The sequence below is a fragment of the Paenibacillus sp. FSL R7-0048 genome (genome assembly GCF_038004505.1).
GTDB classification, from domain to species: domain Bacteria; phylum Bacillota; class Bacilli; order Paenibacillales; family Paenibacillaceae; genus Paenibacillus_AQ; species Paenibacillus_AQ odorifer.
On record NZ_JBBORF010000001.1, the window covers coordinates 2,938,974 to 3,054,316 of the forward strand.

General features: G+C 43.6%; 110 protein-coding genes, 1 pseudogene, 1 riboswitch and 1 other annotated feature (2 of these 113 cut by a window edge). Of the genes and pseudogenes, 78 read left to right on the forward strand and 33 right to left on the reverse strand.

Annotated elements, in window-relative coordinates; genetic code table 11:
- From pknB to spoVM, 4 genes are all read left to right on the forward strand, one after another.
- Positions 1 to 1,814, forward strand: the 3' portion of a protein-coding gene (pknB, locus tag NSQ91_RS12855) for a Stk1 family PASTA domain-containing Ser/Thr kinase (protein WP_076304163.1). Its footprint begins 433 nt before the window's first position; the window shows 1,814 of its 2,247 coding nt (coding positions 434-2,247); its start codon lies beyond the left edge, outside the window; its stop codon occupies positions 1,812 to 1,814.
- Positions 1,815 to 1,910: 96 nt separating this feature from the next.
- Positions 1,911 to 2,816, forward strand: coding sequence for a ribosome small subunit-dependent GTPase A (gene rsgA, locus NSQ91_RS12860; protein ID WP_076304164.1), 906 nt, complete (start codon positions 1,911 to 1,913; stop codon positions 2,814 to 2,816).
- A 4-nt stretch (positions 2,817 to 2,820) separates the two neighbouring features.
- The gene (gene rpe / locus NSQ91_RS12865; RefSeq protein WP_076179561.1) at positions 2,821 to 3,486 is read left to right on the forward strand and encodes a ribulose-phosphate 3-epimerase; all 666 of its coding nucleotides are present in this window, start codon (positions 2,821 to 2,823) and stop codon (positions 3,484 to 3,486) included.
- A gap of 177 nt (positions 3,487 to 3,663) precedes the next feature.
- Positions 3,664 to 3,744 carry a stage V sporulation protein SpoVM gene (gene spoVM / locus NSQ91_RS12870; RefSeq protein WP_020431362.1) on the forward strand — a complete coding sequence of 27 codons (81 nt, stop codon included), beginning with the start codon at positions 3,664 to 3,666 and terminating at the stop codon, positions 3,742 to 3,744.
- A gap of 102 nt (positions 3,745 to 3,846) precedes the next feature.
- On the opposite strand, the gene rpmB is transcribed toward spoVM, so the two are convergent.
- Positions 3,847 to 4,035, reverse strand: a complete 189-nt coding sequence (rpmB, locus tag NSQ91_RS12875) for a 50S ribosomal protein L28 (RefSeq protein ID WP_036686205.1) — start codon at positions 4,033 to 4,035, stop codon at positions 3,847 to 3,849.
- A gap of 190 nt (positions 4,036 to 4,225) precedes the next feature.
- Between rpmB and NSQ91_RS12880 the strand changes: the two genes are divergently transcribed.
- The 4 genes from NSQ91_RS12880 to NSQ91_RS12895 all read left to right on the forward strand — a co-directional run bounded on the left by NSQ91_RS12880 (position 4,226) and on the right by NSQ91_RS12895 (position 9,372).
- A complete protein-coding gene (locus NSQ91_RS12880; RefSeq protein ID WP_076304165.1) occupies positions 4,226 to 6,010 on the forward strand; it encodes a DAK2 domain-containing protein in 1,785 nt (594 codons plus the stop codon).
- 83 nt (positions 6,011 to 6,093) lie between these two features.
- The gene (locus NSQ91_RS12885; RefSeq protein ID WP_076304166.1) at positions 6,094 to 6,957 is read left to right on the forward strand and encodes a DegV family protein; all 864 of its coding nucleotides are present in this window, start codon (positions 6,094 to 6,096) and stop codon (positions 6,955 to 6,957) included.
- A 9-nt stretch (positions 6,958 to 6,966) separates the two neighbouring features.
- Positions 6,967 to 9,018 (forward strand): ATP-dependent DNA helicase RecG, encoded by a 2,052-nt coding sequence (recG, locus tag NSQ91_RS12890; protein ID WP_076179558.1) that lies wholly within the window; start codon positions 6,967 to 6,969, stop codon positions 9,016 to 9,018.
- 66 nt (positions 9,019 to 9,084) lie between these two features.
- Positions 9,085 to 9,372: a stage VI sporulation protein F gene (locus tag NSQ91_RS12895; protein ID WP_036686212.1), complete on the forward strand. Its 288-nt coding sequence runs from the start codon at positions 9,085 to 9,087 to the stop codon at positions 9,370 to 9,372.
- A gap of 1,279 nt (positions 9,373 to 10,651) precedes the next feature.
- On the opposite strand, the gene NSQ91_RS12900 is transcribed toward NSQ91_RS12895, so the two are convergent.
- The 3 genes from NSQ91_RS12900 to NSQ91_RS12910 form a co-directional block, all read right to left on the reverse strand.
- Positions 10,652 to 11,512, reverse strand: a complete 861-nt coding sequence (locus NSQ91_RS12900) for a YitT family protein (RefSeq protein WP_076125880.1) — start codon at positions 11,510 to 11,512, stop codon at positions 10,652 to 10,654.
- A 128-nt stretch (positions 11,513 to 11,640) separates the two neighbouring features.
- Positions 11,641 to 11,862, reverse strand: coding sequence for a hypothetical protein (locus NSQ91_RS12905; protein WP_143763868.1), 222 nt, complete (start codon positions 11,860 to 11,862; stop codon positions 11,641 to 11,643).
- Between the two features lie 593 nt (positions 11,863 to 12,455).
- The gene (locus NSQ91_RS12910) at positions 12,456 to 12,818 is read right to left on the reverse strand and encodes a hypothetical protein (RefSeq protein ID WP_076125882.1); all 363 of its coding nucleotides are present in this window, start codon (positions 12,816 to 12,818) and stop codon (positions 12,456 to 12,458) included.
- A 184-nt stretch (positions 12,819 to 13,002) separates the two neighbouring features.
- Between NSQ91_RS12910 and NSQ91_RS12915 the strand changes: the two genes are divergently transcribed.
- Both NSQ91_RS12915 and NSQ91_RS12920 read left to right on the forward strand, forming a co-directional pair.
- Positions 13,003 to 13,416 carry a DUF2500 domain-containing protein gene (locus NSQ91_RS12915; RefSeq protein ID WP_256716489.1) on the forward strand — a complete coding sequence of 138 codons (414 nt, stop codon included), beginning with the start codon at positions 13,003 to 13,005 and terminating at the stop codon, positions 13,414 to 13,416.
- A 126-nt stretch (positions 13,417 to 13,542) separates the two neighbouring features.
- Positions 13,543 to 16,239, forward strand: coding sequence for a calcium-translocating P-type ATPase, SERCA-type (locus NSQ91_RS12920; RefSeq protein WP_340921462.1), 2,697 nt, complete (start codon positions 13,543 to 13,545; stop codon positions 16,237 to 16,239).
- Positions 16,240 to 16,329: 90 nt separating this feature from the next.
- Here the strand turns inward: NSQ91_RS12920 and NSQ91_RS12925 are convergent, their stop codons facing one another.
- Positions 16,330 to 17,265, reverse strand: coding sequence for a C40 family peptidase (locus tag NSQ91_RS12925; protein WP_076125886.1), 936 nt, complete (start codon positions 17,263 to 17,265; stop codon positions 16,330 to 16,332).
- A 324-nt stretch (positions 17,266 to 17,589) separates the two neighbouring features.
- On the opposite strand from NSQ91_RS12925, the gene NSQ91_RS12930 reads away from it, so the two are divergent.
- The 12 genes from NSQ91_RS12930 (at position 17,590) to NSQ91_RS12985 (ending at position 31,392) form a co-directional block, all read left to right on the forward strand.
- Positions 17,590 to 18,660 carry an ABC transporter substrate-binding protein gene (locus NSQ91_RS12930; protein WP_076125887.1) on the forward strand — a complete coding sequence of 357 codons (1,071 nt, stop codon included), beginning with the start codon at positions 17,590 to 17,592 and terminating at the stop codon, positions 18,658 to 18,660.
- Positions 18,661 to 18,721: 61 nt separating this feature from the next.
- The gene (locus NSQ91_RS12935; RefSeq protein ID WP_340918061.1) at positions 18,722 to 19,645 is read left to right on the forward strand and encodes an ABC transporter permease; all 924 of its coding nucleotides are present in this window, start codon (positions 18,722 to 18,724) and stop codon (positions 19,643 to 19,645) included.
- A complete protein-coding gene (locus NSQ91_RS12940) occupies positions 19,638 to 20,432 on the forward strand; it encodes an ABC transporter ATP-binding protein (RefSeq protein ID WP_076135466.1) in 795 nt (264 codons plus the stop codon). Before NSQ91_RS12935 ends, NSQ91_RS12940 begins: the two co-directional genes overlap by 8 nt.
- 223 nt (positions 20,433 to 20,655) lie before the next feature.
- Positions 20,656 to 22,422 (forward strand): sensor histidine kinase, encoded by a 1,767-nt coding sequence (locus tag NSQ91_RS12945; protein ID WP_339190676.1) that lies wholly within the window; start codon positions 20,656 to 20,658, stop codon positions 22,420 to 22,422.
- Positions 22,415 to 23,983, forward strand: coding sequence for a response regulator transcription factor (locus NSQ91_RS12950; RefSeq protein WP_076183420.1), 1,569 nt, complete (start codon positions 22,415 to 22,417; stop codon positions 23,981 to 23,983). Before NSQ91_RS12945 ends, NSQ91_RS12950 begins: the two co-directional genes overlap by 8 nt.
- Before the next feature lie 121 nt (positions 23,984 to 24,104).
- Positions 24,105 to 25,439, forward strand: coding sequence for an extracellular solute-binding protein (locus NSQ91_RS12955; RefSeq protein WP_076125892.1), 1,335 nt, complete (start codon positions 24,105 to 24,107; stop codon positions 25,437 to 25,439).
- Positions 25,440 to 25,582: 143 nt separating this feature from the next.
- Positions 25,583 to 26,503: a carbohydrate ABC transporter permease gene (locus tag NSQ91_RS12960; protein ID WP_076105030.1), complete on the forward strand. Its 921-nt coding sequence runs from the start codon at positions 25,583 to 25,585 to the stop codon at positions 26,501 to 26,503.
- A 3-nt stretch (positions 26,504 to 26,506) separates the two neighbouring features.
- Complete coding sequence (locus tag NSQ91_RS12965) at positions 26,507 to 27,346, forward strand: carbohydrate ABC transporter permease (RefSeq protein ID WP_038570347.1); 840 nt, start codon at positions 26,507 to 26,509, stop codon at positions 27,344 to 27,346.
- A 57-nt stretch (positions 27,347 to 27,403) separates the two neighbouring features.
- The gene (locus tag NSQ91_RS12970; protein ID WP_076280812.1) at positions 27,404 to 28,516 is read left to right on the forward strand and encodes a rhamnogalacturonan acetylesterase; all 1,113 of its coding nucleotides are present in this window, start codon (positions 27,404 to 27,406) and stop codon (positions 28,514 to 28,516) included.
- 112 nt (positions 28,517 to 28,628) lie between these two features.
- The gene (locus NSQ91_RS12975) at positions 28,629 to 29,420 is read left to right on the forward strand and encodes an SDR family oxidoreductase (protein ID WP_076105002.1); all 792 of its coding nucleotides are present in this window, start codon (positions 28,629 to 28,631) and stop codon (positions 29,418 to 29,420) included.
- A 181-nt stretch (positions 29,421 to 29,601) separates the two neighbouring features.
- Positions 29,602 to 30,318: an MgtC/SapB family protein gene (locus NSQ91_RS12980; RefSeq protein ID WP_036686231.1), complete on the forward strand. Its 717-nt coding sequence runs from the start codon at positions 29,602 to 29,604 to the stop codon at positions 30,316 to 30,318.
- An 84-nt stretch (positions 30,319 to 30,402) separates the two neighbouring features.
- Positions 30,403 to 31,392 (forward strand): aldose 1-epimerase, encoded by a 990-nt coding sequence (locus NSQ91_RS12985; protein ID WP_076125895.1) that lies wholly within the window; start codon positions 30,403 to 30,405, stop codon positions 31,390 to 31,392.
- 80 nt (positions 31,393 to 31,472) lie between these two features.
- Here NSQ91_RS12985 and thrS read toward each other — a convergent pair whose 3' ends face one another.
- Entirely contained in the window at positions 31,473 to 33,386 is a 1,914-nt protein-coding gene (gene thrS, locus NSQ91_RS12990) for a threonine--tRNA ligase (RefSeq protein ID WP_076125897.1), read from the reverse strand.
- A gap of 473 nt (positions 33,387 to 33,859) precedes the next feature.
- Here thrS and NSQ91_RS12995 point away from each other — a divergent pair.
- Positions 33,860 to 34,528: pseudogene (locus NSQ91_RS12995) on the forward strand (TraX family protein).
- 92 nt (positions 34,529 to 34,620) lie between these two features.
- The gene (locus NSQ91_RS13000) at positions 34,621 to 36,138 is read left to right on the forward strand and encodes a copper amine oxidase N-terminal domain-containing protein (RefSeq protein ID WP_340918071.1); all 1,518 of its coding nucleotides are present in this window, start codon (positions 34,621 to 34,623) and stop codon (positions 36,136 to 36,138) included.
- Positions 36,139 to 36,236: 98 nt separating this feature from the next.
- Here NSQ91_RS13000 and NSQ91_RS13005 read toward each other — a convergent pair whose 3' ends face one another.
- Positions 36,237 to 37,634: a metallophosphoesterase gene (locus NSQ91_RS13005; protein ID WP_076189892.1), complete on the reverse strand. Its 1,398-nt coding sequence runs from the start codon at positions 37,632 to 37,634 to the stop codon at positions 36,237 to 36,239.
- Between the two features lie 272 nt (positions 37,635 to 37,906).
- Between NSQ91_RS13005 and NSQ91_RS13010 the strand changes: the two genes are divergently transcribed.
- Both NSQ91_RS13010 and NSQ91_RS13015 read left to right on the forward strand, forming a co-directional pair.
- Complete coding sequence (locus NSQ91_RS13010) at positions 37,907 to 38,506, forward strand: nitroreductase family protein (protein WP_340918074.1); 600 nt, start codon at positions 37,907 to 37,909, stop codon at positions 38,504 to 38,506.
- Positions 38,507 to 38,577: 71 nt separating this feature from the next.
- Positions 38,578 to 38,772, forward strand: coding sequence for a hypothetical protein (locus NSQ91_RS13015; protein ID WP_036686240.1), 195 nt, complete (start codon positions 38,578 to 38,580; stop codon positions 38,770 to 38,772).
- Between the two features lie 84 nt (positions 38,773 to 38,856).
- Here NSQ91_RS13015 and NSQ91_RS13020 read toward each other — a convergent pair whose 3' ends face one another.
- Both NSQ91_RS13020 and NSQ91_RS13025 read right to left on the reverse strand, forming a co-directional pair.
- A complete protein-coding gene (locus NSQ91_RS13020) occupies positions 38,857 to 40,014 on the reverse strand; it encodes a peptidylprolyl isomerase (protein ID WP_076125905.1) in 1,158 nt (385 codons plus the stop codon).
- A gap of 185 nt (positions 40,015 to 40,199) precedes the next feature.
- Positions 40,200 to 40,535 (reverse strand): LytTR family transcriptional regulator DNA-binding domain-containing protein, encoded by a 336-nt coding sequence (locus NSQ91_RS13025; RefSeq protein ID WP_036686243.1) that lies wholly within the window; start codon positions 40,533 to 40,535, stop codon positions 40,200 to 40,202.
- Positions 40,536 to 40,742: 207 nt separating this feature from the next.
- Between NSQ91_RS13025 and NSQ91_RS13030 the strand changes: the two genes are divergently transcribed.
- On the forward strand, positions 40,743 to 41,849 hold the full coding sequence (locus NSQ91_RS13030; RefSeq protein WP_076217722.1) for a lactonase family protein: 1,107 nt from the start codon (positions 40,743 to 40,745) through the stop codon (positions 41,847 to 41,849).
- Between the two features lie 136 nt (positions 41,850 to 41,985).
- Here NSQ91_RS13030 and hfq read toward each other — a convergent pair whose 3' ends face one another.
- Entirely contained in the window at positions 41,986 to 42,207 is a 222-nt protein-coding gene (gene hfq, locus NSQ91_RS13035; protein ID WP_036686247.1) for an RNA chaperone Hfq, read from the reverse strand.
- Positions 42,208 to 42,318: 111 nt separating this feature from the next.
- Between hfq and NSQ91_RS13040 the strand changes: the two genes are divergently transcribed.
- Entirely contained in the window at positions 42,319 to 42,960 is a 642-nt protein-coding gene (locus NSQ91_RS13040) for a phosphatase PAP2 family protein (protein ID WP_076125909.1), read from the forward strand.
- Between the two features lie 68 nt (positions 42,961 to 43,028).
- On the opposite strand, the gene NSQ91_RS13045 is transcribed toward NSQ91_RS13040, so the two are convergent.
- Entirely contained in the window at positions 43,029 to 43,532 is a 504-nt protein-coding gene (locus NSQ91_RS13045; RefSeq protein ID WP_076183438.1) for a hypothetical protein, read from the reverse strand.
- 184 nt (positions 43,533 to 43,716) lie between these two features.
- On the opposite strand from NSQ91_RS13045, the gene NSQ91_RS13050 reads away from it, so the two are divergent.
- The 3 genes from NSQ91_RS13050 to NSQ91_RS13060 all read left to right on the forward strand — a co-directional run bounded on the left by NSQ91_RS13050 (position 43,717) and on the right by NSQ91_RS13060 (position 48,775).
- Positions 43,717 to 44,760 (forward strand): FUSC family protein, encoded by a 1,044-nt coding sequence (locus NSQ91_RS13050; RefSeq protein ID WP_076125912.1) that lies wholly within the window; start codon positions 43,717 to 43,719, stop codon positions 44,758 to 44,760.
- Positions 44,761 to 44,974: 214 nt separating this feature from the next.
- The gene (gene helD, locus NSQ91_RS13055) at positions 44,975 to 47,329 is read left to right on the forward strand and encodes an RNA polymerase recycling motor HelD (RefSeq protein WP_445670800.1); all 2,355 of its coding nucleotides are present in this window, start codon (positions 44,975 to 44,977) and stop codon (positions 47,327 to 47,329) included.
- 132 nt (positions 47,330 to 47,461) lie between these two features.
- A complete protein-coding gene (locus NSQ91_RS13060; RefSeq protein ID WP_081383235.1) occupies positions 47,462 to 48,775 on the forward strand; it encodes an MFS transporter in 1,314 nt (437 codons plus the stop codon).
- Positions 48,776 to 48,831: 56 nt separating this feature from the next.
- Here the strand turns inward: NSQ91_RS13060 and fsa are convergent, their stop codons facing one another.
- Positions 48,832 to 49,479 carry a fructose-6-phosphate aldolase gene (gene fsa / locus NSQ91_RS13065; RefSeq protein ID WP_036686257.1) on the reverse strand — a complete coding sequence of 216 codons (648 nt, stop codon included), beginning with the start codon at positions 49,477 to 49,479 and terminating at the stop codon, positions 48,832 to 48,834.
- Positions 49,480 to 49,710: 231 nt separating this feature from the next.
- Between fsa and NSQ91_RS13070 the strand changes: the two genes are divergently transcribed.
- Complete coding sequence (locus tag NSQ91_RS13070) at positions 49,711 to 50,166, forward strand: hypothetical protein (RefSeq protein ID WP_340012459.1); 456 nt, start codon at positions 49,711 to 49,713, stop codon at positions 50,164 to 50,166.
- A gap of 150 nt (positions 50,167 to 50,316) precedes the next feature.
- Here the strand turns inward: NSQ91_RS13070 and NSQ91_RS13075 are convergent, their stop codons facing one another.
- Positions 50,317 to 50,514: a hypothetical protein gene (locus tag NSQ91_RS13075; protein WP_076125917.1), complete on the reverse strand. Its 198-nt coding sequence runs from the start codon at positions 50,512 to 50,514 to the stop codon at positions 50,317 to 50,319.
- 81 nt (positions 50,515 to 50,595) lie between these two features.
- On the opposite strand from NSQ91_RS13075, the gene rpiA reads away from it, so the two are divergent.
- The 5 genes from rpiA (at position 50,596) to NSQ91_RS13100 (ending at position 55,978) form a co-directional block, all read left to right on the forward strand.
- Positions 50,596 to 51,276, forward strand: a complete 681-nt coding sequence (rpiA, locus tag NSQ91_RS13080) for a ribose-5-phosphate isomerase RpiA (RefSeq protein WP_339174496.1) — start codon at positions 50,596 to 50,598, stop codon at positions 51,274 to 51,276.
- Positions 51,277 to 51,323: 47 nt separating this feature from the next.
- Positions 51,324 to 51,749 (forward strand): VanZ family protein, encoded by a 426-nt coding sequence (locus tag NSQ91_RS13085; protein ID WP_339173657.1) that lies wholly within the window; start codon positions 51,324 to 51,326, stop codon positions 51,747 to 51,749.
- A gap of 3 nt (positions 51,750 to 51,752) precedes the next feature.
- Positions 51,753 to 52,193 (forward strand): GNAT family N-acetyltransferase, encoded by a 441-nt coding sequence (locus NSQ91_RS13090; RefSeq protein WP_076125920.1) that lies wholly within the window; start codon positions 51,753 to 51,755, stop codon positions 52,191 to 52,193.
- 171 nt (positions 52,194 to 52,364) lie between these two features.
- The gene (locus NSQ91_RS13095; RefSeq protein WP_038570382.1) at positions 52,365 to 52,820 is read left to right on the forward strand and encodes a MarR family winged helix-turn-helix transcriptional regulator; all 456 of its coding nucleotides are present in this window, start codon (positions 52,365 to 52,367) and stop codon (positions 52,818 to 52,820) included.
- Entirely contained in the window at positions 52,817 to 55,978 is a 3,162-nt protein-coding gene (locus tag NSQ91_RS13100) for an MMPL family transporter (protein WP_340918087.1), read from the forward strand. Before NSQ91_RS13095 ends, NSQ91_RS13100 begins: the two co-directional genes overlap by 4 nt.
- Positions 55,979 to 56,063: 85 nt before the next feature.
- Here the strand turns inward: NSQ91_RS13100 and NSQ91_RS13105 are convergent, their stop codons facing one another.
- Positions 56,064 to 56,735: a tetratricopeptide repeat protein gene (locus NSQ91_RS13105; protein ID WP_076218208.1), complete on the reverse strand. Its 672-nt coding sequence runs from the start codon at positions 56,733 to 56,735 to the stop codon at positions 56,064 to 56,066.
- A gap of 194 nt (positions 56,736 to 56,929) precedes the next feature.
- Here NSQ91_RS13105 and NSQ91_RS13110 point away from each other — a divergent pair, with 194 nt between their 5' ends.
- From NSQ91_RS13110 to NSQ91_RS13120, 3 genes are all read left to right on the forward strand, one after another.
- Entirely contained in the window at positions 56,930 to 58,489 is a 1,560-nt protein-coding gene (locus tag NSQ91_RS13110; protein ID WP_076304176.1) for a hypothetical protein, read from the forward strand.
- A gap of 89 nt (positions 58,490 to 58,578) precedes the next feature.
- Positions 58,579 to 59,172, forward strand: coding sequence for an LOG family protein (locus NSQ91_RS13115; protein WP_076125930.1), 594 nt, complete (start codon positions 58,579 to 58,581; stop codon positions 59,170 to 59,172).
- Positions 59,173 to 59,341: 169 nt separating this feature from the next.
- Positions 59,342 to 59,503, forward strand: coding sequence for a hypothetical protein (locus tag NSQ91_RS13120; RefSeq protein WP_172628809.1), 162 nt, complete (start codon positions 59,342 to 59,344; stop codon positions 59,501 to 59,503).
- Positions 59,504 to 59,581: 78 nt separating this feature from the next.
- Here NSQ91_RS13120 and NSQ91_RS13125 read toward each other — a convergent pair whose 3' ends face one another.
- Entirely contained in the window at positions 59,582 to 59,794 is a 213-nt protein-coding gene (locus NSQ91_RS13125) for a hypothetical protein (RefSeq protein WP_076125931.1), read from the reverse strand.
- A gap of 270 nt (positions 59,795 to 60,064) precedes the next feature.
- Between NSQ91_RS13125 and NSQ91_RS13130 the strand changes: the two genes are divergently transcribed.
- The 14 genes from NSQ91_RS13130 (at position 60,065) to NSQ91_RS13195 (ending at position 75,656) form a co-directional block, all read left to right on the forward strand.
- Positions 60,065 to 61,423, forward strand: a complete 1,359-nt coding sequence (locus NSQ91_RS13130) for an ABC transporter substrate-binding protein (protein ID WP_076218205.1) — start codon at positions 60,065 to 60,067, stop codon at positions 61,421 to 61,423.
- Between the two features lie 103 nt (positions 61,424 to 61,526).
- The gene (locus tag NSQ91_RS13135) at positions 61,527 to 62,480 is read left to right on the forward strand and encodes a carbohydrate ABC transporter permease (protein WP_036686279.1); all 954 of its coding nucleotides are present in this window, start codon (positions 61,527 to 61,529) and stop codon (positions 62,478 to 62,480) included.
- Positions 62,477 to 63,340, forward strand: a complete 864-nt coding sequence (locus NSQ91_RS13140) for a carbohydrate ABC transporter permease (RefSeq protein ID WP_076304180.1) — start codon at positions 62,477 to 62,479, stop codon at positions 63,338 to 63,340. The genes NSQ91_RS13135 and NSQ91_RS13140 overlap by 4 nt, the downstream gene beginning before the upstream one ends.
- An 83-nt stretch (positions 63,341 to 63,423) precedes the next feature.
- Positions 63,424 to 65,148, forward strand: coding sequence for a cache domain-containing sensor histidine kinase (locus NSQ91_RS13145; protein ID WP_076304181.1), 1,725 nt, complete (start codon positions 63,424 to 63,426; stop codon positions 65,146 to 65,148).
- Positions 65,149 to 65,210: 62 nt separating this feature from the next.
- Positions 65,211 to 66,530: an ABC transporter substrate-binding protein gene (locus NSQ91_RS13150; protein WP_076218212.1), complete on the forward strand. Its 1,320-nt coding sequence runs from the start codon at positions 65,211 to 65,213 to the stop codon at positions 66,528 to 66,530.
- 17 nt (positions 66,531 to 66,547) lie between these two features.
- The gene (locus NSQ91_RS13155; protein ID WP_076125936.1) at positions 66,548 to 68,146 is read left to right on the forward strand and encodes a response regulator; all 1,599 of its coding nucleotides are present in this window, start codon (positions 66,548 to 66,550) and stop codon (positions 68,144 to 68,146) included.
- A gap of 14 nt (positions 68,147 to 68,160) precedes the next feature.
- Positions 68,161 to 69,357, forward strand: a complete 1,197-nt coding sequence (locus NSQ91_RS13160; protein WP_340918096.1) for a hypothetical protein — start codon at positions 68,161 to 68,163, stop codon at positions 69,355 to 69,357.
- Positions 69,358 to 69,500: 143 nt separating this feature from the next.
- Complete coding sequence (locus NSQ91_RS13165) at positions 69,501 to 70,565, forward strand: fatty acid desaturase (RefSeq protein WP_076125939.1); 1,065 nt, start codon at positions 69,501 to 69,503, stop codon at positions 70,563 to 70,565.
- Positions 70,566 to 70,723: 158 nt separating this feature from the next.
- Positions 70,724 to 71,860 (forward strand): sensor histidine kinase, encoded by a 1,137-nt coding sequence (locus NSQ91_RS13170; RefSeq protein WP_076279793.1) that lies wholly within the window; start codon positions 70,724 to 70,726, stop codon positions 71,858 to 71,860.
- On the forward strand, positions 71,860 to 72,462 hold the full coding sequence (locus NSQ91_RS13175) for a response regulator transcription factor (RefSeq protein WP_036686291.1): 603 nt from the start codon (positions 71,860 to 71,862) through the stop codon (positions 72,460 to 72,462). The genes NSQ91_RS13170 and NSQ91_RS13175 overlap by 1 nt, the downstream gene beginning before the upstream one ends.
- Before the next feature lie 480 nt (positions 72,463 to 72,942).
- The gene (gene asd, locus NSQ91_RS13180; RefSeq protein WP_036686293.1) at positions 72,943 to 74,028 is read left to right on the forward strand and encodes an aspartate-semialdehyde dehydrogenase; all 1,086 of its coding nucleotides are present in this window, start codon (positions 72,943 to 72,945) and stop codon (positions 74,026 to 74,028) included.
- A 123-nt stretch (positions 74,029 to 74,151) separates the two neighbouring features.
- Entirely contained in the window at positions 74,152 to 74,550 is a 399-nt protein-coding gene (locus NSQ91_RS13185) for a hypothetical protein (RefSeq protein WP_340918102.1), read from the forward strand.
- 116 nt (positions 74,551 to 74,666) lie between these two features.
- A complete protein-coding gene (locus NSQ91_RS13190) occupies positions 74,667 to 74,849 on the forward strand; it encodes a DUF3934 family protein (RefSeq protein WP_076218200.1) in 183 nt (60 codons plus the stop codon).
- 114 nt (positions 74,850 to 74,963) lie between these two features.
- Complete coding sequence (locus NSQ91_RS13195; protein ID WP_076218199.1) at positions 74,964 to 75,656, forward strand: pseudouridine synthase; 693 nt, start codon at positions 74,964 to 74,966, stop codon at positions 75,654 to 75,656.
- Here the strand turns inward: NSQ91_RS13195 and thiE are convergent.
- From thiE to NSQ91_RS13225, 6 genes are read right to left on the reverse strand one after another with little or no spacing between them, the layout of a single operon-like run.
- Complete coding sequence (gene thiE, locus NSQ91_RS13200; protein ID WP_081383238.1) at positions 75,637 to 76,293, reverse strand: thiamine phosphate synthase; 657 nt, start codon at positions 76,291 to 76,293, stop codon at positions 75,637 to 75,639. The two genes, NSQ91_RS13195 and thiE, sit on opposite strands and share 20 nt — an antisense overlap.
- The gene (thiD, locus tag NSQ91_RS13205; protein WP_175618947.1) at positions 76,283 to 77,113 is read right to left on the reverse strand and encodes a bifunctional hydroxymethylpyrimidine kinase/phosphomethylpyrimidine kinase; all 831 of its coding nucleotides are present in this window, start codon (positions 77,111 to 77,113) and stop codon (positions 76,283 to 76,285) included. Before thiD ends, thiE begins: the two co-directional genes overlap by 11 nt.
- Before the next feature lie 23 nt (positions 77,114 to 77,136).
- The gene (gene thiM / locus NSQ91_RS13210) at positions 77,137 to 77,931 is read right to left on the reverse strand and encodes a hydroxyethylthiazole kinase (protein ID WP_076183472.1); all 795 of its coding nucleotides are present in this window, start codon (positions 77,929 to 77,931) and stop codon (positions 77,137 to 77,139) included.
- Between the two features lie 41 nt (positions 77,932 to 77,972).
- Positions 77,973 to 79,010 (reverse strand): ABC transporter substrate-binding protein, encoded by a 1,038-nt coding sequence (locus tag NSQ91_RS13215; RefSeq protein ID WP_340012467.1) that lies wholly within the window; start codon positions 79,008 to 79,010, stop codon positions 77,973 to 77,975.
- Entirely contained in the window at positions 79,007 to 79,783 is a 777-nt protein-coding gene (locus tag NSQ91_RS13220; RefSeq protein ID WP_081386295.1) for an ABC transporter permease, read from the reverse strand. The genes NSQ91_RS13215 and NSQ91_RS13220 overlap by 4 nt, the downstream gene beginning before the upstream one ends.
- The gene (locus NSQ91_RS13225) at positions 79,764 to 80,459 is read right to left on the reverse strand and encodes an ABC transporter ATP-binding protein (RefSeq protein ID WP_340012468.1); all 696 of its coding nucleotides are present in this window, start codon (positions 80,457 to 80,459) and stop codon (positions 79,764 to 79,766) included. The genes NSQ91_RS13220 and NSQ91_RS13225 overlap by 20 nt, the downstream gene beginning before the upstream one ends.
- A 198-nt stretch (positions 80,460 to 80,657) precedes the next feature.
- A riboswitch (TPP riboswitch) is annotated at positions 80,658 to 80,761 on the reverse strand.
- A gap of 222 nt (positions 80,762 to 80,983) precedes the next feature.
- Between NSQ91_RS13225 and NSQ91_RS13230 the strand changes: the two genes are divergently transcribed.
- Genes NSQ91_RS13230 through NSQ91_RS13240 form a run of 3 tightly spaced genes read left to right on the forward strand, consistent with a single transcriptional unit; the run spans position 80,984 to position 83,308 of the window.
- Entirely contained in the window at positions 80,984 to 81,820 is an 837-nt protein-coding gene (locus NSQ91_RS13230; RefSeq protein WP_076183478.1) for an amino acid ABC transporter substrate-binding protein, read from the forward strand.
- Between the two features lie 53 nt (positions 81,821 to 81,873).
- Positions 81,874 to 82,542: an amino acid ABC transporter permease gene (locus NSQ91_RS13235; protein ID WP_036686309.1), complete on the forward strand. Its 669-nt coding sequence runs from the start codon at positions 81,874 to 81,876 to the stop codon at positions 82,540 to 82,542.
- 13 nt (positions 82,543 to 82,555) lie between these two features.
- Complete coding sequence (locus tag NSQ91_RS13240; RefSeq protein ID WP_076189904.1) at positions 82,556 to 83,308, forward strand: amino acid ABC transporter ATP-binding protein; 753 nt, start codon at positions 82,556 to 82,558, stop codon at positions 83,306 to 83,308.
- Between the two features lie 95 nt (positions 83,309 to 83,403).
- On the opposite strand, the gene NSQ91_RS13245 is transcribed toward NSQ91_RS13240, so the two are convergent.
- Positions 83,404 to 84,060 (reverse strand): S-layer homology domain-containing protein, encoded by a 657-nt coding sequence (locus NSQ91_RS13245; protein ID WP_076125959.1) that lies wholly within the window; start codon positions 84,058 to 84,060, stop codon positions 83,404 to 83,406.
- Positions 84,061 to 84,378: 318 nt separating this feature from the next.
- Here NSQ91_RS13245 and NSQ91_RS13250 point away from each other — a divergent pair, with 318 nt between their 5' ends.
- Positions 84,379 to 84,858 (forward strand): Fur family transcriptional regulator, encoded by a 480-nt coding sequence (locus NSQ91_RS13250; RefSeq protein ID WP_036686314.1) that lies wholly within the window; start codon positions 84,379 to 84,381, stop codon positions 84,856 to 84,858.
- A gap of 73 nt (positions 84,859 to 84,931) precedes the next feature.
- On the opposite strand, the gene NSQ91_RS13255 is transcribed toward NSQ91_RS13250, so the two are convergent.
- Entirely contained in the window at positions 84,932 to 85,612 is a 681-nt protein-coding gene (locus NSQ91_RS13255) for a TIGR00266 family protein (RefSeq protein ID WP_340918111.1), read from the reverse strand.
- 162 nt (positions 85,613 to 85,774) lie between these two features.
- Between NSQ91_RS13255 and NSQ91_RS13260 the strand changes: the two genes are divergently transcribed.
- Both NSQ91_RS13260 and NSQ91_RS13265 read left to right on the forward strand, forming a co-directional pair.
- Positions 85,775 to 85,981, forward strand: coding sequence for a hypothetical protein (locus NSQ91_RS13260; RefSeq protein WP_340918114.1), 207 nt, complete (start codon positions 85,775 to 85,777; stop codon positions 85,979 to 85,981).
- 61 nt (positions 85,982 to 86,042) lie between these two features.
- Positions 86,043 to 86,774 (forward strand): class I SAM-dependent methyltransferase, encoded by a 732-nt coding sequence (locus tag NSQ91_RS13265; protein ID WP_076218191.1) that lies wholly within the window; start codon positions 86,043 to 86,045, stop codon positions 86,772 to 86,774.
- Between the two features lie 105 nt (positions 86,775 to 86,879).
- On the opposite strand, the gene NSQ91_RS13270 is transcribed toward NSQ91_RS13265, so the two are convergent.
- Positions 86,880 to 87,698 (reverse strand): AraC family transcriptional regulator, encoded by an 819-nt coding sequence (locus NSQ91_RS13270; RefSeq protein ID WP_076125965.1) that lies wholly within the window; start codon positions 87,696 to 87,698, stop codon positions 86,880 to 86,882.
- Between the two features lie 277 nt (positions 87,699 to 87,975).
- Here NSQ91_RS13270 and NSQ91_RS13275 point away from each other — a divergent pair, with 277 nt between their 5' ends.
- The 6 genes from NSQ91_RS13275 (at position 87,976) to NSQ91_RS13300 (ending at position 93,234) form a co-directional block, all read left to right on the forward strand.
- Positions 87,976 to 88,743 (forward strand): sugar phosphate isomerase/epimerase family protein, encoded by a 768-nt coding sequence (locus tag NSQ91_RS13275; RefSeq protein ID WP_076125967.1) that lies wholly within the window; start codon positions 87,976 to 87,978, stop codon positions 88,741 to 88,743.
- A complete protein-coding gene (locus tag NSQ91_RS13280; RefSeq protein WP_036686323.1) occupies positions 88,736 to 89,833 on the forward strand; it encodes a Gfo/Idh/MocA family protein in 1,098 nt (365 codons plus the stop codon). Before NSQ91_RS13275 ends, NSQ91_RS13280 begins: the two co-directional genes overlap by 8 nt.
- A gap of 22 nt (positions 89,834 to 89,855) precedes the next feature.
- Positions 89,856 to 90,926, forward strand: coding sequence for a Gfo/Idh/MocA family protein (locus NSQ91_RS13285; RefSeq protein ID WP_339248411.1), 1,071 nt, complete (start codon positions 89,856 to 89,858; stop codon positions 90,924 to 90,926).
- Between the two features lie 34 nt (positions 90,927 to 90,960).
- Positions 90,961 to 91,929 carry a sugar phosphate isomerase/epimerase family protein gene (locus NSQ91_RS13290; RefSeq protein WP_340918118.1) on the forward strand — a complete coding sequence of 323 codons (969 nt, stop codon included), beginning with the start codon at positions 90,961 to 90,963 and terminating at the stop codon, positions 91,927 to 91,929.
- Entirely contained in the window at positions 91,917 to 92,906 is a 990-nt protein-coding gene (locus tag NSQ91_RS13295; RefSeq protein ID WP_340918121.1) for a phosphotransferase family protein, read from the forward strand. The genes NSQ91_RS13290 and NSQ91_RS13295 overlap by 13 nt, the downstream gene beginning before the upstream one ends.
- 70 nt (positions 92,907 to 92,976) lie before the next feature.
- Positions 92,977 to 93,234 carry a DUF2164 domain-containing protein gene (locus NSQ91_RS13300; protein WP_340918123.1) on the forward strand — a complete coding sequence of 86 codons (258 nt, stop codon included), beginning with the start codon at positions 92,977 to 92,979 and terminating at the stop codon, positions 93,232 to 93,234.
- Between the two features lie 19 nt (positions 93,235 to 93,253).
- On the opposite strand, the gene fabV is transcribed toward NSQ91_RS13300, so the two are convergent.
- Positions 93,254 to 94,444 (reverse strand): enoyl-ACP reductase FabV, encoded by a 1,191-nt coding sequence (gene fabV / locus NSQ91_RS13305; protein WP_340918126.1) that lies wholly within the window; start codon positions 94,442 to 94,444, stop codon positions 93,254 to 93,256.
- Between the two features lie 144 nt (positions 94,445 to 94,588).
- On the opposite strand from fabV, the gene NSQ91_RS13310 reads away from it, so the two are divergent.
- The 4 genes from NSQ91_RS13310 to NSQ91_RS13325 all read left to right on the forward strand — a co-directional run bounded on the left by NSQ91_RS13310 (position 94,589) and on the right by NSQ91_RS13325 (position 99,057).
- A complete protein-coding gene (locus NSQ91_RS13310; RefSeq protein ID WP_256716492.1) occupies positions 94,589 to 95,587 on the forward strand; it encodes a phosphotransferase family protein in 999 nt (332 codons plus the stop codon).
- A gap of 67 nt (positions 95,588 to 95,654) precedes the next feature.
- A complete protein-coding gene (locus tag NSQ91_RS13315) occupies positions 95,655 to 96,194 on the forward strand; it encodes an HXXEE domain-containing protein (protein WP_076125975.1) in 540 nt (179 codons plus the stop codon).
- 139 nt (positions 96,195 to 96,333) lie between these two features.
- A complete protein-coding gene (locus NSQ91_RS13320) occupies positions 96,334 to 97,401 on the forward strand; it encodes an ABC transporter ATP-binding protein (protein ID WP_076125977.1) in 1,068 nt (355 codons plus the stop codon).
- 183 nt (positions 97,402 to 97,584) lie between these two features.
- On the forward strand, positions 97,585 to 99,057 hold the full coding sequence (locus NSQ91_RS13325; protein ID WP_445670810.1) for a family 43 glycosylhydrolase: 1,473 nt from the start codon (positions 97,585 to 97,587) through the stop codon (positions 99,055 to 99,057).
- An 84-nt stretch (positions 99,058 to 99,141) separates the two neighbouring features.
- On the opposite strand, the gene fabF is transcribed toward NSQ91_RS13325, so the two are convergent.
- The gene (gene fabF / locus NSQ91_RS13330) at positions 99,142 to 100,380 is read right to left on the reverse strand and encodes a beta-ketoacyl-ACP synthase II (protein WP_340918137.1); all 1,239 of its coding nucleotides are present in this window, start codon (positions 100,378 to 100,380) and stop codon (positions 99,142 to 99,144) included.
- A 127-nt stretch (positions 100,381 to 100,507) separates the two neighbouring features.
- On the opposite strand from fabF, the gene NSQ91_RS13335 reads away from it, so the two are divergent.
- Positions 100,508 to 101,368: a helix-turn-helix transcriptional regulator gene (locus tag NSQ91_RS13335; protein ID WP_340918140.1), complete on the forward strand. Its 861-nt coding sequence runs from the start codon at positions 100,508 to 100,510 to the stop codon at positions 101,366 to 101,368.
- A gap of 60 nt (positions 101,369 to 101,428) precedes the next feature.
- Here NSQ91_RS13335 and NSQ91_RS13340 read toward each other — a convergent pair whose 3' ends face one another.
- Both NSQ91_RS13340 and NSQ91_RS13345 read right to left on the reverse strand, forming a co-directional pair.
- Positions 101,429 to 101,716: a hypothetical protein gene (locus NSQ91_RS13340; protein ID WP_076125983.1), complete on the reverse strand. Its 288-nt coding sequence runs from the start codon at positions 101,714 to 101,716 to the stop codon at positions 101,429 to 101,431.
- Between the two features lie 162 nt (positions 101,717 to 101,878).
- Positions 101,879 to 103,024 (reverse strand): MFS transporter, encoded by a 1,146-nt coding sequence (locus NSQ91_RS13345; RefSeq protein ID WP_076183499.1) that lies wholly within the window; start codon positions 103,022 to 103,024, stop codon positions 101,879 to 101,881.
- A 191-nt stretch (positions 103,025 to 103,215) separates the two neighbouring features.
- Here NSQ91_RS13345 and NSQ91_RS13350 point away from each other — a divergent pair, with 191 nt between their 5' ends.
- Positions 103,216 to 103,980: an exodeoxyribonuclease III gene (locus tag NSQ91_RS13350; RefSeq protein WP_076279814.1), complete on the forward strand. Its 765-nt coding sequence runs from the start codon at positions 103,216 to 103,218 to the stop codon at positions 103,978 to 103,980.
- A gap of 67 nt (positions 103,981 to 104,047) precedes the next feature.
- Here the strand turns inward: NSQ91_RS13350 and NSQ91_RS13355 are convergent, their stop codons facing one another.
- Both NSQ91_RS13355 and NSQ91_RS13360 read right to left on the reverse strand, forming a co-directional pair.
- The gene (locus tag NSQ91_RS13355) at positions 104,048 to 105,487 is read right to left on the reverse strand and encodes a serine hydrolase domain-containing protein (RefSeq protein ID WP_340918145.1); all 1,440 of its coding nucleotides are present in this window, start codon (positions 105,485 to 105,487) and stop codon (positions 104,048 to 104,050) included.
- An 87-nt stretch (positions 105,488 to 105,574) separates the two neighbouring features.
- Positions 105,575 to 106,711 carry a VanZ family protein gene (locus NSQ91_RS13360; protein WP_340918149.1) on the reverse strand — a complete coding sequence of 379 codons (1,137 nt, stop codon included), beginning with the start codon at positions 106,709 to 106,711 and terminating at the stop codon, positions 105,575 to 105,577.
- Between the two features lie 152 nt (positions 106,712 to 106,863).
- Between NSQ91_RS13360 and NSQ91_RS13365 the strand changes: the two genes are divergently transcribed.
- The 3 genes from NSQ91_RS13365 (at position 106,864) to NSQ91_RS13375 (ending at position 109,110) form a co-directional block, all read left to right on the forward strand.
- Positions 106,864 to 107,211: a hypothetical protein gene (locus NSQ91_RS13365; protein WP_340918152.1), complete on the forward strand. Its 348-nt coding sequence runs from the start codon at positions 106,864 to 106,866 to the stop codon at positions 107,209 to 107,211.
- Positions 107,212 to 107,314: 103 nt separating this feature from the next.
- Entirely contained in the window at positions 107,315 to 107,773 is a 459-nt protein-coding gene (locus NSQ91_RS13370) for a hypothetical protein (protein ID WP_076310416.1), read from the forward strand.
- Positions 107,774 to 107,877: 104 nt separating this feature from the next.
- Positions 107,878 to 109,110, forward strand: a complete 1,233-nt coding sequence (locus NSQ91_RS13375; RefSeq protein WP_340918157.1) for an aminopeptidase — start codon at positions 107,878 to 107,880, stop codon at positions 109,108 to 109,110.
- A 69-nt stretch (positions 109,111 to 109,179) separates the two neighbouring features.
- On the opposite strand, the gene trpS is transcribed toward NSQ91_RS13375, so the two are convergent.
- Positions 109,180 to 110,175, reverse strand: coding sequence for a tryptophan--tRNA ligase (gene trpS / locus NSQ91_RS13380; protein ID WP_340918160.1), 996 nt, complete (start codon positions 110,173 to 110,175; stop codon positions 109,180 to 109,182).
- A gap of 102 nt (positions 110,176 to 110,277) precedes the next feature.
- Positions 110,278 to 110,560: a binding site (T-box leader), on the reverse strand.
- A gap of 197 nt (positions 110,561 to 110,757) precedes the next feature.
- On the opposite strand from trpS, the gene NSQ91_RS13385 reads away from it, so the two are divergent.
- Positions 110,758 to 111,183 carry a hypothetical protein gene (locus tag NSQ91_RS13385; RefSeq protein WP_036686349.1) on the forward strand — a complete coding sequence of 142 codons (426 nt, stop codon included), beginning with the start codon at positions 110,758 to 110,760 and terminating at the stop codon, positions 111,181 to 111,183.
- A 150-nt stretch (positions 111,184 to 111,333) separates the two neighbouring features.
- Here NSQ91_RS13385 and NSQ91_RS13390 read toward each other — a convergent pair whose 3' ends face one another.
- Positions 111,334 to 111,717 carry a winged helix-turn-helix transcriptional regulator gene (locus NSQ91_RS13390; protein ID WP_340918161.1) on the reverse strand — a complete coding sequence of 128 codons (384 nt, stop codon included), beginning with the start codon at positions 111,715 to 111,717 and terminating at the stop codon, positions 111,334 to 111,336.
- 224 nt (positions 111,718 to 111,941) lie between these two features.
- Here NSQ91_RS13390 and NSQ91_RS13395 point away from each other — a divergent pair, with 224 nt between their 5' ends.
- Both NSQ91_RS13395 and NSQ91_RS13400 read left to right on the forward strand, forming a co-directional pair.
- Positions 111,942 to 112,478 carry a sigma-70 family RNA polymerase sigma factor gene (locus NSQ91_RS13395; RefSeq protein ID WP_036686352.1) on the forward strand — a complete coding sequence of 179 codons (537 nt, stop codon included), beginning with the start codon at positions 111,942 to 111,944 and terminating at the stop codon, positions 112,476 to 112,478.
- Positions 112,471 to 113,592 carry a DUF4179 domain-containing protein gene (locus tag NSQ91_RS13400; RefSeq protein ID WP_340034406.1) on the forward strand — a complete coding sequence of 374 codons (1,122 nt, stop codon included), beginning with the start codon at positions 112,471 to 112,473 and terminating at the stop codon, positions 113,590 to 113,592. Before NSQ91_RS13395 ends, NSQ91_RS13400 begins: the two co-directional genes overlap by 8 nt.
- Positions 113,593 to 115,311: 1,719 nt before the next feature.
- Here NSQ91_RS13400 and NSQ91_RS32040 read toward each other — a convergent pair.
- Positions 115,312 to 115,343: the end of a pectate lyase family protein gene (locus NSQ91_RS32040; protein WP_076304231.1), read on the reverse strand. The gene runs 1,417 nt beyond the window's last position; only the last 32 of its 1,449 coding nucleotides appear in the window; the start codon falls outside the window, past its right edge; its stop codon occupies positions 115,312 to 115,314.

Consider the following 115,343-nt stretch of genomic DNA (forward strand, 5'->3'; position numbering starts at 1 on the left):
GACGGGTGAAAGTAACCGATTTTGGGATTGCCCGCGCAGTTACGTCAACAACCATAACACAGACCGGTTCTGTGGTTGGTTCAGTACATTATTTCTCGCCAGAGCATGCCAAAGGTGTCTCTACAGGAGAAAAGTCTGACTTGTATTCATTAGGTATTGTACTTTATCAAATGCTTACTGGAAGCCTGCCCTTTTTGGGAGAGAGTCCGATTAGTGTAGCTTTAAAACATCTGCAAGAAGAGTTTGAAGAGCCAAAACTTCTGAATCCACTCATTCCGCAAAGCGTTGAGAATGTAATTCTGAGATCAATGCGTAAAAACCCGGAGGAGCGATACGACTCTGCCAAAGAAATGTTACAGGATTTGGAAACATGTTTATTGCCGGAGCGCCGCAGTGAGGCGAAGATTCTGTTCAACGATGAAGAAGATGAGGATCGTACGCGGGTTATCCCGGCGATAAAACCGATTCAAAGAAGCAATGGTAATCGTAATCATCGTGAGGAACGGATGGTTCGTGATGAAGATGATGAACCGGTGCCTTCAAGCAAAGGTAAAAAACAATGGGCAAAACCCACATTATGGATTGGGCTTACCTTACTGTTGCTGTTGGCTATGGCCAGTCTCGTATGGTACGTTAAATCACAGCTAGTTGTTCCTGAGGTTTCCGTTCCTTATGTAGTAGGTAAACAGATAGAACAAGCACAAACTGAGCTTGAGGATTTGGGGCTTGAGGTTGCTGATCCTATTCTGTATGACTACAGTCCGAATTTTGAAGAGAATGTGGTCATTAAGCAGAGTAGGGAAAAGGATGCCAAAGTGAAAAAAGGAGCGTCCCTTATACTCACTGTGAATACGGCTAAGCCATTACCCAAGATGCCAGATGTAGTTAACAAGAGCTTTGATGATGCGGTTAAGGCATTGATGGCGCTGGGTGTAGCCCAAGACAGAATTGATAATAAACCTCTCTATGACGAAAATACAGATGAAGGTCTCATTGTAAAATCTGACCCTGCATTAAATACTGAATTCGATCCTGAGACGGTTCAAATCACCCTTTACGTTAGTAAAGGAGAAGAAAGTGTACTGTTGCCAGATCTCATCGGTAAGACGGAGAGTGAGGCAAAGGCGCTGCTTGAAGGTGCCAAGCTTGTTCTTGGAGAAGTGAAGAAAGAATCCAGCTTCAGCATTGAAGAAGGTAAAGTAACAAAGACTTGGGCATTTGATAAAGGGACAGGTACTTCTGTTCCACCTGGAACAGCGATAACGATTTACTTAAGTACAGGTTATCCACCTGAAGCCCTGAATTATACCTTTAATGTGCCAGTCGCTCCTGCTCAGGATGGGAAAAAGAGCAAGATTCGTATCGAATTCGTGGATGCGCGCAATAATGGAGAGAAACAGGATTGGGGAACACGTACCATTGGAAAGAGCCAAGTGTTATCCGTTAATCTAGTATTGGCTCCTAATAAAGATGGTTCGGTTATTGTTACCCGTGACGGTGTGCTTTTGGACACTTATGTCATTCCTTATATCGATGCGAAGAACGGAACCGTTCAGGAGCCTGAACCACCAGTTATAGCAACACCACAGCCAACTCCAACACCTTCTGCTGAACCTACGCCTACAATTGAACCTACGATTGAACCGGAGATCTTGCCGGGTTCAGGTTCAGAGAATGACGGAGGGAATAACGGGGCGGTGAATCAAACAGGGTTCATAAACAATAGTTCTATAAATAGTGAATCGACTAATAATGGCAATAATAAGCACAACAATAAAGGCAAGGATAAATCTAAAGATAAAAACAACAACTAAACAGGGTTTAACCTGAACGGTTGGCGTAGCGAAATGACCCGGGGATATCAGACTTGGGTCATTTTCGCAAAATCAGGAGAGGAAGGCTCACTATGTATGCCTGAAGGAATAATTGTTAAGGCGTTAAGCGGTTATTATTATGTGAAACCGCTCCGCGAAGGATTAATTGCGACTGAAGAGCATTCTGTTCAATGCAGAGGCCGAGGAATTCTCAAGAAAAAAGGGATCGCTCCGCTAGTTGGAGATCGGGTTATTTATATCCTTACTGAGAATGGAGAAGGAATGGTGGATGAACTTCTACCTAGAGAATCTGAACTGATTCGTCCACCTGTAGCGAATGTTAAGCTCGCAGTGCTTTTATTCTCCGTTCGGGAGCCCGATATGAACCTGAATCTGTTGGACAAGTTTCTAGTTCATATTGAGCATTCGGGTCTGGAACCCCTAATTGTTCTGACTAAACAGGATTTGGCGGATGATGATGGTGAAGCTACCCGTTATGTTAAAGAACTTTATGAGGATATCGGATATGAAGTGATGGTCACAAGTTCACTTACTGGTGCCGGAAGCGATGAGCTAAGACAAAGGCTTACTGGAGGCATCAGCGTATTTGCGGGTCAATCCGGGGTTGGTAAGTCCACCTTATTGAATCGTATTGTTCCAGGGCTTAAACTGGAGACTGGAGAGATCAGTTTACGATTGGGACGTGGTCGTCATACGACCCGTCATGTGGAGCTGATGGATATTGGTGGTGGAGGTTTTGTTGCAGATACCCCAGGTTTTAGTCAGCTTGATTTCTTGGAGCTTGGTGTAGAAGAGCTGTCCACTTGTTTTCGTGAATTTGCTCAATACGCATCCGATTGTAAGTTCCGGGGCTGCAGTCATCAGCATGAACCAGGCTGCCGTGTAATAGAGGCTTGGAAAGCAGGGGAAATTGCGGATAGTCGCTATGATCATTACAAACTGTTTTTTAATGAAATGAAAGATAAAAAGCGGAGGTACTAACATCATGATACGAATAGCACCATCTTTATTGTCGGCGGATTTCGCGCGTTTAGGTCCAGAAGTTGCAGAGGCGGAAGCCAGTGGTGGAGATTGGATACATGTGGATGTAATGGACGGTCATTTTGTGCCGAATATCACGTTGGGTCCACCTATTGTAAAAGCTGTATCGTTACATACCAAGCTGCCACTTGATGTTCACTTGATGATTGAGTCACCAGAACGTTATATCCCTGATTTTGCTGCAGCTGGTGCAAGTGTGATCACCGTTCACGCTGAGGCATGCGTTCATTTGCATCGTGTGGTTCATCAGATCAAGGAATTGGGGCTGAAGGCAAGTGTAGCAATTAATCCGGGTACTCCGGCTTCAGCGGTGCGTGAGGTGCTGGAGGATGTGGATATGATTCTGGTGATGACCGTTAATCCAGGCTTTGGTGGTCAAGCATTCATTCCTAACACTTTGCGCAAAATCACTCAAATTCGAGAATGGGCGAATGAAGTGAATCCAGATTTATTGATCGAAGTAGATGGTGGAGTATCGGAAGATACAGCACCATTGGTTGTGGCAGCTGGAGCCGATGTTTTGGTAGCGGGGAATGCAGTTTTTGGCCGGAGTGATCGTGCTGCGGCGATCCAAGGAATTCGAGAAGCAGCCGAATCAGCACTGCGTTAAAAAATAGGCGATTGAGACTAGAGGTATAGGCCAAGTCCTCGGTGCATAAATATGGTTACATGAGCAGAAATCTCATGTAGCCTTTTTTTGTTTTGGCAGGGAGGACTGCAGTTCGTTTCCGTTATTGACAAGAGGAAAGTCTCCTGCGTACGGCATGAATTGATGGGAGGGTAAATCATGAAATTTTACACGTTTAAGCTGCCAAGGTTTTTGGGAGGTTTTGTTAAAGCAATATTGAACACATTTCAGAAGAGTTAAGCCTCTAACAGAAAAGAAAACATGAAAAAAAGCACCTTACAAATGTAAAGGGTGCTTTTTGCTTCATATAAGTTATCGTTCGGTCTTAAAAATTGCTAAAGACTAAACGCGTTCAACTTTACCGGCTTTCAAAGCACGGGTGCTGACGTACACGCGTTTTGGTTTACCGTTCACGAGGATACGGACCTTCTGAACGTTAACTCCCCAAGAACGACGGTTGCGGTTATTAGCGTGAGACACGTGGTTGCCGCTGCTCGGTTTCTTGCCTGTTACTGCACATTTGCGGGACATAGATTACACCTCCTTATTCCTAACACCTGCATAAACAATACTTATCTATAATATCACAGCAAATTTTGCTACGTCAACCGATTCAAAAACATTTATTTCTTTTAATACTTATAGTACAATGTAAATTAGTGCATTATGTCCTGTTAATCATAGAATGATTAGGCATGAAGTTAGGAAGGGGAATTCTCAATTGAGTAAGCGTTCTATAAACGGAACAGATTTTACCGCTATGGTATTGGCTGGAGCGGATAAGCTGCAAAAGCATGCAGAACACGTCAATTCCCTAAATGTTTTTCCGGTCCCAGACGGAGATACCGGTACAAACATGAATTTGACGATGACCGCAGGTGCGAATGAATTAAAGAAAAATAACACCACTTCTGTGGGCCAATGTGCAGGTGTACTCTCCAAGGGCTTATTAATGGGAGCTCGCGGGAATTCCGGCGTTATTTTGTCCCAGTTATTCAGAGGGTTTAGCAGGTATGCGGCTCAACATGATGAGCTTAATACACAGCAGTTCGCTGCTGCGCTGCAAACCGGAGTGGACGCTGCGTATAAAGCAGTTGTAAAGCCTGTAGAGGGAACTATTCTTACTGTAGCTAAAGAGGCTGCAAGACATGCTGTTTATTATGCCCGCCGTACTACTGACGTTGTGGAGCTGATGACAGAGGTATTAGCCAAAGCAAAAGAAGCCTTAGCTTATACGCCTGAGCAATTACCTGTATTGAAGCAAGTCGGTGTTGTAGATTCTGGCGGTCAAGGTTTGGTCTACATTTATGAAGGGTTTCACCAGCATCTGACGAACGGAAGTACCGGTCTGTCTGAATCTGTGCAAGGACAAACCCACACACCAGTTGCACCAGCGCCTAAACCCGTGTTAACGAAACCTGAAAATGAACTGTTTTCTGTACAGTCTTCTGCGCAGTCACAGCTATCTACTGAAGATATAGAATTTCTATATGATATGGAGTTTTTCATTAATCGCCAGATAGGCGCTAACGTGAGAACTAATTTTGATGAGGAAGCTTTTAGGAAAGCGTTGTCAGTTAATGGCGATTCCATTATTGTAATTTCGGATGATGAGACGATTAAAGTGCATGTGCATTCTAAGGCTCCAGGTGAAGTGATAAACTTGGCTCTTCTTTATGGGGAGATCACGCAGATTCATATTCTTAATATGCGAGAGCAGCATCGTGACCTGCTGACTGCGGGTATGGATATTGCACCAATGCCTGATGTATTCGCTGATATGCCGAATGAGAAGAGTGCAGTGCAAATGTCTCCTGCTGAGCCACCAGCTGATGATTTGGCACCTTACGGCTTCATTGCGGTATCTTCTGGCGCAGGTATTGCTGATATTTTCAAAAGCCTTGGAGTGGACGTAGTCCTAGCTGGTGGTCAAACAATGAATCCTAGCACGGAGGATTTCGTGAACGCGATTTCTTCTATATCTGCGAAGCATGTTTATATTTTGCCGAATAACTCGAACATTGTTCTTGCCGCTCAACAAGCTAAAGATCTTCTAGAAGGCGAACGTGAGATTACGGTGATTCCAAGTAAAAGTATTCCACAGGGAATAGCAGCAGCTTTTGCGTTCCAAGAGGAAGATGCTGTGGAGACTAATTCTGAGAATATGCTGGAAGCAATCTCTCATGTGAAATCCGGACAAGTAACGAACGCTGTGCGTGATACAAGCTTTGATGGGCTGGAGATTAAATCGGGCCAATTTATTGGGATTTCTAATTCTAAAATTGTTGCTGCGGCGGATAATCTTTTGGCTGCAAGTCAGGCGCTGTTATCCAACATGCTGGAGAATGGCGACGAAATCGTCACGATCCTTATTGGTGCAGAAACAGAATCCGAGGCTACTGATTCTTTGAGTGAGTGGCTGGAAGAGACTTATCCGAATGTGGAAGTTGAGATTCATGAGGGTGGCCAACCCCTGTATTATTATCTGTTCTCTGTAGAGCCATAGGTAGGAATTAATGGTTCTTTAACAATGGAGTAGAAATTTGCTATTGCGTAGTTGGCAAAATTATAGCTTGGGGGAGAAAATCCATGAATCGTACCATTATCGTCACCGACAGCACTTCAGATATCCCGCCAACAATGGCGGAAACGTACGGAATTGAGGTAGTACCGTTGACCTTAATGTTCGGCGAAGAGGCTTTTAGGGACAATCTGGATATGACTCCGGAGCAGTTCTATGAGCGTCTTCCCCGTACCTCACAGCTGCCGACTACTTCTCAACCCTCACCGGTTGAATATATGAATGTGTACCGCAGTATTCTGGAGCGTAACCCGGGCTGTTCTATCCTTTCCTTTCATATTTCTTCTGGACTGAGCGGGACTTATCAATCTGCATTGCTGGCTAAATCGATGCTGGAGGAAGAGGGAGAAGGAATCACTGTTGTGGATTCTCTCTCCGCTTCTTATGGTTTTGGATTTATGGTAGTGGAAGCTGCCAGAATGTCTGCTGAGGGCAAAGGACCTGAAGAGATACTTGAGGCTGTAGAAAGCCTACGTCAATCGCGTAAGCTTTACTTCTTAGTAGATACACTTGAATATTTACAAAAAGGCGGGAGAATTGGGAAAGCCTCCGCTATTCTGGGGACACTTCTGAATATTAAGCCGATCCTGTCCATTGATGCAGAAGGTATTATTTATGCGGTGGAGAAAGTTAGAGGCCGTAAGAAGGCTGTCGCCCGTATGATTGAACTGTTCAAGCGGGATCTGCAGGGTGTAAACAAAATCAATGTGGCCGTGGGTCATACGGCTGAACCGGCTTCCGGCGAAGAGTTCCTGAATGAGCTTGCAGGACACTTCACCTTGGAAGAAAAAGTGCTGACGAACGTCGGCCCTGTCGTGGGCAGTCATGTCGGTAACGGTACATTAGCTGTGTTCATTTGGCCTGCAAAATGAGGGATAAATATGACACTGGCATTAAATCAAATTGAAGTAAAAAACATAACTGGCGTGAGTGCTCAAAAGCAAAGCGAGCTTCACGCCTTTGGCGTCTTTACAGTAAAGGATTTATTAGAGTATTATCCGTTCCGCTACGAGGATTATCGGCCCCGCTCGCTTAGCGAGACTAAACACGGGGATAAAGTGACCGTTGAGGCAAAAGTGATCGGTATCCCTGTGCTGCAGCGCTTTGGCGGCAAGTCTCGTCTTAGCTGTAAGATGGTTGCAGAGCCCTGGATGTTCACAGCAACCTGGTTTAACCGCCATTACGTAAGAGAGCAACTCACTGTGGGACGGGAAATTGTGCTGACCGGAAAATGGGATCAGAAGCGCAATCAGATTACAGTGACTGATTATGAATTTCCGGATCGTGGTGAAGGGAAGACGGGAACACTGCAGCCAGTCTATTCAGTAGGTGGTAAGATCACGCAATCCTGGATCAGGAAGGTTATTAATCAGGGACTTCAGCAGTATGGGGATCTGATTCCAGAAATTTTACCGCATTCTATTATGAGGGAATATGAGTTCATGCCGCGTAAACGGGCCATTGCCACAATTCATAGGCCTGAGGACACTCGTGAAGGGCAGCAGGGGCGCCGTAGGATGGTATATGAGGAACTATTCCTGTTCCAGTTGAAGATGCAAGCGTTCAGGGTTCTGAACCGCGGGCGGATGGATGGGGTAGTCCACACAGTGGATAACGCGACGGTACGCCAGTTCGTACGCAGTCTGCCCTTTGAGCTTACAGATGCGCAGAAACGTGTAGAGCTGGAGATTTTACATGATCTGCGTTCACCATATTGCATGAATCGTCTGCTGCAAGGAGATGTTGGCTCGGGTAAAACAGTGCTTGCGGCAGTGGCGCTTTTTGCTACGGTAAGATCTGGTTTTCAGGGCGCACTTATGGTGCCTACAGAGATTTTAGCAGAGCAGCATATGCGTTCACTTACCAGAATGTTTGAGCCGTTTGGGATTACTGTAGGACTCCTGACGGGCAGTGTGACTGGCCGAAAACGTAAAGAATTATTGGCCTCGTTGCAAATGGGGATGCTTGATATCGTGGTAGGAACACATGCTTTGATTCAGGAGGATGTATTTTTCCGTGATCTGGGACTTGTAGTAACTGACGAGCAGCATCGTTTTGGTGTGAATCAGCGTGGTGTATTGCGGCGTAAAGGATATAATCCGGATGTACTGACGATGACGGCGACGCCTATTCCTCGTACGCTAGCCATCTCTGTTTTTGGCGATATGGATGTATCCACTTTATCTGAGAGGCCGAAAGGCCGGGTGCCAATAACTAGCTACTGGGTAAAGCATGATCTTATGGATCGTGTGCTGAATTTGATTAAGCGTGAAATTGATCTCGGTCGTCAAGCTTATCTGATCTGTCCGCTTATTGAAGAGTCAGAGAAGCTGGATGTGCAGAATGCTATTGATTTGCATATTCAGATGAGCCAAGCTTTCCCTAGCTATAAAGTTGGGCTTTTACATGGTAAAATGACTCCCGCTGAAAAAGATGAAGTGATGCGGGCGTTTTATAACAATGAGCTGCAGCTGCTTGTGTCCACTACGGTGGTGGAGGTGGGTGTAGACGTTCCTAATGCTACATTGATGATCATTATGGATGCGGATCGTTTTGGCCTGTCACAGCTGCACCAGCTGCGTGGACGGGTAGGAAGAGGGCAGCATGCCTCTTTTTGTGTGTTGGTAGCTGATCCAAAATCTGAAATTGGACGTGAGCGAATGACTGCCATGACCGATACGGATGACGGATTTGAGATTTCCCGAAGGGATTTGGAGCTGCGTGGTCCGGGGGACTTTTTTGGGACAAAGCAGAGTGGATTGCCGGAGTTTCGGCTGGCAGATATGACGGCTGACTTTGAAATTCTCGAGCAGGCGCGGGATGATGTTGCTGAGCTGCTTAAGGATGAAGCCTTTTGGACATCACCTGAATATGCATCTCTTCGGCATTATTTACAGAGTGAACAAATCTTCCAAGGAGAATTAATTGACTAACTAGGCACATGTAGCACCGAAGGCTCATATACTGTGAAAGATTGGATATGACGGGAGGTGCTACACTTGGGTTATCAACAATTCGGAATTAGCCCTCAGTTGGTGGATCGCATCAAGCTGAAGATGAAAAACTCGACTGTGAAGGATCGTATCAAAAGTATGATTGAGGGCATCTCGAAACAGGAGCTGCAGGATCCTGCGGTTGTTCGCAGATTGGTACGAAAAGCGTCAGGTGTATTGAACGAGAAATTGACCTCGACACAGGAAGAACAAATTGTAAAGTTTATCATCGCGCAGAAAATCGATCCGAACAACACCTTTCATTTAATCCGCTTGTGGGGAATGTTCCGTTAAGTAGCGGATTAAATGAAAAGTAGGGGTTGTCCATAGATGTTTTTTTCATCGTATGTGACAGTCTGCAAGCAGCGATCCTCCTATTACTGGAGGATCGCTGCTTTGCTTTTTTGGCCGTAGTTACGGCTTGCTGAATAGTGACTCTATTTCGGACAACCGTTGCCTCCGAATCATAGCCATTCGTCGTCCGCTACCGCTGAATGATGTTCATCCATCGTTTGATGCCACCGAATCATGGTCAACTATCGTCCGATCCCGCCGAATCATGATCATCCGCTATCCGATCCCGCCGAATTATATCCATCCTACGTCTAATACCACCGAATCATAGTCATCCGCCGTCCGATACCCCGAATCACATTCACCCGCCGTAAGATGTCGCCGAATCATGTTCATCCGCAAGTCGATCCCGCCGAATTATGTTCATCCGCTGAGGTATTCGGACTCCAATGACGTTATTCACAAATATATCGCCTTTGGAGCAAGGTTTCGGACCCCAGTGCAGTTATTCATAAGAAATAGACTCGTAGTTGGTGTTTTTTGTGCCAATAGGGGCTATGGGGTCCGATAGCATCTGAAATTCAGGATAATTCCGCGTATAAGGTCCGCTGTGTCCGATGCCACCGAATCACATTCATCTTCCGTCGGTTCCCACCGAATCTTGTTCATCCACTGTCCGATGCCACCGAATCACATTCATCTTCCGTCGGTTCCCACCGAATCTTGTTCATCCACTGTCCGATGCTACCGAATCACATTCATCTTCCGTCGGTTCCCACCGAATCTTGTTCATCCACTGTCCGATCCCGCCGAATCACATTCACCCATCGTCCGTTGCCCCCGAATCATGTTCATCTATCGTCCGTTTCCGCCGAATCATGATCATCCGCTGTGGCATTCGGACTCCAATGACGTTATTCGCAAATATATCGCCTTTGGAGCAAGGTTTCGGACCCCAGTGCAGTTATTCATAAGAAATAGACTCGTAGTTGGCGTTTTTTGTGCCAATAGGAGCTATGGGGTCCGATAGCATCCAAAATTCAGGATTATTTCGCGTATAAGGTCTCCTAAGTCCGATAGCTGCCTCAATCGCGCAAACATGTTAGATTAAGCGAAGTTTGAGGCCTCGATCAAGAAGTTTTGGGTCTCAAACAAAAAAAAGGAGTCTTCGCTCAAGAAATTAGGTCTCGCTCAGAAAAATTGGTTGCGATCAAAGGCTAAGTTCAAAAAGAAGGGAGCGCTCCAGCCATTTTGATGGCTTAAGGGCGCTCCCTTCTTTTTATTCGTGTAAGCGTGTTTGTCTATGATCTTTAGTGGCTGATCTAAACACAATTTGGCTCTCTGAATCACACTGTAGAACGAGTGCCCGAAGATGCTCTTCTTCCATTCTGTTCGTCAGACAAAACAACGTGCTAACCTCTCCATCTTGCCCTGAACCTTCAGCAATCGCAGCTTCTCGGTTTAGGGAGCTTGCGATTGCTTGCTGAATGTCCAAACATCGGCTGCTGGTAATCCAAGCAGTGCGGGAGTGGGATAATCCCCGTAGTGAGATACGAACACCTTCGAAAGCCAGCAGGTAGGCAATAATAGAATACATTGCTTGCTCCCAACCGAACAATGTACCTGCAAAAAGCAGAATTGCACAGTTCAGGATCATAATAACGACTTCCGTTGATTTTGGAGGTCCGCCGCTCAGCAGAGAATACCCCTGGTCACTGGCTTGTTTGTTTACACCGCCGAATCTCACAGATATTCCAATACCTACTCCAAGACAGATACCTCCTGCCATTGCGGCAGGTAAAGGATCGCTAATCACAGCAGGAAAACGATGCAGCGCAAGAGACGCGATGGTTAGGCAGGTTAATCCCAAAACAGTGTAAAGAGCAAAGCGGAGATTTACTTGCTTTCGCGACATAAATATAAAGGGCAGATTGAATAGAAATAGAAACAATCCAAGCTGCATTTCAGTAGTATGAGCGAATAATGCGGATAAACCTGTAATCCCGCCGACAACAAGGCCATGTGGCATTAAAAATAATTCCAATCCTACAGCAGCAAGCAATGCGCCGGCAATGACTGTGAGAACTCGGAAGGTAGAGCTTCTTTGTAGCTGTTGACGTTGATTTATTTTGTTCTGCATAGTTTTTCCTCCTTCAACAGGGGAAACGACCTTACTTATTTTCAGTGGCTATGGCAGATTTTTTGGATATTCGTGCATCATGTCGTTTCTCAAAGTTGAATACTTTATCCATTATTTTATAAATCTATTTAGATTCCTTCGTCAGACAATGTCCAAGGACAACATGGATCAGCACGTAAATGTCTGCGAATGTCTGCAAATGGTTGCAAATCTCTGCGAAAGGCTGCAAATGGCCGCAAATGGCTGCAAATAGCTGTAAAGGGCCGCGAATGGTTGCGAATGTCTGCAAATAGTTGCAAATAGCTGCGAACGGCTGCAAATGGCTGCAAATAGTGAAGACTAGCCAGCACTCCGCCTGCTTTACCCAAATTGGCTATAACAATTTAAAGTTTATCCCGTGAGACTATAGGCATCCAATGATAGATGAAGCATGAAGGCTGTGACCAACGCTACGTCCGGCCAGCAAGCCTGCAACGAAGTTGCCAATCAGCATAACGATAACTGCTGCAAGGGAGTACCAGAGCGCCTCACCGCCTAAGGTAGGCGGATGTACCTCAGTCTCAAGCTGAAGAAGAAGATGGCACCTAAGAAATAACGAAATAGGATCACGAGCTTTTCAATTCGTCTCACATGTTCGGTTTCAGCGAGGAAAAGTCCACTAGTAGTGCGCCAATAACTTCTGTCTGCTAGACGAGTGCTCTCGGAGAATCCGGCAATCAAGAATAGTGCTGCGAATATTACTAATGTAAAAGCGCTCCGGAACGGATATCCAGAACATGGTTCAGCCAAGATACTTGCTTTCTTCCAGTGGATGATGAGCAATGCGAGCATGTATACCCACCGGGAAATCCGCATCTCTATAATTCATGAACCTAAGATTTTTATCAATTGAAGTTCTAAATTCCCTTCAGCCGACATTCATTTAGGGCAGAGGTGAACTTCGTTAGTGGAGTGAAATTAGAAAATGAGACGTGAATTTTAACAGGTACAGCCGCAGTCGAAGCAGGAATTTATAAATCACTGGACGGAACAGTAAAGAAAGTACAGGGAGTATTGCAATTACCGCAAGTGACTTCGCTCCCCACTGTTCAGTTATTTTGATGGCTCCTACCTGAGGGGTTATTTGAGGTGCAATCCTTACGGGAGGTGTAAACTTTCGCTCGTAGCGTTCAATTTCGGATGTCGTTGATTCTTGCTCCGTAGTGAATAATCCTCCAGACCAGGCAGGTGGAAAAGAGAACATCATTCCCAGAATTAGGACGATACGAAGAAACCAATGTAGTGATAAACGCGCTATATATTGCACCGAAATAACACCTCCCAACTGTATGTAGTATAAAAAGCATACCATACTTTTTCCTTTGAATCCAAATTGTTTTGTGAAAAAAATTCATATATAGATGATGAAAACATGAAACCGAACGGGAAAAATGACGTATTTCGCAGCATAGATAACTTTTATTATCTTGTTTCAGTCAGGAGGGATAAATTTGAGCGAATGGCAGGATTTTAGCGGTTTTGATGAGCGCAGCTTTTTCGGAAGTTTCATTCATGAGATGCCACTGTTTTTTAAATTATTTGCTTTGCTTTTTCTTGGCTTTTTCGTTTTTATAATTGTTAAATCAGTGAGAATCTGGATGTCCAATAACGCAAGTCCCTTGATAAAAGCAAACTGCACAGCGGTCACCAAACGAACCGAGGTATGGGGTGGATCCGGTGAATCGAGAGCAAATACTAGTTATTATGTTACCTTTGAGTTTGCCGATGGCTCTCGTTTAGAGTTGCAGGTAAGAGATCAGGATTTTGGCCTGATTGTAGAAGGGGACCGAGGTGAACTCCTGTATCAAGGGACTAGGTTTAAAAGCTTCAATCGCGATTTGAAGAAAGAACATCTAAATTTCTAAAAAAGTACATACCATTCAAGAATCACCATGCCTGTTTTGGGTAAAACTCATATGAGAGGTTTTACCAGATCTCAATTCTGGAAGGAGGCTATGGTCTTGAATTCAAATAATCCACAATCGCAAGGGCTGGTACCCTTCCATACACTGAGCGAGGAAGAAGTGCTGAATAGGCTGGAAACTCGGAAAGAGGGTTTATCTTCCGATGAAGCGGCTAAACTTCTGGAGCGATATGGGAAGAATGTACTGCAAGAAGCGAAGACTAAATCGCTATTAGAAAAGTTTATCGAACAATTTAAAAATGTAATGATCTTTATTTTGCTAGTAGCAGCTGTATTGTCAGGAGTTTTGGGGGAATGGACGGATACGATTATTATTTTGCTTGTAGTCATTCTGAACGCGGTGCTTGGAGTTATTCAGGAAAATAAGGCGGAGCAGGCACTCGATGCGCTTAAAAGCATGTCCTCTCCGCATGCCAGAGTAAGACGTTCCGGTCAGGTTACTGAGATAAAAAGTGAAGACCTCGTACCCGGGGATATCGTATTACTGGAAGCCGGAAATGTAGTTCCGGCGGATATAAGACTTTTGGAAGCTGCATCGTTAAAGACGGAGGAAGCCGCGCTTACAGGAGAATCATTGCCATCAGAAAAGCGGGCCGGTGTGCTTGAAGGCAGCGACATTGTAATCGGTGACCGCACCAATATGGCTTACATGAGCAGCAGTGTTACTTATGGCCGGGCGGTTGGTGTCGTTACAACAACAGGAATGCAGACGGAGGTCGGTAGAATTGCCGGTTTTATCTCGGAGGAAGATAATGATGTAACACCGCTGCAAAAAAAGCTGGATGAACTAGGGAAATATTTCACCTTTATTATTCTTGGCGTTTGCGTGATTATCTTTGCCGTTGGGATCTTCGAGGGAAGAGAGCTAATGGATATGCTACTCACCTCGATCTCACTTGCGGTAGCGGCTATCCCGGAAGGGCTGCCAGCAATTGTTACGATCATTCTCGCGCTTGGTGTGCAGCGAATGGCGGGACGAAAAGCGATCATTCGCAAGCTTCCTGCCGTGGAGACACTCGGAAGTACAGAGATTATATGCTCCGATAAGACAGGTACTTTAACATTAAATAAAATGACTGTCGAAAAAGTACATGTCAACGGAAAGACCACTGATTCCAGTGCAGGACTTGAAGGGATTCCTGGTGGTGAGTTATTGCTTCAAGCTATGACGCTTTGTAATGACTCCAGTATTGACGAAGGAAAGACTCCTAGTGAAACTGAAGCAAAAGCTGGAACTAAGGATTCCCAAACCAAGAGCGGAAAAGCAATCATCGGTGATCCGACGGAGACCGCGTTAGTCGATTATGCGCTTAGTATAGGTACTGACAAAAGGGAGCTTGAAAAGAAATATCCACGTAAAAATGAGCTGCCTTTTGACTCTGATCGCAAGCTGATGACAACGATTCATGAGGTAGAAGATGGTCGATATCGTGTGCTGACAAAGGGTGCACCAGATGTACTTTTGTCCAAATGCAGCCATATTTATGTGGATGGAGAAATTGTACCTCTACAAGACGAACATAAGCGCAATATCACGGAGAGTAATAAAATGCTCGCAAATGACGCACTTCGAGTGTTGGCGTTTGCTTTCCGAGATGAGGAGCAGCTGCCGACCGATCTCTCACCAGATACCACGGAGATAGAGTTAGTATTTATTGGTTTGGTTGGTATGATAGACCCGCCGCGTGAGGAAGTACGGGATGCGGTAGCCATCTGCCGTAAAGCGGGAATAAGACCTGTAATGATTACAGGGGATCATCGTGATACAGCAGCGGCTATTGCCAAAAGATTAGGGATTATTGAAGATGAATCAGGTGTATTAACGGGCAGTGAGCTGGATAAATTCAGCGAAGAGGAATTTGCGGAGAAGGTTACCGATTATTCGGTTTATGCACGCGTCTCTCCTGAACACAAGGTGCGTATCGTTAAGGCTTGGCGGCAAAAAGGAAAAATTGTGGCGATGACCGGAGATGGTGTAAATGATGCTCCTGCACTTAAATCATCCGACATCGGTGTGGGCATGGGGATAACCGGAACGGATGTTGCCAAGGGTGTATCAGATATGGTGCTTGCCGACGATAACTTTACGACTATAGTTGTTGCCGTTGAAGAAGGACGGAAAGTTTACAGCAATATCCGCAAAGCAATCCAGTTCCTTCTCTCCGCTAACCTTGGGGAAGTGCTGACATTATTTATTGCCACTATGATTGGTTGGCGTATTCTAGAGCCGATCCATATCCTGTGGATTAATCTCGTTACGGATACTTTACCTGCACTTGCCCTAGGGCTTGAGAAAGCCGGTGAGGATGTAATGGCGAAGAAGCCGCGTAAAGCAAGCAGTAGCATTTTTGCTGGCGGCGTTGGGATCGGGATAATATATCAAGGGATTATAGAAGCGGCACTTACGTTATTTGTGTACCAATGGGCGCATACGCATTACAATGAAGGTATTGCGGTTACAATGGCCTTTGCCACATTAGGATTACTGCAAATTGCCCATGCTTTTAACGTCAGATCCAATAAAAAATCGCTATTCCAGATCGGTTGGTTCAGCAATCGGTATATGTTATGGGCGTCACTGATCTCTATACTAATGCTTGTGCTTGTGATCATCATCCCGGGCTTAAACGACTGGTTTGGTGTCTCACATTTAAGTGGATTACAGTGGGGAATAGTATGTGCGGCAGCCGTAGCGATTATTGTCATAGTAGAACTTGTAAAGCTGTTTGTCCGGATAAGCGGAAGGGGCAAGAGCTGGGATTAAGAATTTGGTTAAGAGTTGTAGTCAAAAAGCCTGAATCCCTTCTATAGGGATTCAGGCTTTTTGAATGATTTCTTTTAAAGTATGGGAAGCTTATAAAACACGTTGCATGTGGAGGATTACATTACTCCAATAACCCGAGTCGAGGTCACTGATCTGAACTCCGGGTTCACCCCAAGTGTGGATAAACTTTCCGTCTCCAATATAAATACCGACATGACCAGGTATAGCATCACTTTCAAATCGGCCGGGAACGGTAAAAAAGATAAGATCCCCTACATCCAGTTCGCTTCGACTTACACGAGTACCTAAATTATCTTGATCTTTAGCTAAACGAGGTAAGCTGACACCGAATTTTTTGAATACATGTCTTGTAAAAGAAGAGCAATCAAATTTTTTAGTTTCTTCATAAGATCCAGCGCCAAAGTCGTAGGGTACACCTAAGAAATTTTTGGCAAAAGCGACTAACTCCTTTTTATCCGCTTCAGAAATACTTTGAATGCGTAAAGATTTAGATTCACTCGTGGATTCGACCGTCGATAATTTTTCGATAGTCTTACGTTCGGACGGTGTAGCAATGTTTATCTCACCCGACTGGGGATTCCAGCCTACTTCTGTTTGCAGAAATTTGGACAAGGCTAAAGGGGTGATATAGATTTGCCCTTCTTGCCGTCTAGGGGCTTGTGGCAGTGTGATTTTTTCCCCAAGTGAGAATACCTGTGGTGAGCCAGGGCGCAGCATATACATAACATCGCTATAACCGATTTTAGTGTATCCATCACTAGAACCATCATCTTTCATCCGATATCCGAGCGAAGTAACCGCAGGCTTAAGTGGAATCCAATACTTTCCCTGAGCGTCGGTAATTGCAGATTGTTCATAATAACTGGAGGCATTTGTTCCATCAGGAGTTAGCGCGTTAACCTTAGGTTTTTGCGATTGAGATGAATAACCGCAGGATGAACTCGTTAAAGCGACAGCAAGCAATACAGTAGCGGTGGTTAGTAGTCTTTTGTGATTATTAGCCATTTAACACGCTCCATCTTCAAACTGTAAATTCAGTTTGTGCAGGGCGATTTTTTTTATGTAAAAGAAACGAAGGCAATCGCTGTAAGAGACAACCAAGCATTACCTGTTTTGATGTCATATATTCTTCAGAATTTGAAATCTATGGAAATATGATAAGTGATTGACGGATAAACAACCTCCATATAATATAGGTTTAATAGATTTCTATCATTAATGTGAGGTACGTGTAAGCTTATGCTTTAATGCTTTTATCGATAAAAGTGATAATGCTGAGTCGCTCACCTTGATGTATGCGTTAATAAACTAATGAAATGGGGTACTTTGATGAAAAAGAGAAACATTTTGGCGGGATTAAGCTTATGCTTCATGCTCGTAGCAGCTGGTTGTGGTAACAATAACACTGCGGGAAACGCAGGAAATGCAGCGAATTCCGGTAATTCCCCTACGAATGCAGGAGCAGCAGATTCAAAAACGTACAAAATTGCGATCTCGCAATATGTGGAGCACCCCTCACTTGATGCTACACGTGAAGGAATTCTCGCTGCTTTGAAGGATGCAGGAATCGTTGAAGGTGAGAACCTGAAGGTTGACCTTGAGAATGCTCAGGCTGATCAAGCGAATAACTTGTCCATTGCTCAAAAGATTGCCGCTGACTCTAATGATTTGGTATTGGCAATTGCAACGCCTTCCGCTCAATCAATTGTTCAAGCACTCAGCAAAGCAAGTAAGGATACACCGATTTTATTCGCAGCAGTAACTGACCCACTCGACGCGAAGATTGTCACGGATCTGGAGCATCCAGGTGGCAATGTATCAGGGGTATCGGACACCAATCCCGAAGCGATTAACAGATTAATGCAATTTATAGCTACCCAATTTCCTAACGTGAAAAAGCTGGGCATCGTTATTAATGAAGGTGAACCAAATGCAGTAATTATGGCTGAGATTGCTAAAAAAGAGTTGGATAAACATGGAATTGAGCTAGTGAAGGCTGCCATCACGAATACCTCTGAAGTCAAACAAGCTGCAGAATCACTTGTGGGTCGTGTAGATGCATTCTACATTACTTTGGATAACACAGTCGTAAGTGCAGTGGATACCATTATTCAAACAGCTAATGACAAGAAAATTCCCTTCTTCTCCAGTGACCGTGATACGGTTGAAAAGGGAGCTTTCGCCACCGTTGGTTTTAAATATTTCGATCATGGCTATCAAGTGGGTCAAATGGCCGTGGATATTTTGAAAAATGGTAAAAAGCCAGCTGATATGAAAGTAACCATGCAAGAAAAACTCGATCTCATTCTTAACCTGAAATCTGCAGCAGCGCAAGGCATAGAAGTGACTGATGCAATGAAGGCAGAAGTTGCCGATCAAGCTAACAATATTATTCAATAAGCCATTATATAGGGGCGATTTCGTGAGAACGCCCCTTTCCGCTCGAAGGAGGAAGTCATCTATGTTAAATTCGATGCTCGGGGCCGTTGAAATGGGACTGCTTTACGCATTTATGGCTTTAGGTGTATACATTACCTTTCGTATTCTTGATTTCCCTGATTTGACTGTAGATGGGAGCTTTACCACTGGTGGTGCCATTGCCGCTGTTATGATTACTAACGGTTATGCACCATGGCTTGCTACCCTGGCCGCTATTGCTGGTGGAATGCTGGCAGGAATGTGTACGGGCCTATTACATACGAAAGGCAAGATTAATGGACTGTTATCCGGGATTTTGATGATGATTGCACTCTATTCCATTAATCTGCGGATATTTGGTGGCAAACCGAACTGGTCTTTAATGGGCGACACTACCTTGTTCACTTCCATTGATCCTCTGCTCGTACTGCCGTTTGTAGTTATTTTTGTGAAAATAGTAATGGATTTATTCCTGCGTACAGATCTTGGACTTGCGCTGCGGGCTACTGGAGATAATGCAAGAATGATCCGCAGTCTGGGTGTAAACACGGATAATACCACTATTCTTGGCGTCAGTTTATCCAATGGAATGGTGGCGCTCTCGGGGGCGCTAATCACTCAGTATTCTACTTTTGCGGATTCCTCTATGGGTATTGGGATGATTGTAATCGGGTTAGCTTCGGTGATCATCGGTGAAGCCATATTCGGTGCTAAAAATGTATTTCGGGCCACATTGGCTGTTGTGCTCGGATCCATGGTTTACCGGATCGTAGTTGCACTTGCCTTGCGGGTACCGTGGCTGAAAGCTTCGGATCTTAAGCTGATCACAGCAATTATCGTTATTTTCGCTCTTGTATTCCCGTCGATTCAGCGTTTCCTGAAGCAGAAGAATATGGCGCGGAGGCGTTCCGTTGAATTAGCTGAGCAGGCGCTAAGCAGCAAGAGAGGAGGCACCATCGATGCTTAAACTGGAGAACGTATCTAAGCTGTTCAATCCCGGAACACCCGATGAGAAAATAGCGCTGCTCGGCATTGACTTGGAGCTTCTTCCCGGTGATTTTGTCACCATCATTGGAAGTAATGGAGCTGGTAAATCTACACTGATGAACATTATTTCCGGTGTCATGAAGCCGGATCTGGGTACAGCCAGCATTGAGGGAAATTCAATCAGCCATTTGGCGGAATTTCAACGGAGTCGTTGGATCGGCCGTGTCTTTCAGGACCCAATGGCGGGTACGGCTCCACATATGACGATTGAAGAAAATTTAGCTATGGCTTATAAAAGAGGCAAAAGCAGAGGGTTAACCTTTGGCGTAAACAAAGCAAAAAGAGCTTTGTTTCGCGATGAGCTAAGCCGTCTGGGGATTGGGCTGGAAGATCGCCTGCGGGCAAAAGTAGGGTTGTTGTCAGGGGGAGAGAGACAAGCGCTAAGTCTGCTAATGGCGACCTTTACTCAACCGCAAATTTTACTTTTAGATGAACATACAGCAGCCCTTGACCCTTCTCGTGCGGAGCTGATTACTAAACTGACAGAGTCCATTGTCCGAGAGATGAAGTTAACCACCCTAATGGTTACTCATAACATGGAACAGGCCATTCGTCTTGGCAATCGTCTGATCATGATGGATAAGGGCCGTATTATTTTGGATATCGATGAGGAACGTAAAAAAGATCTTACTGTAGAACGGCTGCTCGGAGAATTCGAGACAATCAGCGGACATAAATTGGCAGATGACCGAATGATGCTTGGCTAGTCAGTTGTAGGTGTGAAGGTAGCTCAATATAAGGGCTTGAAGTGAAGTCTGATTCTGGATTTCATTTCGAGCCCTTTTTTACATAGGAATTTTTTCGCCGAGCCATTATACTATCCTTATCTTTCAGTTCACGTAAATTTACCCAAATGGAACATTATGGTTTATAATGGAATTATAGTGATAATAAATGAAAATTATCATATTTAGGGAGCGGAGAATGCAGATGATTTGGAAAAATGTTAGCGCTTACAGAAGTTCGGGCATTTTCAACAAAATGATACTGATAATTTCCTTTTTGCTTCTACTTTCCTTTTTATTCTCTTTGACCGTTTTACAATATGTGTATCGTATCTATGACAAGCAAATTTATGAAAAGGCTTCTGAGGTACTGGGGATGTCCTCCATTAGCATCGAAAATGCCTTAAGAGAATTGGATCAGCTTTCTTTTACAGTGGTGTCTGATGAGCAAATTCAAGAATGCCTGCGCCAATTGCAGAATGATCCACAGCCTTATGAAAGACAAGTTCTACATAACAAGATCATAAACAGGCTGGTTGCTTTTGCAGGGGCAGAGAAATACGTTTATTCCATGATGCTGATGGATACGAGTGGCGGAGTAATGACTGCGGGCAATCGTGAAGGAGTATCACAGGATCTGCAGGATCAGTTAAAGCCGTTAGCTGCGGAAGCTAGCGGGAGTATAGTGTGGTATCCGCAAGGAAACAGAAATTCACTTTTGGCGGTTCGGCAGATTAAATCTTATACAGGGTCAACGTTTACGCTGGATGATCTGGGAACACTCGTGATCCGTATTCGGATCGATCTAATCATTGCGGATAGTACGAGCGATACTGACCAATTAATCGCAGTTGATGCCACGACGGGACAGGCAATCTATCCTGAAGCGCCAATTCTTTTGCCAGAAGAGCTTAAAGAAGAGACAGAACGTCCGGAGCTATATCGCACGGCCAAATATCAAGAAGGTACCTACTTTATAACCAAGACGAAATCATCTTATATAGATTGGATCTACATCAATGCCACTCCATTTAATGAGATGTTCAAACATATTACTTTTGTCAAAAAGCTGGTCGTCATCATATTCGCACTAATCTTATTAATTGGTCTCCTTTTAGGCTACAGGCTTGCTCGCAGTATTGTACGTCCGATCTCTAAGCTGACCAAAAAAATGAAGCAAATCGAGAAAGGCGATCTGGACAATCTGGAGGAACAGTCATTAGGTGTGGTTTCACAGACTGCGCAGGACGAGGTTAGTCAGCTAAACCGGACTTTTAAAATGATGATCCGCAGGATCAGAGAGCTTATTGATGAGAACTATGCGAAGCAGCTGATTATTAGAGAGACAGAGCTAAAAGCTTTGCAGGCCCAGATTAATCCGCATTTTTTGTACAATACACTGGAATCAATCAACTGGTTAGCCAAAATGAACAAACAAGCCAAAATCTCAGAAATGGTAGAAGCGCTCGGTTACTTGTTCCGCAGCTCTATTGGTCTAAAGGATCCGCTGATTACACTTGAAAAAGAGATCACTATCGTGCGCAATTATGTCATTATCCAGAAAACACGGTTTGATGAGAGGCTTGATTTCCGGATGGATGTACCTGAACATCTGCATGACGCTTTGATTCCGAAGCTGACCTTGCAGCCTTTAATCGAAAATGCTATCCGCTATGCACTAGAGCCTAATATTGAACCGTGTACCATTTCTATAACAGTTAGTGAAGATGAGCAGGGGCTCGATATCAGAGTCAGTGATAATGGACCGGGAATGAGCGCTGAATTTATCAAAGATTTGCAGATGGGAAGAGTTAAGACCCGTGGAGAAGGCATCGGCTTAGCTAACATCGCGGAACGGATTCAAATCGTCTTCGGCCCTGAATGGGGCACTTCCATAGAAAGTGAACCGGGTCAAGGAACAACTATACATGTGCGTATACCTTACTTAAAAGGAGTGCTAGAGAATGTATAAACTGCTGCTGGTGGACGATGAACGCTTGATTCTGGAAGGGATATCGCAGGTTGTGGACTGGGGACGAGCGGGAACAGAGCTTGTAGGCACGGCGTGGAACGGGATTGAGGCTTTGGTAAAAATAGAGGAGCTTAGCCCCGAAATTGTGATCACTGATATTTCTATGCCTGGTTTAGATGGTTTGGGACTGGTGCAAAAATGCAGTGAACGATTTCCAGATGTGAAATTCGTTATGCTGACTGGTTATAAGGATTTTGATTATGCTTGTATTGCTATGCAGAACGGGGTCAAACATTATCTTTTAAAGCCGTGCAATGAGAATCAGATCCATGAAGCGCTGGTTGAGCTGGTAGCAGAGCTCGATGAACAGAAGAGCCGGGGCGAATTCGTAAATAGCATGAAACAACGTCTTCAGAAGGTGTTGCCCCATGTGAAAGAACAATTTTTGAAGGAATGGATCTCTAACAAAACTTATGGAAGTCAGGATCTAGAGTACTATCAGGAATTATTCGGCATTGAACTCAATGACAAAACGGTACGCTTGCTCCTATTCCGACTAGAAGGTTCTTACGAATATGAGCAATTGTTCGCTCTGCAAAATATTGCCCAGGACGTACTTCAGGAAACACTCCTGAGTGCGACGATAGGCGGTCATTTATTAATATTACTGGAAGACGAAGGAAATACGGTGCAGAATAGCCCCTTGCTTAAACGTATCGCTGAAGTAAGAGAGGTATTCTGCAAGTTTTATAAAATGGATGTGACAATCGCGATTAGTGATGCTGACCTTATGATTCATTCCCGGAGATTGTATCGTCAGACCTTGCAATGCCTGAACCATCGTTTTTATTTGGAGGCGGGCGGTTTGATTACCGGGAGTGATATCCCAAGTGATGAGCTAAGTGGAAGAAATGATATCGAGCTAGATGAAGAGCATATTTGTCTACTTATAAAAGCAGGCGATCAAAATACGGTAGAGCTGGAATTGGAACGATTATTCAACTTGCTCGCGGATGAACGGTTAGATATTAACGTGACGCGTTCATATGTTTTACAGTTATATTCCGCTATGATTCGTTTAGCAGTCCCTGATGAAAGAAATAGCTTCACATCGGGCTTGGCGGAGCTTGCCGAAATTAGAACCTTGGGAGGTTTAAAAGCATACGTCAAAGAGGCAGCGGTTCGCTTAACAGCGATGTATGACCGACATTTTAGTTCCCGGCAATCGCTTATTGTAGACAAAATGTTCAAAATTATCGCAGAGGATTACAAGAATGCAGAGCTGTCGCTTAGCTCGGTCGCTGCTGAAATGTTATATATGAATCCCGACTATCTCGGCAAAATATTCAAGAAAATTACCGGAGAGAAATTCTCGAATTACGTAACCAATTACCGGATTGCTAAAGCATCGGAGCATATTTTGAGAAGTGGGGATGTAAGAGTATTTGAGCTGGCTGAAATGTTCGGCTTCGGTGGAAATGCACAATATTTCAGTCAGGTTTTTAAAAAAGTAACCGGCCAGACCCCTACAGATTTCATGAAACCCCCTCAAGCGAACTGATTATTGAACAAACAAGACGGTTTTTTGTATTCAATAATCACGGAATATTTGAGAAAATTTAACCAATGAAAGCGCTACCTAAAGGGATCAGAGCCTTTACACTATCATAGGAAAAGGGGACATGAAATTGAAAAAGAGATTCGCTTTACTAGCCGTACCATTATTGTTGTCGTCGATGTTAGCTGGTTGTGGAGGTAACAACAATAACAATGCTGCTGCTACGGATTCCGCTACAAATACTCCTTCGGAGACGAAACCTGCGGCCACGACCTCAGCAGAACCAGTAACCCTGCGTATCGCATGGTGGGGTGGAGATACAAGACATTCTTATACACAACAAGTTATTGATATGTATGAAGCCAAATATCCGAATGTAACCATTGAGCCTGAATATGCATCCTTTGATGATTACTGGAAAAAGCTTGCTCCGCAAGCTGCTGCAAATAGACTTCCTGATATCGTTCAAATGGATATTTCCTATATTAATCAATATGGATCTAACGGACAGCTCGAAGATTTGAAACCTTATTTGAACTCTCAGATTCAAGTCGGCGATGTGAATGAGAACGTGCTGAGTACTGGAGTGATCGGTGAGAAGCAATACGGAATTCCGTTAGGGGTTAACGTACTTGGTTTTCAATATGATCCAGAATTGCTGAAAAAGGCAGGTGTTGATTCTATCCCAGAGAACTGGACTTGGGATCAATACAAGGAAATCGCCGCGAAAGCTAAGTCGGCTGGACTGTATATGGACGGTTCCATGGCAGCAGACGTGTTCTTCAACTATTATCTGCGTACAAAAGGGCTGGCACTCTATAACAATGATGGTTCCGCACTTGGCTATGAGGACGATGCGTTGTTCACTGACTTTTTCGGAATGTTGTCTGGTTTGATTAAAGATGGAGCGGTCCCATCACAAGACAAACTGAGCCAAAATAAAGGGGTTATTGAAGAGTCGGATATTGTTAAAGGGACAGGTATCGGTGTATGGCAATGGTCGAACCAATACGTTGCTTTGCAAATCGCTGTAAATCGTCCTATGGAGCTGGCACAAATGCCTGGTCCAGATATGGATAAAGGGCTTTACATGCAGCCAAGTATGTACTGGTCAATTACTTCTAACTCTAAAGTGAAGGAAGAAGCAGCGAAGTTCGTTGATTTCTGGATTAATGATGTGGAAGCTAACAACCTGATCAAAGGTGAACGCGGAGTACCGATTTCAAGCAAAATCAAAGAATCTGTAGCTACACAATTAACTGATTCCGGTAAGCAAGTATTTAAGTTTGTTGCTGACATGGAGCCTACTACTTCACCTATGAGTCCACCGGTAGGTTCCCCAGAGGTTGTAGCTCTGCTTACAGACCTTGCTGAACAAATGAACTTCGGAAAAATAGACCCAGCAGCAGCAGCAGCACAGTTCCGAAAAGAAGCGAACTCTATTCTCTCCAGCCGTTAATCGTAGGGTAACAGATAACTATACTGCGTCTCACATGGGAAACGGCATGCCATTTCGCTAGGCGGCATCCCGTTTCCCATATTATTCACATAAAAAGGAGTTGGAGACCCTTGGCATTAACGAATCCCCTACCTTCGAATCCATTGGCTGTTAAGAAAAAGAACCTCACCGGCCGGCGGTTACGAAGCAACCTTACAGGATATGCCTTCATCAGTCCGTTCGTCATTGGCTTCCTTTGCTTCACACTGATCCCGATGATCATTTCGCTGTATCTTTCTTTTACCAAATACAATTTATTCGCTCCACCTAAGTGGATTGGATTTGATAATTACATCAAAATGTTCTCAAATGACCCGAAATATTTGCATTCACTAAAGGTAACGCTGCTTTACGTATTTATCGGTGTGCCTTTACGTCTAACCTTCGCATTATTTGTGGCCATGATTCTAAATACGAAATCACGTATGGTAGGAGCCTATCGGACAACTTATTATTTACCTTCTATTATAGGGGGTAGTGTGGCGGTCTCCATCATGTGGCGTAATATTTTTAGTGATACAGGAATTATTAACGGCATGCTTGGCTTTTTCGGAATTGGACCGGTAAGTTGGTTTGGCAATCCGAACGCTGCGCTTATCATGTTGATAACTCTATCTGTGTGGCAGTTTGGCTCATCCATGTTGATCTTTCTTGCAGGTCTTAAAAATATTCCTGGTGAAATGTATGAGGCAGCTAGTGTGGATGGAGCCGGATTCTTCAGAAAGTTCTTCAAGATTACTATGCCACTCTTAAGTTCAGTGATTCTGTTTAATCTAGTTATGCAGACGATCAGCGCATTCATGACCTTTGTTCCAGCTTATATTATCTCTAAAGGTGAAGGCGGACCTATGGACGGCACTATGTTGTATTCTCTCTATTTATTCCGTCAGGCTTTTATGTTTAATAATATGGGTTATGCTTCGGCTATGGCTTGGGTAATGTTGTTGCTTGTCGGCATCATGACCGGAATCTTGTTCAAGACATCCAAATCGTGGGTCTTCTACGAGTCGGAAGGAGGAAAATAATCCATGGCGAAAATTAAACTGAAATGGCCGCTTTATCACATCCTTATAGGTGGCCTCGCTATCGTTATGCTGTATCCGATTCTGTGGATGATCATGAGTTCTTTTAAAGAGAGCCGGCTTGTATTTGTTACAGCACAACACCTTATACCTGATCCATGGGAATGGGGGAACTATGCTAAAGGCTGGGAAGGTATTGCAGGTTACTCCTTTGGTGTCTTCATCAAGAACTCTTTTGTAATTGTTATTGTCGCAACACTGGGCGCAGTCATTTCATCTTCACTGGTTGCCTTCGGTTTTGCCCGCAATAAATTTGTAGGCCATGGCTTATGGTTCGGAATCATGATGATGACCCTGATGCTTCCTTCCGATGTGGTGCTCGTCCCTCAATACATTATCTATGCCAAATTGGAATGGCTCGACAGTATCAAACCGATCGTTGTTCCACAGTTCTTCGGTGTCCCGTTTTTCATTTTCCTAATGCTGCAGTTTATTCGGACCATACCTGTTGAACTTGATGAAGCGGCTACCATCGATGGTTGTGGGAAATTTGGACTTTATTTCAGAATTATACTTCCACTCATTCGTCCTTCTATGGCTACTGCGGCGATCTTCTCCTTCTATTGGCGCTGGGAAGACCTGCTTGGACCGGTATTGTACTTGAACTCACCTTCTAAATATACAGTTTCGATGGGGCTTAAAATGTTCCTGGACAGTGAGTCCGTATCCAACTGGGGTCCAATGTTCGCCATGTCTGTTCTAAGTTTGGCACCAGTCATGATTATCTTCTTTATCTTCCAAAAGCAGATTGTAGAAGGAATCAGCACCAGTGGTTTGAAAGGTTGATTTCAGCAAACGAATATAAATGTTTTAAATCTCTAATTAAGAAAGGTGCGGCTGAATTTGGATAGCTATCGTTTTGATTTTGGGATTAAGGAAGCTGAGCCTGGCTACACCAAAATTCGGCCGGACACATCTTATTCTAAGGAAATAGGGTATGGTTTCACTTCTGATTCCTCAGTCTTTGGTCGTTTCAGAGGGGGAACAGATATACTGCGAAGCGATTGCTGCATCCCACAGAAAGCAGTTTTTCTTCTGGATCTCCCGAATGGGATCTACCGTGTTACGCTGCTGTTGGGTGATGCTCTGGCAGATACCAGCACATTTATCAAAGCTGGAGAAGGCAAGTTCGTATTGGACACGCTAAATGTGCCTGCGGGCCAATATTTGCGCGAATCCTTTGCAATTAGGGTTAAGGATGGGCAGCTAAAGCTATCGTTCTCGGGTGCGGCACCGCGTATTAACGCCTTGGACATTCAGATGGACAATGAAGCGCTAGTCTTATTTCTGGCGGGAGATTCCACGGTGACCGATCAAGGGGAAGAAGGTTACCCCTATGCGGGGTGGGGCCAACTGCTGCCACGCTGCTTCAAAGCCGGAATAGCTGTAGATAACCGGGCACTTTCTGGACGCAGTTCCAAGAGTTTTATTGAGGAAGGGCATTTGGAGGGCATTGCCGCAGATATCAGACCCAGAGATTATCTGTTCATCCAGTTTGGACATAATGATTCCAAAACTGATGATTTAAGACATACCGAGCCCTTTACTACATATAAAGAACATTTGCTCCGGTTGATTACAGTCGCCCGAGAAGCGGGGGCCTATCCGGTTCTTGTGAGCTCTGTACATCGGCGAAGATTTGATAGTGAAGAAGCAATTGTAGACACGCATGGAGATTATTTAATCGCCATGCGGGAACTCGCAGATACCGAGCAGGTTCCACTGATTGATTTAGCCGAGAAGAGCCGCAAGCTCTTTGAAGCTTATGGCTCAGAGGGCTCAAAAGATTTATTCATGTGGAGCTATCCAGGAGAATTTATTGCGCATCCAGGTGGGGTGCAGGATAATACACATTTTCAGATTTTAGGGGCTCGTCTTCTAGCTGAGCTTATAGTGGAAGGGATCCGGGAAGTTGGATTAAACGATCTCATCATTCATCTTCGTCAGGGAGAATAATAATCCTAAAGGAAAAGTAAATATCTGTCGGTTCAACTTCTGTATGCAAGGTTAAGGTTAAGGAAAGAACTTAACTGGAAGACTTGCATGATAAGAAGGAGGATATCACGATATGGCAGATAAAAAGCTTGTAGGTAAGGTTGCAGTTGTAACCGGAGGCGGCTCAGGAATTGGCCGGGCAACCGTGCTTGAGTTCGCACGTAACGGAGCCAAAGTTGTATTATTGGACAGAACTGTAGAAAATGCTGAAAAGGTTAGACAGCAAGTGGAGAAAGAGGGCGGAGAAGCCCTAGTTATCGAATGTGATGTTGCTGAACCACCACAAGTGGAAGCGGCGATAAATAAGGCGGCCGCGAAATGGGGTCGTCTTGATGTTGTTTTTGCCAACGCAGGGATTAATGGGGCGATGACGCCTATTGAAACGATGGATATTGAAGCTTGGGATCAGACCATTCATATTAACCTGCGTGGAACCTTCGCGACTGTTAAATATGCGATACCGCATCTAAAAGAAAGCGGAGGCAGCATCCTGATCAACAGCTCCATTAACGGAAATCGTGTATTTTCTAATGTTGGTTTTTCTGCTTACAGTACGACAAAGGCAGGACAGGTTGCTTTTATGAAAATGGCGGCACTGGAACTGGCTCAATTTCAAATCCGCGTAAATGCGATCTGTCCTGGGGCTATAAAGACCAATATAGATGACAACACTTTTCCATCAGAGGATCTGAAAGAAGTGAAAATCCCAGTAGAATTTCCTGAGGGAGATCAACCGCTCGAAGAAGGTCCGGGGCGACCTGATCAAGTAGCGAAGCTGGCGCTGTTTCTGGCGTCTGAAGATTCAGATCATATTACGGGGACGGAAATTTATTGTGACGGTGCAGAGTCGCTTCTGCATGGTTAGTTTTTCAACATAATCTTGGCCTCTCATAACGGATTCCATCCTCGTCGCTATGCCGGACCACACGGGTCGAAAGAGCATATGCGCTGAGGATGGTTATGCCGTTTTTTATTGTAAAATAAAGCTAATCATTATCTCCAATTTCCGTTATAATGGAGTATCTCTGGAGAAAGGAGATTGCGATATGGATTTTCAATTGGAATCATTAATGAAGTTACTAGTGGCCATGCTGTTCGGGCTGTTCATCGGGATTGACCGACAGATCAAGCAGAAACCGCTGGGGATACGGACCAGTATGGTCATAAGCATTGCGAGCTGTCTTGTCACAGTGGTGTCTATCCATGCCTTTGATAAGTTCGCAGGACCAGAGCATCCCAACATGGACCCAATGCGGCTTGCGGCTCAGATTGTCAGCGGGATTGGTTTTTTGGGTGCGGGTGTTATTCTGCGTAGAGGCGGAGATGCCATTTCGGGCCTTACTTCGGCAGCACTCATCTGGACAGCTTCTGGAATTGGTATAGCTGTGGGTGCGGGATTCTATATTGAGGCAGCATATGCGGTTATTCTGCTGATGTTTGCTGTGAATTTAGTTCCTCATTTAATCCGTTCGCTAGGACCAGAAGTACTGAATAAACATGAAGTTTCAGTGAGGATCATTATGGAAGCTAATTTTGTGCTTACAGAAGTGATCCAAAAAATCGAGCGGCCTCAGGTCAGCTCGCAGCGTAGTACTAGAGGTCCATCCCGAGCGATTCGAAGAATGAAAATTAAAGATTTGGAAGATGGCAGACAAATGATCGATATGGTGATCTCAGCACCGGATCGGGATTACGCAACAGAAATCTATTACGATGTGAAGAAAATTGAACATGTAATGAGCGTAGAAGTGGAGCAATTGTAAAAAGAGCATGTCACCTCATGACTAGATGTGGTAATCTATCAAGTGGAGACAATTATCAGACACTGGAAGGGAGAACAATATATTATGTCAATCACAGCGTATGAAGGACAATATGAAGGAGAAGCAGCTATCTGGTTGAAAGCCGGTCGTTATGAGGCAGCTATTCTGCCAGGTATTGGCGGCAACCTGATCTGTTTCCGTGATACCGAAAACGGATATCGCTTCCTGCATGAGCCTGGAGCTGAAGAAATGGAAGCCTTCAAGGCAAGTCCGGGGATTCACGGAATTCCTGTATTATTTCCTCCAAATCGTTATGAGGATGGTAAATTTCCATGGAATGGTCAAACTTATCAATTCCCAGTAAATGAAGTTGCAACGGGCAACCATTTACACGGATTTTTACATACTGCAGCTTGGGAAGTCGAAGAATTTGGCAGCGGTAAGACTGAAAGCTTCGTAACCGTATTCATCAAGGTGGATGAGAATCATCCTTCTTATCAGTATTTGCCACATAAGTATACGATCAAATTGCGTTATACCCTCGGCGAAGGAGGATTATCTCAACAGGTGCTGGTACACAATGATGGAGAAGATGTGATGCCTTGCTTGCTGGCATTCCACACTGCCATTAACGCACCTTTCGCACCAGAAAGCAGTGCACAAGATTACCGCGTAAAAGCTACTATTGGCGAGCGCTGGGAGCTCAACGACCGCATGCTGCCAACAGGCAAATTCCAGGCGTTGGAGCCAGGAGAAGTTCAGCTTCGTGAAGAAGGTGTGAATCCATATTTTGCATCGATGGACAATCACTACACGGCTGTACCTCAGAACGGACGCAACCGGATGGAGCTTACCGATAGCAAAGCTGGAGTAACCTTGGTGTACGATGTAGGGACTTCGTACAAACAATGGATGATCTGGAATAATGGTGCTACAGAACAGTTCTTCTGCCCTGAGCCACAAATTAACTTGGTGAATGCGCCAATGGTAGATCTTCCTGCTGATGAAATCGGCTTGTTCAGCCTGAAACCAGGTGAATATTGGGAAGAGAGCAGCCGCCTGTACGTAAAATAGAGTTCATGTGAATATGAATAGGTTATAAAGAAGGGGCTGTCTCAAACGTAGTTTTTCTACGATTAGACAGCCCCTTAAATTTATCTCTTACTAATAATCTCTTCATTAATCTGTTCAATGATGTCTTGGATACTCTTCGAACCAAGATCACCTTCACCACGTTTTCTTACAGAGACAGTGTCGGAATTTTTTTCGTTCTCTCCAAGTACAAGCATGTAAGGTGCTTTTTCAAGCTGAGCTTCACGAATTTTGTAGCCTAACTTCTCATTTCGGATATCTACTTCGACACGAATGCCAGCCTTCTCCATGTGATGCTTCACTTGCAGTGCATAGTCAACATAGTTCTCAGAGACTGGCAATAACTTCGCATGAACAGGTGCGAGCCACAGTGGGAAAGCCCCAGCGAAATGTTCAGTAATAATCCCCATAAAACGATCGATCGACCCATAAACAGCGCGATGGATTACGACCGGGCGATGTTTAAGATTATCTTCCCCGATGTAAGTAAGATCGAATTTCTCTGGCATTTGCCAATCTAGTTGGATTGTTCCACATTGCCAGCTTCGTTTTAGCGCATCTAAGATATGGAAATCAATCTTAGGTCCATAGAACGCGCCATCCCCTTCGTTCACACGATATTCGATCCCTAGATTGTCTAATACATTTTGTAAAGATTGTTCAGCCTGATCCCATAATTCTTCAGATCCCATATAATCTGCCGGCCGAGTTGATAATTCAATCTTATACTCAAAGCCGAACACTTGATAAATATGGTCAATCAGTGAGATTACCCGTCTTATTTCATCCTCAATTTGCTCTGGCAAAACGAAGAGGTGAGCATCATCCTGGCAGAAAGTGCGGACTCTCATCATCCCGTTCAGTGCTCCGGAATATTCATGGCGATGCACTTGACCGAATTCCGAGATACGGATAGGCAGTTCCCGGTAGGAATGCAGATTATTTTTGAAAATTAGCATATGCCCAGGGCAGTTCATCGGCTTAAGGGCAAATTTTGTTTCATCTACATCTGTGAAATACATATTGTCCTTGTAGTGATCCCAGTGTCCTGACTGCTCCCAAAGCCGATTGTTCATCATCAGCGGTGTACGAACTTCATCGTAATCTCTCTGTCTTTGTAATTCCCGGGCAAAGTTCTCAAGCTCTGTACGGATTGTCATTCCCTTGGGAAGATAGAAGGGCATGCCTGGCGCTTCTTCTGAGAACATGAACAACTCAAGTTCTTTGCCGAGCTTACGGTGGTCACGTTTTTTAGCTTCTTCAAGAAACAGTAAATGTTCCTCTAACTGCGCTTTTTTAGGAAAGGCAGTTCCATAAATACGTTGCAGCATTTTGTTATTGGAATCTCCACGCCAGTAGGCACCCGCTACATTCAAAAGCTTAAAGGCTTTGACCAAGCCAGTAGAGGGAAGATGTGGCCCACGGCAAAGATCGGAGAATTCACCTTGATCATAAATAGTTAATACTGTGTCTTCCGGCAGATCATGAATAAGCTCCAGCTTTAAAGGCTCATTTAGCTCTTCAAAAAGTTTAATGGCCTCTGCGCGGCTCACCACACGGCGGACAATCTGGTGATTCTCTTGGATGATTTTCGCCATTTCTTGTTCGATTGCAGCAAGATCATCAGTGGATAGAGGTTTCTCAATATCAATGTCATAGTAGAAGCCGTCTTCGATAACAGGACCTATGCCTAGCTGGACAGCTTTATCTCCATATATACGTTTTATGGCCTGCGCCATGATATGTGCAGTACTGTGTCTATAAACCTCAAGACCGTCTTTGCTATCCAACGTAACAATATCGAGCCGGCAATCATGTTCGATCGCTTGGTTTAGATCAACAGATTTTCCATCAATTTTTCCAGCTACAGCATTTTTTTTCAGACTGGTACTTATGGCACCTGCTGCTTCTTTAATCGTTGTTCCTTGCAGTACCTCTCTAATTGTTCCATCTTGCAGTGTTACCTTGATCTTCATGATTTTAGCCTCCATTTCTCAAATATTGTTAGTTGTGAACGCAAAAAAACGCATCTCTCCCAGAAAGGGACGAGTGCGTTCAGCTCGTGGTTCCACCCTAATTCGACCTGTCATATAGACAGGACCTCATTGGTATCCGATATCGGGGATAAATCGGTGCCGCATACTACCGAAAAAACAAAGTTCTACGGATTCAGCGCCACGGCTACAAAGGGGTAACTTCACAACCGGTAACTGGAGAAGCTTGCAGCCTGGACTTCTCTCTCTGGACAGTTCGTGTAGGAAATCATGTCTTTGATCATTGCCATATTCTGTTGCTAGTTAATATTACTCAATAGTATTCGATAAAGTCAAGGGGGGAGGTGCACAGAAATCGGATGATCGTTTCTCCGCGGTCTTCATTTGCTTATTGGTAAAGGAAATGAGGATGGACTTGGCGAATTTATATTTCAACATGCTTAAGGGGGATTGTAATGCAGATTATTGCCATGCTGACGATGCTAATCGACCATATTGGCTATATCTTTTTCCCGGAGAATCTTGCTTGGAGATATGTAGGGAGAATAGCTTTTCCGATTTATTGTTATGGGCTTGTGCAGGGACATATCCATACTTCATCCAGACCTAAATATTTATTTCGGTTGCTCTTGATTGCGATTATTGCCCAGATTCCCTAAAATCTAGCGCTAAATTCTGGTGGCTGGAACGTGGTGTTTACGTTATTGCTGTCAGCAATCGTACTGGTAATTTTGGACAAGCTGCCTTCACTATGGCTTGGTATACCTGTGGTAATTGCTGCTATAGTGTTAATGGATTATTACCCTATAGATTATAATGCGTACGGTTTGCTCTTAGTATTGATTTTTCGTTATACGAAATCGTACTGGCTTGTTGGAGCCCATCTGGCACTGAATCTATTCTATATGTTTTATAATTATTGGGTTGTACAGATGCTCAGTATTTTACCTACCTTGCTGATTGCTTTTACGCCTTTAATTTGGAATCGCTTGGAGCGGCACCGGGTTCCGCGCTGGATGTGGTGGTCATTTTATCCTGCACATTTACTGATGTTGGCGATAGTTAAGGCTGTAATTTACAAGGATTGGGCTCAGATCGAATGGCGAAGTTTGTTGAATATCTAAACATTTTACAATAAAAGGAACTTTGATTTACAAAACTTACCTTAGCTGAGATAATGGATTGATTTCACAAAATAAGATGAAGGAGACATGCTATGAGTAGAGTTAAAGCGAAATTGAAGTGGTTTTTGCCTTTTGTCGCACTGATGCTAGTTCTTGCCGGCTGTCAGTCGGTAGGGGGGTTCGATGTTAATAAGGCGTTGATTGGGGATGTTGATGTTAAATCATCAGAATCCAGTATGACTTTTTCCATGAATGCTGAGCCCATAGAGGGAATTAGCGCGGAAGATAAGGAAATGGTTGATCTTATTAATTCTTTTTCCTTGAATATTAGTAAAGCTAAGTTACAAGATAATGGGAGTTTATCGGCCCAAGGAACTGTTGGTTATAAACAATTGAATATTCCATTCACCTTGTTTATGGACAAACAAACACTTGCTTTTACAGTTGAAGGAGCAAAACAACCGTTCTACTTCCCTGTACAAGGATACGATGAAATCTTAGGTGAAGTAGGCTTGGATACGGCAAAAGCTGAAGATGTCAGTAAGCTGTTGACGAAATTCGTTGTTAAGAATCTTCCAAATCCTGGCGTAATCAACATTACACCGGTTAGTGATGCTGTGTATGGTGAGCAGTTGAACATGACGAAGCTGCATGCAGAAGTGACTGGTGATGAGCTTCCTGCATTGTTAAAAGGCTTCCTGAAGTCTGTTTCCAAAGACACAGAAGGTTTTACTGAATTGGTGGGTGGTCTTTACGACTATCTGTTCCCTGTGATCAAAGCTATGGATGAAGACGGTTCTGGCGATATTTTCAATCTGGGATTCGGAGATATTCCACTGGATGATAAAGAAGCTGTCGTAACTGTATTGCATGATGCTGCCAAATTGGCTGTTGATGCATTGCTGCTAGTATATGACAATCAAGTGGACAGTCTTTACAAATCAACTCCTGAGATGAAGACCGTGTTGAGTAAGGATACGAAGTTATCTGTTGATATTTTCGTTGATAGTGCTCTGCATGTGCGTAAACAGAATGTTGATCTGAAAGTGGCGCTTCCGGGTACCGAGGATTTCCCATTGAAGAGCCTCTCGCTTAAAGCTTCCAGTCAGATTTGGAACATTGGCGGTGCTGTAACCGCTGATCCAATCAGCACTGAAGGTGCACTTGATATTTCTTCCGGACTTACACCTGGAGAGACTTTGAGAAACTTTGCCCCAGATTCTGATGTATATCGTATATTGAAGGATGATCTGGGCATTACGAAGAGAACCATTGTTATCGAACCTGATGACGAATATTATTACCCGATTGTAGACAAGAACACTACTTATATCCCACTGCGTTATTTGGCAGAAGATTTAGATGCTACTGTAGAATGGGATACGGCCAATCGTGCAATTAACGTTACTGATGGTGTGTACGGAGATAAACTGGTATTCAAAATCGGTTCTTCCGAAGCCTTGATTAACGGCACGGCTGTAAAGCTTGCCCAACCTGTATTTGTTGACGAGTATGGCGATGCATATGTATCCTTGCGTCTGCTTGCTGAAGCGCTTCATGCTACTGTGTCGGTAGATGAAGATGGTTGGATTACTATTGTACGGAAATAGTTGTATCTTAACGATTAATTAACACAATAAACCCAGCTTCCATCTGACGCATAAATGCGGGTGGAGGCTGGGTTTTTTATATGAAATGCATAATCCAGTTATTGCTTCGTTAATACCACCTCTAAAGCTATATTACTAAGTTCTTTGTCCTCTGTCATACTTTGGATGTATCCACCTAAGAAGCCTTCTTGTAGGCCTTCCCAAAGCTTGTAGCCTGGCATCGCTTTAATATCTTCTGAGGAGCTGCCGGCTGTCCCCGCGAAATATCTTACATTTAGCTTGGCCATTACCTCTGCCATCGATGCCTTTTCAGACTGCGTAAAGGAACTCTCCTTTAAACCATCCATAGCTTTGTTATAAGAGTTTGTAGCAAAAGTATCCTCAGCATAGGTCTTGAAGTTTAAAAGATTCTGATCTGTATTGCCATTAGCTTTAGCCCATCCCTCTACATTTAAGGGCGTTGCTTCATAATTGACGGTTCTGCTCAGGGGATCGAAGGTCATCGCTCCGTATTGATGGGGATAGACAGCCATTGCACTTGTTGCGATATCATAAATTGGCGTTTCTTCCGAAGAAGTTACCGGGTCTACCCGGATGTCCTGCATATGGATATGGCCTGACAAGACTAAATTAAGTTCATTTTCACGAAGTACCTTTATTGTTTCCTGACTGTTGTTAAGCTTAAAGCCTGAAACAGACATAGAGGTGTGGCTTAGTAGATTGTGGTGCATAACCGTGAGAACAGAAGCATGCTCCTTGGCAGCCAGTTTAACAGAATTATCTATCCATGATAGGGTAGAGGCGGTCAGGCGTCCGTCCGTTTGGGGGAAACCGTATTTCTGATTGTTATGATATTGGCTGCTGTCAATCATAAGGAGCCATAAATTTGGCGCTGCCTTAACGATGTAACTTAGTGATTCTTTATCACGTGATACAGCTTCTTTGTAACCGAAATCCTCATACATTTTGGTAAAGTCTTTGTCTGTAATGGAATCCGTAACAAGCTGCTTATCCCCGCTGAAGGATCTGGCCCAAGGATTAAATAAATCGTGGTTGCCTGGAATGACATAAACAGAGGTTCCTTGTGCTTCGATTCGCTTTAATTTTTGGGTTAGCTCCTGATGGCTGCTGCGTTCTCCGTTATTTGTTAAATCTCCACTCAGGATGAGAAAATCAGGCTTCTGCTGCTCAGCGTCATAAACCAAGGTTTCAAGGATTTCATCACTGTAAGGCAGCATTTTTCCATCACCGCCAGTTACATATTTTTGAAAAGCTGTACCGCCATCCTGTAGCTTCTTATCTAAGAAGTGAGTGTCCGTTGCCACCCAGAAAGTGAGGGGGTGAAGATCATTCGGATCTTGTGCTGTTGAGGTTAAATTAGACGAATTTGTGTCTTTACAGCTAGTTAGAGCCAAGCTCATTGAAAGGAGCAGCAATAATGAGATTAAGGCTGATTTTCTATGCCGAACAAGGGCTTTCTCGCTTGGGAATTTCATGATTATAACCTTCCTTCTATACATTTGCTGCACTATTGTAGCGCATTTTAGCTCGTGGTGTATATCGGAAAAGGAAGAGGGCAGTTTCTGGCCCGCCTGAAGTGATTAATGATTAATAGATCAGGTGCATAATTAAGCCCATAAATGCGACAATAAGAGTTGGCAACGAATATACCCGACAAAATAAGTTGTGAATAACTGTTGTGTTTTCAGAAAAAAGGTGCTAAGATATACAAAAGTAAGTTACTAAAATTAATGGAGGTAGTTATTTTATGTCTAACAATTTCTTTGAAGCAGTAAAAGGAAGACGTTCCATATATGCCCTTAGTAAAGAATCTACGATTTCGGATGCACAAATTGTAGAAATCGTTGAACAAGCGGTGCTACATAGCCCAACTTCTTTCAACTCCCAAAGCTCAAGAGCCGTTGTTCTTCTTGGAGAACAACACGATAAGCTATGGGATATCACTACAGAAACATTGCGTAAAATCGTTCCTGCCGAACAATTTGAAGGAACAGCGCAAAAATTAGCGTCTTTCAAAGCAGGTTACGGTTCCGTACTATTCTTTGAAGATCAAAGGGTAGTGAAGAGCCTGCAAGAGAACTTCGCTCTATATGCTGAGAACTTCCCAATTTGGGCTAACCAATCCTCTGGTATTCTGCAATTTGTAGTATGGACAGCACTTTCTGAAGCAGGTGTAGGTGCATCCTTGCAGCACTATAATCCACTGATTGATGATGAAGTAAAAGAAGCATGGGGCATCCCGCAAGAATGGAAATTGATTGCTCAATTGCCATTTGGTAAAACAGTTACTCCTGCTGGTGAGAAACAATTCCAACCGATTGAAGATCGTGTTAAAGTCTTTAAATAAGTGAAATAAGCGTTTGAAACCTCCTTAACCAGGCTAAGTATGTATATAGACTGGTTAAGGAGGTTTTTGGTATGCCATGGAACAAAGAGGATTATCCAGAATCATTGAAGAACTTCACAGCACCTGTTCGCAATAAGGCAATCGATATTGCGAATGCGCTCCTCGAAGATGGTTATGAGGAGGGGCGGGCGATTTCAATTGCCACAGCGCAGGCGAAAGAGTGGGGGGAGAACCACGATAAACAAATCCGTAAAAAAGGCCATTAAGGCTTAATCAAAGGCCTGAACATAGAAATGAAAAAAAGCAGGACAGCGTTTATTAACGCTTGTCCTGCTTTTTGACGGGCACAATTATTTAGTGGATTCATTTCCTGCTGCTGCGCTTGCAGTTGGCTCAGCTGTTGCAGCTGCATCTTCTTTAGCGTCAGTAAGTGTGTTCGTGATTTTTGCTTTTTCAGTTGTTTCTGACATCCAAGTGGAGGACAGAGTGGAAACCTTTTGCGAAACTAGTGTTTTACGAATTTCATCTTTCTTTTCTTCCAGTGTATAATCTTTAGCATCTTTATGGTCGGTTACTTTAATGATGTGATAACCATAATCGGATTTGACAGCATCACTGGTTTCACCAACTTTTAGCTTAAAGGCTACATCAGAGAATTCAGCTACCATATCGCCACGTTTGAAGAAGTCTAGATCTCCGCCATTATCCTTGGAACCCGTATCAGAGGATTTTTCCTTGGCAAGAGTAGCGAAATCTGCGCCTTCTTTCAGTTGTTTCAGAATTGCATCTGCTTCTTCTTTAGTCTCAACGAGAATGTGGGAAGCGCGAACTTGTTCTTCTTCACTGAAAGTAGCTTTATTTGTGTCATAGTATTCTTTGATTTCATCATCCGTTACAGTGACTTGTGGCTCAAGGATTTTACGCAGCTTTACTTGCAGCGGCATTTGCTTTTTCAAGTCGTCTACAGTCATTGAGCTTTGGGACAAAGCAGCATTAAAGGCAGCTTCTCCGCCGAATTGTGCTTTAAGATCTTCAAGTTCAGTGTTGATGTCTTCATCTGTAACAGTTACGTTAGCTTTTTTAGCCTCTTGATCAACAAGCTCAGTTGTAATCATAGATTGCAGCGTGCTTTCTCCGCCTGCTTCGATCAATTTATCATAAAGTTGTTCTTTTGTGATTTTTGTTCCGTTTACTGTTGCAACAGCTTTTTTGCTGTCGTCTTTTTGGACGACCAGAACAATGATTAGTGCTGCAGCTAATACGATAGAGGCAATCATCCAAGCTTTATTGCTTCTAGGAGCAGTCGGAGGTGTAGGTGGCGTAGCGTTGTTCGCACCGACTTTGTTCATTACTGGAATACTGTCTGCTTTTGTTGTATTCACAGGTTCCTCAGCAGCAACTTGCGCTACTTCAACCTCTTCATTGATAATCTCGGAAGTGTTCAATTCTTCTTCCGTGGTACCGTTGTTTTCTAAGTTCTCATTTCCATTCAGATCTTTTTTGTCCATTATTAGTAATGACTCCCTTCAATATAGGTGTTGCTTGTCTATTTACAACTTTAACAGAAATCCTAATCCTAAACCTTAAGAAAGTATAAAAAAAGGCAGGATCTTTTTAAGTTTCTATTAATAAAAAGCAAAAAGCCGGAAATGGCATCAGTAACATGCCCTTCCGGCTAATGGGAATAAGATGTCTACTTCAGTCCTTTCAGAAGATGACGAATGCTTTCTTGTTTTCGTCTTGGGACACGTACGTTTTTAGCATACAGGCCCATTTCACCGAAATAAATGCAGTCATCTGCGATAGAGCTGATCTTGTTCAGGTTGACATAACAGCCACCGTACACATGATAATAACTTGAATTGGACAACAATCGATTTAATTGCTCGGCAGTCATTCTCTTTTTTATGTTATAGTTTCTGCCGTGAAAAATGACCAAATCATGGTCCCCGACCTTAAAGAACAGAATGTCTGTTTCCACCTCGAAGTCCTCGTACACATTTCTGGCTTCCAGCAGGATGCTACTCATTCATGTTCCCCCTTTATACGGAATAAAAGACTAATGTTAGCGCTTTCATTATATCACAACAGTTAATCGTTGGAAAGACCCATTTTTGAATTGTTTCGTACATTTCTAACTTTATCGTTTGTAATTAACGTTTAAAAATTGTAGATTATATAGATGATCACATCTAATGAGTGTGAAGTAGCAATACTTTTGAGGAGGAATATAGAGATGAATGAGCAGAATAAGTTATTGCTGTTTACAGGTTCTTATGCAAGTGCCGCGGAAAGCGGAGTGCAGGTGTTTGAATTCGATGGAGCTGCAGGTGGTACGCTAAAGCTGCTGGATTCGGTGCAGGGCTTAACTAATCCTACCTTTGTTAATGTAGATACCGCTGAAAAACGTCTATATGCTATAGGAGAAAAACCGAATGGTGAGGGTGGAAAAGAAGGCGAGGTTGTTACCTTTGCCATTGATCCAAAAGACGGGAAATTGAGTGAACTGAAACGCATTCCCTCCATGCCTGCTTCTGGCAACCGTCAAACAACCACCTGCCATATCAATAGAGATTTGAATGATGAATACGTTGTTGTATGTAGTTATCATGGTGGAAGCGTTGGTTTGATCAAATTAAATGAAGAGAAAGCTGCGGATCAATTAGTTGATGTGGCCGTACATTCAGGTCATGGCCAGCATCCTGAACGGCAGGACCGCCCTCATCCCCATTCCGCTATTTTCAGTCCGGACGGGCAGTATGTGTTTGTATCTGATCTTGGGCTTGATTTAATTCGTGCCTATAGAATCAATAGAGAAACCAACAAGCTAGAAGTGCATGGTGATACGGCGCTGCATCCAGGAGCGGGACCACGCCACTTCACTTTTCATCCAGACGGAAAGTCTGCTTATGTAATTAACGAGGTAGATTCCACCATTACATCGTTTACATATGACAGTGCCGCAGGCACTCTGCACACTGTAGATACAGTGCCGACGCTGCCTGATGATTTTAACGAAGAGAATACTTGCGCTGAAATCGCCATTTCCAAGGACGGAAAATATCTGTACGCTTCAAACCGTGGGGCTGATAATATCGCTGTGTATGCTGTGGATAATGCATCTGCTAAGCTTACACATCTGGAATATGTATCTACTCGTGGGGGACATCCACGTCACTTCGCATTGACACCAGATGGAGCTTATCTTATCGTGGCAAATCGTGATGCGAATAACCTGGTTGTATTTTCAATAGAAGCGGCAAGTGGCCGACTCGAATTTACTGGAAATACAGCTGAAGTATCCAAACCGGTATGTGTGAAGCCCGTAAATGTTCCTGTATAAAGTTACTCCATTTGAAGAGTGAATCAGTGATCTTGGGAAATGCTAAAGGGAACACCGGATATAAAGTCCGGTGTTCCCTTTTTTTGAAAATAAAAGCCTGTGATTATCTGGTTGATGAGGTGAATGAGGGAGTAGACTATTTGAGCGAAACGGGCTTAAGAGGTACAATAGTGGATACTGCAGATTTGAATAGTACATTTTGCCTGCCATCACCTTGACCTTGTAAAGTGATTGTGAAAGCATCGTACGAGGTTACGAGCCCTTGCATTTTCACACCATTCGTCGTAAAAATCGTCACAGGCACCTTTGTGGAAATGAACTGGTTCAACAATCGTTCTTGCAATTTTAAACTCTCCACTTTGGCAGCACTCCATCTTCTGTGAATTTTTTTCTCTCAATAATTATAACATGGGTTAGTCCCTCACTGGAAATGAGATCAACAGTCACCTGAATAGACATGGAGGTATTTATGCTTTATTATCAGAACTGGTCTAGAGCTTTTCGCTTTTTTTTAGGGTTTGCTGCTTGTTTCGCCGTTATAGCTGTCCTTGTAAGTATGAATAAGGTATCAACCTTTGATAACTATATTATTGATGGGGTACAATCAGCGGAATCACCGGGGTTGACCTCATTCGCCAAAGGTTTATCTCTGATTGGTTCCTCTAAGATCGCTATTGGCCTATCTATCGTTACCATGGCACTGCTCTATTTTTTGCTGAAACACCGATTTGAATTAATCTTGTTCCTGTGGGTTGGATTAGGCTCACAGCTCTTGAATACAATAATGAAGTTATGTTTTCACAGAGAACGTCCGAATTTACATCGCATTGTTGAAGAGATTGGTTATAGTTTTCCGAGCGGGCACTCAATGGCAGCATTCTCTTTGTACGGCGTTATTGCCTTTTTATTGTGGCGTCATCTGCGGCGGAGGCATGAACGGGTCTTATTAATAATGTTCGCCGTATTCATGACCGTGGGGATTGGCTGGAGCCGTATCTATCTGGGTGTTCATTACCCGAGTGACGTAATTGGGGGATATATGGCTAGTGGCGCTTGGCTGATGTTGTCCATTTGTTTATTTCAAATCTACAAGAGCTCGCGTAAGAAGTAGGATAGATACAAAAACGGATATCTTTCATAACGCATGAAGATATCCGTCTTTATGTGTAAGAGGATTGTTTAAGGAGTCGTCACATGTTGTTCAGATGTTTTGCGATCCTGGAATTGCCCCATTTTGCTTATTCTTTGCTTCAGCATCGCAGGAAGTCCTGCTTTAAGCTTTTGGGCTTCATCTTTTGTCAGACGTCCTTCGGTGATGGCTTGATCCAGCCGTTGGTTTGCCGATTCGCAGAGCTTCTGAATATATTGATCTTCCGTCCAGCCTTTTTTCTCAAGAGCAAGTTGCGGGAGCGTTTTGCCTGCTTTCAGGCTATTGATTAGCTCTGTACGATCCATTTCCAGCAGTTTAGCCGTTTCAAAAATAATGAAATGTCCACCAGCCCTAACCTTTCCGTCTTTTCCTGGATGGTGACCGTGACCTTTCTCTGAAGGATGGGCACCAGGTGCGGTGGCTGTAGGGGTTACTTTCTCAGCAGAAGCACTTCCGATTGGCGCAAGAGCTGGAGACAGGCTGAGAAAAATAACGGTCGTGAAAGTCATTAATCTTTTGATATTGTTATTCATTCACTCACCTCGTATGTTATGTGATAGGCACTACTCGAATTAGTATTTCCTGAAAGCTGAAAGAAACATGAGTGAGAGCTTAAATGTTCTTAAAATTCATCAACTACAGGCTGGGGTAATTAGAAGTACGAGGGTTCACTGATGTTCATATTGTAGCGTGGGCTAATTTTTAGGAGGGATAGGTTTGGCTTTAGGAGCTCGCATATTTAAAACAGGTTTGGCCGTTACGCTAGCCCTGTATTTAGCTGTAATGCTTCAATTTCCTTCTGCCGTGGGTGCAGGGATTGCGGCGATTTTCGCTATGCAGCCCTCTATTTATCGCTCTTGGCGTTATTTTCTTGACCAGCTCACGACTAGTACAATGGGGGCCGTTCTGGCTTTACTCGGAGGGATGCTGTTATCCAACAGCCCAATAGCAGTCGGTTTGGTCTGTATTCTAGTCATTATGATCAGTATGAAAATCAACCGGGCGGATACGATAAGTCTTACGTTAGTTACTGTAATAACAGTGATGGAGGCTTCGGGTGAATGGCAATTCGCACTTAATCGTTTTTTATTAACTTTGACAGGTATTGTTTCTGCATTTCTAATCAATATTATTGTCGTTCCTCCAAAACCTCGTAAGCAATACATTAAGCAAATTGAGAATGTTTTTTCAAGCCTCTCTTTATTGCTGAGAACAGCGGTTTCTCATGAGATGAAGGAAAGTGTATTTCGTGATGAAAAAAATGCTTTGCATTCATCCATAAAATCGTTGGCTGATAAGTATGCATTATTTGAGGAGGAGCAGAAGCAGTTAAAACGGGCCAAGTATAGCCAGACTAGACAAATGGTTGTGTATAAGAACCTGTTAGCTTCTTTGCAAAAAGGTTACGATGTTCTCGAGGCCGTAGATCGGCATTATTTCCAGGCGGATCGGACCGAACATACAGATGCTCTATTTGATAATCATTTGGAACATTTAATCAAATATCATCAGCACATCTTACTTAAGTTTGAAGACAAATTAAAGCCCAATGCCAATGAATCCGAACCCTTGGGAGAAGACAATGATGAATTCCTGAATACCGCGATTTTGGGGTATAATGCAGAGAAAATAGGTCAGCTGCGTTTATATGTTGTGGCTGCTGCAATTTATGATTACGGATATCAATTGGAGCGCTTAGATAAAGTGGCCGATCAGATGAATCGTATAGCGGAGGATAAAGAATCTGTGCATGAAGCCTAAACATAACCTTGTGAAGAGCAACATATAAGCTTTGTAACAGCAAAAAATCCGGTTCCACAGGGACCGGATCATCTATTTAAGAGAATACTTGAAATCTCAAACTGAAATTGCTAAAATGATAAGATATCGAATAAGTATGCATTTAAAAACATAAATATGCAAATTTATCATATCATGATTCAAATGGAATGTCAACCTTCCAAAAGGGGATGAAATGGTGGATAACAATGAAAGTCAGTGGAAAGAGGAACAGGAACGGGTTGACGGAGTAACCAAGCTTTTGTCCGCCCATATTCGCAATTTATCAGAGGAGCTTGGACTTCATCGCAGTGATGTAGTGGATATGCGGAAAGACTTCTGGGAAGAGGTAACCGTAAACTTCAGTAGCCCGGATGATTTGGGAGAAACCTCAACAAGTCTTCGCCAACAGTCCCAAATCCTAAATGAACGGGAACGTCATCATTTGCAATCAAGCAAGGCGCTGAAAAAATATAAAAAGCTGGTTGTCTCTCCTTACTTTGGCCGAATTGATTTCACAGAGGAACCAACGGGCGGGCTGGAAAAGATTTATCTAGGGATTGGATCTTTGATGGAGGATGATGGCACCTTTTTGATCTATGACTGGCGTGCGCCTATCTCCAGTCTGTATTATGACGGAGCACCAGGTCCTGCAGCTTATGAAACACCTGGAGGATTAGTCTCCGGAACAATGAATCTTAAACGCCAGTTTGTTATTGCTGACGGTGTAATTGAAGTTATGTTTGACACTGGGGTTACGATCGGGGATGAGCTGCTGCAGCAGGTGCTAAGTCATAGCGCTGACGATCGAATGAAAAGTATTGTTGCTACAATTCAAAAAGAGCAAAATGCGATAATCCGCAACGACAAAAGCCGGATGCTAGTTGTGCAAGGAGCAGCGGGAAGCGGAAAAACCTCTGCTGCATTACAGCGGGTAGCTTATCTTCTATATAAATACCGTGAAGTATTATCAGCAGATCAAATGCTGCTGTTCTCACCGAATCCGCTGTTTAACAGCTATGTATCTACAGTGCTCCCGGAGCTAGGCGAAGAAAATATGCAGCAAACAACGTTTCAAATGTATTTAGAACATCGTCTTGGACATGAATTCCTGCTGGAAGATGTCTTTAGTCAGACCGAAAGTTTACTTAATGCTCCTGAGGGTCCTGAGGTTGCTATACGTAGAGAAGGCATTGCCTATAAATCGTCTGTCCCTTTCCTTGATGTGATTCGGCGGTATGCTACGTTGTTGGAACAGGAGGGCATGCTTTTTAAGCCTTTAATGTTTCAAGGGAAAGCAGTGGTCAGTAAAGAAGAAATGGAACGCCAGTTCTATGCGTACGATCCTGCCATAAAGCTTGCAAATCGTGTGGATTTGATGATCCGCTGGCTGCTTAAGAAAATTGCAGATTTTACTCATGAGGAAAGAAATGCGAAGTGGGTCGAAGATCAGATCGAGCTGCTGGATTCCAGCGATTATCACCGTGCATATCAGATGTTGCGTCGGAAGAAGAAAGCTTCGCAGGATAGCTTTGACGATTTTGATACGGAAAAAGAAGTGTTATCTCGTTATGTAGTCAGCCAGCGGCTCAAACCCCTGCGGGGTTGGACTAAACGGGGTCGTTTTGTGGACGTTAAGGGCTTGTACAGCACGTTATTTACAGATCGCGAGCTTATGGTGCGCCTCAATGGAGATTATCCTTTACCAGAGGTGTGGGATGATATCTGTGAGCAAACATTGGAATCCATTGGAGTGAACGAGCTTGCTTATGAGGATGCTACGCCATTCCTTTATCTGAAGGAGTTAAGCCAAGGCTTCCGGACCAACACACTGATCCGCCATGTGATTGTAGATGAGGTACAAGACTATTCTCCATTCCAATTAGAGTTCATGCGGCGTTTATTTCCAAGAGCAAAAATGACCGTATTAGGCGACCTGAACCAGGCCATTTATGCGCAAGGTGAGGTACTGGGGGATTTGTCTAGTCTCGTAAGTATATATGGTGAAGAGAACACAGAAGTGATCTCGTTAACCCAAAGCTACCGTTCAACTTATGAGATCGTGGAGTTTACGCGGTCAATGATCCCTGGAGGAGAACGAATCGTACCTTTTAATCGGCGGGGAGAAGAACCCCAGATAAGTGTGGTATCCAGCGAGAAGGAGCTTCTGAATGCTGTGGAACAGGATATCCGCAAGCTGCATTCTGAGGGATATCATTATGTGGCGGTCATCTGCAAAACAGCGGAGGAAAGCGCAAGGGTTCATGCTGAACTGAATCGTAGCCTGCCGGTGAGACTTGTTACAAAGGAAACACCGAATTTTCAGAAGGGGACACTGGTTCTGCCTGCTTATTTAGCCAAAGGCGTGGAGTTTGATGCGGTCGTCATCTATGATGGCTCGGCTGAACAATATGGCAGAGAAAGTGAACGCAAATTGTTTTATACAGCGTGCACTCGGGCTATGCACTTGCTGCACATTTTTAGTCTGGGTGAACCTAGCCATTTTATACCGTCCGCTAATGTGGCATCTTTAAGCGCCGGGTCGCTGTAAGCATAGATTTCTTCATTTTAAGATCGTCCTTTCCGCAGCAGCGGAGGGACGGTCTTTTTGTTTTCATGAATAAAGAAGGGCGAACAAACCACAATAAAGAATGTTGTACACAATGACAAAGGTGGTCAGTTCATGAAGGAAAGAAAATGGGATCTGCTTGCCTTAGCATCAATCCCACTAATAATGACCCTCGGTAACTCCATGCTGCTGCCTATTCTGCCGCAGATCTCCAAAGAACTCGGCATTAGCGCTTTTCAAGTCAGTATGCTGATTACCGTGTATGGATTGATGGCAATTGTAATGATCCCTATTGCAGGTTATCTGTCAGACCGTTTTGGGCGAAAGAAGGTTATTCTTCCGAGTTTAATCATTGCCGCAATTGGCGGTGCTGTCTGCGTGGTGGCTGCTTGGTTTATGAAGGGGGTTAGCGCTTATTGGGTGATCTTAGCGGGGCGTCTGTTGCAAGGAATTGGTGCAGCGGGTGCTTTTCCAATTGTAATCCCCTTTGTAGGCGATTTGTTCAAGGAAGAAGAAGATGTGAGCAAAAGTCTGGGAATCATTGAGACCTCCAATACGTTTGGTAAAGTACTCAGTCCAATTCTTGGTGCCTATCTTGGGATATGGCTCTGGTTTGCTCCTTTTATTGCAATTCCCATTCTATGTCTAATTTCATTTTTGTTAGTCTTATTTCTGGTCCGAAAACCCGAAGCAAAGGATGAACCTGAGAAACAGGAACTTCGGGCGTTTTTATCTGGAATTGTGAGCGTTTTACGTAAAAAGGGACGTTGGTTGTACGCTATTTTTGCCATAGGCGGCATCTGTATGTTTGTGACCTTTGGTGTCCAATTCTATTTATCAGAAATGCTGGAAACTAAATATAAAATGCACGGGGCAACGAAGGGGTTTGTGCTGGCGATACCGCTTGCCCTCTTATGTCTGTCCTCCTATGGAACAGGAAAGATCATTGGTCAGAATAAAACGCTAATGAAATGGCTGGGTTTTGGGGGCATGGTGTTACTGACTGCGGCGATGATTTGTGCGGGATTCAACAAAGGCATTTATTTTTTAGTAGGGTTTATGGGTTTAGGCTGTGTTGGAATCGGAATTGTACTTCCCTGTATGGATGCTTTAATCACGGAGGGGATTGAGAAGGAGAACAGCGGCACAATCACCGCTCTTTATAGTAGTATGAGGTTTATAGGGGTAGCGTTGGGGCCACCGGTGGTATCGTTGCTGCTAAGCAGCGGGCATTGGGTCTTGTTTGCGTTGATGGCTACAGTAGGGGCAATTGGTGGATTGCTGACCTTGTTTGCAGTAACTCCGAGTAAGGGGGAAAAGGGGGAGCCAGGCGTTAAAGACACAGAGAAGGTAATTCCTCCAATCTGGCCGAAACGTATTCGCCAAACCTCCTCAATGTCTCTGGATGGAAAAAAGGGCTATCCCTAAGCTGCGTTGCCGCAGCTTGTGGGATAGCCCTCTCGATAAAAGAATAAAAGATATTCTTAGGCTTGTGGAACAGATTCCCAATCCTTTAAGAAACGTTCAATACCGTTATCTGTCAGCGGGTGCTTCCAGAGGGTTGGCAGAAGTGAACCTGGGATTGTAGCGATGTGTGCACCAGCAATAGCTGCTTGCTCAACATGAGCAATGTTGCGGATACTTGCTGCAATGATCTCGGATTTCAAGTTGTAGTTAGTCAGGATAGTCTTCAGATCCTTGATCAGCTTCATTCCGTCAACACCGATATCATCCAGACGACCAACGAAAGGAGAGATATAAGTTGCGCCTGCTTTAGCAGCCATCAAACCTTGAGCCGCGGAAAATACTAGTGTAACGTTAGTTTTGATGCCTTTTTTAGTAAGCTCATAACAAGCTTCCAAGCCATCTTCAGTCATAGGGAGTTTAATTACAACGTTTGGAGCCCATTCAGCAATTTCGTATGCTTCTTTAAGCATTTCTTCTGCTGTAAGTCCGATTACTTCTGCGCTTACAGGTCCTGGAACGATTGCAACGATTTCTTTGATAACATCCTTGAACAATCTTCCTTCTTTAGCGATCAGCGAAGGGTTAGTCGTTACGCCATCCACTAGTCCTAGGCGAGTAATACGTTTGATTTCTTCAATGTTTCCGGTATCCAAGAAAAACTTCATTTTAAATTTCCTCCCTTGATTTCCATATGGATTGACAAGCAACATTCATATTTACATTATGAGACATGCAAATCAAAGTTTCAACTGTTATTTTGAATATTTCAAAATAACTTTATAGAATCAGTATTACCTGTATGCGCTGAATTTCAGATAATATAAGATTGGCTTAGGCCTCCCTCCATGATAATATATAACCGGAATTGTTATTTTGGAGTGGGAGGTGGGGATGGGATGATGTATGCGATACTGGTGATTTTACTTGTGCTTGTGCTGGCAGCAGCGGGATTCCTTGCCTACCAAAACAGCAAGTTGGTGTCTAATCAGAAGAAACTCGGTACTTCATCAAGTGATCCTTCCCTTATGTATTCTATCTTTGACCAATCTAGTGCAGCTGGTGTTGAAGAACCTGAGGCCATTCCGTTATTTCAATACACTGTATTTGCGCGGTCGAATGGAGCGGTTGTTGTGAACAAGCCTGTAGCTTTGATTATTTTGTGCAGAGTTGCAGCGGGAAAAGGGGATTACTTACTGGCTGATGTCGAGCGTAATATGCTTGACAAGATTAGTAGGCCAATGCCTTTGGATGCGTATTCTGAGCATAAAGCCTACTTACACAGGACGGCTAATCACACAGAAAAAGAGATGATTCTCAATCTAGAGGATGCAGTGAATTTACAATATACATAGAGTAGGGTGAAAGATATTGATTTTTTGCTCTGCGCAAAGCATAATACAAATTTGGATATAAAAAAAGAATCAAACAGCCGGAAGCAATCGCGTTTTATGTAAACACAGCTACCGGCATTGTTTGGTAAAATAATGGATGGCAGTCAGCACTTAGGCATGATATCTCCCTACGGGTGCATTAAGCACCCATTCCAGCATCATGATCATATCTTCAACTCTAGTGAGCTGAGCTTGTAGGTTATCTTGCTGTGGGCTGTTCTCTGTTAATGAAGCTAATCTTGATTCCAGAGATCTGCGCTGCAGTGTCAATTCGTTGATTTTAGATTGAATTTGGTTTTCGGTTCTCATCCGGAATCCTCCTGAACAATAGGTGATTTCAACATCATCATAGATCATTATAACGGATAACATGGGGGTAATAAAATGAGTATCAATGTTAAACAATTAGCCGCGGAAAAAGCAGTGGAATTTGTAAAAGATGGCATGAAGATCGGCCTTGGCACTGGATCTACAGCCTATTGGGCGATCAACAAGCTTGGTGAGCGCGTCAGTGAAGGTCTAAAAATTACCGCTGTAGCAACCTCCCGTGCTTCCGAAGAACAGGCGCGTGAACTTGGGATTCCAATCGTAGCTTTTGGAGATATTGATAGTCTGGACCTGACCATTGACGGAGCGGACGAGCTGGATAGTAGTCTACAGCTTATTAAAGGCGGCGGCGGCGCGCTGCTTCGGGAGAAGATTGTTGCGAGTAACAGTACTCGTATGATCGTTATTGCTGATGAGAGTAAAGTGGTAAACACACTTGGCAAATTCCCGCTGCCTGTGGAAATTGTTCCTTTTGCATGGGAATGGACTGTGGCTGAACTTGCCAAGCTGGGTTGCAATCCTGAATTGCGTCGTAGCGGAGAAGAGCTGTACAAGACAGATAACGGCAATTACATCGCAGACTGCCGGTTCGAAGTCATTGAGTCCGCACCGAAGCTGGCACTGACCATCCAAAGTATTCCGGGAGTTGTGGAACACGGCTTATTTATTGGAATTGCAGCAATGGCTATTGTGGGTAAAAAAGATGGAAGCATTGAAATTATAGAAGTTAAACCGGGCAATTGATCATTCGTAGATCTGGAGAATCTAGCAGATTACGGAAGCTGAGAGCATTGACACGGATAGGGCTGACTCTGTATAGTGCTACTGTTATCTATTGGATGTTTATCGGTTTTGGGCGAGAGATCCATACAGGTGGCCCGCTTCAGTACAATTTGATTCCATTACGTACGGTGTCACTTTATTTCGACATGAATAACGGGGTATCGCTGATCAGCCGGTTTGTGAATCTGCTTGGAAATGTTGTTGTGTTTATTCCATTTGGTATACTAATTCCACTTGCAAAGACACGGCCAATTTCTTGGAAAAGAATCTCTTTATATGCTGTTCCTTGCATCCTGCTTTTGGAGTCTCTGCAAATGCTGCTGCATGTCGGAAGCTTTGATATTGATGATCTATTGTTAAACATGTTAGGGATATGGACAGGTTACTGTATGTTTCGAATCGGGTACAGAAGCAACAGAGAAGGAGGAATGTGAACAATGTTGGTAGATCTTAAATCCCTTATTGGTTCGCCTGAGGTGAACGAGCTGTTGACGTATGCGGTCATTGATGACCCCAACGCGTTGGAGCAGACATCGTCTGAGTACAGCGAACAAGCCGGGCTGCAGTTATATGGCTGGGAAGAAGAAGAACTCCTGCTTGGTCTTGTAGGCTTCGAAGAAACCGAAGACGGTTCTTTGGACATTCGGCATATTGCCGTCTTGCCAGAGAATAGAGGGAAAGGTTATGCAAGGGGAATGATTCTGGAGCTGCTCGCTACTCGTCAGCCGCGTTATCTGGTAGCTGAGACTGAGGATGAAATCGCCGCAGATTTTTATCGTAGTCTAGGGTTCATGGTGTACAGCTTAGGAGAGAATGAAGCCGGAATTGAAATGTTAAGATGTGTATACGAAGTTGAAGAGACCGAGGATGAGGACTAAAAAATCTTTGAAGGTCATAAAATGGCAGGTCGAGAGGAATCTCGGCCTGTTTTTTTTGCGTTTTGCCTTTAAATGCCCGAAAAAAAGCCAATTGACTTTTATAAAAGCAGGTATTATAGTTTGACAATGAAACTGTTCGATAGTTGAACTATATTTTGGAGGTAGGAAGCTTTGGATAACGAAGTGCAACATTGGATCAATCGCTACATGGATGCTTATTTGATTGTGACAAGACAAGTAGCAGCAAGAATTAAAGATAGTATTGCGGCGGAGACAACGAATGATCAGTATCAAATTCTTCGGTTGATTAATGCTCAGGAACAATGTACGTCTACATATCTTGCTGAATCTTTTTGCGTGGGTAAAAGCTCCATTACTGCAATCATCAACAGATTGGTGCAAGCGGGTATAATCGAGCGAACTCGTGACGAGAATGATCGCCGCCAGGTGTATTTGTCGATGTCTGAGCACGGAAAAAAAGTTTTTGAAGCAGCGGAGACGCAGGTACATGAAGTGATTTCCCCGTATTTGTTTCATTTTGAAGAGAAGGATATTGAAATGTTCGTCATGATGTTCGAGAAGCTGGCGAATTTAATTCAGAATGATGATGGAGGGAAGAATCCATGAAGACGATTCTAAAAGCAAGATGGGCGGTTATCGCAATCTGGCTCGCTGTGGCCGTAGTTTTGGTCATGACGGCCCCTTCGTTCTCTGATCTTGTACGTGAGAAGGGGCAGGTTACTGTACCTGATGGTTATTCCTCATCTAGAGCGGCAGAAATCTTAAAGGAAGCGGCGAATGATAAGGGCGGAGAGACACTGCATCAGGTAGCTCTTGTATTCAATAATCCAGAGGGAATCGGAGCCAATGAAACAGCTAGTATCCAGCAGGGCGTTGAGAAGTTGGCTGCGAATAAGGAGATGCTGCAGATCGATTCCATCACCGATCCTTTTTCACAAAGTGAGCTTAAGGATACGTTGATTGCCAAGGATGGCAAGACGATAATGGTGGCGTTGTCTATCAAAGGCGGAGGAGAGTCTGTCACCGCACTTCCTGATAAAGTGGATGAATTACTCACAGATGTTAAGGCGGATCATTATTTAACCAGTGAGGGTTTGATTACTGAGGATATGATTGCTAGCTCGGAAGCCGGGCTTAAGAAATCGGAATATATTACGGTAGTCTTTATTTTACTTATCCTGTTCGTGGTGTTCCGTTCGTTCGTGGCACCGTTTGTTCCGCTACTGACGGTAGGACTCAGCTATATTGTTTCTCAGTCCGTTGTGGCTTTTTTAGTGGACCGTTATGATTTTCCATTATCTACATTTACTCAAATCTTTATGGTTGCGGTCATGTTCGGGATTGGTACGGATTATTGTATCCTGTTAATCAGTCGTTTTAAAGAAGAAATGATGACAGCAGAAGATACCAAAAGTGCTATTATTGCAACCTACCGTAAGGCTGGGGGAACGGTGTTCTATTCCGGACTTGCGGTATTCGTAGGTTTTGTAGCGATTGGATTATCCAAATTCATTCTGTATCGCTCGGCGGTAGCCGTTGCCGTGGGGATTGCGGTTATGCTGCTGGCGCTTGTAACCATAGTTCCATTCTTCATGGCGGTACTTGGCAAAAAGCTCTTCTGGCCTTCACGCGGCAAGCTGGAGCACAGTGAGAGCCGTATTTGGGGAGCAGCAGGTTCTTTTTCCTTAAAAAGACCATGGGCCGCGCTGCTAATTGTTGCAGTAATCGTAGCTCCGTTCCTTGTTACCTATAGCGGAAAGCTGTCCTTCAACAGCTTGGAGGAAATTGGCTCAGAATATGCCTCGGTAAAAGGATTTAACATCATTTCGGATAGCTTCGGGCCGGGTGAATCCATGCCTGGCAAGATCGTAATCAAAAATGATGATCGGATGGATACTTCAGAATATCTTGGACTTGCAGAAAAAATCAGCCGCGAGCTGGAAAAAGTGGACAGCGTAAAATCGGTGCGCAGCATGTCTCGTCCAACGGGAGAGCTGATCAGTGATTTCTTAATCCCGAATCAGGTGGGGACTTTATCTGACGGTCTGGATCAGACCAGTGAGGGATTGACCAAGATTCAAACGGGATTGTCTGAAGCTAGTAAACAGCTGAGTGAAAATGCACCTAAGCTTACAGAGGCTGCTCAAGGCAGCGCTAAGCTGACGGAAGGCACAGCAGAACTGAAAGATGGGATCGTCGCGTTAGGCGATGGGCTGGCACGTATTGAGAGCGGAATAAAAAGCGGCTCAGCTGGTGCAGGAGAAATCAAAGCAGGACTTCAACAGGCAGCTGCTAGTGCCAAGCAGCTTGCGGATGCCAATACGAAGCTGCTGGAGGGATATAAAAAAATCGGCAGCGGTTTAACTGCGCTGAATCAAGGGCTTGGGCAGCTTCCGCAGCAGCTGCAAGGTGTGGCAGAAGCGTTGAAGGGACTGGATGGTTCTTTTAATGGTCTTGAGAGCAGTTATCCGGAAATTCTGCAGGATGTTAATTACCTGACCATTAAAGGCACCGTAACGCAGAGTGGTACTGGGGCAGCACAGCTGGCAGCGGGTCTCGGGCAGATCTCAGAGCAGCTTAAAGGAGCAGCAGCTGGCTTAAATGAGGCGAATGCTGGCTATGCCAAAGCTTCGGCAGGGCAAACCGCACTCGCACAAGGTTTAGCTAAGCTTGTTGCGGGCATCGGTCAGCTGCAATATGGGCTGGAGCAGGCCGCAGCAGGCCAAGGACAGATCGTAGATAAAATTCCATCCATTACTAGTGGACTAGATCAATTGCAAGGCGGACAGCAGCAGCTTGCGGATGGTTTTGGTCAATTAACTGGGCAGATAGGAGCCTTAACTACTGGTTTAAGCGACAGTGCAGACGGCTTGAAACAAATTACCAGTGGGCTGGGCTCTGCACAAGATTATTTGAATCAGATTCAAGCGGCTAAGGATGATGAGCTGAGTGGATTCTTTGTACCGGCTGAGGCTCTTGAAGCTGAAGGTATAGAGCAGGTATTTAATACCTACTTGTCTGACGACCGTAAGGTAATGACGCTGGATGTAGTATTCACTGAGAATCCATATAGTTCAGAAGCTATTGACAGTGTTGATGATATTCAAGCAGCAGTAGATCGTGCAGTGAAAGGAACGAAGCTGGAAAATGCAGAGTCTGCAATCAGCGGGGTTACAAGCAGCCAGAACGATTTACGTAATATTTCCAACGAAGACTACACACGTACAGTAATTTTGATGCTGGGTGGGATCTTCATTATCTTGGTGTTGCTGCTTCGTTCAATCGTAATGCCGATTTACCTTATTATTTCTCTTTTGATTACTTATTTTTCAGCATTGGGTGTTACAGAGGCTATATTCGTTCACCTTCTGCACTTTGAAGGGATTACCTGGACAACGCCATTCTTCAGCTTTGTTATGCTGATTGCACTTGGTGTAGATTATAGTATTTTCTTAATGGCCCGCTTTAACGAATATAAAACATGGGATGTACGGGAAGCGATCCTGCATGCTATGCGCAATATGGGAACAGTCATTCTTTCGGCGGTAGTTATTTTGGGCGGCACCTTCGCATCGATGTACCCTTCAGGGGTATTGTCGATGATGCAGATTGCAACAGTGGTGCTTGTAGGATTGGCCTTGTATGCACTAATCTTCTTGCCGTTTTTTGTTCCTGTTATGGTGCGGATCTTCGGCCGTGGGAACTGGTGGCCATTTGCGGTCAAACAAAGTGGAGAACCCACTAAACAAGATGTAAACATGTAATCACTCTACACAGCAAAAAACCTCTAGTGTTTGCCTAAATAAATAGGCGGCTAGAGGTTTTTTTGTGAAAATATAAGTACAAAGTTTATTTCATTTTGGCAAAAAAGCTACGTAACGCCCAGCCGCGTTCTTGCCGTTTTTTATATTTGGGTAGCGAACGGTAGATGGCGGTGGATTCGTCAAAAGCACGTTTAGCATCCTCAGTTCTGCCCAGTGCTTTGTACATGGAGCCGGCTAAATAATAGGCTTCACTAGAGGAAGATTGAATCTCTTGAAATTGAGTAACGTAATGCAACGCTTTATCGTGATTTGTATGGCGAAAGGTTTCCGCTAACCGAAGATATGGCTGACCATATTGGGCTTTTCGGTTGATTTCTAGACCTCGAAGCATCTGATCTTCGCCTTCTTCCAAAGCGCCCAGCTTAAGATTCACATGACCCAGCTCCACCCAATATTCGGCAGATTGTTCGTAACGGTCTTCGATCTGTAGCAGGATATCCTTGGCTTCCTTGTATTTTTTACGTTCTGACAGATTCCGGGCTAAATCAAATTTAGCAGAAACATCATTTGGATTCAAAGATACTGTTGTGCGCAGCTTGGAGATTTGCCGCACCCGTTTGAAGGGCTTTGTAATACTAGGGAAAATTCCCACGTATCGCCGATCTAAGAAATATAAGATAACAAGCAGGATGAATAAAGCCAGAAAAGGGTTGCCCACTAATCTGAAAAGCATCATAATACCTATAAATTTAAGCATGATTTCCCTCCATGATCATTTGGTTCCGGTATTGCGGTTGAATAAGAGTAGATCTAAGGCAGCGTAATTATATCATAATTCAAACCAATCTGAATCCCGGGATTTAAGATAAACTACAACTTTTGTCAGCTTTATAGCGTCTTAGTGTAATAGAAATAATAATTACAATAATATCATAAGAAGGGAAAATCAAGATGCACTTATTTTCAAGGAAGCTAAGGCTGTTTAGTTTGTTGGTTTGTTCAAGTCTGGTGACTGCATTGTCTGTCCCTCAAGTTATAAGTGCGGCTCCATCACCTGGGAAGTTGGGTGGGATTAAGGAGATTGTTGCTTCGCCTGGTTTTTGGGGTGGAAGCTCTTTTGCGGTGGGAACTGACGGAAATGTTTGGTCCTGGGGGAGTAATGTTTTTGGTCAATTTGCTAATGGAACTGCCGGGCCTGAGGGTTGGACGATTACTCCCCATAGAATAGCTGGGCTTGAACATACGAAACAGCTGGCGATCGGCGAAGCGTACTATGTAGCGCTGAACGAAGACGGTACGGTTAAGGCTTGGGGAGATTATCGGGATAAGAGTGTAGCAGAAGCTGGCAATGGGGCAAGTGCTAAACAACACAAGGTTCTGCTTCCTCAAGGGATCTCAGGAATGAGTGATGTGGTTAGTATATCGTCAGGATTGCATAGTGCATTAGCTTTGAGAAACGATGGAAGTCTACTACAGTGGAATCCTCCAGAAGCTTCAGATGTGGGCTATACAGAGCTGCCTGCTGCCACTAAGGTACAGGGTTTGAGCGAAGTGAAGTGGATCGGAAGCAGTATTTATCATGCCGCCATTCGAACTAACGGTACGCTGTGGATTTGGAGTGCTATCCCGCAAACAGAGAACACGAATGTGATGAAGAAACCGACCCCAGTTAAGGATTTATACCATGTAAAGTCCGTCTCTATGAGCGATCGCAGTATACTGGCTTTAACCGAGAGCGGGAGCGTCTGGGGAACAATTGACAGCGATAATTATAACGAAGTCACGATGAGCAAGATGCCAGGTCTTACGGATATTGTATCTGTCCAGACGAAAAACGGGTTCAATCTTGTTGGCAATAAAAAAGGAGAATACTGGGTATGGAAAGCTGGTACCTCACTACAAGGTCTGCAAAAGATTACAGCCGTAAAAACGATCTCAAAACTTACGCTGGATTTAGACAACTTTGCAGCTGTTAAAAAAGATGGCACCGTGTGGACTTGGAGTACCCAACCAACAACCGACAACCGTTTAGTTTTTACGCAGCCTAAGTTAATAAAAGGATTGAGTGATCCTGTTTCTTTTGCCATGGGTGAGAATAGTAAGTATGCAGTCCTGAAGGATGGAACAGCTGTGGCTTGGGGAACAAATAGGTTTGGTCAACTCGGAATTAGCGCGGTTGATTCACGTCCTTTTGCTATATCTCCTATTTTAAAGCCTGTTACTGTAATTGTAGATGGTCAAAAAATGGATTCCGCACAGTCTGCTATTTTTATGGATGGAAGTGTAAAAGTACCGATTAGGGATGTAGCAGAAAGTCTGGGATATACCCTGTCTTTGGAGGGGGAACTGACGTTGACGAAAGCTGGGAAGAAAATTTCATTACCATCAGCAGAATCCATTAAAGTAAGCTATACTTCTCTAGTGCCAGCAGCGGCTTTGGCCAAAGCTACAGGTCTATCTGCGGAGTGGAATAGTACGCTGTACCAATTAACATTACAAACAAAAAGATGACTTTCATTTAACACATATATTAATATTCTGAGGTACAATAAGTGAATTAATCTCAATTTCACCATAATAACCAGTCTGGAGTGATAGGAATGGCTTTTACAATATGTGTGTTTGCCGGATCGAATCCAGGTCTTAACTCTGAATATACGGAAATGGCTAGGGAATTAGGTTATCATATAGCGGCACAAGGCTGTAGGTTGGTCTATGGAGGTTCGCGGAATGGCCTTATGGGACAGGTTGCGGACGGAGTACTTGCGAATGGCGGCGAAGCTGTAGGAATTATGCCAGTGGATCTTTTTCAAGATGAAATCAGACACTCCGGATTGACGAATCTGATTGAGGTCTCTAGTATGCATGAACGTAAGGCGGTAATGAGCGGTATGGCGGATGCTTTTATTGCTTTGCCGGGAGGTCTTGGAACCTTCGATGAGCTATTTGAAATTCTGTGCTGGATGCAGATTGGTATTCATCAGAAGCCTATAGGGCTGCTGAATGTTCGAGGTTATTTTAATCCACTGCAAGCCCTGATCTCACATAGTGTGGCTGAAGGTTTTGCACCAAAAACTGCACTTCAAATGCTGCATATGAACTCAGAACCCGAATATCTGCTTGAACTGATGAGAGGGCGAGTGGATCATAATAATGATGAGAAGGGGAAAGCAAGGTTCCCGTCTCAGCGCTAGAGCAATAAGAAATATGAACAACCTCCAGCTATTTTTATATGGCTTGGAGGTTTTTTGACATTAGAAGAGATAAAACTGTTTAAACTTTGGAGAAGCTGGGTAAATAAGCCGTAAGTAACCAAGCAGAAATGCAAATTTCAGGAACATCACGGAAGGAGGTTGAAATCCAATGAATGTGATCGTACATAATCTTATGGCTTACAATCATCAGTTTTTTAGACCTCAGCCCGTGGTCAATCCCAAGCAAGGAAAAGCAGACAAGAAGAGAATGAGTTTCCAGGAAGTTCTGAATGAGAAAATGAAAGCGTACAGCACCTACAACAAAAATTAAAGATGAAAGCTATACCCTATGTCTGTTAAAGAAAGCCGGAACGCGATGATCCTAGAGATCATTGCATTCCGGCTTTCTTTAGGGTCTGACCTCAAAAAATTCGCAGCTCTTGCGTGAGTAGTAAGTCAGATCACTAACTCTAGATTGAATAACAACATCGAAATCAGTGAAGCGGACAACGGTTGCTCCTGAATTTACTAAATGATCGTCCTGAAATACACGAACAGGTAATTTGCGGTCAACGGCTTCTTGGAAATCGCTGTCGCTTAGCAGCGGGCGGTTAATGGGCATGGGAAATAACTCCTTTGATCATGTAATGAAGTAAGAAATAAAAATAGTATACCTGCGGAAGCACAAGAAATCCAATTTAAGATGAAGTACACGTATTCTGTGAGGAACATATTTGGACGAAATTTTATACTCCCTCCTTAGACATAACATAGATATGAATGGTTTCGTAATTATTTCCACCATAAATCGGAAGTTTACCTCCTCAAAAAAAGAATTTAAACCCTGTACACTAATTCTTGTAAGAGAAACCTTTGAAAGGGGTACAGGGGAATGAATAAAGTAAAACACTTGGCGCTATCGTTAGTCGCTATCATGCTCGTAGGTTCACTGGCAGCATGCGGAGGCAACAACGCCGAGAACAACAACACATCAAACAAAAATGCAGGTAACAACGCAGCAAGCACAAGTGAACCTACTAAGGATGAGGGAACAGAACCGGCTGAGAAAATCGAACTTTCTTTCTGGACACTGGGCAACGTGAACTACGAGGATTTAGCGAAGGAGTACACTAAGGAACATCCAAACATTACGATCAAAGTGCAAAATACCGGTGACCAAACCGCTCACCATAATAATTTGACCACTGCTTTGTCGGCTGGATCGGGTGCGCCTGATATTTTCCAACTTGAAATCGGTTTCATGGAACGTTTCATCAACGCTCAGGACAAGTTCTATAACCTGAATGATCTGGGTGCCAAAGATATTCAAGCCAACTATCTGGATTGGAAATGGAAACAAGCTTCTTCCGTAGATGGCAGCTTCCAGCTAGGTCTTCCAACAGATATCGGTCCAACGGTTGTATATTACCGCACAGATTTGGCTGAAGAAGCTGGACTGCCAAGTGATTCAGAAGGATTCGGCGCTGCTATTGATACTTGGGATAAGTTCGCAGCTGTTGCCAAAGCTTTCAAAGAGAAAACAGGCAAACCATTTGTAGACCTTACGGATCTTACCTTTAATGCTTTGCGTGATCAATCTGCTGATGAAATCTATTTCAGCAAAGCTGATGGCAGCTTTATCGGAGATACCAATCCGCAAGTCAAAAAAGCTTATGATTTCACGGTTAAAGGTATTCAAGAAGGCTGGATCAGCAATGTTATGCTCTGGTCTCCTGAATGGGGTCAAGGCATGAACGACGGTTCATTTGCAGTAGTTATGGGACCGGCTTGGATGGCAGGAAATGTTAAGAGTAATGCTCCAGACTCCTCTGGCAAATGGAAAATTGCTCAGCTCCCTGAAGGTGCTGGTAACTGGGGTGGCTCGTTCCTGACGCTGCCAAAAGAAGGCAAACACTCGAAAGAAGCTTATGACTTTATCGCATGGATGGATAACAAGGAAAACCAACTGGAATCTTTCAAAACAAAAGGACTTATGCCTTCTATTCCTGCCCTGTATGAAGATCCTGCATTCGTAGACTTCAAAGATGATTTCTTCGGTGGACAACAAACCGCTGTAGAATTCGGTAAAGCAGCAAACCGGGTAAAACCTGTATACTACGGACCGCTTCATGACCAAACCGATACTTTCTTCAAAAACGCATTGAAAAATGTGTTGGAGAAAAAAGCAGATCCGACCAAAGAATGGAACGAAGCAGTAAAACAAGCGAAAACATTGGCTGAACGCAGCTAAGATTTCAAGCTTATGAAATTCAATTTCTAGAAGGTCCGGATTCATAGAGTGAAACATTCTCTGTGAATTCGGATTTGCACGTTAGATTACCTGGAGGTGTGACATGGCACAACCTGTTATTTCAAGTCCGCATGCCGAGAGCAAGCGCCGCTTTTTAACTGAACAAAGAAGGAGCCGCATCACTGCTTACACGTTTATTTCGCCCTTTTTTATTCTGTTCTCGATATTTGGACTATATCCGATCTTTTTCACGATCTATCTCTCGTTCTTTAAATGGGATGCCCTGAATCCTATGAAATTTGTAGGGTGGAAAAACTATGATCTGGTCACAAGTGATCCGACCTTTTGGATTTCTTTTAGCAACACGTTAATTATGGGGCTTATGGGTACTGTTCCACAGATATTACTAGCTCTATTGATTGCTGTTTTATTGAATTCGGCGATGACTCGCTTTAAGAAGACGTTCCGGGTTTTATTTTTTATGCCTAATATTACGTCTATCGTTGCGGTTACGCTCGTGTTCAGCACACTGTTTGGCAACAACGGAATGATCAACTGGATTCTAAACGGCTTGGGACTGGATAGTATGGCCTTCAACTCTGGCTGGTGGGGCGTTAAAATCGCCATTTCTACGATGGTAATGTGGCGCTGGACGGGATATAATGCCATTATTTTTCTATCAGGCTTGCAAAGTATCCCTACGGATCTATATGAAGCGGCACGTATTGACGGTGCGAACAGAAGACAACAGCTAACCTTTATAACGTTACCGCTATTGAAGCCATTCATTGTATTTGTTACCTTGCTTTCAACTATAGGTGCCTTGCAGTTGTTCACTGAGCCTTATGTATTTTTGGGCCAAGCGGGAACTGGATCTACACGTCAGGAAGGAATCACTATGGTTACTTATTTGTATAGCGAAGCATTCCGCAACGGATTTTTTGGTACGGCAGCAGCTACGGCAGTCTTGCTGTTCCTGGTCACGATTATTTTCTCTGTCCTCAATATGCTGGTCTCAAATCGCATGGGTGGAGATACGGGAGGGGGTAAAGCGTGAGTACGCTGCGTGTATTTAAAAAAGATCCGGATGATCTAGGGATCATCGGCAAGTTAGGATTTTATCTGCTGCTGGTTGTTGGTGCGCTCGTGTCCATCTTTCCTTTTTATTGGATGTTTGTAGTTGGCACTAATGACAGAGGCGCAGTATTCCATGTGCCACCTTTGCTTACGGTTGGAGACCAGTTTTTTGAGAATTTCCAGCGGGTACTGGACAAAACAGACTTCTTTCAAGCCTTGGGCAACTCTTTATTTGTCTCATCTATGGTTACAATATCAGTCGTGTTTTTCTGTACACTGGCAGGTTATGCCTTTGCCAAATATGAATTTCCGTTTAAAAATTTTCTGTTCTACTTTGTAATTGCTACATTATTTGTGCCACAGCAGCTTGGTGTATTACCTACTTACGTAATTATGGCCAAGCTCCACTGGATAGACTCTTTCAAGGCACTTATTGTTCCGGCGATGGTTAATGCCTTCGGGATCTTCTGGATGCGGCAGTATATCACTACAGCTGTACATACGGAATTGATTGAAGCAGGTCGGATCGATGGCGGCGGACATTTCCGGATCTTCTGGAACATCGCTATCCCGGTCATTACTCCAGCTATGGCTACACTAGGTATACTGAATTTTATGACCGTTTGGAATGACTTCTTCTGGCCTTTAGTGGTACTGAAGAATCAAGAGCATTTCACAATTCAAATTGCGCTCCAGCAGCTGTTCTCCAATCGCGATGGTCTAGACTACGGAATGATCATGTCAGCAACATTTACGGCAACCTTGCCACTGCTGATTGTATTCCTGTTATTTAGCCGCTGGGTGATTGCTGGACTTACTTCAGGAGCTATTAAGAGCTGATCTTACTTTTTGATCTTTACAGGGAATAGGCGGTTTTGTGAAGAATACTAGAGGACAGAGACAGCAGGGGGAAGGGGAATATCATGAAACTCCGCCGTAAAATCTTGTTCGCTATTATTCTTCTCGTCTTTATTCCGGTTATTCTGATGGGGATCGTCACTTACGTTAATTTTTCTAATGCAATGGAGAAAAAATCAAGCAACTTCTACTGGATTTCACTGCTTGAAACGGATCGAAAGCTTAAATTTGCGCTTAGTGAAATCACCTCGATCACGAATTCAAAAATTACGCAGCCGGTTGTTCAGCAATCACTGAAGCAGAAGAACTTTGTAATCACTTATGATCGAAAGCAGGAGCTTAGCAGTTATCTCATTGATCATCCAATGATTACTTCATTTAGTTTTTATAGTAAAGATCGTTTAATTTATCAATACAATGCATCGATGTCTTTTGAGGACTTGAAGAGACAAAGCTGGTTTGACGCGATGGAAGGCGCCGAAGGGCGGCCTGTGTGGTCAGGACCGGGAGAAAATGGCTCGGAGATCTCCGGCAATCCGGTACTTGTACAAGCAAGAGTAATCAAAGATTCATATTCTCTCGAAGATATCGGATATCTGGTTGTTAATGTAAAACCTGATTTATTGGATCAGATTTTCTGGGAAGCAGCAACCCTTAAGAAGGGGGATATTTTGCTGGTCAACAAGCTAGGAAATATCGTTTTTAATAAATCCGGTGAACATATTGGACAACGCACAGATTTCCCCTTTTTACAAAATGATTATGCTAAGGAACATGACTATTACATCGACAACTATCAGGGGGAAAAATCACTCATAACCTTCCTACCTTCTCATAATGCAGCCTGGTATTTAGTAGCCATTACACCTATGAATCTCATCTCGTCAGAATCTGTATCCATCCGGAATATTGCGATTATTTTAAGTACAGTTTCGCTGTTATCCGCCATTTTGTTCGACCGCTATTTCGTACGGAGGCTCGTTCATAGTATTAATAGTGCGGTTAACGGGATGAAGCGGGTGAAGCAGGGGATATTTACGCCGATCACTACACCCTATCGTGCTGATGATGAAAGTGATTTGCTGATTGATGGCTTTAATCGGATGAGCACGCAGATCAATGAGCTGCTTGTGCAGGTGGAGACTGAGCAGGGACGTAAGAAGGAAGCAGAAATGCAAGCGCTAATGGCGCAGATTAACCCTCATTTTATTTATAATTCACTCGAATCGATTAATTCGATGGCCGTGCTGCAAGGCAATAAAGATATTAGCAAAATGGTCATCTCACTCGGCAAGCTGCTGCGAATCAGCATCAGTCAGAATCAGGAGCTGATTCCGCTGCATATGGAGTTCGAGCATGTCCGTCATTATTTGGATATCCAGAAGTTTCGTTTTGAAGACAAATTCTCGTATATCATAGATCTTTCGGATGGTCTTAGGACGTTCATGACACAAAAGCTGATCGTTCAGCCGATTGTTGAGAATGCGCTGTATCATGCGATTGAGCAGATGGAGGACCCAGGGGTCATTGAGATTACGGCCTATGAAATGGGCATGGATATGATCATTATCGTAAAAGATAACGGCCCCGGCTTTGACCTTGCCAAGATGATGAGTCTTTGGGATAACGAGGGAAGTGCTCAGAAGAAATACAGTGATAGCGGCGTGGGGCTTAAAAATGTGCATGAACGCTTGAATATTCGGTTCGGCAGTCCATACGGCATACTAGTGTGTTCATCCCCCGGCTTTGGTTCAACCATCCGAATCCGAATACCAAAAATACTGCCGTAATCGACCGTACGGAAAGAAAGGGGGAGAATGTTATCAAAAAATGGTTATTGAAATGGGGCTGGATGTGGTTATATCTAGTGCTGATTTCGGGTGCGGTTTTATTTATAACTTTAGGAAAGCAAGAACCCATTGAAGATGATTCACCCGAGAAAATCACATTAACTTTCCGTCATTTCTGGATTAAAGAGCATGATCGGCCACTGTTGACTATTTATGAAGATATCGTGGACAAATACCAGTTAGAGCATCCAAATGTGAAAGTTAACTTTGAAGGTGTGGATCAGACGTTGCACCGTGATCAAAAGCTGAAGAACGAGATGGTTACTGGCACCCCGCCAGATATGTTTGTTTTGTTCGGTGGAGCGGAAATTGAGCCCTATGTGCGCTCTAAGCGTCTGATTGATCTGACGGATTTCGTCCGGGAGAATGCGCTAACCAATCAATTCAAGGATCTGGATCTCTGGACCTTTGACAACCATATTTATGGCTTGCCCATTGAAGGGAATGCTGAACCTTTATATTTTAATAAAACCATATTCGAAAAGCTCGGTTTGAAGCCGCCAGAAACGCTGCAAGAGCTTGATGCTGCCATACTAAAGCTGAAGTCGGCAGGATATATTCCATTTGCACTTGGCAACGAGGATCGTTGGCCCGCAGGAATTTTTGCACATTATTTAATGGATCGTTATGCCGGCGCCGACTTGATCGAGAAGCTGATCACTGGTGAAGATCAAGACAGCTTTCAGAATGAGGCGTATTTAAAGGCTTTTCAGCACTTGGAGCAATGGATCAAAGAAGGTGCCTTCAGTACGAAATCGAATGCGTTATCCACAGAAAATGCGGTGGGACTATTTACGAGCGGCAAGGCTGCGATGTATCTGAACGGAAACTGGGATATCAATTTATTTGCCGGAACAGCAGCTCCTACGGATTTTCAAAATGAGGTAGGTGTTATTCCGTTTCCCACATTGAAGAAGGGGGAACAACCTTCGATTGCCGGCGGTTATACATTTGGCATCGGTCTTTCCTCCGAACTAAGCGGAGCGAAGCGGGAGGCTGCACTCGATCTCATGAAAGCTTTTTACACCCAGGAGGTTCAGACTCGGATTGTATATGAAGGGTTGAGAATTCCGTCCATGCGCATCGCCTTTGATCCTGAGAAGACAGGACCCGTATTCGCGCAAGTTATGAATATGATGGAAGTTAACCGCAAGAGCTTTGTCCCTTATGATAATGTATTGTCACCAGAAGTGAAAAAAACGTTCCTGAGTGTTATAGAACAGATGATTAACGGAGAAATGTCTGCTGAGCAAGCGTTAAAGCAAGTGCAGGCATCCTCCATTCAATATTGGAATTTGATCCAAAGCTCAAGTGTACAATGATGCTGGAGGTGCAGGGAATGGATGAGTTACAAGAGAAATATAAAGTAATAATCGTGGATGATGAGCCGATTATTCTTCGTAGCTTAAAAGCAGCCATTCCATGGAATGATCTTCAGATGGAGATTGTGGGAGAGGCCCGAAATGGAGAATTAGCTCTCCGCTTGATAGAAGACACTTCACCACATATCGTGATTAGTGATATTCGCATGCCCGTAATTGACGGGATTACGTTGATGAAGGAAGTATTGTCTAAAAACCCGAAGCTGGTGTTTATTTTTATAAGCGGTTACGGAGAGTTCGAATATGCAAGAGAAGCATTACGTCAAGGCGCTTTTGATTATTTATTGAAGCCGATCGATCATGATGAACTGGTTGAAATGCTAAACCGCGCCAGAACCAAGCTGGATGAACAGAAGCAAAATGATCAGCTGATTCATTCTGTGCAGATGCTGTCACTGCTTGCACGTGAACGTCTGTTTGCAGAAATCACTTTGGGAAATGCAAGGCCGCTTGAGCATCTGAAATGGCTGGAGAACAGTGAACTGGAGAGCGGATATTTTATGGCTGTTGTCCAGTTAGATGACTACACCACACTGAGCAGTCAATGGAGTGTAGAAGAAAAACGGCTATGGCTGTTTGCAATCCGCAATATTGTGGAAGAATGGTCACTGGAGCATGGCGTGCTGACGGTTTTCCCGTTTCATAATGGAGAGTGGATACTACTGTTCCCTGGATCTTTAAGCGCCAGCAGGAGAGAACTTGGTGAACATTTGATAGCGGGAATCAAGAGATACTCCAAGCAGTCTTGTTCCGTAGGCATCAGCCGCACCACACAAGGCATTGATCAATTAAGTACGGTTTACCCTCTGGCCGCGAAGGCCTTATATCAACGGTTCTATTCGGGGCTTGCCGGGGTCTTTATTGATGAAGAGATATCGTTCCCAAGCAGTAAAGAGGTGAAATACCCAAAAGAGCTGGAAACCGCGCTGATTGAAAGTATACGTACCTTAAATAGAGACCGGATGTGGTCTTTATTTGATGAGCTTGCTTTATTTATTGAGTCACAAGCTGTTCCTAAGGATATGGCTGAACGTCTTCTTGTTGAATTGATCGTTGTGTTGTACAGAAATTATGAGTATTTGAATATAAATTCAGATTGGTCCTTGCATGGATTACTTAGCAAGATGCACAATCTCGGCACTTTAAATGAAGTGATCTCTGCTCTGAAAGAAGAGTTTGGTGTGCGATTGGAGCAAGGGAACAAGCCTGTGAACCGCGAGGATACGCGTAGCGCCATCGAGAAAGCGAAACGTTATATTGAGAGTAATTACCATAAAGATTTAAGTATTGAGGAAGTAGCGGAGCTGGCTGATCTCAGCATCAGTCATTTCTGCACTTTATATAAGCAAATAACGGGATATACCTTTTTGGAGTATGTTACACACTGCCGGATGGAGAGGGCAAAGTATATTTTGCAGAGCAGCAACGTAAAAGTGTATCAGATAGCTCCTCTTGTCGGTTATCAGGACCCGCGTTATTTTACACAGGTTTTTAAAAAGGCTAGTGGTCAAACACCAACAGAATACCGAGAAGAGCATACTAAGCAGAGCCATTAACGAGGAGGTAAGGGATGGAATTTCATTTGGAGATGATTGTTAAGTGTTTAACGAACCACAAGCTGCAGAAATATTGGAAAGGGTTCGAGGCTGTTTCTTTTGCATTTTATAATAAGGATAACGTGTATCTGTACAATCACCCCAAATTCAAAACGGTAGGATATCATCCACATTTGCTTTCTTGGAGTAATGAATTCTCAGGAGATACCATCATCTTATATGAGGATCACCCTACAGCCATCGTTAATCTGGAATTACATGAAGAATTCGAAGACTTGTACGCCATTTGTGTACACGAATTATTTCACGGTTATCAATTCCTGATGGGAGAAGAACGTTATGCAGATGAATTATTGATGATTACCTACCCTTTATCCCTCGAAAATATGGAATTGCGGATTCAAGAAAGACATCATTTATATCTTAGTGTAATGGCAGCTACTATTGAAGAGCGTAATCACGCAATGTACAGATTTATTACCATCCGTCAACAAAGAGAACAACTGCTTGGGGAGTACGTGCTAAATGAATATCTTATCGAAACGCTGGAAGGACCCGCTTGGTATGTTGAACTAAATGCCTATGCCGAAAAATCCACCCTACCTAATGAGGAAGTATTGCACAAATTCAGTTCGTATTTAATAGATGAACTTGAATCTTCGGCTAATATCAGAAGAAGCTGCTACGGTTCTGGTCTGTTTATATGTTTGCTGCTGGATGAGCTTCGCTCCGATTGGAAAGAAGAGTTTATGAAGTCGGAGTTAAGTTTATATGCGTTTTTTAAGCAATTTGTGGATCAAGTCATCATTCCCTTCGAGGAGATATCCATCAGCAAAGAAACGGAAGATATTATGCAATCGGTCAAAACAATCAGGGAGAAGGAATTCATTGATTTTATCAGCCTTGATGGGTACCACCTGTATATTGAAGGAGATATAAAATCTACGGGTTTTAATCCTATGGGTATTATTGGTGGAGATGAGAAATGCATTCATAAGAATAATTTACGAATCCAAATCAATGATGCGGAGTATTTTCTGGAAAAGCCAGTGATTAGCTACTATACAGCTGACCTTCGAAATATTAATAAACTGCACCTCGTACTAGATGAACCTCCAACTTTTAATAAAGATTCGTTAATCCTTAATGGAATTGGTGAGATCAAAGGTCAATACGAAGTGAAGGAAGATGGATGTTGGCTGCAATGCTAACGTAATTTAAATGAGAAGGAGAGTATGACATTTGTCATACTCTCTACTTGATGTTTATGACTTATAGGATGACACTTCATCACCTATACTTAGAGTAGATGAAAAGATCCTTAGCCGGACACATCAAGGAGGAAACGATATAGATGACTACAAAACAGACATCACAGCTCTCCAGCCTTAAAAAGAGTGTAGCCCCTTACGAGAAAAATGACCGCAACGCAAGTATAAGACAGCTCATCAATACTTTAGGACCACTTGTGCTGTTATGGGGCGGAGCTTATTTCTCTTTATCCGTTTCCTATTGGCTCACCCTTCTGTTAGCTATTCCTGCAGCAGGATTTGTAATTCGAACCTTTATTATTTTTCATGATTGCACACATGGATCGTTTTTTAAGAATCGTAAAGCGAATGATATTATCGGAACGATCACAGGTGTACTGACACTGGTTCCTTATCGGCAGTGGAAACATAGTCATTCCATTCACCACGCCAGCTCCAGTAATCTCGATAAAAGAGGGATCGGCGATATTTGGATTATGACGGTCGAGGAATACGCAGCGGCTTCCTTCTGGAAACGTCTATATTACCGGATTTACCGCAATCCCATCGTGATGTTTGGTCTTGGACCGATTGCTGTTTTTATGATTCAGTATCGTTTCAATGTTAAAGGTGCTAGACGCAAAGAGCGGATGAATACCTATTTGACGAATATTTCAATCGCAGCGCTTTATGGCTTGCTAATATGGGCTATTGGCTGGCAGGCATTTCTTATGGTGCAGTTGCCTGTAGCATTTGTATCAGGGTTTCTCGGCATATGGTTGTTCTACGTCCAACATCAGTTTGAAGACTCTTATTTCGAGAATGAATCTGAATGGAGTTATGTGATGGCCGCGGTTGAAGGTAGCTCATATTATAAGCTGCCGAAGGTGCTGCAATGGATTACGGGCAATATCGGCTTCCACCATGTGCATCATTTAAGTCCAAAGGTGCCGAACTATAATTTGGAAAAAGCGCATAACGCGACGCCACCGCTACAAAAAGCAACAACGATTACGATTGGTACCAGCTTGAAGGCCCTTAATTTCCGTCTTTGGGATGAGGAAAATAAACGATTCATTAGCTTCAAAGAGATGAAGTCCATATTAAATAAACCGAAAACTGCAGGCGAGGTCCTGCAAGTTCATAAGCCCAGACTCCAGGGAGAATAATAGCTACATTGTAATCAAATAGCAGCAAAATGGAAGGTTAGAGCCGGAGAACTCATTCGCGCTCTAATCTTTTTTCTCTTTATCGTTGTGGTTCACCGGATTTTACCGGATTTATGCTAGAATAAGGTGAGTGGCATATGGCAAAAAGGAGAGCGAACATGCAGAAGTGGCATCATATTTTTCATAAAAGTACAGGTCTTAGCCCTTATGTATGGGTCGTATTTTATATTCTACCGTTTTATTTCATCTTTCGGTCCTCTTCTCCCTACCAGGTAGTTTCGGGAATCTTGATGATCGCTGTGTTTTTTGTTTGTTATGTGCTTTCTTTTGTCTCCAAGGGTTGGTTAGTTTATTTTTGGACGAGCGTGCAGATACTGGTCTCTATAACGATGACGTTGTTGTTTGGATATATGTATTTTGCGCTTTTTTTAGCCTTTTTTATTGGGAATATCCAGAATCGAGTAGGGTTCTTCACCCTGTACTCCATTCATTTGCTGACTACGATTATTACGATCAATTATGAGCTGCTGTCGCGTAATCCCGTATTTATCAGCCAGCTTCCCTTTGTTCTTGTCAGTATGATTGCAGTGATCCTGCTGCCAATCAGTACCTATAACCGCAATAATCAAGGGAAGCTGCAAGACCAATTGGAGGATGCTAATAAGCGTATCTCAGAATTGGTTAAGCTCGAGGAACGCCAGCGGATTTCACGTGATCTTCACGATACATTAGGTCAGAAGCTTTCGTTAATTGGTCTGAAAAGTGATTTGGCAGGAAAGCTTATCGACAGTAATCCGACGCAAGCCAAAGCCGAGATCAATGATGTACGCCAGACGGCAAGAAGTGCACTGAAAGAGGTCCGGGAGATGATTACGCGAATGCGCGGCATTCGGCTTGAGGACGAACTCGTTCATATTCAGCAGTTTCTTGCGGCTGCGGAGATTGACTATGTTTTGCAAGGCAATCCTAAACTGTCTAATACTTCATTGATTACGGAGAATGTGCTCAGCATGTGTATTAAGGAAGCTGTCACAAATGTTGTGAAGCATAGTAATGCACAATCTTGCACAATTATCATTGAACCCACACGCACAGATCTCATCATTAAAGTGAAAGATGATGGAACCGGCATCCCGGGCAATGATCTTTATTTTAAAGGACATGGGCTGCAAGGTATGCGTGAACGTCTTGAATTTGTAAATGGCTGTATGGATATCGTGCGAGATGAGGGGACTACGATAGTGATTAAGGTCCCAAATGCATTTAAGCATCCGGAACAGGAGGTAACCGTATAATGATTAAGATTGTAATCGCTGAGGATCAGCGAATGCTCCTTGGAGCGCTGGCATCTTTGTTGGATTTAGAAGAGGATATGAAGGTCGTGGGCCGGGCAAGCAACGGGGAAGAAGCTGTAGCGATGGTTCAGCAGCATAAGCCGGATATCTGTATTATGGATATTGAGATGCCAGCGATGAGTGGTCTCGACGCTGCGGAAGCGCTGAAGAATAGCGGCTGCAAAACGATGATATTAACCACCTTTGCCCGTGCGGGATATTTCGAACGTGCGCTCAAGGCGGGAGTTCATGCTTATTTGCTGAAAGACAGTCCTAGCGAAGAACTGGCACTTTCGATACGTAATGTGATGGCAGGCCGACGCATGTATGCACCGGAGCTAATGGATGAAGCCTACAGCGGTGAAGTAAATCCTCTGACTCAGCGGGAGAAGGAAGTACTTGGACTCATTGCCGACGGTAAAAATACAAAAGAGATCGCCAGCCAGTTGTACATTACCACGGGAACAGTCCGGAATTACATCTCAGTTATACTAGATAAGCTGGATGTAGGTAACCGCATCGAGGCAATCACTCGATTTAAAGAAAAGGGTTGGTTTAAGTGAGCGGGGGTAAGAAACGCTTAGTTGGTTGAAGCAGCTTGTAAACGCGAATAGCTGAACGCTGAACGCTGATCGCTGAACGCTAATCGCTAATCGCTGATCGCAGATTCCTGATTTATGCTCACCAATCGCAAATAGATGTATTTCCTACAACTATATGCTATAAAATGCTCTGCAGATGCGATTTAGTTGCATTTCTTACATCTAAAAGTTCACTTAGAGGGCATTTCCATTATTTTTCGGGGAAATAGTTGTAGAGAATGCAGTTAAAGAGTTGTCTAAGCAGAAAATATACTTATAATTGTACTGAGTGCAGCTATTTCTTTTATTAGCATTAGTGAAATTCAATATAATCCGCTAAAAATAAAATTTTTAATGTTATTTTGATGTTAACACTCGCCAAATGTTCCCGCGCCGTATATCATTAATTATCGGCCTATTATCCACAATAGGACAGTTAATCAAAAGGAAGTGTATTTTCTGATGTCAAGAAAGCTAAGAGCCGGCATAGTTGGCGGCACAGGTATGGTAGGACAACGTTTTATTGCCCTTCTAGAGAATCATCCTTGGTTTGAAGTAACTGCGATTGCTGCCAGTGCTAGATCTGCTGGAAAAACGTATGAAGAATCGGCCAAGGGCAGATGGAAGTTATCTACTCCAATGCCTGAGAACGTAAAGAATATTATGGTCCAAGATGCTTCTAAGGTAGAAGAAGTTGCTGCGGACGTGGATTTGATTTTTTGTGCTGTAGACATGAAAAAAGATGAGATTAAAGCGCTCGAAGAGGCTTATGCGCGCACCGGAACGCCAGTAATCTCCAATAACTCAGCGCATCGCTGGACGCCTGATGTGCCTATGGTTATTCCTGAGATTAATCCGGAGCATCTTGAGGTTATTGCACAGCAAAGAAAACGTCTGGGAACAGAGACAGGTTTCATTGCGGTTAAACCTAACTGCTCCATTCAAAGTTATGTGCCTGCACTTCATGCGCTCAAAGACTTCAATCCATCTAAAGTGGTGGTCACCACCTACCAAGCCATTTCTGGTGCAGGAAAGACTTTTGCAGACTGGCCAGAAATGCTGGACAACGTGATTCCTTACATCGGTGGCGAAGAAGAGAAAAGCGAGCAAGAGCCTTTGCGGATCTGGGGAAGTGTTCAAGAAGAGGGTATCGTAAAGAGTGAAGCGCCAACGATTACTTCGCAGTGTATCCGTGTGCCTGTAGCGGATGGACATATGGCTGCTGTATTTGTTTCTTTTGAGAAAAAACCGTCCAAAGAAGAGATTCTGAATCTCTGGAAGAGTTTTAAAGGACGTCCTCAGGAGCTTGAACTGCCTAGCGCACCTAAACAGTTCATTACCTATTTTGAAGAGGACAATCGTCCACAGACCAAGCTGGATCGTGATATCGAGAACGGAATGGGCGTATCGACGGGCAGACTTCGGGAAGATGCCCTCTATGATTACAAATTCGTAGGTCTCTCCCATAACACCCTGCGCGGAGCAGCTGGCGGTGCTGTGCTGATCGCTGAGCTTCTGAAAGCAGAAGGTTATATTCAACCGAAATAAGTCCATGCATGAGCTGCAAAGCTGATGTGAATAGACACCTCAACAAAGCTTAGTCTTTGGTGGGGTGTTTTTTAATGGATTGATTTGGTAAAATAAGTTATCACCTGAGAAGGAGGAATTTAATTGAAGAAGTACTTATTTACTTTTATTTTGTTGTCATTATCAATCTTTGTAACTGGATGTACATCATCAACTCAAGAGGAACAAGAGTATGGAGTGTCCTCTATAAATGCCGAAATTCCTATTCCGAAGAATGCCAAAGAAATCGAAGTGACAACGACTTCAAGTAACCCCAATATAAAAATAGGTGTAAAGTACGAATTGGATAATATAGGGGGAGAACAAGGTCTTTATCGATCTGAACACTACTTTAATAAATTAAACGATGCTGGATGGATAGAGCAGGAGGACAAGCGGTTAGGACATGTGCAATTTTTTGAAAAAAAGGACACCGTCATCGCCATCGAAATACATCAGGATACCTTTGATATTCATGAAATGAATAAAGATGCTAAATTCTAAACAGTGGCTAGTTAGATGAAGCATTTGTTATTACTTAAACAGAAAGGTTGAGAGTGTGGTAAGATAGGTAAAGTGTATAAAATATACGAATTCTGAATGACTGACGGAGTGATATGATGGGTGCAAAAAGTAAAGGTGGCGGCACAGGCAGAGGTACGGGGAGTAAAGGCTGGACACGCTGGAACAAAACAGCAAAACCAGTTAAACCTGCTAAAAGTGATCCAACGACGGGTCCAGGTGCTAAAGGTGCAAGTGGAAGCAAGGGCAGTAACGTGAAAAAAAGCGGAAGCACCAAATAGCTCCCTTAAACTGGGTTATTCCTGAAGGTTAACATCTGATTTTGATCGTTAAAATCAGGTGTTTTTTTATGACTAGAGGTAAGGTAAGTATATAGAATGAAAGTAGGATCAGCAGTGAGAATCGATAAATATATAAGCGAAACAGGCTTTTGTTCCAGAAGGGAAACCAAACGATTAATTGCAGCAGGTCGAATCGCTGTAAACGGTATTGTCTGTGAGGCGAACATTCTTATAGAGCCAGAGGATATCGTATGGATCGATGGGGAGCCGATAACAAGCAGTAAAGGGGAGCCAGTGTATCTCGCTTTGAATAAGCCGATAGGCATTACCTGTACAGCAGCCCCACATGTGGCTGGGAACATTATTGATTTTGTAGGGTATCCTTCACGGATCTTTGCGATTGGCAGATTAGACAAAAACTCGGAAGGCCTCATTTTGTTAACCAACGATGGAGAGATTGTAAATAAAATGATGCGTTCCGAGAATGGGCATGAAAAAGAATATGTAGTTCATGTAGACAAACCGGTTACGTCAGAATTCTTACAAGAGATGTCTAGCGGCGTGAACATTCTGGGAGTCACAACGAAACCTTGTGAGGTCTATCGGATCACAGAATGTCAGTTTAGAATTATCCTAACTCAAGGTCTTAATCTGCAAATACGCAGAATGTGCAAGGAGTTAGGATATAGAGTACTAAAGCTGGAGCGCATAAGAATTATGAATATTACATTAGACGGCTTGGAGCTGGGACAATGGCGGCATTTAAGCAGTGAAGAGCTGTATGAGCTTATGTCCCGCTTAAACTGACTTTGTCAACGAAGCCTCTGGCAGTTGTGGTAATATCTTCAGCTCCGGCAATCGCTGAGATAACAGAGATCCCATCCGCACCAGCTGTTAATACTGGTGCAACATTTTGCAGCGTGATTCCCCCAATGCCAACCAAAGGGATGGTAATGCCTTTATTTCTTAGTTCTTCAATCATCGCAGTGCCTTGAACAGCTTTGGCATCCTCCTTGGATGACGTAGGATAAATGGGACCCACGCCCAGATAGTCGGCTCCATCGGCAATCGCCTGCTGAGCTTCAGCGAAGGAGTGAGCGGATACACCAATGATTTTATTCTCTCCAAGTAGCTGGCGGATCGCCAATGCAGGGGTATCCTCCTGTCCTACATGAATTCCGTCCGCATCAAGTGCGATCGCTAAATCAATGTCGTCATTCACGATAAAGGGCACGCCATTGGCATGACAGATCTTTTGAAGTCGTCTGCCAAGATTAAGTCGTGCCTTATCGCTTAAGGATCCGGTACCCTTTTCACGGAATTGAAACATGGTTATGCCCCCAGCTACCGCTTCCTGCAGCACCTTAACGGGAGCTTTACGGCAATTTACGCTGCCCATTATGAAATAGACTTTTAATAGATCTCGCAGATGTTCACTGTTCATTCGTTGCACTGTTTATCCCTCGCAGTCTGTTTTGATAAGCAAAATGATTGGTTGGTCCATGCCCAGCCCCTATGCCCAACTCGTCCTCAATCGCCGCTTGTATAAATGCTTTGGCAGTTTGAATGGCCTCAGCTACGGATTTGCCTTTGGCTAGCTCGGCGGTGACCGCTGCTGAATAGGTGCAGCCTGTACCATGCGTATGTCTGGTCTGAATCCGGCTACTCTCCAATAAGGTATATTCCTGACCATCATATAGAAGATCGGTTACGGCTGTGGTTGAAGTATCATGTCCCCCTTTTAGCACTACATATTTGGAGCCCATTCCATGAATGATTTTGGCTGCTTTTTTGCGTTCTTCGATGGTGGAGATCGTCATCTTTGTGATCATTTCGGCTTCGGGAATATTGGGTGTCGTCACCAATGCTAAGGGCAGCAGATGGCTGATTAAGGATTGAACCGCCTCCTGCAGCAGCAGTGTGGACCCTCCTTTAGCGACCATCACAGGATCAATTACAAGATTAGACCAGCCGTAATACTTAATTTTATCTGCCACAATGCGGATGATGTCGCTGTTAAATAACATCCCGGTCTTTACGGCATCTGGTTGCAGGTCAAGTCCTATAGAATCAAGCTGCTGATTTATAGCTTCCAGAGTCACTGGATAAACCCCTTGGACACCCAGCGTATTCTGCGCTGTCACAGCTGTGAGGACGGACATGCCATAGACAGAAAGCTCTTGAAAGGTTTTTAGATCGGCCTGAATGCCAGCACCACCGCCGCTATCGGAGCCGGCAATGGTTAGAGCTTTGGATATAATCATCGATTTCACTCCTTTGAGGGTCATTAACTGAGCTGTTTGATGCTAGATCTTTCTAGGAAGACTTCTGGCGTGACCCATGTCAGTTGATTTAGAAACTCAACCTGAAAGCTTCCCGGCCCTTGACCAGTTGTTAGTTCAGCGGCGATTTCAGCGGCTACTCCATAGAAGGAGAGGGCTTCCACTGCAGCCTCCAACGAGGCACCGCCACTTACCGCGAGAAATGCACCCACAACAGCGCTGAGCAAGCAGCCAGTTCCTGTAACCTTCGTGAGAATAGGGTGACCGTTGCTGGCAATATAAGTGTTTTTTCCATTCGTGATCACATCGTCTTTTCCAGTTATGATGACCACACAGCTTAACTTCCTCGCAGCAGCTTCAGCCAAAAGGACTACATCGCCTTCACCTTCGCCAGCATCCACCCCTTTAATGGACCAACTCTCCCCAATCACATTAGCGACTTCAGCCACATTCCCCCGCAGTGCGGTGATTTGCATCTCATTCACTAGCTTTTGAGTGACAGCGGTCCGATAAGAAGTTGCGCCTGCACCTACCGGGTCAAGCACTAGGGGAACCCCGTGTTTATTAGCGGATTTACCAGCGAGCAACATAGATTGAATGGCGTAGTCATTGAGTGTGCCTATATTTAGAACTACAGCAGACGACATAGCGGCGATGTCGATCACTTCTTCGTGGGCATCCGCCATAAAGGGAGAGGCACCCAGCGCCAACAGACCGTTGGCTGAGAAATTGGCTACTACAATATTAGTGATGTTGTGGATCAAGGGGTTGGATTCCCGTACTTTGGCTAAGTAACTCATCATAATTCCTCCTCAAGCTTGTATGAATAACCAACTAAACGTTACAGATTGATAAAAGCTTCCTGTGCTTTAATATCTTCTGGTAGAAGATCGTTGGTGGATAACCACAGCTGAACCTTTTCCCAAGATGTCGGGTCTTGATAACCAAAAGATTGATCGCCAGCATTCATCAGTGGCAGTAGAATCTCAAGACTTTTTTTCTCAATCTCCTTGTCGAGCGGTGAAGTTGCATCTTCATGTGCAACCAGTAAATCCAGGGCTTGTTCAGGATTCTGCTCCACAAATATCTGTCCTTTTGTTATGGCATTTAGAAATTTTTTGAAGTAGGCTTCAGAATTTTGCAATCCTTGTTCGCTGGCCACCAGCACAAGCTCATAATAGTCAGGTACTCCGTAATCCGTTGGATTAAGCGAGGTGACTGGATGTCCCTCTTTTTCAAGGATCAGTTGTTCATGGTTGATGAACCCGCCCATTATTGCGTCCACTTGTCCTGTAGAGATCGCAGGGATAAGGTCAAAACCTACGTCAATCAGCTTGGCGGATGAAGGATCGCCTCCATCACTCTGGATCATTGTCCGAATCATTGCTTCATAGAGCGGAATGGAGGAATAGCCGATTTGTTTTCCTGCGAGCTCTTTGGGACTATGAATACTGCCTGCCTGAGGAACCATCAGATGATTCAGTGGATGCCGCACGATAGCTGCAATCGAACGTACAGGAATTTTCTCGCCGCGTGCCATAAGTACCTGAGGCTGATAGCTGAGCGCTAGATCAATTTGATTTGCTGCTACAAGCTTTAGGGCGTCATTGCTGTCCGCAGGCATTTTGATCTCGACATCCAAACCTTCCTCTTGGAAAAAACCTTGCTGTTGCGCAGCGTATAGAAAGGAATGAACGACATTGGGATACCAATCAAGCATAATCGTCAGTTTGTGTGACTGCTTATTTTCGGTGTTGGAGGAACCGGTTTGGGAGTTGCTATTTAGCTTGTCTGCCTTCCCGCAGCTGCTTAAGAGCAAAAGTGTGCATACTAGAAATACAGAAATAAGTCCTCGTTGTGGGGATTTTAATTGATTCATTGGTTAGATCCTCTTTTCTTTAAAAATAATTGTTCGAGTAAAGCTATCGCCAGAAAAAGTACAACACCAAGCGCGGACAGCAGAAATACAGCCGCAAACATTTCATCGCTCTGCATATTTCCGGCCATTCTGCGGCTGAAGTAACCGAGTCCTTTACTGCCGCCGAGCCATTCCCCGATAGTAGCTCCGATGACGCAGTATACAATGGACAGCTTTAAGCCAGAGAAAAAAGCAGGCAATGCCAGTGGAATTTGGGTTTTGACAAGCAGCTGCCAGCGGTTTGCACCAAATGTTAATAATAAGTCCTTGTAAGTCTGGCCACTTGTACGAAGTCCATCATATGTACTCACTACGACTGGAAAAAAAGCCGTCAAAAACACCACAGCCACTTTGCTCCACAGCGTATATCCGAACCACATAATAAAAATGGGGGATAGCGCAATTAATGGGACCGTCTGGCTAATGATAAGGAAGGGATAGATGGCCTTTTCTACGGGGCGAAACAGGAACATTCCAATGCCCAGCAATACACCAAAAATCACAGAAAGGACAAAACCCACCAGTATCTCCTGTAACGTCGCCAATAAATGCTGTCCAAATAATAATTGCCTGTGCTCGATCAATGCGATGCCAATAGATGAAGGTGCAGGGAGAATAAAGGCTGGAATCAAGTGAAGGCGAACAGCTGACTCCCAGATTACAAGAATGAGCAGTACCAGAAGAAGGAAGGGACCATAGTTGTCTAGATGTTTTTTAAAAGGTATAGGTTGCATGCAATCTTCGCTCCAACTCTGCCCGTAGTGCTATAAACCGGGGTTCATAGTTCATCTTATAATGTCTTGGTTTTGGTAGATCGACAATGATCTCCTGTAATTCGCTGTGCGCACCGCCAGATAATAAATAAATCCGGTCACTGAGCAATAGGGCTTCTTCCAGATCATGAGTGATGAGCATAATCGTCTGATTCAGTTCACCCCATAACTTCAACAGCCAACGGTGTATCTCACGTTTGGTCATGGCATCGAGAGCGCCAAAGGGCTCATCCAGCAGCATAAGACCACTTCCGCCTCCAGCCACTAAGGTGCGCAGAAATGCTACTCGCTGTTTCATACCTCCCGAAAGTTCATGGGGATAAGCCTTCTCTACATCTGTTAAGCCGAAGCGGGCCAACATTTCCCGAATCTGAGTGATCGTTTTCTGTTTACTAAATCTGGGCTTGATCTCCCAGGGCAAAAGGCAGTTGTCGAGCACTGTTCTCCAAGGCAGCAATAAATCCTGCTGAGGCATATAAGCGATCTGACCTAAACGACTAGCGGTTGAGGGGAGCGTAGGGAGTTTTATTTTTCCATGAGTAGGTTCGAGTAAACCGGCAACCGTTTTGAAAAATGTGCTTTTCCCGCATCCGCTAGCACCTACTACGGAGACGAATTCCCCTTGCCTGATATCCATGGATAGATTTGCGAATACAGGGGGTTGTTCAGTTTCCGGAAAAGAGTAGGTTAGGCCTTGAATAGATAAAATGGTCGTGATGATCTAACCTCCTAATATTTTTGTGGAGCGTCTAAACAAATAAAGACCCATCCATTTCCAGAGGAAATGAATGGGTCAAAAAGTTCATTCTGCATAATAACACTTAACATGCTTGATGAAAATTCTGCTCCACTTCCCTCCGCTGGTATGATCCAGATCAGGTTCCAAGGGTCCGGAGCTTGAAGCTCCGTCTCAGTCGGCCGACTCCCCTAGTGAAATAACAGGTCCATATTAATTTGTTTATAAATATACCATATCTTTCTGAGAAGTAAAGAGAGAAAGAAGTGAAGGATTAATCCAAGATTGGGTAAGATATAAGTAGAAATCTAGTTAATATTACAATTCCGATGTATATAATCGGAAAAAAGTATTGACGATCATGTGATGGCAGTGTACTATTCAATTTACCGGAAAAAAACCGGATAGAGAGAGGGGATTTAATAATGAAAAAATGGAGTTTAACTATTATATTGGCGTTAACCGTGGTTCTTGTAGCGGCTTGCGGCAATAATTCGAATACCAATACGGCTGCTGAACCAACAGCTGGAACGAATGGTGGAGCAGCATCTTCAGCGCAAAACAGTTTGGAGGCTGTGAAGGCCAGCGGCAAATTGCGGATAGGTACAGAAGGGACTTATGCACCTTTTACTTATCATGACACTGCGGGGAAATTGACGGGTTTTGACGTGGAAATTGCCGAAGAAGTAGCCAAACGTTTAGGTGTTGAAGCTGAATTTTTTGAAACTCAGTGGGATGGTATTTTTGCTGGGATGGATGCGAAACGGTTTGATGTCATTTTTAATGAAGTTTCCATTAACGAAGATCGCAAAGTGAAATATGATTTCTCTGAACCCTATATTGTATCCAAGGCAGTATTGATCGTGAGCGAAAACAATGAGGATATTAAGACCTTTGCTGATCTAAAGGGTAAAAAAGCAGGACAATCCCTGACCAGTAACTTATCCGACATCGCTCGTGAGAACGGTGCTGAAATCGTAGCTACGGACGGTTTCAATCAAGCGATGGATCTGCTGACTTCGGGACGTATTGATGCAACTGTGAATGATGGCTTGTCTTATCTGGATCTGAAAAAACAAAAACCAGATGCAAAAATTAAAGTGGTTGATGAGATTCCTGAAGGCTCACAAAGTGCTGCGGTATTCCTGAAAGGCAATGATGAGCTGGTGAATGCGGTCAGTGATGCGATTAAAGAGATGAAAAGTGATGGAACGTACTTGAAAATTTCCGAGAAATACTTTGGAGCTGACGTTTCAAAATAATACAAGGCTAGCAAGGCTAATTAAGCCTAGAAGCTAAAAAGGATGTCTGAATAATGGATGACCGCAAAATACAAATTTTCTTAGATACACTGCTACCCCTGCTTAAAGCCGGGGTGGCTTTTACCATTCCGTTGGCTCTACTTTCCTTTGTGCTTGGATTGATTTTGGCGATCCTAACCGCGTTGGCACGTCTTTCACCGTGGGTAATTCCGAAGCTAATCGCCCGTTTTTATGTATGGGTCATTCGGGGAACCCCGTTGTTAGTGCAGCTATTTATTATATTTTATGGTTTGCCGGCTGTTGGTATTGTACTCGACCCTTTCATTGCCGCCACCATTGGATTTACCCTTAGCGTAGGGGCTTATTCATCGGAAATCGTACGCGCTGCTATCCTGTCGATACATAAAGGCCAGTGGGAAGCTGCCTTCTCAGTCGGGATGACTCGTGGGCAGGCTCTGCGCCGCGTAATTCTGCCACAAGCTGCACGCGTTTCTGTACCGCCGTTATCCAATTCTTTTATTAGCTTGGTCAAAGATACATCGCTTGCAGCGATCATCACCTATACGGAGATGTTTAGAACTGCTCAGCAGGTAGCCTCTACCACTTATGAGCCTCTGCTGGTATACTCCGAAGCAGGATTGTTTTATTTAGTGTTCTGTTCTGTGCTGTCGGCGCTGCAAAATTACTTGGAGAAACGACTCGATCGTTACTCTGCGACCTAAAGGAGAGATACTTGTGATTGAAATCATTAATTTGCATAAATCCTTCGGCGCACTCCAAGTGTTAAAGGGTATTGATCTGAAAATGGAGCATGGAAAGGTACTTGTCATTATTGGGCCATCCGGCTCCGGAAAGACTACACTGCTGCGCTGTTTTAATCTGTTGGAAATCCCGGATCAAGGCAGCCTGTCACTCGGGGATATCACCATCAATTTTACAGATCATAAGAAAATTCCTCAGAATTCCGTATTAGCTCTTCGGCAGAAAACAGGGATGGTCTTTCAATCGTATAATTTATTTCCGCATATGACTGCGCTAGGCAATGTGATGGAGGGACAGGTAACTGTCTTGAAACGAACCAAGGAAGAAGCGCGTAAGCGGGGCCTTCAACTGCTGGCTAAGGTGGGTTTGGCTGATAAAGCTGATAACTATCCACATCAGCTGTCAGGTGGACAGCAGCAGAGAGTGGCCATCGCCCGGGCTATGGCAGTAGATCCAGAAGTGCTGTTGTTTGATGAGCCCACTTCGGCGCTCGACCCCGAGCTGGTAGGGGAAGTGCTTAAGGTCATCAAACAATTAGCAGCAGAAGGTATGACTATGGTGATTGTGACCCACGAGATGAAATTTGCCGCCGATGTAGCGGACCGGATCATTTTGATGGATGGCGGTCATATCTTAGAGCAAGGAACTCCGCAAGAAGTGCTGGAGCATCCGAAGAATCCCCGGGCTCTGCAATTTCTGAATAGACTGAATGGTGAAGAAGAGTAGAAAGACAATATATATGAAAAAGCAGCTCGGGAATCATCCGGAGCTGCTTTTTCGTGTGTAGATTATTCAAATGAGAAGAGTAACTGAAATTTGGCTTATCCTCCAGTTTTCAGGAACTCCAAAGCGTTGTAGAGCATAATCGCAGCTTCGGCACGGGTGAGTTCGCTTTTTGGATTAAACTTTCCGTTAGCGTCTAGAGTATTGATCTTGTATTTCAGGGAGCGCTGAATACTGCCTTGATATGCAGGGGTCAGTGACGCTTCATCAGCGATATCTACTGGAACGATATTGATCATCGGCAGATTACCTACGCCTTCGATCGCTTGCACTAGATAGTTAGTGAATTGCTCTTTGGTCATAATTAGGCTAGGATCAATGTCTTTTGGTAGCTTAACTTGATTGTAATAAGCATTGATAAAGGCTTCAGCGTACCAGGCTTTGTCTTTTACTTTTGTGAACAAGCCGCTGGCAACAGGAGCTTTGTTAAAGTCAATGGCTGCGAGGCTGAGCTGGAGACCGCCGGAGATAAACTGAATCCCTTGGGCTGTAGTTACCTTAGAGCCAGGGAGAAATTGAGATTCGCTGACACCTTTAATTAACCCTTGATTTTTTAAAGAAATGATTTTTTCTTTGCCGTTTATGTTATCAATATCCTTAAAGGTGTTCCCAGCTGCAAACATCTGACCACCCAAAGAAAAGGAGAAAATGGCTACGGTTGTGATCGCTGCTAGTGTGCTCTTTTTCATGTTCATGTCTTTTCACCTCGTTGTATGGATAGGCTCCTTAGCCTTTGTCACTCCTTTAACGTTGTAAATTATGGAAAGGTTGCGGTCTAATCTGTATTATTTCACGAAAAAGTAGATTTTAATAGAAATATGGGCCAGATTGGGGTGTAGTACTTTGGATAAGTGGCATGAAATGATATAATGATGTCAGGCTCTTTTCATTCGTGGTTAATTTTGTTATGATTATATCGTAACGATTACTATTTATGGTTTGTCTTAACTGCATAAATAGGAGCGTCTCAGAGGGTACGGATGTTAAATCGTTCCGGGAAGGTAGGAGACCAAATGGATCAAATATCAAATATCAGTCAATTGTTTGCGGCGCAAAAATATAAACTAACGCCTCAGCGTGAAGCTATAGTGAACGTTCTGCTCGACAATGAGAAGGATCATTTAAGCGTAGAAGAAGTATATATGCTTGTTAAGAACAGCTATCCACATCTGGGCCTGGCAACGGTATACCGTACACTTGAGCTTTTATGTGAGCTACACATTGTAGAGAAGATGAACTTCGGAGACGGAGTTGCCCGTTACGATTTGCGCGGGAACGATCATTCGCATATGCATCATCATTTGATATGCAGCGTATGCGGTCGGTTGGAGGAAATTAAGGACGACTGGCTTGTGGAGCTGGAGAGAAGAGTGGAACGTGAATATGGCTTTAACGTCACGGATCACCGCCTTGATTTCAAGGGTACTTATGGAACATGTAAACGTACTGGCTGCAAAAAAGCAAAAGCAGAAGCAGATAAAGCAGTCTCGTAAGATTGCTTTCTAACCTAAAGACACAGGCTTTCTCTAAGCCTGTGTCTTTTTTGATTACTGCGTTCTAGGAAGTCTAGCTTCGAGTAGGTACAAAGGATTTGATCCACGTTCCGAAACTGCCAGGGTTACGGCTCTGAACGAGAATTACACCTTCTCCACGGAAGCGGCAGACAAGTGCTTCACCACTAGTTATGCTGTTAAGCCAGCCAGAGGCTGCCTTTTCCACCTTGTAGTCCATATAGTCTGGCCATGCTACGAGGTGTCCGTTATCGATAATCATTTCTTCACCAGGTCCTAAATTTATTGCATGGATAGCACCGAAGGAAGACAGGAACACCGTTCCTCTGCCACTGATTTCTACAATGAAGAAGCCTTCACCGGAGAAGAGCCCTCTGGTTAAATTCTGCATTTTGGTATTTACTTGAATGCCTTCAGTTCCGGAGAGAAATCCGTCTTTTTGAACTAACAGTTTATACGATCCGTCTAATTCTATCGCCTGAATATCGCCGAGTGAGCCAGGCGACAGCAATACCTCACTTTGACCACGGGTCGCTTTAAGTTCTTGAAAGAAGAATTTCTCACCGCTCAGCATTCTCCCGAGACCGCGCATTAAACCACCATCCACGGTTCCTTTTAATTCTACGTTAGGTGACATCGCGACCATTGCGCCCATTTCAGCCTTTACGCTTTCACCGGGATTTAGTTGGACCTTTAACATAGCAAAAGCACCTTCATACAAAACCTGGTAATTCATCCTTTAAACCTCCGCATCTATTTAGATAAGATAGAATACTAGCTTTGCTCTAAGTGTAACGGAATTCTTGCTTCGCTCATAGTCTGGAATATGTTAAAATGAAGTTGTCTTATAGATGTAAGATCTATAATCATTCACCCATGAATAGGAGAGTGGTGTCACATGGCACGAACCAAGACACAAAAAGCCTTGCGTAAGGCAGAGCGCTCCGGAGCCGGGTGCGCAGCACAGAGTCGTAGATTGAATAGTGATTATGGAGCCATTTCACAGCATGTACGATTAACACCAAGCAAGCAGGAACAATTGAATAAGAATAGATATAAGGGGCAGATCTTCCAAGATGATGCTCCTTTTTTATTGGCTATTTGATAAGAGAACATCGCTCAGCGTATAGTAATTGAAGAAATAATATATAGGAGATGTATCCCTGATGAAACAAAATAAATATGACGATTCGAATTTCTTCTCCGCCTACCAGCAAATGCCCCGTTCTATTGGAGGGCTTGCAGCAGCAGGAGAATGGCATGTATTAAAGGCGCTTCTTCCAGACTTACATAATAAAAGTGTGCTTGATCTGGGCTGCGGCTTTGGCTGGCATTGCCTATATGCCCGTGAGCAGCAGGCGAGTTCAGTTATAGGTGTGGATATCTCTGAAAAAATGCTGCAACAGGCGCGTGAAAAAACGAACGATCCTGCTATAACTTATATCCAGCTGCCGATTGAGGACATTGATTTTGCGAGCGAGCAATTTGATGTGGTTCTCAGTTCATTGGCTTTCCACTATATTGAATCTTTTGCAGCCATCTGCCGAAAGGTGCATTCGTTTCTTAAGCCTGGCGGGAGTTTTATTTTTTCAGTGGAGCATCCAATCTTTACTTCACGTGAAGAGCAAGACTGGTATGCCGATGAACAAGGAAACCGCCTGCATTGGCCCGTAGATCATTATCAATCAGAAGGACTTCGTGAAACGAAATTCTTAACAGAAAATGTGATTAAATACCATCGCACGATTTCCACCTATTTCAATGACCTGATTGAAGCTGGCTTTACTATTAAAGCGGTTAAAGAACCAAAGCCTTCAGCAGAAATGAGTAATGATCCATGGATGAAGGATGAGGAGCGTAGACCGATGTTCCTGATCATTTCGGCTGTAAAAGAGTAATCTCATGCTCACGAGTTATGTTCGAATATAGAAGCAGGGGTTGTCCTAAAAGTAGCTTTTTCTACTAAGGGACAACCCTTTTGCAATGAAACGGGGTTTCTTCATTTACACCTGTTCTCTGCTATGCACACGATATTCTCTTGGTGACATCCCGAAACGACTTCGGAAGACCCGGTGAAAATAGGTGTAGTTCGCAAAACCACAAGTTTCTGCTACTTGCTCCAGCGGCATGGGACTGAAGGTTATCCGTTCTCTGGCCATTTCCAGTCGGACATCGTTTACATATTTAATAATACTGGTCCCAAAGGCTTCCTTAAATAAATGAACGGCCCGCGAGACGGATATACCCACAAAACCTGCTACATCCTCCAATAGAAAGGGTAGGGTTGCGTGCTCCTCAACATATTGCTTCATTCGGTATGCCAGATAACCTTTTGGAGTAATTGCTGGCTGATCTGTAATTAGCCGGTCGATTTCCATACATAGAATTTGCAGATAGCAGGCAGATATTTCTGGAGAGAAGTCGGAAAGTCGACGGTGCTCCAGAATCAATTGGCGAAACAAGCCAAGAAAACTCTCACTAAGCGGCACACTTAGGCGAGTGGGTCTTTGTGAACGTTGCCACCATTCATCAATCCATGTTCCTCCGCAAAAGATATGATAATCTCCGCTTTCAATTCGTGGCTTGCCCACAGGGTACTCTTCTTTATCTATGATCAAATAGTAAGGATCATTTGGAGCGAATAACATAATATCCCCGCTTTCCACAGGTGACATTACACCATCGATCAATGCACGGCTCCTTCCTTCTGTTTGCAGACGTATAAGAAAGTTCTGGTTCCCTTGACTTTGAGACATATGAAAAGGCTTGCGATGAAAAGAAAATCCGGCTGATAATACGTGACAGGTAGCAGAATGAGTCATAGGTCCTCCTGGGTGTATTGAAATGATAAGCAGATTGTTCATGTTTTAATCATATTATTCATTTTAATATATACGCTTTCATATTACTATGTAGCTAAGCAATAAAGAAAGAAATCGACCATCAACGCTAGAAACAGTCGGTATTAGCTGTGCTTACAAGAATGACAGTTTAAGGAAACTGATGTGAATCAGATTAGTCAATTCTGTTACAGCATTATTGTTCAAGTGATTGTCACTACAGAAAGCTAACTTTAAATCCAATTGGAGTGATTCGAAAATGCTGAAGATAGGCCTGCAATTGTATACGCTCAGAGAAGAACTGGAACAGGATTTTGAAGGGACACTGCGTAAAGTAGCAGCCCTTGGTTATAAAGGTGTGGAGTTTTTCCATTACTTCGGCCGTAGCGCAGCAGAAGTCAAACAATTGCTTGATGAACTTGGACTAGTAGCGCTGGGCGCACACCGTCCCTATGACGCGTTGTTGAATGATACAGAGGCAGAGATCGCGTACAACCTGGAGATTGGAAATCATCATCTAATTGTGCCGTATCTGTCAGAAGAACAACGTAACTATGAAGAAGTTGCTGCGAATCTGAAGATTATTGGAGAAAAGTGTAAGGCGCGTGGAGCGGTTCTTTTGTACCATAATCATGACTTTGAGTTAACTGATCGATATGGTGACCGTACAGCGTTTGACGGTTTGTTTGAAGAGGTGCCGGCTGATTTGCTGCAAGTTGAAATGGATACATGCTGGGTACATCACGCAGGTTATGATGCCGTAGAATATATCAACAAATACGCTGGCCGGTTGCCAATCATCCATCTTAAAGATTTGAAGAAACATGAGGATGGTTCACCGGAAACGGTTGTTCTAGGTGAAGGAGAAGTAAACCTTACAGCAATTCTTGATGCGGCTGTACAGGCAAAGGTAGAGTGGGCGGTAGTGGAGCAGGATTATTGCAGCCGTTCACCATTAGGAAGTGTAGAAGATAGTTTGAAATGGGTAAAAGCATACGCTAATCAAGGGGGAAATGTTCATGTCTAAAAAGTTGAGAATTGCTATTGTCGGTTGCGGTGGAATTGCTAATGGAAAACATATGCCAAGTTTGTCACGTCAAGCAGATGCTGAAATGGTAGCCTTCTGTGATATCGTCGAAGAACGTGCACAGGAAGCAGCAAAAACCTATGGTGCTGAAGGCGCGGCTGTATATACAGATTATCAAGAGCTTTTGAAAGCCGGAGGATTCGATATCGTGCATGTATGTACACCGAATGACAGTCACTCCGTGATCACAATCGCAGCATTGGAAGCTGGCAATCATGTAATGTGTGAGAAGCCAATGGCGAAGACTACAGCTCAAGCACAGGAAATGTTAGAGGCTGCCAAACGTACAGGCATGAAATTGTCTGTAGCTTATCAGAACCGTTATCGTGCGGATAGTGAATATCTTAAAGACGTTTGTGAAAACGGTGAGCTTGGTGAGATCTATTATGCAAAAGCGATTGCCGTTCGTCGTCGTGCGGTTCCTACATGGGGCGTATTCCTGGATGAAGAAAAGCAAGGCGGCGGTCCGCTGATCGATATCGGTACGCATGCGCTTGATCTAACATTATGGATGATGGACAATTATAAACCGCGTAGTGTTATGGGCTCGACTTTCCATAAGCTTGGTAACCGTAAAAACGGCGGAAATGCCTTTGGTCCATGGGACCCTGAACAATTTAAAGTAGAAGATTCAGCATTTGGATTTATTACCATGGAAAATGGTGCTACAATTGTACTGGAATCAAGCTGGGCTCTTAATGTATCTGAATTTGGAGAAGCGAAGACGCTCCTAGCAGGTACAGAGGGTGGTGCAGATATGAAGGACGGGTTACGCTTAAATGGTGACCGTGGTGGCCGTCTATACGAGACTAAAATTGACTTGTCCGCAGGGGGAGTAGCTTTCTTTAACGGAGGACAAGAGAGTGAATCCGATCGTGAAGCTCGCTTGTGGCTTGAAGCAGTTCGGGAAGATAAAGAACCAGTAGTTAAACCTGAACAAGCCCTTGTCGTTACCCAAATTTTGGAGGCTATTTACGAATCTTCCCGTACAGGTCGTGCTGTGTATTTTGACGGAACATCAGATAACTAAACGAGAAGCAGGTGTGAAGTTCATGAGTTCAAACAGACATTCTGTAGTCATTGTTGGTTTTGGAGGAATGGGAAGTTATCACGCAGGATTGATAAAAGAGACCTCTACCTTAATCGTAGTTGGAACGTACGATGTGCTTGAAGCACGTCGTACCAATTCCAACGACGCTGGCTACAAGGCGTACCAAAGTTATGAAGAAGTATTGGCAGATTCTTCGGTCGAAATTATTCTAATTGCCACACCGAACGATGTGCACAAAGAAATTGCGATTCGTGCATTACAAGCTGGCAAACATGTCATTTGTGAGAAGCCAGTTGCTCTATCAAAGGTTGAATTTCAAGAAATACTGGCGGCGGCTGATGAAGCCGGACGTGTGTTTATGGTGCATCAGAACAGACGTTGGGATGAAGATTTTCTAACTATCAAAAAAATGTACGACGAGGAGACGATTGGATCCCTATTCCAGATCGAATCCCGCGTGCACGGAGCGAACGGAATTCCTGGAGACTGGCGTCATGTTAAGGCACAAGGCGGAGGGATGCTGCTGGATTGGGGCGTTCACTTATTGGACCAGCTATTATTCATGATTGATAGCAAAATTACCAGTGTGAGCAGTAGTTTAAGCTTTATTTTAGGAAACGATGTCGATGACGGTTTTGAAGCTATTCTGCAATTTGAGAATGGAATTAAAGCGATCGTAGAGGTTGGCACGACTAACTTTATTACTTTGCCAAGATGGTATGTGAAGGGTATCGAAGGCACTGGAATTATTGAAGACTGGTCTTTAACTGGAAGATTGGTGACAAGAAATAATGCAGGCGAAAAAATCGAACCGAAGCCGATTCGTGCAGGTGTAGGACTAACTAAAACTATGGCACCTCCATCGGAGGGGGCAACGATCACTGAGGAATTACCTCAGCCGTCGGAGTTAAGCTCTAGCTTTTATGATAATTTCGCTGCTGTCATTGAGGGTACTGCAGAACCTATCGTTAAGAACGCTGAGGTTATGCGGGTACAGAATTTGATTGAAGTTATTTTTGAAGCTGCTGAGAGTAATCAAGTGGTGAAGAATTTTGATATCTACGATAAATAATAAGTAAACTATTTCCAAGAGGAGGTGGCCTACAATGAAACTTGGAGTATTTATGGTCTTGTTTGGAGGTCGTAAGCTGGAGGATGCTCTTGATTATGTAGTATCCAAAGGGCTAAAGGCGGTAGAAATCGGTACGGGAGGCAATCCTGGCAACAGCCACTGCGACCCTAAAATGCTGCTGGAGAATGAAACAGCCTTACATGAATTCAAACATGCTGTGGAATCTCGCGGACTTACAATCAGTGCTTTGAGCTGCCACGGTAACCCATTGCACCCGCAAAAAGAACTTGCTCAAAAGGATCATGAGGATTTCGTAAACTCGGTCAAATTGGCGCAGAAGCTAGGGGTTCCGGTTGTGAATACCTTCTCTGGATGTCCTGGAGATCATGAGGGTGCTAAATATCCGAACTGGCCTGTAGCTCCATGGCCCAATGATTATCAAGAAATTCTGGACTGGCAATGGGAGAACAAGGTTATTCCTTATTGGAAAGAATGGGGTGCCTTTGCCGCTCAGCATGATGTAAAGGTAGGTCTTGAGCTGCATGGCGGATTCTCTGTACACACACCAGGTACTCTGCTGCGGCTGAGAGAAGCAGCAGGTGAAGTGATCGGTGCGAACCTTGATCCGAGTCACATGTGGTGGCAAGGAATTGATCCTGTGCAAGCGATTCATATTTTGGGACGCCAAGGTGCAATCCATCACTTCCATGCGAAGGATACCGTTATTGATCCTGTGAATGTCAATATGCACGGATTAACTGATATGCAGTCGTATACCAAGATGCTTGACCGTGCTTGGCAGTTCCGTTCTGTCGGCTTTGGACATGATCTTAAGACTTGGGCTGACATTATTAGTGCACTTCGTTTGGTTGGGTATGACTATGTGGTTAGTATTGAGCATGAAGATGGGCTGATGTCTATTGAAGAAGGTTTCTCCAAAGCTGTAAGTAACCTTCAACAAGTATTGATTGAGGAGCCACTGACAGAAATGTGGTGGGTTTAAACGAAATGGAGAGCTTCACGAAAGTTAAATTAAATGATGAACAGCTGGATATTTTGGTGAAAGCGGTTTTCGGTTCAGAAACTGCGGTTAACCTTAGTTCAGAACTTACGGGAGGCTTTTTTAATACAGCCTATGATTTGGAACTCAGCACTGGGAAATCTGTCATTCTAAAGGTTGCCCCTGCTGTAGAGACAGATACGTTAAGTTATGAGAAGAACATTATGCGAACTGAAGTGGAAGCTCTCCGTATGGTTGCAGATAAGGGTGTTGTGCCCGTGCCTGCCGTCTACCATTATGATGAAAGTCTGCTGCTTATTCCTATTCCGTATTTCTTTATGGAGAAGGTGGAGGGCCAGCCCTACAGTGATGTAAAGGAGAGTCTTTCGCTTCCGGAGAGAGACGCTATCGAAACGGAGCTGGGGCGTTACAATCGCATAATCAATGAGATACGCGGAGAACGTTTTGGCATTTTTGGAACGGATTCAGAGGAGCCAAGAGCCTCGTGGAGAGAGACCTTTTCATGCCTGATGGAAAGTGTACTTGCTGATGCCAAGAGGCTGAATGCACAGCTACCTGCGTCCTGTGAGGAGATTATGCAGGAGGTTTCCAAGTATCTCCCTGCATTAGATGCCGTAACCGAGCCACGACTGGTGCATTGGGATTTATGGAATGGGAATGTATTTGTGAAGGATGGAGTCATCGTATCACTGATTGACTGGGAGAGAGCCCTGTGGGGCGATGTGCTGATGGAGTATTATTTTAGGCATTTTGAGAATTCTGCCGGTTTCTATAAGGGGTACGGAACAACCTACGACAGTCCGAACGAGATTCTGCGGAAGAAGCTTTATGATCTTTATCTTGATCTTATTCTTACTATCGAATGTTATTCACGCAAATATGCAGACGAAGGTTATGTCCGTTGGACGCATGATAACTTGACTGAGGGTTGGAACCGTTTTAAAGGCAGCAGTGAATGAAGGTTATAGGTGTGAAATGACGTGCGAAAGCACGTCATTTTCCTGTATCTAATTAGATTGGAGGATTACCATGCAGCCGTTAAAAATACCGAGAGAGCATAAGCTTCAGATTACAGCTAGTATTCAAGAATATTTTGATACAGAGCTGTCCAGTGAAATTGGGCAATTAGCCAGCGAGAACCTTCTCGATTTTATGCTCAAAGAACTTTCGCCTTATATTTACAATCAAGCGTTGGCAGATGCACGAAAAATGATTGAACAAAAGATGATTTCTCTGGAAGAGGAGATTTATGCTCTCGAAAAACCCTTATCCTCAGGCAGAAGATAATCCAAAAACACGATTAATTTTAGCGCAGATTTATAACAGTTACGTCTGGATCAGTATCAGCTTCGTAATCTACACCTTCAGTCTCGAATCCAAATAGCTGGAAGAATTCCTGTTTATAGCTATGCAGATCCGTTAGGTCGTAGATATTGTCTGAAGTAAGCTGGTCCCAGATTTCTATTACTTCTTGCTGGACTGCCGGAGACAATTCCCAATCATCTATACGGATACGCCCTTCTTCATCCAGAGGAGTTCCTTTCGCTGCGTAGAGATGTTCAGCAAACAACCGATAGGTTTGCTCAATACAACCTTCATGAAGACCGTGCTCTTTCATAACTTTGTAAAGGGCGGAAATATAGAGGGGCACGACAGGAATCGCCGAGCTGGACTGTGTGACAAGACCTTTTGTGACCGCTACATAAGCTCTACCGTGAGTAACAGATAACGCTTCGTTAAGTGTTCTTGCCGTAGCTTCGAGATGGTCTTTAGCAAGTCCAATCGTTCCCTGACGATATACGGCTTGAGTAAGCTCTGATCCGATATACGAATAAGCAATAGTGGTTGCGTGATCAGCTAATACTCCGGCTTGCTGGAGTGCTTCTATCCATAACTGCCAATCATCACCGCCCATCACCCGTACGGTATCATGAACTTCCTTATCGGTCGCGGGTTCGATGGAGATTTGAGTGACTTCACCCGTATGAAAATTTACAGTTTTGTTGGTAAAGGTGTCGCCAATAGGTTTGAGAACAGAGTTATATACTTCACCTGTCTCCGGGTCTGTACGGCGCCCAGAAGCAACACTGTAGATGACCAAATCGACTTGTCCTAATTCGCTGCGGATCAGCTGAATCGTTCTTTCTTTGGTCTCTTTGGAGTAAGCATCTCCGGTAACGCTGTAGGATTGCAGGCCTGCAGACTCCGCAAGTTGTTCGAAGGCGGCGGAATTGTACCACCCAGCAGAGGCTGTACGGGCTCCATTGCTGCTGCTCGGCCGATATACGCCTACTGTGCTGGCTCCAGCCCCAAAGGCGGCTGTAACCCGTGAGGCGAGGCCGTAGCCTGTGGATGCGCCAATGACAAGCACCTTCCGGGGTCCTTTGATCGCGGGTTGTGCCTTAATATACTCAATTTGCCGCTCGACTTGACGAGCGCAGCCTTGCGGATGTGCGGTTGTACATATAAAGCCACGTGTTCTAGGTTTTATGATCATAATAATAGTTTCCTCTCTTTCATGAAAAGCAGCTAATGATACGTGTTATTTCTAATTTTAACAATTTTCATTCCAATGGAGAAGGATTGTTTATCTTTCTTATATCAAATACAATGAATCCCGGGCTTTTATGAGGTTGGATTTTTGCATTTTTACTTAACTCTGTATGGTGGTGAAGTCTTGGAAAGTCAGACTAAAACAAAATTAACGGTTGAGCAGCAGGACATCCTGGTGGGTGCTGCTTTTGGAAGCCATGTGAAAATCATTCAAAGTACGGAATTGACGGGAGGTTATTTCAACGCAGCTTATGACCTCCTATTGTCAGATGGCAGAGCTACGATCCTTAAAATATCGCCATCCGATGAGACAGACACGCTAAGTTACGAGCACGATATCATGGCTACAGAGGTTGCGGCAATGCAGCTAATGAAGTCTAAAGGAACGGTACCTGTACCTGAGGTATACGCTTATGATAACAGCAGAAATTTAATATCGAGTGACTTTTTTTTCATGGAGAAAATAATCGGCCAGCCCTATAATGAAATTAAGGAAGAGCTTAGTCCGCAGCAAAGAAGTTGTATTGAGGAAGAATTAGGTCGTTATAGCCGGATTATCAATGAGATTCAAGGGGATCATTTCGGATTATTTAATGTATCCTCGAAGATAAAGGGGACTTCTTGGCGGGAAACCTTTCAAAATTTGATTGGCAACCTCCTTGATGATGCTCGGCGCTTAGAGGCAAAGATGCCCATTCCTTTAGAAAAGATTGAGGCGGAGATCAACAGCCGTATACATGTGATGGATGTGGTCACTGAGCCACGTTTAGTTCACTGGGATCTATGGGATGGGAATGTGTTTGTGCGAGAGGGAAGCATTGTTGCCTTAATCGATTGGGAACGGGCGTTATGGGGCGATCACCTTATGGAATATTATTTTCGCTATATTGAGGATTCTGAGCATTTCTGTAGAGGTTATGGGGACAGCTTTGATAGCCCTAATGAATGTGTACGCAAAAAGCTCTACGACTTATATATCGATTTAATTTATTTCATTGAGTGTTATTCGCGTAAATACGATAGCCAAGGCCATTTCCAGTGGGCACAGGATAATCTGCTGGAAGGTTGGGAACGTTTCATGGGTTAGGACATTTTCAGCAAGATTACAACATAAGAAGGTAAGGAGGCTGAGCAGGAGAAGGGAGAGGATTCTCATGTTTGAGTGGCTAAGTGTACATATAGATATCGTAAGTTTGCTGTGGCTGTTGCCGATCCTATTTATGTTTCATGATTTTGAAGAAATATTAACGATTGAAGCATGGGGGGCAAAGTATAGAACCAGGTTAGAGGACGCTATTCCTTCGTTTATGCGCAAGACGTATCATTCGATGTTACAAATGACTACACGTAATTTTGCAATGGACGTATTATTCGTGTATATTTTTATAGTGACGGTAACTTGTATTGCAGTATTCTTTTCTAATTACTTATTGTACTTGGCAGTGCTTGCGGTATTTTTCTTACATGTATTTACTCATCTAGGACAGACGATATATTTAAAGATATATACACCAGGGGTAGTTACAGCAGTACTAGTAGTTCTTCCCTATTCTCTTTATGCGTATTATCGACTATTGAATGACAACTTGGTATCCCTTGGAGATATCGGATGGTCTCTGCTGTTAGTTCTTTTGCTGCTTCCGCCAATATTGTGGTTGTTAGTGAAGAATAGAACTCGCATTAAACAGAACTAGTACATAAGGCTGCTGCTGGCCATATCTTTTTCAGAAAAATCTTGACTAGAACCCTTAGAACTAGATAAAATAATACTTATTGCTTACAACTTGGTGAGAATCATTATCATAATTGACGAGGAAATGAGAGGGTGACAAGATGGAGCGCCTTTTAGAGGTAAAAGATCTAGCGATATCATTCAAAACACACGGTGGAGAAGTACAAGCGATCCGTGGTGTTAGCTTCCATGTAGATAAAGGTGAAACTCTAGCGATAGTTGGGGAATCCGGTTCCGGTAAAAGTGTAACTTCACAAGCGGTAATGAAGTTAGTTCCAACGCCGCCAGGAGAATATAAACGTGGACAAATTTTATTTGATGGACAAGATTTGATCGGTAAGTCTGAGAAGCAAATGCAGAAGATTCGTGGTAAAGAGATCGGTATGATTTTTCAGGATCCGATGACTTCCTTGAACCCGATGATGAAGGTCGGCAGACAAATTACTGAAGTACTGCACAAACATGAGAAAATCTCCAAAGAAGCTGCCAATAAACGTGGGGTTGAACTGCTTACGCTAGTAGGTATTCCTTCACCAGAGCGCCGCTTCAATCAATATCCGCATGAGTTCAGTGGCGGTATGCGTCAACGTGTCGTTATCGCAATGGCACTTGCAGCAAACCCTAAGCTTCTGATTGCGGATGAGCCAACTACAGCGCTCGACGTTACCATTCAGGCACAGATTCTTGACCTGATGAAGGAATTGCAGAAGAAGATTGATACGGCGATTATTTTTATCACCCATGATCTTGGTGTTGTAGCAAGAATGGCGGATCGTGTAGCAGTAATGTATGCCGGACAAATTGTTGAAATGGGAACTGCAGAAGAGATCTTCTACGATCCAAGACATCCTTACACTTGGGGATTGCTTGCGTCCATGCCAAGTTTAGAGAGCAAAGGTTCTTTGCTTACCGCTATTCCTGGTACCCCTCCAGATTTGATCAAACCGCCTAAGGGTGATGCCTTCGCACTTCGCAGCACCTATGCTATGCAAATCGATATGGAGAAAGAGCCTCCAATGTATAAGGTTTCGGATACCCATATGGTGAAGTCTTGGTTAATGCATCCGATGGCACCTAAGGTGGAACCACCAACAGTCGTTAAGAATAGACAACGTATACTTAAGAACGCTTATCCAGAGCCAGTTTTAGTGCAAGAAGGCGCTAAGTAAGCAACTTGTTTTAACTAAATAATAAGAGGAAACGCTAGGCCATTTAGTTGGCTTAGCGTTTTTTTTATTTTCTACAACGTTCACTATTATTTAAATAAATATGAATTAATACGAACTTAATTAAATAAAAGGGTTGACTATTTATCGTTTTCATCTCAAAATGAAAAGGCATACATAGGGGGTATAACGATGAAGAAGATAATTATTACTACTTTACTTAGCGTTTCATTATTAGCTGTAACCGCGTGCAACAACGACACGGCTAATTCTGGCAACACAAACAGCGGACCTGAGCCTGTTCAGCCTGTCTTCAAGAATGTTTCTGTACATGATCCTTCCATTATTTTGGCTGATAATAAGTACTATGTGTTTGGCTCACATTTGGCTTCTGCTAAATCCGACGACCTGATGTCCTGGACTCAATTGTCCTCTGGAGTTGTTGATGGAAACGTACTCATCCCGAATGTCAAAGAGGAATTAAAAGAGGCCTTAACCTGGGGAAAGACGGACACTTTATGGGCACCGGATGTCATTCAATTGGCGGATGGTAAATATTATATGTATTACAACGCGTGTAAAGGTGATTCCCCATTATCAGCACTTGGTATAGCCGTGTCAGACCATATTGAAGGACCTTATAAGAACAAAGGGATCTTCTTAAAGTCAGGTATGGTGGGTGTAGGCGATGACGGAGAAACTTATGATGCCACACAAAAGCCGAATGTTGTAGATCCGGATGTGTTCTTTGATAAAGAAGGCAGATTGTGGATGGTGTATGGTTCTTATTCCGGTGGTATTTTTATTATGGAACTGGATACAAGCACAGGATTCCCACTGCCAGATCAAGGTTATGGCAAAAAGCTTCTAGGCGCAAATCATGCGCGGATAGAAGCTCCCTATATGCTGTACAGTCCTGAGACGGATTACTACTACCTGTTCCTATCCTACGGGGGGCTGGCTGCTGATGGCGGATATAACATCCGTGTAGCTCGCTCGAAGACACCTGATGGACCATTTGAAGATTCTGAGGACCAGGATATGATCGATTCACAGGGCACAGCTGGCGTATTGTTTGATGATCCTGCTTATGCTCCTTACGGAGTTAAACTCATGGGGAATTTCGAATTCCTGAATAATGACGATGAGCTCCCAGTAAGTGGGGAAGGATATGTATCACCAGGACATAACTCCGCATTTTACGATGAAGAGACTGGCAAGTATTATTTGATCTTCCATACACGGTTCCCGAATCGTGGTGAAAAGCATGAGGTTAGAGTACACCAGATGTTCATGAACGCTGATGGCTGGCCGGTGGTCGCACCACACCGTTATGGTGGCGAGACCATTGATAAATATACGAAAGAGCAAATCGCAGGCGAATACAAATATGTGAATCATAATAAAGAAATTACGGCAGATATCGTGCAATCGGAGCTAATTCAATTGACGAAGAGTGGTAAAATCAAAGGCGCAGTAAAGGGCAAGTGGAAGCTTATCGACGATCATACTGCAGAGTTAACGATAGCTGGTTCTACTTATAAGGGTGTGTTCCTGAAAGAGTGGAATGAAGCTACAGCCAGTAATGTTATGACGTTCACCGCGGTTTCTAATGAAGGGATCTCTATCTGGGGAAGTCATGTATCACCTTCGGAATAAGATAGTTTAAAAGGATTAACAGCAGAAGGGGTTTCAACTAGTCATGTGTAATGGCTAAGTTGAAACCCCTTTTATAATGTAGGATTAGTCTACGAACTTTCGGATCACAATAACAGCATTATGGCCGCCGAAGCCAAATGAATTGGAGATGCCTATTTCGAGATTAGCTTTTCGCGCATTGTTAGGTACGTAATCTAAATCACAGATGGAATCAGGCGTGCCCTGATTGATGGTAGGAGGAATGATCCCTTCTTGGATACTCTTAACTAAAGCGATGGCTTCTAAGCCGCCAGCGGCCCCTAAAGCATGTCCAGTCATGGACTTATTAGCGGTTACGGGGATGTGGTAGGCATGCTCGCCAAATAATTTTTTAATCGCTAGGGTTTCAGAATGGTCTCCTACTACTGTACTTGTCGCATGCGCACTGATTACATCTACGTTGTGGGGCTGGAGATTAGCTTCATTTAGCGCTAACTTCATAGCTTGATAGGCACCAATCCCCTCTGGATGAGTGGCAACCATATGATAAGCATCAGAGCTAGCACCATACCCGATCACTTCACCGTGAATCTTGGCGTTTCTACGCTGAGCATGGGAGAGTGACTCAAGAATGACTATGCCGCCACCTTCACCGATTACAAAGCCATCCCGTCCTCCATCGAAAGGGCGGCTCGCTTTAGTAGGCTCTTCATTTCGTGTAGATAAAGAGGTGGCATTCCCGAAGCTGGCCAACGAGATTTCAGTAATAGCAGCTTCAGAACCCCCGGCTATAACAATGTCCGCACCGCCATAACGAATTAAACGGAAGGCCTCACCAATCGCAGTATTTCCAATAGAACAAGCTGTTACTGGAGACATGGTCGGGCCGAAAGCTCCAAATTTAATGCTGATCATCGCCGCAGCCATATTGGAGATCATCATGGGAATTAAGGTAGGGCTGACTCGATCAGGTCCACGCTCTTTCAGGACCGTACCTTGATCCATCAAGGTCTGAATTCCTCCAACACCAGATCCTACATAAACGCCAAGTCTCTCCTTGTCAATCTTATCAAGCTGGAGGCCAGAATGTTTCCAAGCCTCTTCAGTAGCTGCGAGGGCAAACTGACTGAATCTGTCCATTCGCCGTGCCTCTTTACGCCCAAATCTGCCTTCTGCATCGAAATCACGTACTTCGCCGGCAATTCTCGTCTTAAAACCTGTTGTATCAAATGAAGTGATCGGGGATATACCCGATTCACCAGAAATTAGCCGATCCCAAAATTGCCCGATTGTATTTCCAAGTGGTGAGATTAAGCCCATGCCTGTAATCACTACGCGTTCCATAATGAACCTCCTCAGCTAGTGTATACTAGTATTTTTCCACTTTATTTATCCTATTACAAGTTATCGTTTATCCTAGTATAATTTGTACTATACTAAAGGAACAGAAATCCCAAAGTGGAGGTAGCTTATGGCTAATCAAACAAGATTACAAGCATTATCCGATTTTTTGAAAGCACGTCGTGCGGCAATTTCACCAAGCGCTGTAGGCTTGCCAGAAGGCACACGCAGAAGAACGCCAGGACTCCGCAGGGAAGAGGTTGCACAGCTTGCAGGGGTAAGCAGTACCTGGTATACGTGGCTTGAACAAGGCAGAGATATAAAAGTCTCGTCCTCTGTTTTGGACTGTATTGCCACTGCACTTAGGCTGACTAAAGATGAGCGGAAGTATCTTTTTGCACTGGCTTTAGAAACTGGAACCGGAACCACACCCTATCCGCAAGATGAATCTTCTGTAATTAGTCCTTCGCTGCATAAAATTTTACAGGAACTTAAATATTGTCCTACAATAATTTCTGATAGACGTTGCGGAATCGTCGGTTGGAATGAAGCTGCCGCCCATGTTTTTCTTGATTTCTCAAAGCTGCCTATCGAAGAGCGGAATATGATCCGATTGTTATTTGTTCGTAAGGAGTTTAGGCGCTTAGCAGTGAATTGGGAACAATTCGTCAGCGGTTATCTTTCTATCTTCAGAGCGTATTACGGACAGTATGTAGAGGATCATTGGTATGATGAATTTATAGAGGAATTGAAAGAATTGCATCCGGCTTTTAATGAGATGTGGGAGCAAAGTCGGGTTAGCTCGGCCCCGGATGTGTTATTAGAATTCAGACATGCCAAGGCGGGAAAAATGTTATTTCATCTAACCTCTTTGCAGGTTCATGGCAGTGCAGATTTACGCTGCAGCATCTATACTCCTGCGGGAGATTCGAATACTGAAACCAAGCTGAAGCAGCTTATGGAGCAGCATACAATAGAAGGATTAAGCTAGATTCACATAGAGAAGCATCCCTAGCTGAACTTCCAGCTAGAGATGCTTAATGCTACACTATTAGAAATCTGATGTTGAAATTTCAATAGTTCCGAATGTGGTGCCAGCAGGAGTGCTTAAGAGTGCAGCTACCAAAAGGGCATGAACTGCAAGCGTAAGGCTATTGAATGCTGGAATCGTGTATGTGATAACTGGAGCATTCACACGAGTGATTACTAAATCTACTGGGAAGTTGGAGTTATTGTTCACAGTAACAGCAGCGTTAATTCCACCTGCAAGGTTTTCATAATAAGATTTACCAATGACAGGGGCTAAATTGAAATATTGAAGCGGTAATACGATGGCCATAGTAACGACCTCCTTTTCGTTTGATAGGATATTCTATGTTGAAAATCTATTAATGCTAGAGCGAATGCCATGGTGAATTAGCACTTTTTAATAGAAAAAACCGGGGATGTCCAATAGCCACTTAGAAAGCGGCTGGGACATCCCCGGTTTATTTTCGTACGCTTATTCCGTTTTTTTACGATAAATCAGATACAGTATCAATCCGAATAGCATGCCGACAAACGACATTGCGGAGATCGTTAAGTAAAGAGCTTTACCCCCAAAGGCATCATATAATGCCCCACCAGCATAAGAAGCCAGGATACCTGATACACCGAAGAACAATAGTGCAAGGACGGTTTGCCCTGTAGCACGCCATTCCTCGGGTACAATGCTGTACAGGTATTGAATAGCAGCCGAGTAGAACACAGGGAAGGTAAGAATTTGCAGAATCTGCAAATACGCTAACAAGTGTGGATCAATGATCCAAGCTGAAATCAAGAAACGAAGGAAATAGAAGGCTCCGGAAATCGATATGATAATCAGTTCTTTTCCTTTTCGCAACCACCAGAAGCTTAATGCAAAGACAATGATTTCACTTATTGCCGCGAGGAAAAATGATTGGCCTACCAGTTGAGGACTGCCACCAAGCTCACGAATATAAACTCCAATAAATGTATCGTTCATTCGTGCGGGTACAGAGCTAATAAATATGAGCACCAGAAACATCAATGTCTTTTTGTTGCCAAAAAAGTGCTTGAGGCTATCCAGCGTGACCGGCTTACCTGTGACGGGGGCATCTGGCATGTTCCAGCTTACTATAAAGCTTATAAGGCAAATGGCAACAAACAGAAGAGCTATTCCATGAGAGCCGAAAAAACCAAGCACATAGCCAGTAATCAGAGCCATTACACCATAACCTAGCGCACCATATGTACGGATAGAACCATAGCTAATTCCAGCCGCCTCAGAGACTCGGAAATTCAAGCTTTCTGTCAGCGGATCAATGGGCATCAAGAAGAAATACAGCAGCATAGCAAAAAGAATGAGAACAACGTAACTGCTGGAATCGAACAAAAAGTATCCGGTTACCGCTGAGCATAACAGCAGAGCTAACAGCACTTTGCGGATGGTTTTTGTTTTATCACTGATCATCCCCCATAAAGGCTGGGCAACGATGGTAACAAAACCACCAGTTCCAATAATGAAGCCGATTTGCGATGGGCTTAGACCTTGTTCACTTAGATAGACTGGCAGAAAGGGAATAAACATGGCTAGCAGAGCAAAATACAAAAAGTTAAACCCTCGTAAAAGATTTGGTGCATTCATAAGTTTTTTTACCTCACGTGTTAGAAAATTTGTATAGAGTCAATTTTGCTATTGTATCATGGATAATAAATGATTAGGATATAAATCTATTCGCGGAACTGCTCAAGATGACCCTAACCCTCTATAAATTTCTGGCCGTAATATGATAAACTGGTTACTATTAAAGCAAAATGCAAGGAGAAACGTTAATGATAAAGTTGGTATCATGGAATGTGAATGGTCTTCGGGCCTGTGTTAAAAAAGGGTTTGATGATTATTTTAAGGAAGTAGAAGCAGATATTTTCTGTGTTCAGGAGACGAAGCTGCAAGAAGGGCAGATTGTTCTGGAACAGGGTGAAGAATACTATCAATATTGGAATTATGCAGTGAAAAAAGGGTATTCAGGCACAGCTATATTCACCAAAATCAAGCCGATCTCTGTGAGATACGGAATGGAAGAGGATGAAGAAGCGGAAGGCCGGATTATTACGCTGGAGTTCGAACATTTTTATCTAGTGAATGTGTATACACCAAATGCCAAACGAGATCTGGCTAGATTGGATTACAGAATGGAATGGGAGGACCGTTTCCGCAATTACCTTCTGGAACTGGACAAGCTAAAACCAGTCGTTGTATGCGGCGATATGAACGTAGCCCATCAGGATATTGATATCAAAAATGCTAAAGCTAACCGCGGAAACTCTGGCTTTACCGATGAAGAAAGAGGAAAAATGAGTACGCTGCTGGAGTCCGGCTTCATAGATACCTTTAGATATTTTCATCCAGAGCTTGAAGGTGTTTATTCATGGTGGTCTTATATGCCCAAGGTGAGAGAACGGAATGTAGGCTGGCGGATTGATTATTTCCTAGCTTCTTCTAGACTTGCACCTAATCTGCTGGATGCCCAAATCGATTGCCACATTATGGGGAGCGATCATTGTCCGGTCATCCTCAAGCTTGCTGATTTCACAGATTAGAATCGAATATTTAAAAGGCCGCTAAGTCTCTTTAAAGGACGAAGCGGTCTTTTGTATTCATTAAGAATTATAGTCTGCCAATGATCTCAGGGAATTCAGTCGGTCCCATATTCACATTAAACTTTTGTTTAAGAATTAGCTGATTCTCTAGTAAGATTATTTCAAGAGTTATGCAGAAAGGCATTTCAATAAACAATAAAGTAAGCTGTAGCTGATCATCAGCAACCCAAGTAAAGCTGGACATGATTCGGTTCAAGGAAGCATCAATGACCTGTGCGAAGCTTTCGAGCCATTTCCCTCGACCAAGACAGATCACAGAATCCTCTCCAGTCTTAAATTGTAAAGTAACTGCAGCTTCGTTGTTATTGAAAGAGATAGAGAAGGTGTCCAAGGCAAATTGGTTGTCATCGAGCTTATAGGTTAAGCCGTTTATTCGTTCTTCTTGTGATGAAGAGGGCTGCAGTTGTGGCGGTTGGATAGATAAATTCTTTAATTGTTCAACCAAGTGGGCTGAAGCAGCCGGCTCTAATGGCAAGGGAGCTGGCTTCATCGCGGGAAGCAGATGTTCCCACACAGCATTCAACATTCCTTGTATACTGTCTGATGCAGCAGTAGTAATAATTACGGCATCTTGCTCCGGAAGCACAACACAGAGTTGACCGAAGGCGCCATCTGCCCGGTAGCCACCGTGCTGGCATTGCCAGAACTGATACCCATATCCCATTGCCCAGTCATGATCACCTTCGCCATTGGAAATATGTTTGGAAGTAGCCTCATTAATCCACTTTTCAGGCAGAACCCGTTGATTATTCCAGATTCCTTTTTGTAAGTATAGCTGGCCGAATTTAGCGATATCCTCGGTTGTAATGTTTAAGCCAAATCCCCCTGTGTTAATTCTACGTGGACAAGACTCCCACGTTGCACCGTGAATGCCCAGAGGAACGAAGAGGCGCGGTTCTAAATATTCTAGCAGTGTTTGGCCAGTAACCCGTTGAAGGATCGCGGCCAGCATGTAAGTAGCACCGGTATTATATAGGAAATGTGTACCCGGTTGTTTCTCGACGGGGACGGAGAAGAAAGCTTTCACCCAATTCCCGTCGGTACTTTTGCGAAGGGTGTCCATAGTATCCACGACATGCCCGGTACCCATCATCAATAGATGTCTGATTGTCATATTGGATAGATTCTCCGTGATAATCGAAGGAGCCTCTTCAGGGAAAAAGGAGAGGACAGAATCATCGAGGGTGACAAGTTTCTCAGTAACAGCAAACCCGATTGCGGTTGAGGTGAAGCTTTTGCTAAGGGAAAATAACATATGCGGAAGAACGGACCTGTAAGGAGCCCACCAGCCTTCAGAGACCACATAACCATGTCGTAATAGCATAAAGCTGTGCAGGCCTAAATTTTGTTCTTCTACTGCACTAATAAAGCAGGATATTGCGGTTGATGAAATCCCCTGTTCTTCTGGAAGACTTCTAGATAACTGCAAGCTGCTTGTAGTTTCCATACGCTCATCTCCTAAATTTTGAGAATGCTCACCTCCTAATTCTATAATAATTTCCAATGTAAAAATACCATTTAAAAAATAACTAGTTTAGCTTTCTACAGGGCTGTTGCTGGATACATCAGATTGGAGCCGTTTCTCTGGCCAAGAAATAACATGAGAAGTTCGACTTAGTTTCTCATATATTAGCTGAGTTTCTTTTTTGAATATACTAATGACTAAATGAATAAAGAAAGCCAAGTCTATCAATAGAACAAACAGATGAATAAGCATATTCCATACGGAGGAAAGATTCCCTAGAAGGGCGGAATCAAGCAAAAGAGCGTGAATCCCAAGCAGCACCCAATATAGCAGGCCATATCTGATCATCAGAGCCCAGAAAAAAGCATGATTCCCGCTGCTCTTCACCCGAATCCGCACCATCCATTTCCCTAAGGTCCGTCCGCCCGTGAGAGCCGGAACAAGCATGAAGTAAATACCAGTTACAATCCAGAAGGCAGCTTTTATATCGAATCCGAAGAGTACCCCAAACCCGATGCTCCACACCATACTATCGATTAGAAAAGCTATTCCTCTGCGGGTATAGGAGACTCTTTTGGCAGAGCGGTCAATGTTTGTATCCAGTTGTTCTATACGTGGCAATAGCCCGGAGATCCAAATGGAAATTCGAAATCCAAAAATCCCTCCGATTGTGTTGGTAATGAGATCATCGACATCAAAAAGACGGTAAGGATGATCGAAGAAACCATAAATTCCTGTAATCTGCGTGATCTCAAAGGTCAAGGAAAAGGCAAAGGATAGTAGAATGCACACGACCCAGCGTGTACGAAAATAATAGCCCAGAAACATTCCAAACGGTACGGTCAATGCAACGTTAAAAATGACCTGTAAAAATGCAGGCTCACGCAGTAATGACCAGTAGGTCGAGATTTGTTCAGGGATGATTGACGATCCATCCACAATATCCTGAATAAACTGAAGGGGAATGAATTGGACGACACTCCCAGAAGGTGCAGCATTGTGCCGGGAGGATGGAAAAGGAAGCAAGACAAGAAAATAAGCGTTCATCAGATAGAGCAGCAGCAGATATAGGATTATAGCTCTAAGCTTATGTATATAGCCATGTCTGCGGTATTGTACGATAAGAAAAGGTAGTGTGAAGACCAGCGCTGCTATTGGAAACATCATGAACGCATACGAAATTGGAAAAAAGTACGAATGAAACATAAGTCACCTGCCGTGGAATTGTTTTTATAAGAAATTTTACTCTACTTGGAAATTAGCTATCCCCGGCTCATTATAAGTTTTTATGATAGGGAACTCAACTAATTTATCCAACGTTTCCGGCATACATATGTCTATGAAGGAGCGTGAAGTGGATGGAGAAAAAGGTTCAGCAGTATTATCGGCTCAAGCAAAAGCAAAAGGATATTGAAAAAGAATTGGCCGAGCTTCGTCAGGATATTTTAAATTATTGTAGTGAGCAGGAAACCACCGAGACTGAAATTGGCCGCTATAAAGTGAAGCTGGTCGTGCAAAACCGCAAAGAATATGATGATGCAAAGTTATATGAGACCTTATCAGACCCCGAAGTGTGGCGTTTGCTCTCCAAATCAGATCCGGCAAAGGTGGCAAGCTTGACCAAGTTGAATGTAATTTCAGAGGATAAAATCATGCATACTTATGCTTTGAAGACAGTGACACTGTTACAGGTGGATAAAAAATAGGGATTGAAGTGAGCGGTTCCTCGCGGGAGCCGCTTTATTTGGCTCATAACTGTCCAAATTAAGGAAATATGTTACAGTATTAGGGTGGAAGGGAGGTTGAATAGTGAAAAAAATAATCATCGGAGGCGTCATGGGCTTAACGATTTTACTTTTTTTCTTCTTTATTTTGCGGCATAATAATCAATCACTTGAGGTGAAACCGGATGTTATGTTCCCAACAACGGAATACAGGGTGACTGATAGTAGTGCTCCAGGATTACATATACTTATAACTGCTGAAGGGGCGGATGTTATTAAGATACAGGCTACATCCGGCAATTTATTGTTATGGAACCCCCCTGACTACAAGGTGCATAACAAAGGTCTTGAGCTGAAAATCAAATCTGGAGATCAAATTTATTGGAGTCCAATGGATGGGGAGAATAAGCAAATAGATGAACCTCAGGATACCAAGATCACAGTGATTGCTTACCATAATGATAAGCAGATCGGAACGTCCAATGTAGAGATTCATAAGAATGATCTAGGTGTCTATACAGGCGAAATACCTGAAGTGAAGTAGCTGAGAATCTAAATCGAATCGCAACTATCCTCGTTTTGCGTTAAAATAAGAAGTGAAGCTGACCGAGTCCTTATAGCAACCCTAGAGATGGAGGAAGAGAATTCATGAAAGATTTTGAAGTAATGCTGGAGAAATATGCGAACCTAGTTGTAAAAGTAGGAGTAAATGTACAGCCTGGACAAGTCCTTATGGTACATGCACCGATAGAAACCGCAGAACTTACTCGCTTGATTGTAGCGAAAGCCTATGAAGCGGGAGCTAAATATGTAATTGTTGACTGGGACGATGAAGCAACTACACGGATCCGTTATGAAAAAGCCCCAGAGGATTCTTTCGATTACTATCCACAGTGGCAGGCTGAGATGATGGAGAAATTCGCGGAAGAGAATGGTGCCATCTTACATATTAAAGTACCTGATCCTGAACTGTTTAATGGCATTGATTCTTCTAAGGTATCTAGAGCAGTCAAAGCAGCGGCTGTTGCTCGCAAGAACTACTCCAAATATACTCGGAACAGCAAAATCAGCTGGTCTCTGGTCAAAGCGCCAACACGTGCTTGGGCGAACAAGGTTTTTGCCGATCTTCCTGAAGAAGAGCGGGTAGAGGCGATGTGGGAAGCTGTATTCCAGATGAATCGTGTGGGCAGCAATGATCCGATAGCTGCTTGGAGAGAGCATATTGGTCAGTTGAAAGAAAGTCAGGACAGAATGAACGCTAAACGTTATAAAAGCTTGCATTACCGTGCTCCGGGAACGGATCTGCATGTAGAGCTTCCGGAAGGCCATTTATGGCGCGGGGGTGGCGGTGAGAATGATAAAGGCGTTTATTTTGTAGCTAATATGCCAACGGAAGAGATTTATTCCATGCCCCATCGTACTGGCGTTAATGGCACAGTTAGAAGCACGCTCCCTCTTAATTTGAATGGACGGTTAGTTGAAGGACTTTCATTCACTTTTGAAAAAGGGAAAGTCGTAGCTTATGAAGCTGAATCCGGACGCGAACATTTAACCTCACTGCTGGCAACGGATGAAGGTGCATCTTATCTAGGAGAAGTAGCCTTAGTGCAGCATGATTCTCCAATCTCTCGCTTGAACCGCATTTTTTACAATACAGGGATTGATGAGAATGCCTCCTGCCATTTCGCGCTAGGAAGTGCTTATCCTGTAAATATTGAAGGCGGCACAAAGCTTACGAACGAAGAGCTTGTGGCTAGAGGAGCTAATGTCAGCTTAACTCATGTCGATTTTATGATCGGTTCAGCAGAGCTGGATATTGACGGAGAGCTGGTGGACGGCACGATTGAACCCGTATTCCGTAAGGGAAATTGGGTGTTGTAAGGAGAAGAAAAAAGCCGGATCTCTTCCAATGAGATTCCGGCTTTTTTTGAGTGCCTATATTGGTCATTTTTAGATTGAAAAATAGTTAAGACTCATAGCCTCACGTACTTCGGCCATTGTTTCTTGAGCAATGCTGCGGGCATGCTGTGTTCCAGAGATTAAGATTTCCTGCACAAGCTTGGGCTTAGTAGCATAATAGGAACGACGCTCTCGCATCGGTTCTATAAGCTGATCTAGAGCTGTCGAAATCAACTGTTTGCAAGCAGAACAACCCATGGTACCCCGCTCACAGCCTTCACGAATTTCGGTTACCCCCGCTGAGCGAAAAGCACCATGATAAGCAAAAATAGGACAGATATCTGGATGTCCAGGATCATTTTTATGCACACGCGCTGGATCGGTTGTGGCTTTTCGTATCTTAAAGATAATCTCTTCCTTAGTGGAGTCCAGCTCGATGGCATTGCCAAGGCTTTTACTCATTTTAGCGTTGCCATCCGTACCCACAAGCCTCGGAGTCTCACTGATCAGTGCTCTGGGTTCCACCAGTATCGGGCTGTACAGCTCGTTGAATCTGCGGACGATTTTGCGGGTTAAATCCAGATGAGGGAGCTGGTCTTCCCCTACAGGAATGATCGTTGCTTTACAAAATGTTATGTCAGCAGTCTGACTAACTGGATAACCAAGAAAACCGTAATACAATTCATCTAAGCTCGAATTTTTCGATTCGGCTTTAATCGTGGGATTATGCCGTAAAGAATTCACAGTAACAAACATAGAGAACAAGAGGGTCAGCTCTGCGATTTCAGGGATCATCGATTGAATAAATATAGTTGTTTTCTCCGGATTTATACCCGCAGATAAATAGTCCAGTGTGATCTCATGCAGATGTTGACCCAGCAGCTGTGGACGATCAAAATGGGTCGTTAGGGCTTGAATATCCGCTAAAAACACAAAAGTTTCATATTGCTCCTGAAGGGCTACTCGGGTCTGCAAGCTGCCGGCGTAATGGCCAAGGTGAAGCTTTCCAGTCACTCGATCTCCAGTTAAGACACGTTCGTTCATCATATAAATTCCTCCTGTTATTTAGCATTTGGTTACACTCGAGTCGCCACCACCAGCCATCATCCATGGCCATCACCTCCTTTAAATGACAAAAAAACCTCATCCAATAAGGACGAAGTTGTCGTGGTACCACCTTAAATGATCGTGTCACCTTACGATTCTTGGCTTTCGATCTTCTCTTACCTGTACGGAGAGGTTGAATTTATTCTCGATACAGGTCCCTTGATAACGGCGGGAACCCCGGTTTTCCCTACTGCATCCATTAAGATAGTTCGGAAAAACAACTATAAAGGCCATTCGAGCATACGCTGGTCACCGGTTCGCACCTACCACCGGCTCTCTGAAGACCATGTTCGTCTGTCTACTTACCCTTTGTCATCGTTGTTCATGATATGTGAATTATTGTAATTCTGAACAGGGATGTTGTCAATGAGTAGAAATCGTATGGTGATTGACGAGGTATCTAGGTTTATATGATCTAGCAAAGTATACCTTAAATGTATATAATCATCAGGAATTAAGTCCAATCTATCATTATGGATTCACAATATACTACTCTATAACCTTGAAATGGAGTGATGATAAATGGCGACAATAATAAGTTATGGGTCACAGGCAAAAATCCCGTTAGATCCGTTTACTACTGCTATAACGGTTGCAGGGATTCCTGGAGCTGGAGCGGGTTTAGCTACAGCGCAAGTAAATATTAGTCCGGCTAATCCGGCTTCTTTCTCCAGTAGAGTCGAGTTAAATGGAAGTTTTAGTCTTACTGCACTTGCTAATAGCCAATTTCTTGTTATCATCCGACGAGCTGGAGTCGATATTTATAGATCCTTTTATCGTTTTACTACAATTACTGATATTCAATTAAGTGCTCAGTGGGTCGATGGTGCTTATATTGGAGTCCACAACTATGAATTGGTAATTCAGAATGATAGCAACTTGCCTATTAATCTATTTGGACCCATATCATTCACAGCAACTGCTATTGGAGGAGAGGGCGTAATTTAAGTTATGTTCCTGTGCGCCATTCAAGGGACGGGTGAATTAAAGCTTTGGACAGTTGAATCGATCTGATTCAGCTGTCCTTTTTTCGTGGGCGTATAATTGAAGTCCAACTCTCGCAGCATAAATCTCCAACCATTTTCTTGATATAGCGGTTTATTTATTTAAGATGTTATCCTCTAAAACAGCGTATTTATCACCGTATTGCTTAATGATATGTTGTTCTCCCCAATTACATAATGCAGTCAAAATATCGCTTAAACTATCACCATATTCACTAAGCTCGTATTCTACTTTTGGTGGAACCTGATTATAAACAATTCGGTTGATGATTCCGTCTGCCTCAAGCTCGCGTAGCTGCTGGGTTAACATTTTTTGAGTAATGCCGGGCATCAACTGTTTTAACTCAGAGGTGCGTTTTTTGCCATGAGTTAAATGACATAGAATTACGCATTTCCATTTCCCTCCGATGACCTCTAGTGTGGCTTCAACAGAAATATTGTATTTTTTCTTGATAGTTGTTGTAGATGTTGTTGTCATGATAACCTCCAAGGTATGGGTACTTTTTAGCACCTATGGCACTTTTGAGTGCGTACTATTGATTATGTCCAATTTAACCTATCATAACATTTTTCATTCAATTTTTATAGAATGCTATAATTTAGAGAGCTTTGAGCAAAAAAAGAAAAACGAAATAAAAACCGTTTCTATACCTCCCCCGTCTTAATCTATGAAAGGTTGAAGAGAGGAGGCTAAGGAAGGACATGACGATGACTAATGCAGAAATGAAAAAAGTAACGATTCTTGATACTCGGAGCGAGACGGATTTTTACGATTCGATATTGGTACATAGAGAACAATTGTACAGTATTGCTTATAGTTACTTGCGGAACCGAAACGATGCGCTGGAAGCGATGCAGGAAATGACTTGCCGGGCTTGGATTAAAAGAAAAACTTTAAAGGACCCCAAAGCATTCAAATCATGGATTATTCGCATTCTAATTTATGTCTGTATAGATGAACAAAGACGAAGAAAACGTTCCATGCCGCTGGTAGATGAAAGAATAGGAGAACAGGTCACACACATTGGCCATCATCGGATGGAAATGCTGTGGGCACTCGAGCAGGTTAAGCCCAAGTATCGCCATGTGCTGCTGCTAAAATACTACAATGATATGACCTTGACTGAGATCGCTAACATTATGAATAAACCCGAGGGGACGGTTAAGACTTGGCAGCATAAGGGGCTCAAGCAGTTGCGAACCATCATAAAGAATCGGGGTGAATGGAACAATGAGTAGTCAAGAGGAGCTAGCCATGTTAAGCGATGCCGGACATATCCCACAAGAACAAAAAATAGAGAATGCAGCCGCTCAGATCTATGCGATCCAAGCAGGTTTGGAATTAGGCAAGAAACGTGGCAGAAGGTTAATGTTCACAAAAAGCGCGATGTCTGTGCTGGCGGCTGCAGTGATGATAGCGGGCTTGCTGTTCTTCAATCCAACCCAGCTGTTGCCACAGCAAGGGACTTCGAGTGTTGAAACGTTTGATTGGGGCGTATTGGAGCCTTTTAAAACATTGGCTGCAGCTGATATTGATGCTCTTACACTAGAGTCTGCAATCCGGAATGATTATGTACAAATCGTTAATAAGAGTGCTGAATCAAATGGATATAAAATTACGCTAAATGCTGTGCTTGCTGATGAAAATAAAATCATGCTGCTGTATACAGGGACAACAAGTGATGGTCAGGAAGTGTACAGTGTAAATAGTGTGAAGCTGACAGATGCTGAAACTGGACGAGACGTAATGGAGGAGAATGGGAATAGGGGCGGAATGGGAGCACACGCAGAGGGAACCATATATACTTGGCTCGGTAAAACTGTATTCTCACTGGACCGAAATAAACCAAGGCCAACAGACGTAGTGGCGGATTTTCAGATTGCCTCTGTAGACCCGGGAATGTTAAGTAAACCGAAAACAGGAACGGTTTTATCCGACATGCGGTATTCTGATCGTTTAAAAGTGAACTTCTCTATTGATCCTAAGTTTTGGGAGCAGAAGACGGAGACATTAGTTGTAGACCACCCCTTCATAATTGACGGACAGGAAGTAAAACTAGCCGAAGTCGAGCTTTCTCCGTTAAGCATAGCGCTCAAATTTACGATAAATGAGGAATTGAAAACGGATTGGATCGTCCGAAATGAACTGTTTCAAAAGCTCCCCTATGAATTAACAGCGCAGATTGGGAAGCACGACATTAAAATTAATCCGAATTCTGGTAGTGGATCTGATGATGGATTTATAAGTTACTTCAGCAGTAATGTGTTGGATCACCCGAAGTCACTGCGACTGAAACTTAATGCGGGGGCAGATCGAGAGAAAGAAGAGTATATTGATATTCTGAAAAAATGAGCGGTAAGCGATATTAGTGAATATGCGTTGGGAGTTGTAATATAGAAAAAGGCCGCTGGTTGCGGCCTTTTTGTTATTGTTGGGACATTATACTAACTTTGCGAGTTACCTTTTAACACCAAACACGCCACTTGTTAAATGAGAACAAACTCCTGATGCTCCTATCGGGACTGTATGTGCATAATGCTCCTCACGGGGGCTATAGGCGCTTAATGTTCCTCAGGCTTCTCATGTTCCTCAGGCTTCTCATGTTTCACAGGCTTCTCACGTTTCACAGGCTTCTCACGTTTCACAGGCTCCTCACGTTTCACAGGTTTCTCATGTTCCTCACGCGCGTAACACTTCTAACGGACTGTATTGCAGCTATTTTAGCTTTTTTGAGCATTTTGCTGAGTTTTCGGACTGCATAGCTCTTATTGGTCTAAATCCACACCAAAATTGAGCATATTGGGTTGAATAGCTGCATCTGAGTCCGATAGCACTGCGAAATGCCCGGATTCTTCGAAATAAGGGCTCCTGAGTCCGAACCATCTGGCCTCGTAAATATTGCACTGTAAACTGTAAAATCGTCGTCTAACCTCGCTAATACTGCACTGTAAACGGTAAAATCACCGCCTTAGCGTCTGAGCGATTTCGGCGGTACAAAAGTGGTGCTAATGTGGCGTTAATATGGCGCTAGTAGCACTAATATGTCGCTAATTTGGTGCAAAGGTGGCGCTAATGTGGCAACTAAGTTAATAACGCACCTCACGTTTCTCATGTTCCTCATGTTCCTCACGCTCTTAGCACTCCTAACGGACTGTATTGCAGCTATTTCGGCTTTTTGGACCATTTTGCTTAGTTTTCGGACTGTATAGCTCTTATTGGTCTAAATCCACACCAAAAATGAGCATATTGGGATGAATAGCTGCATCTGAGTCCGATAGCACTGCGAAATGCCCGGATTCTTCGAAATAAGGGCTCCTGAGTCCGAATCATCTGACCTCGTAAATACTGCACTGTAAACGGTAAAATCGTCGTCTGACCTCGTAAATACTGCACTGTAAACGGTAAAATCGTCGTCTGAGCGTCTTAGCTATTTTGACGGTACAAAAGTGGCGTTAGTGTGGCATTAGTGCGGTACAAAAGAGTTGCTAATGTGGCAACTAATTTATAACGCTCCTCAGGCGCTTAACACTCCTAACGGACCGTATTGCAGCTATTTTCGCTTTTTGGACCAATTTGCTTAGTTTTCGGACTGCATAGCTCTTATTGGTCTAAATCCACACCAAAATTGAGCATATCGGGTTGAATAGCTGCATCTGAGTCCGATAGCACTGCGAAATGCCCGGATTCTTCGAAATAAGGGCTCCTGAGTCCGAACCATCTGACCTCGTAAATACTGCACTATAAACTGTAAAATCGTCGTCTGACCTCGTAAATACTGTACTGTAAACTAAAATCGTCGTCTGACCTCGTAAATATTACACTCTAAACTGTAAAATCACTGTCTGAGCGTCTGAGCAATTTCGGCGGTACAAAAGTGGTGCTAATGTGGTGCTAATGTGGTGCTAATGTGGTGCTAATGTGGCGTTAATATGGCGGTAGTAGCACTAATATGGCGCTAGTATCACTAATATGTCGCTAATTTGGTGCAAAGGTGGCGCTAGTGTGACAACTAAGTTAGTAACTTTTCTCGTTGTAGTAATGGGATATGTGTTCAGTAATTAGTTAGTCGAGTTAGTTGCTGTAATTTGTTTTCAACCATTCCT

What these genes read in the sequence shown, in the direction of transcription:
- rsgA (WP_076304164.1), top strand. Translation starts at nt 1,911, where the DNA reads ATGCCTGAAGGAATAATTGTTAAGGCGTTAAGCGGTTATTATTATGTG.
- rpe (WP_076179561.1), top strand. Translation starts at nt 2,821, where the DNA reads ATGATACGAATAGCACCATCTTTATTGTCGGCGGATTTCGCGCGTTTA.
- spoVM (WP_020431362.1), top strand. Translation starts at nt 3,664, where the DNA reads ATGAAATTTTACACGTTTAAGCTGCCAAGGTTTTTGGGAGGTTTTGTT.
- rpmB (WP_036686205.1), bottom strand. Translation starts at nt 4,035, where the DNA reads ATGTCCCGCAAATGTGCAGTAACAGGCAAGAAACCGAGCAGCGGCAAC.
- NSQ91_RS12885 (WP_076304166.1), top strand. Translation starts at nt 6,094, where the DNA reads ATGAATCGTACCATTATCGTCACCGACAGCACTTCAGATATCCCGCCA.
- recG (WP_076179558.1), top strand. Translation starts at nt 6,967, where the DNA reads ATGACACTGGCATTAAATCAAATTGAAGTAAAAAACATAACTGGCGTG.
- NSQ91_RS12900 (WP_076125880.1), bottom strand. Translation starts at nt 11,512, where the DNA reads ATGCAGAACAAAATAAATCAACGTCAACAGCTACAAAGAAGCTCTACC.
- NSQ91_RS12925 (WP_076125886.1), bottom strand. Translation starts at nt 17,265, where the DNA reads ATGGCTAATAATCACAAAAGACTACTAACCACCGCTACTGTATTGCTT.
- NSQ91_RS12930 (WP_076125887.1), top strand. Translation starts at nt 17,590, where the DNA reads ATGAAAAAGAGAAACATTTTGGCGGGATTAAGCTTATGCTTCATGCTC.
- NSQ91_RS12935 (WP_340918061.1), top strand. Translation starts at nt 18,722, where the DNA reads ATGTTAAATTCGATGCTCGGGGCCGTTGAAATGGGACTGCTTTACGCA.
- NSQ91_RS12940 (WP_076135466.1), top strand. Translation starts at nt 19,638, where the DNA reads ATGCTTAAACTGGAGAACGTATCTAAGCTGTTCAATCCCGGAACACCC.
- NSQ91_RS12945 (WP_339190676.1), top strand. Translation starts at nt 20,656, where the DNA reads ATGATTTGGAAAAATGTTAGCGCTTACAGAAGTTCGGGCATTTTCAAC.
- NSQ91_RS12950 (WP_076183420.1), top strand. Translation starts at nt 22,415, where the DNA reads ATGTATAAACTGCTGCTGGTGGACGATGAACGCTTGATTCTGGAAGGG.
- NSQ91_RS12955 (WP_076125892.1), top strand. Translation starts at nt 24,105, where the DNA reads ATGAAATTGAAAAAGAGATTCGCTTTACTAGCCGTACCATTATTGTTG.
- NSQ91_RS12965 (WP_038570347.1), top strand. Translation starts at nt 26,507, where the DNA reads ATGGCGAAAATTAAACTGAAATGGCCGCTTTATCACATCCTTATAGGT.
- NSQ91_RS12975 (WP_076105002.1), top strand. Translation starts at nt 28,629, where the DNA reads ATGGCAGATAAAAAGCTTGTAGGTAAGGTTGCAGTTGTAACCGGAGGC.
- NSQ91_RS12980 (WP_036686231.1), top strand. Translation starts at nt 29,602, where the DNA reads ATGGATTTTCAATTGGAATCATTAATGAAGTTACTAGTGGCCATGCTG.
- NSQ91_RS12985 (WP_076125895.1), top strand. Translation starts at nt 30,403, where the DNA reads ATGTCAATCACAGCGTATGAAGGACAATATGAAGGAGAAGCAGCTATC.
- thrS (WP_076125897.1), bottom strand. Translation starts at nt 33,386, where the DNA reads ATGAAGATCAAGGTAACACTGCAAGATGGAACAATTAGAGAGGTACTG.
- NSQ91_RS13000 (WP_340918071.1), top strand. Translation starts at nt 34,621, where the DNA reads ATGAGTAGAGTTAAAGCGAAATTGAAGTGGTTTTTGCCTTTTGTCGCA.
- NSQ91_RS13005 (WP_076189892.1), bottom strand. Translation starts at nt 37,634, where the DNA reads ATGAAATTCCCAAGCGAGAAAGCCCTTGTTCGGCATAGAAAATCAGCC.
- NSQ91_RS13010 (WP_340918074.1), top strand. Translation starts at nt 37,907, where the DNA reads ATGTCTAACAATTTCTTTGAAGCAGTAAAAGGAAGACGTTCCATATAT.
- NSQ91_RS13015 (WP_036686240.1), top strand. Translation starts at nt 38,578, where the DNA reads ATGCCATGGAACAAAGAGGATTATCCAGAATCATTGAAGAACTTCACA.
- NSQ91_RS13020 (WP_076125905.1), bottom strand. Translation starts at nt 40,014, where the DNA reads ATGGACAAAAAAGATCTGAATGGAAATGAGAACTTAGAAAACAACGGT.
- NSQ91_RS13025 (WP_036686243.1), bottom strand. Translation starts at nt 40,535, where the DNA reads ATGAGTAGCATCCTGCTGGAAGCCAGAAATGTGTACGAGGACTTCGAG.
- NSQ91_RS13030 (WP_076217722.1), top strand. Translation starts at nt 40,743, where the DNA reads ATGAATGAGCAGAATAAGTTATTGCTGTTTACAGGTTCTTATGCAAGT.
- NSQ91_RS13040 (WP_076125909.1), top strand. Translation starts at nt 42,319, where the DNA reads ATGCTTTATTATCAGAACTGGTCTAGAGCTTTTCGCTTTTTTTTAGGG.
- NSQ91_RS13045 (WP_076183438.1), bottom strand. Translation starts at nt 43,532, where the DNA reads ATGAATAACAATATCAAAAGATTAATGACTTTCACGACCGTTATTTTT.
- helD (WP_445670800.1), top strand. Translation starts at nt 44,975, where the DNA reads ATGGTGGATAACAATGAAAGTCAGTGGAAAGAGGAACAGGAACGGGTT.
- NSQ91_RS13060 (WP_081383235.1), top strand. Translation starts at nt 47,462, where the DNA reads ATGAAGGAAAGAAAATGGGATCTGCTTGCCTTAGCATCAATCCCACTA.
- fsa (WP_036686257.1), bottom strand. Translation starts at nt 49,479, where the DNA reads ATGAAGTTTTTCTTGGATACCGGAAACATTGAAGAAATCAAACGTATT.
- NSQ91_RS13070 (WP_340012459.1), top strand. Translation starts at nt 49,711, where the DNA reads ATGATGTATGCGATACTGGTGATTTTACTTGTGCTTGTGCTGGCAGCA.
- NSQ91_RS13075 (WP_076125917.1), bottom strand. Translation starts at nt 50,514, where the DNA reads ATGAGAACCGAAAACCAAATTCAATCTAAAATCAACGAATTGACACTG.
- NSQ91_RS13090 (WP_076125920.1), top strand. Translation starts at nt 51,753, where the DNA reads ATGTTGGTAGATCTTAAATCCCTTATTGGTTCGCCTGAGGTGAACGAG.
- NSQ91_RS13100 (WP_340918087.1), top strand. Translation starts at nt 52,817, where the DNA reads ATGAAGACGATTCTAAAAGCAAGATGGGCGGTTATCGCAATCTGGCTC.
- NSQ91_RS13105 (WP_076218208.1), bottom strand. Translation starts at nt 56,735, where the DNA reads ATGCTTAAATTTATAGGTATTATGATGCTTTTCAGATTAGTGGGCAAC.
- NSQ91_RS13110 (WP_076304176.1), top strand. Translation starts at nt 56,930, where the DNA reads ATGCACTTATTTTCAAGGAAGCTAAGGCTGTTTAGTTTGTTGGTTTGT.
- NSQ91_RS13115 (WP_076125930.1), top strand. Translation starts at nt 58,579, where the DNA reads ATGGCTTTTACAATATGTGTGTTTGCCGGATCGAATCCAGGTCTTAAC.
- NSQ91_RS13120 (WP_172628809.1), top strand. Translation starts at nt 59,342, where the DNA reads ATGAATGTGATCGTACATAATCTTATGGCTTACAATCATCAGTTTTTT.
- NSQ91_RS13125 (WP_076125931.1), bottom strand. Translation starts at nt 59,794, where the DNA reads ATGCCCATTAACCGCCCGCTGCTAAGCGACAGCGATTTCCAAGAAGCC.
- NSQ91_RS13130 (WP_076218205.1), top strand. Translation starts at nt 60,065, where the DNA reads ATGAATAAAGTAAAACACTTGGCGCTATCGTTAGTCGCTATCATGCTC.
- NSQ91_RS13135 (WP_036686279.1), top strand. Translation starts at nt 61,527, where the DNA reads ATGGCACAACCTGTTATTTCAAGTCCGCATGCCGAGAGCAAGCGCCGC.
- NSQ91_RS13145 (WP_076304181.1), top strand. Translation starts at nt 63,424, where the DNA reads ATGAAACTCCGCCGTAAAATCTTGTTCGCTATTATTCTTCTCGTCTTT.
- NSQ91_RS13150 (WP_076218212.1), top strand. Translation starts at nt 65,211, where the DNA reads ATGTGGTTATATCTAGTGCTGATTTCGGGTGCGGTTTTATTTATAACT.
- NSQ91_RS13155 (WP_076125936.1), top strand. Translation starts at nt 66,548, where the DNA reads ATGGATGAGTTACAAGAGAAATATAAAGTAATAATCGTGGATGATGAG.
- NSQ91_RS13160 (WP_340918096.1), top strand. Translation starts at nt 68,161, where the DNA reads ATGGAATTTCATTTGGAGATGATTGTTAAGTGTTTAACGAACCACAAG.
- NSQ91_RS13165 (WP_076125939.1), top strand. Translation starts at nt 69,501, where the DNA reads ATGACTACAAAACAGACATCACAGCTCTCCAGCCTTAAAAAGAGTGTA.
- NSQ91_RS13170 (WP_076279793.1), top strand. Translation starts at nt 70,724, where the DNA reads ATGCAGAAGTGGCATCATATTTTTCATAAAAGTACAGGTCTTAGCCCT.
- NSQ91_RS13175 (WP_036686291.1), top strand. Translation starts at nt 71,860, where the DNA reads ATGATTAAGATTGTAATCGCTGAGGATCAGCGAATGCTCCTTGGAGCG.
- asd (WP_036686293.1), top strand. Translation starts at nt 72,943, where the DNA reads ATGTCAAGAAAGCTAAGAGCCGGCATAGTTGGCGGCACAGGTATGGTA.
- NSQ91_RS13190 (WP_076218200.1), top strand. Translation starts at nt 74,667, where the DNA reads ATGGGTGCAAAAAGTAAAGGTGGCGGCACAGGCAGAGGTACGGGGAGT.
- thiE (WP_081383238.1), bottom strand. Translation starts at nt 76,293, where the DNA reads ATGAACAGTGAACATCTGCGAGATCTATTAAAAGTCTATTTCATAATG.
- thiD (WP_175618947.1), bottom strand. Translation starts at nt 77,113, where the DNA reads ATGATTATATCCAAAGCTCTAACCATTGCCGGCTCCGATAGCGGCGGT.
- thiM (WP_076183472.1), bottom strand. Translation starts at nt 77,931, where the DNA reads ATGAGTTACTTAGCCAAAGTACGGGAATCCAACCCCTTGATCCACAAC.
- NSQ91_RS13215 (WP_340012467.1), bottom strand. Translation starts at nt 79,010, where the DNA reads ATGAATCAATTAAAATCCCCACAACGAGGACTTATTTCTGTATTTCTA.
- NSQ91_RS13220 (WP_081386295.1), bottom strand. Translation starts at nt 79,783, where the DNA reads ATGCAACCTATACCTTTTAAAAAACATCTAGACAACTATGGTCCCTTC.
- NSQ91_RS13225 (WP_340012468.1), bottom strand. Translation starts at nt 80,459, where the DNA reads ATGGATATCAGGCAAGGGGAATTCGTCTCCGTAGTAGGTGCTAGCGGA.
- NSQ91_RS13230 (WP_076183478.1), top strand. Translation starts at nt 80,984, where the DNA reads ATGAAAAAATGGAGTTTAACTATTATATTGGCGTTAACCGTGGTTCTT.
- NSQ91_RS13235 (WP_036686309.1), top strand. Translation starts at nt 81,874, where the DNA reads ATGGATGACCGCAAAATACAAATTTTCTTAGATACACTGCTACCCCTG.
- NSQ91_RS13245 (WP_076125959.1), bottom strand. Translation starts at nt 84,060, where the DNA reads ATGAACATGAAAAAGAGCACACTAGCAGCGATCACAACCGTAGCCATT.
- NSQ91_RS13250 (WP_036686314.1), top strand. Translation starts at nt 84,379, where the DNA reads ATGGATCAAATATCAAATATCAGTCAATTGTTTGCGGCGCAAAAATAT.
- NSQ91_RS13255 (WP_340918111.1), bottom strand. Translation starts at nt 85,612, where the DNA reads ATGAATTACCAGGTTTTGTATGAAGGTGCTTTTGCTATGTTAAAGGTC.
- NSQ91_RS13260 (WP_340918114.1), top strand. Translation starts at nt 85,775, where the DNA reads ATGGCACGAACCAAGACACAAAAAGCCTTGCGTAAGGCAGAGCGCTCC.
- NSQ91_RS13265 (WP_076218191.1), top strand. Translation starts at nt 86,043, where the DNA reads ATGAAACAAAATAAATATGACGATTCGAATTTCTTCTCCGCCTACCAG.
- NSQ91_RS13270 (WP_076125965.1), bottom strand. Translation starts at nt 87,698, where the DNA reads ATGACTCATTCTGCTACCTGTCACGTATTATCAGCCGGATTTTCTTTT.
- NSQ91_RS13275 (WP_076125967.1), top strand. Translation starts at nt 87,976, where the DNA reads ATGCTGAAGATAGGCCTGCAATTGTATACGCTCAGAGAAGAACTGGAA.
- NSQ91_RS13280 (WP_036686323.1), top strand. Translation starts at nt 88,736, where the DNA reads ATGTCTAAAAAGTTGAGAATTGCTATTGTCGGTTGCGGTGGAATTGCT.
- NSQ91_RS13285 (WP_339248411.1), top strand. Translation starts at nt 89,856, where the DNA reads ATGAGTTCAAACAGACATTCTGTAGTCATTGTTGGTTTTGGAGGAATG.
- NSQ91_RS13290 (WP_340918118.1), top strand. Translation starts at nt 90,961, where the DNA reads ATGAAACTTGGAGTATTTATGGTCTTGTTTGGAGGTCGTAAGCTGGAG.
- NSQ91_RS13300 (WP_340918123.1), top strand. Translation starts at nt 92,977, where the DNA reads ATGCAGCCGTTAAAAATACCGAGAGAGCATAAGCTTCAGATTACAGCT.
- fabV (WP_340918126.1), bottom strand. Translation starts at nt 94,444, where the DNA reads ATGATCATAAAACCTAGAACACGTGGCTTTATATGTACAACCGCACAT.
- NSQ91_RS13315 (WP_076125975.1), top strand. Translation starts at nt 95,655, where the DNA reads ATGTTTGAGTGGCTAAGTGTACATATAGATATCGTAAGTTTGCTGTGG.
- NSQ91_RS13320 (WP_076125977.1), top strand. Translation starts at nt 96,334, where the DNA reads ATGGAGCGCCTTTTAGAGGTAAAAGATCTAGCGATATCATTCAAAACA.
- fabF (WP_340918137.1), bottom strand. Translation starts at nt 100,380, where the DNA reads ATGGAACGCGTAGTGATTACAGGCATGGGCTTAATCTCACCACTTGGA.
- NSQ91_RS13335 (WP_340918140.1), top strand. Translation starts at nt 100,508, where the DNA reads ATGGCTAATCAAACAAGATTACAAGCATTATCCGATTTTTTGAAAGCA.
- NSQ91_RS13340 (WP_076125983.1), bottom strand. Translation starts at nt 101,716, where the DNA reads ATGGCCATCGTATTACCGCTTCAATATTTCAATTTAGCCCCTGTCATT.
- NSQ91_RS13345 (WP_076183499.1), bottom strand. Translation starts at nt 103,024, where the DNA reads ATGAATGCACCAAATCTTTTACGAGGGTTTAACTTTTTGTATTTTGCT.
- NSQ91_RS13355 (WP_340918145.1), bottom strand. Translation starts at nt 105,487, where the DNA reads ATGGAAACTACAAGCAGCTTGCAGTTATCTAGAAGTCTTCCAGAAGAA.
- NSQ91_RS13360 (WP_340918149.1), bottom strand. Translation starts at nt 106,711, where the DNA reads ATGTTTCATTCGTACTTTTTTCCAATTTCGTATGCGTTCATGATGTTT.
- NSQ91_RS13365 (WP_340918152.1), top strand. Translation starts at nt 106,864, where the DNA reads ATGGAGAAAAAGGTTCAGCAGTATTATCGGCTCAAGCAAAAGCAAAAG.
- NSQ91_RS13375 (WP_340918157.1), top strand. Translation starts at nt 107,878, where the DNA reads ATGAAAGATTTTGAAGTAATGCTGGAGAAATATGCGAACCTAGTTGTA.
- trpS (WP_340918160.1), bottom strand. Translation starts at nt 110,175, where the DNA reads ATGATGAACGAACGTGTCTTAACTGGAGATCGAGTGACTGGAAAGCTT.
- NSQ91_RS13385 (WP_036686349.1), top strand. Translation starts at nt 110,758, where the DNA reads ATGGCGACAATAATAAGTTATGGGTCACAGGCAAAAATCCCGTTAGAT.
- NSQ91_RS13390 (WP_340918161.1), bottom strand. Translation starts at nt 111,717, where the DNA reads ATGACAACAACATCTACAACAACTATCAAGAAAAAATACAATATTTCT.
- NSQ91_RS13395 (WP_036686352.1), top strand. Translation starts at nt 111,942, where the DNA reads ATGACGATGACTAATGCAGAAATGAAAAAAGTAACGATTCTTGATACT.
- NSQ91_RS13400 (WP_340034406.1), top strand. Translation starts at nt 112,471, where the DNA reads ATGAGTAGTCAAGAGGAGCTAGCCATGTTAAGCGATGCCGGACATATC.